This is a genomic window from Pseudomonas gingeri, assembly GCF_013385425.1.
GTDB classification, from domain to species: domain Bacteria; phylum Pseudomonadota; class Gammaproteobacteria; order Pseudomonadales; family Pseudomonadaceae; genus Aquipseudomonas; species Aquipseudomonas gingeri_D.
Genome location: NZ_JACAQA010000001.1, coordinates 1 through 115343, shown reverse-complemented (window position 1 = coordinate 115343; position 115343 = coordinate 1). Strand labels below are relative to the sequence as shown.

96 protein-coding genes, 2 tRNA genes and 3 pseudogenes are annotated in these 115343 nt (G+C 61.8%); 37 read left to right on the top strand and 64 right to left on the bottom strand.

Annotated elements, in window-relative coordinates:
- Positions 1-51 precede the first annotated feature (51 nt).
- The 6 genes from HX830_RS00485 to cydP form a co-directional block, all read right to left on the bottom strand.
- Complete coding sequence (locus tag HX830_RS00485) at positions 52-1173, bottom strand: hypothetical protein (RefSeq protein WP_177098613.1); 1122 nt, start codon at positions 1171-1173, stop codon at positions 52-54.
- Between the two features lie 130 nt (positions 1174-1303).
- On the bottom strand, positions 1304-1543 hold the full coding sequence (locus tag HX830_RS00480) for a cyd operon YbgE family protein (protein WP_256350357.1): 240 nt from the start codon (positions 1541-1543) through the stop codon (positions 1304-1306).
- A gap of 37 nt (positions 1544-1580) precedes the next feature.
- The gene (gene cydX, locus HX830_RS00475) at positions 1581-1697 is read right to left on the bottom strand and encodes a cytochrome bd-I oxidase subunit CydX (protein ID WP_100939626.1); all 117 of its coding nucleotides are present in this window, start codon (positions 1695-1697) and stop codon (positions 1581-1583) included.
- A 12-nt stretch (positions 1698-1709) separates the two neighbouring features.
- On the bottom strand, positions 1710-2852 hold the full coding sequence (cydB, locus tag HX830_RS00470) for a cytochrome d ubiquinol oxidase subunit II (protein ID WP_100939627.1): 1143 nt from the start codon (positions 2850-2852) through the stop codon (positions 1710-1712).
- 11 nt (positions 2853-2863) lie between these two features.
- Positions 2864-4450, bottom strand: a complete 1587-nt coding sequence (locus tag HX830_RS00465) for a cytochrome ubiquinol oxidase subunit I (RefSeq protein ID WP_103496162.1) — start codon at positions 4448-4450, stop codon at positions 2864-2866.
- A complete protein-coding gene (gene cydP / locus HX830_RS32360; protein WP_371317462.1) occupies positions 4447-4608 on the bottom strand; it encodes a cytochrome oxidase putative small subunit CydP in 162 nt (53 codons plus the stop codon). Before cydP ends, HX830_RS00465 begins: the two co-directional genes overlap by 4 nt.
- Before the next feature lie 270 nt (positions 4609-4878).
- Here cydP and HX830_RS00460 point away from each other — a divergent pair, with 270 nt between their 5' ends.
- Entirely contained in the window at positions 4879-5829 is a 951-nt protein-coding gene (locus HX830_RS00460) for a GlxA family transcriptional regulator (RefSeq protein ID WP_177098621.1), read from the top strand.
- Positions 5830-5898: 69 nt separating this feature from the next.
- Here the strand turns inward: HX830_RS00460 and HX830_RS00455 are convergent, their stop codons facing one another.
- From HX830_RS00455 to HX830_RS00445, 3 genes are all read right to left on the bottom strand, one after another.
- Positions 5899-6381, bottom strand: a complete 483-nt coding sequence (locus HX830_RS00455; protein ID WP_177098612.1) for a YybH family protein — start codon at positions 6379-6381, stop codon at positions 5899-5901.
- Positions 6382-6462: 81 nt separating this feature from the next.
- A complete protein-coding gene (locus tag HX830_RS00450; protein ID WP_177098611.1) occupies positions 6463-7317 on the bottom strand; it encodes a DJ-1/PfpI family protein in 855 nt (284 codons plus the stop codon).
- Positions 7318-7330: 13 nt separating this feature from the next.
- Positions 7331-8077 carry an SDR family oxidoreductase gene (locus HX830_RS00445; protein WP_177098610.1) on the bottom strand — a complete coding sequence of 249 codons (747 nt, stop codon included), beginning with the start codon at positions 8075-8077 and terminating at the stop codon, positions 7331-7333.
- Between the two features lie 296 nt (positions 8078-8373).
- Between HX830_RS00445 and HX830_RS00440 the strand changes: the two genes are divergently transcribed.
- Complete coding sequence (locus HX830_RS00440; protein ID WP_177098609.1) at positions 8374-8613, top strand: hypothetical protein; 240 nt, start codon at positions 8374-8376, stop codon at positions 8611-8613.
- Between the two features lie 170 nt (positions 8614-8783).
- On the opposite strand, the gene HX830_RS00435 is transcribed toward HX830_RS00440, so the two are convergent.
- The 4 genes from HX830_RS00435 to HX830_RS00420 form a co-directional block, all read right to left on the bottom strand.
- Complete coding sequence (locus HX830_RS00435; protein WP_177098608.1) at positions 8784-9107, bottom strand: hypothetical protein; 324 nt, start codon at positions 9105-9107, stop codon at positions 8784-8786.
- Between the two features lie 2 nt (positions 9108-9109).
- Positions 9110-9280 carry a hypothetical protein gene (locus HX830_RS00430; RefSeq protein ID WP_177098607.1) on the bottom strand — a complete coding sequence of 57 codons (171 nt, stop codon included), beginning with the start codon at positions 9278-9280 and terminating at the stop codon, positions 9110-9112.
- Between the two features lie 146 nt (positions 9281-9426).
- Positions 9427-10062 (bottom strand): response regulator transcription factor, encoded by a 636-nt coding sequence (locus HX830_RS00425; RefSeq protein ID WP_177098606.1) that lies wholly within the window; start codon positions 10060-10062, stop codon positions 9427-9429.
- Positions 10063-10099: 37 nt separating this feature from the next.
- Positions 10100-11908, bottom strand: a complete 1809-nt coding sequence (locus tag HX830_RS00420; RefSeq protein ID WP_177098605.1) for a PAS domain-containing sensor histidine kinase — start codon at positions 11906-11908, stop codon at positions 10100-10102.
- A 230-nt stretch (positions 11909-12138) separates the two neighbouring features.
- Here HX830_RS00420 and HX830_RS00415 point away from each other — a divergent pair, with 230 nt between their 5' ends.
- Together HX830_RS00415 and HX830_RS00410 are read left to right on the top strand one after the other, a co-directional pair.
- The gene (locus tag HX830_RS00415; RefSeq protein WP_177098604.1) at positions 12139-13761 is read left to right on the top strand and encodes an acyl-CoA synthetase; all 1623 of its coding nucleotides are present in this window, start codon (positions 12139-12141) and stop codon (positions 13759-13761) included.
- A 107-nt stretch (positions 13762-13868) separates the two neighbouring features.
- Complete coding sequence (locus HX830_RS00410; RefSeq protein ID WP_177098603.1) at positions 13869-15641, top strand: acyl-CoA dehydrogenase C-terminal domain-containing protein; 1773 nt, start codon at positions 13869-13871, stop codon at positions 15639-15641.
- Here the strand turns inward: HX830_RS00410 and HX830_RS32355 are convergent.
- The gene (locus tag HX830_RS32355) at positions 15609-15743 is read right to left on the bottom strand and encodes a glycoside hydrolase family protein (protein ID WP_371317461.1); all 135 of its coding nucleotides are present in this window, start codon (positions 15741-15743) and stop codon (positions 15609-15611) included. The two genes, HX830_RS00410 and HX830_RS32355, sit on opposite strands and share 33 nt — an antisense overlap.
- A gap of 413 nt (positions 15744-16156) precedes the next feature.
- Here HX830_RS32355 and HX830_RS00405 point away from each other — a divergent pair, with 413 nt between their 5' ends.
- The 6 genes from HX830_RS00405 (at position 16157) to HX830_RS00380 (ending at position 22277) form a co-directional block, all read left to right on the top strand.
- Positions 16157-17797, top strand: a complete 1641-nt coding sequence (locus tag HX830_RS00405; RefSeq protein WP_177098602.1) for an Nramp family divalent metal transporter — start codon at positions 16157-16159, stop codon at positions 17795-17797.
- Between the two features lie 249 nt (positions 17798-18046).
- Positions 18047-18499 (top strand): type IV pilin protein, encoded by a 453-nt coding sequence (locus tag HX830_RS00400; protein WP_177098601.1) that lies wholly within the window; start codon positions 18047-18049, stop codon positions 18497-18499.
- Positions 18499-18963 carry a pilus assembly FimT family protein gene (locus HX830_RS00395; RefSeq protein WP_177098600.1) on the top strand — a complete coding sequence of 155 codons (465 nt, stop codon included), beginning with the start codon at positions 18499-18501 and terminating at the stop codon, positions 18961-18963. Before HX830_RS00400 ends, HX830_RS00395 begins: the two co-directional genes overlap by 1 nt.
- Positions 18947-19375 carry a hypothetical protein gene (locus HX830_RS00390; RefSeq protein ID WP_177098599.1) on the top strand — a complete coding sequence of 143 codons (429 nt, stop codon included), beginning with the start codon at positions 18947-18949 and terminating at the stop codon, positions 19373-19375. The genes HX830_RS00395 and HX830_RS00390 overlap by 17 nt, the downstream gene beginning before the upstream one ends.
- Positions 19372-20109, top strand: a complete 738-nt coding sequence (locus HX830_RS00385) for a PilW family protein (protein WP_177098598.1) — start codon at positions 19372-19374, stop codon at positions 20107-20109. The genes HX830_RS00390 and HX830_RS00385 overlap by 4 nt, the downstream gene beginning before the upstream one ends.
- Positions 20110-20120: 11 nt before the next feature.
- A complete protein-coding gene (locus tag HX830_RS00380; RefSeq protein WP_177098597.1) occupies positions 20121-22277 on the top strand; it encodes a beta strand repeat-containing protein in 2157 nt (718 codons plus the stop codon).
- Between the two features lie 8 nt (positions 22278-22285).
- On the opposite strand, the gene HX830_RS00375 is transcribed toward HX830_RS00380, so the two are convergent.
- Positions 22286-23293 carry a PDDEXK nuclease domain-containing protein gene (locus HX830_RS00375; protein WP_177098620.1) on the bottom strand — a complete coding sequence of 336 codons (1008 nt, stop codon included), beginning with the start codon at positions 23291-23293 and terminating at the stop codon, positions 22286-22288.
- A 233-nt stretch (positions 23294-23526) separates the two neighbouring features.
- Between HX830_RS00375 and ggt the strand changes: the two genes are divergently transcribed.
- The 4 genes and pseudogenes from ggt (at position 23527) to HX830_RS32345 (ending at position 29128) form a co-directional block, all read left to right on the top strand.
- The gene (gene ggt, locus HX830_RS00370; RefSeq protein ID WP_177098596.1) at positions 23527-25359 is read left to right on the top strand and encodes a gamma-glutamyltransferase; all 1833 of its coding nucleotides are present in this window, start codon (positions 23527-23529) and stop codon (positions 25357-25359) included.
- Between the two features lie 117 nt (positions 25360-25476).
- Positions 25477-26943 carry an ArnT family glycosyltransferase gene (locus tag HX830_RS00365; RefSeq protein WP_152737657.1) on the top strand — a complete coding sequence of 489 codons (1467 nt, stop codon included), beginning with the start codon at positions 25477-25479 and terminating at the stop codon, positions 26941-26943.
- A gap of 262 nt (positions 26944-27205) precedes the next feature.
- A pseudogene (locus HX830_RS32350) lies at positions 27206-28273 on the top strand (methyl-accepting chemotaxis protein); the annotation flags it as partial.
- Positions 28265-29128: a methyl-accepting chemotaxis protein gene (locus HX830_RS32345; RefSeq protein WP_370868263.1), complete on the top strand. Its 864-nt coding sequence runs from the start codon at positions 28265-28267 to the stop codon at positions 29126-29128. The pseudogene HX830_RS32350 and the gene HX830_RS32345, both read left to right, overlap by 9 nt.
- Positions 29129-29315: 187 nt before the next feature.
- On the opposite strand, the gene HX830_RS00355 is transcribed toward HX830_RS32345, so the two are convergent.
- The 3 genes from HX830_RS00355 to HX830_RS00345 form a co-directional block, all read right to left on the bottom strand.
- Positions 29316-29684, bottom strand: a complete 369-nt coding sequence (locus HX830_RS00355; RefSeq protein ID WP_152737658.1) for a glyoxalase superfamily protein — start codon at positions 29682-29684, stop codon at positions 29316-29318.
- Between the two features lie 207 nt (positions 29685-29891).
- Positions 29892-30785, bottom strand: a complete 894-nt coding sequence (locus HX830_RS00350; protein ID WP_152737659.1) for an NAD-dependent epimerase/dehydratase family protein — start codon at positions 30783-30785, stop codon at positions 29892-29894.
- A gap of 143 nt (positions 30786-30928) precedes the next feature.
- The gene (locus HX830_RS00345) at positions 30929-31825 is read right to left on the bottom strand and encodes a LysR substrate-binding domain-containing protein (protein WP_177098595.1); all 897 of its coding nucleotides are present in this window, start codon (positions 31823-31825) and stop codon (positions 30929-30931) included.
- A gap of 488 nt (positions 31826-32313) precedes the next feature.
- On the opposite strand from HX830_RS00345, the gene HX830_RS00340 reads away from it, so the two are divergent.
- Positions 32314-32742, top strand: coding sequence for a hypothetical protein (locus HX830_RS00340; RefSeq protein WP_103496141.1), 429 nt, complete (start codon positions 32314-32316; stop codon positions 32740-32742).
- A 144-nt stretch (positions 32743-32886) separates the two neighbouring features.
- Here the strand turns inward: HX830_RS00340 and HX830_RS00335 are convergent, their stop codons facing one another.
- Positions 32887-33654 (bottom strand): sulfite exporter TauE/SafE family protein, encoded by a 768-nt coding sequence (locus HX830_RS00335; protein WP_177098594.1) that lies wholly within the window; start codon positions 33652-33654, stop codon positions 32887-32889.
- Between the two features lie 80 nt (positions 33655-33734).
- Between HX830_RS00335 and HX830_RS00330 the strand changes: the two genes are divergently transcribed.
- Entirely contained in the window at positions 33735-34667 is a 933-nt protein-coding gene (locus HX830_RS00330) for a LysR family transcriptional regulator (RefSeq protein WP_177098593.1), read from the top strand.
- Positions 34668-34706: 39 nt separating this feature from the next.
- A complete protein-coding gene (locus tag HX830_RS00325; RefSeq protein ID WP_103496138.1) occupies positions 34707-35054 on the top strand; it encodes a cupin domain-containing protein in 348 nt (115 codons plus the stop codon).
- Positions 35055-35122: 68 nt separating this feature from the next.
- Here HX830_RS00325 and HX830_RS00320 read toward each other — a convergent pair whose 3' ends face one another.
- Entirely contained in the window at positions 35123-36601 is a 1479-nt protein-coding gene (locus tag HX830_RS00320) for an NCS1 family nucleobase:cation symporter-1 (protein WP_177098592.1), read from the bottom strand.
- Between the two features lie 589 nt (positions 36602-37190).
- On the opposite strand from HX830_RS00320, the gene HX830_RS00315 reads away from it, so the two are divergent.
- The gene (locus HX830_RS00315; protein WP_256350355.1) at positions 37191-38813 is read left to right on the top strand and encodes a methyl-accepting chemotaxis protein; all 1623 of its coding nucleotides are present in this window, start codon (positions 37191-37193) and stop codon (positions 38811-38813) included.
- Between the two features lie 9 nt (positions 38814-38822).
- Here the strand turns inward: HX830_RS00315 and HX830_RS00310 are convergent, their stop codons facing one another.
- From HX830_RS00310 to HX830_RS00300, 3 genes are all read right to left on the bottom strand, one after another.
- Positions 38823-41186, bottom strand: a complete 2364-nt coding sequence (locus tag HX830_RS00310; protein ID WP_177098591.1) for a DNA polymerase II — start codon at positions 41184-41186, stop codon at positions 38823-38825.
- Positions 41187-41412: 226 nt separating this feature from the next.
- On the bottom strand, positions 41413-42297 hold the full coding sequence (gene mmsB, locus HX830_RS00305; RefSeq protein ID WP_177098590.1) for a 3-hydroxyisobutyrate dehydrogenase: 885 nt from the start codon (positions 42295-42297) through the stop codon (positions 41413-41415).
- 14 nt (positions 42298-42311) lie between these two features.
- The gene (locus HX830_RS00300; RefSeq protein WP_152737665.1) at positions 42312-43835 is read right to left on the bottom strand and encodes a CoA-acylating methylmalonate-semialdehyde dehydrogenase; all 1524 of its coding nucleotides are present in this window, start codon (positions 43833-43835) and stop codon (positions 42312-42314) included.
- A 131-nt stretch (positions 43836-43966) separates the two neighbouring features.
- On the opposite strand from HX830_RS00300, the gene HX830_RS00295 reads away from it, so the two are divergent.
- Positions 43967-44914 carry a LysR family transcriptional regulator gene (locus HX830_RS00295; protein ID WP_103496134.1) on the top strand — a complete coding sequence of 316 codons (948 nt, stop codon included), beginning with the start codon at positions 43967-43969 and terminating at the stop codon, positions 44912-44914.
- A gap of 82 nt (positions 44915-44996) precedes the next feature.
- Here the strand turns inward: HX830_RS00295 and HX830_RS31955 are convergent.
- The 4 genes and pseudogenes from HX830_RS31955 to HX830_RS00280 all read right to left on the bottom strand — a co-directional run.
- A pseudogene (locus tag HX830_RS31955) lies at positions 44997-45119 on the bottom strand (BrnA antitoxin family protein); the annotation flags it as partial.
- A gap of 179 nt (positions 45120-45298) precedes the next feature.
- The gene (locus HX830_RS00290) at positions 45299-45583 is read right to left on the bottom strand and encodes a hypothetical protein (protein WP_177098589.1); all 285 of its coding nucleotides are present in this window, start codon (positions 45581-45583) and stop codon (positions 45299-45301) included.
- A gap of 366 nt (positions 45584-45949) precedes the next feature.
- Complete coding sequence (locus HX830_RS00285; protein ID WP_177098588.1) at positions 45950-46840, bottom strand: esterase/lipase family protein; 891 nt, start codon at positions 46838-46840, stop codon at positions 45950-45952.
- 121 nt (positions 46841-46961) lie between these two features.
- Entirely contained in the window at positions 46962-49031 is a 2070-nt protein-coding gene (locus tag HX830_RS00280; protein ID WP_177098587.1) for an AsmA family protein, read from the bottom strand.
- Between the two features lie 361 nt (positions 49032-49392).
- Between HX830_RS00280 and HX830_RS00275 the strand changes: the two genes are divergently transcribed.
- From HX830_RS00275 to HX830_RS00245, 7 genes are all read left to right on the top strand, one after another.
- A complete protein-coding gene (locus HX830_RS00275; RefSeq protein ID WP_152737827.1) occupies positions 49393-49932 on the top strand; it encodes a hypothetical protein in 540 nt (179 codons plus the stop codon).
- Positions 49933-50096: 164 nt separating this feature from the next.
- Entirely contained in the window at positions 50097-50729 is a 633-nt protein-coding gene (locus HX830_RS00270; RefSeq protein WP_103495681.1) for a TetR family transcriptional regulator, read from the top strand.
- Between the two features lie 290 nt (positions 50730-51019).
- Positions 51020-51520 (top strand): urease accessory protein UreE, encoded by a 501-nt coding sequence (gene ureE / locus HX830_RS00265; RefSeq protein WP_177098586.1) that lies wholly within the window; start codon positions 51020-51022, stop codon positions 51518-51520.
- Positions 51517-52191 (top strand): urease accessory protein UreF, encoded by a 675-nt coding sequence (locus tag HX830_RS00260; protein ID WP_177098585.1) that lies wholly within the window; start codon positions 51517-51519, stop codon positions 52189-52191. Before ureE ends, HX830_RS00260 begins: the two co-directional genes overlap by 4 nt.
- A gap of 9 nt (positions 52192-52200) precedes the next feature.
- Positions 52201-52815 (top strand): urease accessory protein UreG, encoded by a 615-nt coding sequence (gene ureG, locus HX830_RS00255; protein WP_103495679.1) that lies wholly within the window; start codon positions 52201-52203, stop codon positions 52813-52815.
- Between the two features lie 40 nt (positions 52816-52855).
- Complete coding sequence (locus HX830_RS00250; RefSeq protein WP_177098584.1) at positions 52856-53428, top strand: HupE/UreJ family protein; 573 nt, start codon at positions 52856-52858, stop codon at positions 53426-53428.
- 255 nt (positions 53429-53683) lie between these two features.
- Entirely contained in the window at positions 53684-54817 is a 1134-nt protein-coding gene (locus HX830_RS00245) for an AGE family epimerase/isomerase (protein ID WP_177098583.1), read from the top strand.
- A gap of 186 nt (positions 54818-55003) precedes the next feature.
- On the opposite strand, the gene HX830_RS00240 is transcribed toward HX830_RS00245, so the two are convergent.
- From HX830_RS00240 to amaB, 8 genes are all read right to left on the bottom strand, one after another.
- The gene (locus HX830_RS00240; protein WP_103495676.1) at positions 55004-55768 is read right to left on the bottom strand and encodes an SDR family oxidoreductase; all 765 of its coding nucleotides are present in this window, start codon (positions 55766-55768) and stop codon (positions 55004-55006) included.
- 749 nt (positions 55769-56517) lie between these two features.
- The gene (locus HX830_RS00235; protein WP_100939676.1) at positions 56518-57234 is read right to left on the bottom strand and encodes an ABC transporter ATP-binding protein; all 717 of its coding nucleotides are present in this window, start codon (positions 57232-57234) and stop codon (positions 56518-56520) included.
- Positions 57231-58106 carry an ABC transporter ATP-binding protein gene (locus HX830_RS00230; protein ID WP_152737673.1) on the bottom strand — a complete coding sequence of 292 codons (876 nt, stop codon included), beginning with the start codon at positions 58104-58106 and terminating at the stop codon, positions 57231-57233. The genes HX830_RS00235 and HX830_RS00230 overlap by 4 nt, the downstream gene beginning before the upstream one ends.
- Entirely contained in the window at positions 58103-59401 is a 1299-nt protein-coding gene (gene livM, locus HX830_RS00225) for a high-affinity branched-chain amino acid ABC transporter permease LivM (protein WP_103495674.1), read from the bottom strand. The genes HX830_RS00230 and livM overlap by 4 nt, the downstream gene beginning before the upstream one ends.
- Positions 59402-59404: 3 nt before the next feature.
- Positions 59405-60319 carry an ABC transporter permease subunit gene (locus HX830_RS00220; RefSeq protein ID WP_100939679.1) on the bottom strand — a complete coding sequence of 305 codons (915 nt, stop codon included), beginning with the start codon at positions 60317-60319 and terminating at the stop codon, positions 59405-59407.
- 170 nt (positions 60320-60489) lie between these two features.
- A complete protein-coding gene (locus HX830_RS00215) occupies positions 60490-61623 on the bottom strand; it encodes a branched-chain amino acid ABC transporter substrate-binding protein (protein WP_177098582.1) in 1134 nt (377 codons plus the stop codon).
- Positions 61624-61985: 362 nt separating this feature from the next.
- Positions 61986-63269, bottom strand: coding sequence for an L-pipecolate oxidase (amaA, locus tag HX830_RS00210; protein ID WP_152737675.1), 1284 nt, complete (start codon positions 63267-63269; stop codon positions 61986-61988).
- A gap of 25 nt (positions 63270-63294) precedes the next feature.
- A complete protein-coding gene (gene amaB, locus HX830_RS00205; protein ID WP_177098581.1) occupies positions 63295-64785 on the bottom strand; it encodes an L-piperidine-6-carboxylate dehydrogenase in 1491 nt (496 codons plus the stop codon).
- 164 nt (positions 64786-64949) lie between these two features.
- On the opposite strand from amaB, the gene HX830_RS00200 reads away from it, so the two are divergent.
- From HX830_RS00200 to HX830_RS00185, 4 genes are all read left to right on the top strand, one after another.
- Positions 64950-65855: a LysR family transcriptional regulator gene (locus HX830_RS00200; RefSeq protein ID WP_177098580.1), complete on the top strand. Its 906-nt coding sequence runs from the start codon at positions 64950-64952 to the stop codon at positions 65853-65855.
- Between the two features lie 240 nt (positions 65856-66095).
- The gene (gene pncB / locus HX830_RS00195; RefSeq protein ID WP_103495669.1) at positions 66096-67295 is read left to right on the top strand and encodes a nicotinate phosphoribosyltransferase; all 1200 of its coding nucleotides are present in this window, start codon (positions 66096-66098) and stop codon (positions 67293-67295) included.
- Between the two features lie 59 nt (positions 67296-67354).
- Complete coding sequence (nadE, locus tag HX830_RS00190; RefSeq protein WP_103495668.1) at positions 67355-68182, top strand: ammonia-dependent NAD(+) synthetase; 828 nt, start codon at positions 67355-67357, stop codon at positions 68180-68182.
- A 112-nt stretch (positions 68183-68294) separates the two neighbouring features.
- Positions 68295-68990 (top strand): hypothetical protein, encoded by a 696-nt coding sequence (locus tag HX830_RS00185; protein WP_177098579.1) that lies wholly within the window; start codon positions 68295-68297, stop codon positions 68988-68990.
- A 27-nt stretch (positions 68991-69017) separates the two neighbouring features.
- On the opposite strand, the gene azu is transcribed toward HX830_RS00185, so the two are convergent.
- Complete coding sequence (azu, locus tag HX830_RS00180; RefSeq protein ID WP_152737677.1) at positions 69018-69464, bottom strand: azurin; 447 nt, start codon at positions 69462-69464, stop codon at positions 69018-69020.
- Positions 69465-69883: 419 nt separating this feature from the next.
- Here azu and HX830_RS00175 point away from each other — a divergent pair, with 419 nt between their 5' ends.
- Positions 69884-70060 carry a hypothetical protein gene (locus tag HX830_RS00175; RefSeq protein ID WP_177098578.1) on the top strand — a complete coding sequence of 59 codons (177 nt, stop codon included), beginning with the start codon at positions 69884-69886 and terminating at the stop codon, positions 70058-70060.
- A gap of 168 nt (positions 70061-70228) precedes the next feature.
- Here the strand turns inward: HX830_RS00175 and HX830_RS00170 are convergent, their stop codons facing one another.
- The 6 genes from HX830_RS00170 to HX830_RS00145 form a co-directional block, all read right to left on the bottom strand.
- Entirely contained in the window at positions 70229-71140 is a 912-nt protein-coding gene (locus HX830_RS00170) for a transglutaminase family protein (protein WP_177098577.1), read from the bottom strand.
- A complete protein-coding gene (locus HX830_RS00165) occupies positions 71140-73626 on the bottom strand; it encodes a circularly permuted type 2 ATP-grasp protein (protein ID WP_177098576.1) in 2487 nt (828 codons plus the stop codon). The genes HX830_RS00170 and HX830_RS00165 overlap by 1 nt, the downstream gene beginning before the upstream one ends.
- Positions 73627-73714: 88 nt before the next feature.
- Positions 73715-76990, bottom strand: coding sequence for a transglutaminase family protein (locus tag HX830_RS00160; RefSeq protein WP_177098575.1), 3276 nt, complete (start codon positions 76988-76990; stop codon positions 73715-73717).
- Between the two features lie 182 nt (positions 76991-77172).
- Positions 77173-77631 (bottom strand): hypothetical protein, encoded by a 459-nt coding sequence (locus HX830_RS00155; RefSeq protein ID WP_177098574.1) that lies wholly within the window; start codon positions 77629-77631, stop codon positions 77173-77175.
- Positions 77631-78086 carry a hypothetical protein gene (locus HX830_RS00150; RefSeq protein ID WP_177098573.1) on the bottom strand — a complete coding sequence of 152 codons (456 nt, stop codon included), beginning with the start codon at positions 78084-78086 and terminating at the stop codon, positions 77631-77633. The genes HX830_RS00155 and HX830_RS00150 overlap by 1 nt, the downstream gene beginning before the upstream one ends.
- The gene (locus tag HX830_RS00145; protein ID WP_177098572.1) at positions 78083-79003 is read right to left on the bottom strand and encodes an NAD synthetase; all 921 of its coding nucleotides are present in this window, start codon (positions 79001-79003) and stop codon (positions 78083-78085) included. Before HX830_RS00145 ends, HX830_RS00150 begins: the two co-directional genes overlap by 4 nt.
- A 412-nt stretch (positions 79004-79415) precedes the next feature.
- On the opposite strand from HX830_RS00145, the gene HX830_RS00140 reads away from it, so the two are divergent.
- Positions 79416-80036 carry an ATP-binding protein gene (locus HX830_RS00140; RefSeq protein ID WP_371317460.1) on the top strand — a complete coding sequence of 207 codons (621 nt, stop codon included), beginning with the start codon at positions 79416-79418 and terminating at the stop codon, positions 80034-80036.
- Positions 80037-80171: 135 nt separating this feature from the next.
- On the opposite strand, the gene HX830_RS00135 is transcribed toward HX830_RS00140, so the two are convergent.
- The gene (locus tag HX830_RS00135) at positions 80172-82475 is read right to left on the bottom strand and encodes a YgiQ family radical SAM protein (RefSeq protein ID WP_103495682.1); all 2304 of its coding nucleotides are present in this window, start codon (positions 82473-82475) and stop codon (positions 80172-80174) included.
- A 236-nt stretch (positions 82476-82711) separates the two neighbouring features.
- Here HX830_RS00135 and HX830_RS00130 point away from each other — a divergent pair, with 236 nt between their 5' ends.
- Positions 82712-86401, top strand: a complete 3690-nt coding sequence (locus HX830_RS00130; RefSeq protein WP_177098571.1) for a dermonecrotic toxin domain-containing protein — start codon at positions 82712-82714, stop codon at positions 86399-86401.
- A gap of 8 nt (positions 86402-86409) precedes the next feature.
- A complete protein-coding gene (locus HX830_RS00125; protein WP_177098570.1) occupies positions 86410-90354 on the top strand; it encodes a dermonecrotic toxin domain-containing protein in 3945 nt (1314 codons plus the stop codon).
- 46 nt (positions 90355-90400) lie between these two features.
- On the opposite strand, the gene dnaB is transcribed toward HX830_RS00125, so the two are convergent.
- The 7 genes from dnaB to rnr form a co-directional block, all read right to left on the bottom strand.
- Positions 90401-91798: a replicative DNA helicase gene (dnaB, locus tag HX830_RS00120; protein WP_103495657.1), complete on the bottom strand. Its 1398-nt coding sequence runs from the start codon at positions 91796-91798 to the stop codon at positions 90401-90403.
- Between the two features lie 126 nt (positions 91799-91924).
- Positions 91925-92371: a 50S ribosomal protein L9 gene (gene rplI / locus HX830_RS00115; protein ID WP_017125059.1), complete on the bottom strand. Its 447-nt coding sequence runs from the start codon at positions 92369-92371 to the stop codon at positions 91925-91927.
- Positions 92372-92390: 19 nt separating this feature from the next.
- Complete coding sequence (locus HX830_RS00110; RefSeq protein WP_103495656.1) at positions 92391-93293, bottom strand: hypothetical protein; 903 nt, start codon at positions 93291-93293, stop codon at positions 92391-92393.
- Between the two features lie 36 nt (positions 93294-93329).
- A complete protein-coding gene (rpsR, locus tag HX830_RS00105; protein ID WP_002551829.1) occupies positions 93330-93560 on the bottom strand; it encodes a 30S ribosomal protein S18 in 231 nt (76 codons plus the stop codon).
- A gap of 28 nt (positions 93561-93588) precedes the next feature.
- On the bottom strand, positions 93589-94011 hold the full coding sequence (rpsF, locus tag HX830_RS00100) for a 30S ribosomal protein S6 (protein WP_040063859.1): 423 nt from the start codon (positions 94009-94011) through the stop codon (positions 93589-93591).
- A 334-nt stretch (positions 94012-94345) separates the two neighbouring features.
- Entirely contained in the window at positions 94346-95107 is a 762-nt protein-coding gene (gene rlmB / locus HX830_RS00095) for a 23S rRNA (guanosine(2251)-2'-O)-methyltransferase RlmB (RefSeq protein ID WP_100939697.1), read from the bottom strand.
- Positions 95104-97716: a ribonuclease R gene (rnr, locus tag HX830_RS00090; RefSeq protein WP_103495654.1), complete on the bottom strand. Its 2613-nt coding sequence runs from the start codon at positions 97714-97716 to the stop codon at positions 95104-95106. Before rnr ends, rlmB begins: the two co-directional genes overlap by 4 nt.
- 224 nt (positions 97717-97940) lie before the next feature.
- Between rnr and HX830_RS00085 the strand changes: the two genes are divergently transcribed.
- A tRNA-Leu gene (locus HX830_RS00085) sits at positions 97941-98027 on the top strand.
- Between the two features lie 2 nt (positions 98028-98029).
- Here HX830_RS00085 and HX830_RS00080 read toward each other — a convergent pair.
- Entirely contained in the window at positions 98030-98269 is a 240-nt protein-coding gene (locus HX830_RS00080; RefSeq protein ID WP_177098569.1) for a hypothetical protein, read from the bottom strand.
- On the opposite strand from HX830_RS00080, the gene HX830_RS00075 reads away from it, so the two are divergent.
- A tRNA-Leu gene (locus HX830_RS00075) sits at positions 98244-98330 on the top strand. The genes HX830_RS00080 and HX830_RS00075 overlap by 26 nt on opposite strands.
- Positions 98331-98618: 288 nt before the next feature.
- Here HX830_RS00075 and HX830_RS00070 read toward each other — a convergent pair.
- The 12 genes from HX830_RS00070 to HX830_RS00015 form a co-directional block, all read right to left on the bottom strand.
- Positions 98619-100553, bottom strand: coding sequence for a methyl-accepting chemotaxis protein (locus HX830_RS00070; protein WP_177098568.1), 1935 nt, complete (start codon positions 100551-100553; stop codon positions 98619-98621).
- Between the two features lie 140 nt (positions 100554-100693).
- On the bottom strand, positions 100694-101986 hold the full coding sequence (locus HX830_RS00065; RefSeq protein WP_103498401.1) for an adenylosuccinate synthase: 1293 nt from the start codon (positions 101984-101986) through the stop codon (positions 100694-100696).
- Positions 101987-102040: 54 nt separating this feature from the next.
- Positions 102041-103228, bottom strand: coding sequence for an ATP phosphoribosyltransferase regulatory subunit (locus HX830_RS00060; protein WP_103498402.1), 1188 nt, complete (start codon positions 103226-103228; stop codon positions 102041-102043).
- Positions 103229-103522: 294 nt separating this feature from the next.
- A complete protein-coding gene (gene hflC / locus HX830_RS00055) occupies positions 103523-104392 on the bottom strand; it encodes a protease modulator HflC (protein ID WP_103498403.1) in 870 nt (289 codons plus the stop codon).
- On the bottom strand, positions 104392-105564 hold the full coding sequence (hflK, locus tag HX830_RS00050) for an FtsH protease activity modulator HflK (RefSeq protein WP_177098567.1): 1173 nt from the start codon (positions 105562-105564) through the stop codon (positions 104392-104394). Before hflK ends, hflC begins: the two co-directional genes overlap by 1 nt.
- A 96-nt stretch (positions 105565-105660) precedes the next feature.
- A complete protein-coding gene (hflX, locus tag HX830_RS00045; protein ID WP_103498405.1) occupies positions 105661-106962 on the bottom strand; it encodes a ribosome rescue GTPase HflX in 1302 nt (433 codons plus the stop codon).
- Positions 106963-106974: 12 nt separating this feature from the next.
- Positions 106975-107235, bottom strand: coding sequence for an RNA chaperone Hfq (gene hfq / locus HX830_RS00040; protein WP_040063849.1), 261 nt, complete (start codon positions 107233-107235; stop codon positions 106975-106977).
- 93 nt (positions 107236-107328) lie between these two features.
- Positions 107329-108309: a tRNA (adenosine(37)-N6)-dimethylallyltransferase MiaA gene (miaA, locus tag HX830_RS00035; protein ID WP_177098566.1), complete on the bottom strand. Its 981-nt coding sequence runs from the start codon at positions 108307-108309 to the stop codon at positions 107329-107331.
- A complete protein-coding gene (gene mutL, locus HX830_RS00030; RefSeq protein ID WP_371317459.1) occupies positions 108309-110228 on the bottom strand; it encodes a DNA mismatch repair endonuclease MutL in 1920 nt (639 codons plus the stop codon). The genes miaA and mutL overlap by 1 nt, the downstream gene beginning before the upstream one ends.
- Positions 110225-111652: an N-acetylmuramoyl-L-alanine amidase gene (locus HX830_RS00025; RefSeq protein WP_218171162.1), complete on the bottom strand. Its 1428-nt coding sequence runs from the start codon at positions 111650-111652 to the stop codon at positions 110225-110227. The genes mutL and HX830_RS00025 overlap by 4 nt, the downstream gene beginning before the upstream one ends.
- Before the next feature lie 3 nt (positions 111653-111655).
- Positions 111656-112126, bottom strand: a complete 471-nt coding sequence (gene tsaE / locus HX830_RS00020; RefSeq protein WP_177098563.1) for a tRNA (adenosine(37)-N6)-threonylcarbamoyltransferase complex ATPase subunit type 1 TsaE — start codon at positions 112124-112126, stop codon at positions 111656-111658.
- The gene (locus tag HX830_RS00015) at positions 112114-112974 is read right to left on the bottom strand and encodes an NAD(P)H-hydrate dehydratase (protein ID WP_177098562.1); all 861 of its coding nucleotides are present in this window, start codon (positions 112972-112974) and stop codon (positions 112114-112116) included. The genes tsaE and HX830_RS00015 overlap by 13 nt, the downstream gene beginning before the upstream one ends.
- Before the next feature lie 63 nt (positions 112975-113037).
- On the opposite strand from HX830_RS00015, the gene queG reads away from it, so the two are divergent.
- Positions 113038-114126, top strand: coding sequence for a tRNA epoxyqueuosine(34) reductase QueG (gene queG / locus HX830_RS00010; RefSeq protein WP_177098561.1), 1089 nt, complete (start codon positions 113038-113040; stop codon positions 114124-114126).
- 9 nt (positions 114127-114135) lie between these two features.
- Here queG and HX830_RS00005 read toward each other — a convergent pair.
- Positions 114136-115343, bottom strand: a pseudogene (locus tag HX830_RS00005) (hypothetical protein); the annotation flags it as partial.

Here is a 115343-nt window from a genome sequence, read left to right as displayed (position 1 = left end):
CCGCTGGGCCCGGAACACCACCGCCAACCGCCCGAAGGCCCTTCACAACGGCTACCTGCTCGACGGCAAGCCCCTGGCCGACGAAGGCAGCGACGACCCTGCCATGGCCGCCACCGGCGGCGATACGGCAGTCATTCCCAACGCCGCGAGCAATTGCACGCGTGGCAACGGCGTGTGATCGACCAGCAGGGCCCTCAATACACTGGCATCGGCTTCAAGCGGCATGCCCAGTGTCCTGCGCACCGACTTGGGCAGGGCCGCCCGCAAGGCCGTGACCATGTCCACTGCCTCACCCAATGATTGGCCCAGGCCGTTGTAGACCCGATAGCGCCCATCCGCCCGTACCAGCACCCGCTGCAACTCGGCCTGCTCAAGCCCGATGCTGTCCAGCAAGGCCCCCGCGGGGCTGGCCTGGCGCACCTCGATGCGCATGCAGCCGGGCCAGCAAGGCAAGGTTTCCAGGGTGTGCAGCACCAGCACATCGCTGTCCTCTCCGGCCGCCGACGCCAGGTAGAGCCCCTCGTACGCGCGGTTCAAGCGCAACTGCTGGCGATACCACAGCGCATCCCGGAGCATCCGCGGGGGTGCCACCTGCGCCGTGGACAACTGACGAAGCTCGTCCTCGTCAGCCCGGGCGATCAGCTCTCGTACCATGGAGGTCGGCAGATCGGCAAAGAACCTTCTGACCTGCCGCACCCGGGGATCGCCCGACTGCTGCCGAAACTGATAACAGATGTCGAACACTTCGTTCCTGCGCCGGGCAAGGGCTTCGCCGGCTTTGCGCCTCAACGCCAACAGGCGGTCTGCGGCCGAGGCGTAGTCGTCCCCCAGCCACTCCCTGATCTGCTCGTCGTCCAGATGATTCAGCACACTGATCCACAGATCGCCGGCCATCAATTGAGCCTCGCTCACCGAGATTCGCGGCAAGTCCTCGGCGCTGTCTTGCGGGTACTCGACCCGGTTGGCGGCTCCCGCTTCGAACAACTGCAATACCCGTGAAGTGGGCCAGATCAGTTGCAGTCCCACTTGTTGCAGATAGCGTTGCACATCGGCGTCTTTTGCCGGCGTCTCGTCTTCGGGATGCTCGATGAAGCGCCTGATCTCCCTGTCCAGCCGGAAGCGCTCCACGGTATCGAGCAAAAATGCCCGGGGCCACCGACGGTCCCCGGGCATCAGCAGCGGCCATGGCCAGGTTGACGATGGTCACCCGCCGTGTCCCGGCGGATCAGCCCGTGAGGACGGCCAGCAGGTCCTCGTTCTGCGGAAAAGGTGGCTGGAAAAGGCGGCGCCCATCTAAGTGTCCCTAATGCACCCACATCACCGCATAGCCCAAGGTCATCAGCCCCCAGGCCACGAGCGGATGAAACAGCACTTGCCACACTCGCGCACGCGGGTCGAAGCCCACGCCGTGCACATACCCGGCGGCCACGCCCCACATGACCAGCATCAGCAGGTTGTGGTTGTAGTGACCTTGGGCGTTGAGGATGGTGATGGGGTGGATCAGTAGAATCAGGCTCAATGGAACGGCCAGCAGTAGGGACAAGACCCTGCTGCTGGCTCGTCGCAACCGCGGTGTGGCTTCAGCGGTCACCCGCGGACTCCTTATCCAGCGTGTCGGTGGCTTCGAGCCACATGACGTTGATGATGCCGAAGCTACAGGCCAATAAGACGCCGAGGATCCAGGCAAAATACCACATAGTGTGCGCTCCTCAGTAAAGGCCGTGGGGGTTGGCGTCGATGTGCTTGGTGGTCACTTTGCCCCACATTTTGGCGTAGCACCAAAGGGTGTAGCAGAGGATCAGTGGCACGAAAATCGTTGCGGCAACCAGCATGATATTGAGTGTCATACGGCTGGAAACCGCATCCCATACGGTCAGGCTGGAGGCCGGGTCGATACTCGACGGCATGACAAAGGGGAACAGGGAAAAACCAGCGGTGCAGAGGGTGCCAACGATGGCCAGGCTGCTGCCCAGGAACGCGCAGCGACTGTGACCGCCGCTGGCCGAAAGCAGGGCCAACAACGCCCCGACTATTCCCACTACCGGTGCGATGACGGTCAGCGGGTATTTCCCGTAGTTCGCCATCCAGCCCAGGTTGCTCGCGGCGACGGTCTTGCTCAACGGATTCAGGGCCATGCCGGGCTCAAAGGCGGAGGTGATGGTTTGCCCTTCGATGCTGCCCAGCAAGAGCCAGAGACCGGCACCGATGAAGGCCAGCAGATAAACCGCCGCGAACAGTTGAGCAGCGCGGCGTGAACGCCGGGCAATATCTCCCTCCGTACGCATCATCAACCACGTGCCGCCGTGCAGGCAGAGCATGCTCAAGCTGACGACGCCGGCGAGCAGTCCGAATGGGCTGAGCAGCTGCCAGAAACTACCGTGGTAGCTGGAGCGCAGCGTGTCATCAAACTGGAAGGGCACGCCCAGGAGCAGGTTACCGAACGCCACGCCGAATACCAGCGAAGGCACCACACCGCCAACAAACAGGCCCCAGTCCCAGCTTTGCCGCCAGCGGGTGTTGCTCAGTTTGCTCCGATAATCGAAGCCTACCGGGCGAACAAACAAGGCAAACAGCACCAGCAGCAGGGCCCAGTAGAAGCCCGAAAACGCAGCGGCATAGACCAATGGCCAAGCGGCGAACAAGGCACCGCCGGCGGTAATCAGCCAAACCTGATTGCCATCCCAATGCGGCGCGATGGTGTTGATCACCACCCGTCGTTCGTTATCGTTGCGGCCGACGAAGGGCATCAGCGCGGCGGCGCCGAGGTCGAAACCATCGGTCAGGGCGAAGCCGATCAGCAAGACGCCAACCAGTACCCACCAGATCAGTTTGAGGCTTTCATAGTCGAACATCATTGTGCTCCTCAGACCAGGGCCGGCTGTGTGGCGTGGGCGAGTGATGCCTCGCGTTCCAGGTGATAACGACCGGTATGCAGGCTGCTCGGACCCAGTCGGGCGAACTTGATCATCAGGTACATCTCGATCACCAGCAGCACGCTGTAAAACGCGACCAGCGCCAGCAGAGAACCCCAGACATCACCGGTCGAAATGCTTGAAGCGGACAGATGGGTCGGGAGTATTTCGCCGACAGACCAGGGCTGACGACCATGCTCCGCGACAAACCAGCCGGTTTGCGTGGCGACCCACGGCAGCGGCAGGCTGAACAGCGCCCACTTGAGCAACCAGGGTTTGCTCATTTCATTCTTGCGGGTAGACGCCCAGAACGCACAGACGAACAAGGCCAGCATCAGGAAGCCGCTGAGTACCATCAGGCGAAAGGTCCAGAAAATCGAAGATACGCCGGGGATGGAGTCCAGCGCAGCCTGTTTGACTTGTTGGTCGCTGGCATCGACCACTTTGTCCGTGTATTTCTTGAGCAGTAAACCGTAGCCCAGATCTTTTTTCACGGCGTTGAAGGCCGAGACTGTCTGTTCGCTTTTATCCCCTGCGCGCAGCTGCCGAAGCAGGTCATAGGCAACCATGCCATTGCGGATCCGTACCTGATGCTGGGCAACCAGGTCCTTGATGCCTGTCACCTGTGTGTCTAGCGATCGCGTGGCAATAATCCCCATGACATAAGGAATCTTCACCGCGTAATCGGTACGTTGTTCGGCCTGATTCGGCAGCCCGAACAGCGTAAAGGCTGCAGGTGCGGCCTCGGTATCCCACTCGGCCTCGATCGCCGCGAGCTTGGTTTTTTGAACATCGCCGATTTCATACCCAGACTCGTCGCCCAGAATGATGACCGAAAGAATCGATGCCATGCCGAAGGCCGACGCGATGGCAAAGGAGCGCCGCGCGAACCCGATATCGCGGCCCTTGAGCAGGTACCAGCTAGAAATGGCCAGGACAAAAATCGCGCCGGTAACGTAGCCGGACGCAACGGTGTGGACGAACTTGACCTGTGCCACGGGGTTGAACAGCAAGGCGCTGAAACTGGTCAGTTCCATCCGCATAGTGGTGAAGTTGAACTCTGCCCCGATTGGATTTTGCATCCAGCCGTTGGCGATCAAGATCCACAATGCCGACATGTTCGAGCCGATCGCGACCAGCCAGGTGACCCCCAGATGCTGGACTTTGCTCAGGCGATCCCAGCCAAAAAAGAACAGGCCGATAAAGGTCGATTCCAGGAAGAACGCCATCAAGCCTTCAATCGCCAACGGAGCACCGAAAATGTCGCCGACGTAATGGCTGTAGTACGCCCAATTGGTGCCGAACTGAAACTCCATGGTCAGGCCGGTGGTGACACCCAGGGCGAAGTTGATGCCGAACAGCTTGCCCCAGAACCGGGTCATGTCCTTGTAGACCTGCTTGCCGGTCATCACATAGACCGACTCCATGATGGCCAGGAGGAAGGTCAAACCCAAGGTCAGAGGGACGAACAGAAAGTGATACAGCGCCGTCATAGCGAATTGCAGTCGAGATAAGTCGACGACTGATTCCGAGATCATTGGGGGGGCTTCTCCGGAGGTGTAGGAGGGGGGCCAAGCACGTGCTGGCCTACTTTGACGCCGTCATCCATGACCTCGACCGGAGCGCTGAACCAGATGCTTCGGATCCCCAACAACAAGATGAGCTTGATAAGCAATATCAGGCCAATTTCCTTCATTAATGGTTTTTTTAGAAAATCGAAGGGGCCTGGCATGATGGGCACTCGCAGGGATGGCGGAATTGTCCCGACGGCGAAGACGGCTAACCTTGACTCAGATCAATATTCTCGGCCTCGATGGGAGCGACGAAACGTCACACTCGAACAGCGGCAGTGCTCACTCATGCCAAGCGCGAGGACTTCTGCATCAGTGGAAGGCAATGATCTGCCATGGCGCTATCCGAGGGTTTCCCGCAAAATACGCCCTCCCGGATTTTGAGTGACCTCATCATGCATCGAGTCGGATTCTTCGTTTGCCATGGCCATGATGCTCTTGATCTTGCCGGCCCCCTTTCGGCGTTCAATCAGGTGGTCACCGCCGCCGGCCATACCCCCTATGATCTCCAGGTCATCTCGCAGGCGGGAGGGTCAGTGCCTGGCAATACTGGCCTTCCGATCGAGACCCAGCCGGCAGGCAGGCGCAGGTTTGACACCATCCTGTTCATTGGTGGCGATATCGAGCCGATGCGGACAGCGGAAAACATCGCCGCCGCCAAGAAACTGGGGGCCAAGGCCTCGCGGGTCGGAAGCGTGTGTACCGGGGCATTTCTGCTGGCGGAAACCGGCCTGCTGGACGGACGCCGGGCCACGACGCACTGGCTGTACGCCGCTCAATTGCAGTCGCGCTTCCCTGGCATCAAGGTCGGGGGGAACAGTATTTATATAGCGGACGGACATATCTGGACATCCGCGGGCATCGCCGCCGGCATCGACCTGGCGCTTGCCATGATCGAACAGGATATGGGCGCGGAAGTGGCGCGTGCCACCGCCAGGCTGCTGGTCGTGCCCTATCGTCGACCGGGAGGCCAGTCGCAATTCTCCGCCATGTCACAAATGGAGCCGGAGTCGGATCGCATCCGCATTGCGCTGAATTTTGCCAGGGAACATCTGGCTGAAGCGCTACCTGTCGAGCGGCTCGCCGATGCGGCCAGATTGAGCCTGCGACAATTCGGACGGGCCTTTCGCCGGGAAACCGGTGAAACGCCGGCCAAGGCGGTCGAGCGCTTGCGCGTTGAAGCGGCGTGCCTGCGCCTGCGCGATGGCAGCGAACCGATCGAACAGATTGCCCTGGCGGTGGGCTTCACCGATCCGGAACGGATGCGCAGGGCCTTCGTCAAACTGCACGGACATCCGCCGCAATCGGTCCGTCGCGAGAGCCGATTGAGCGGTGAGCGCGGATAGATCGACGCCCCATCCGCGCGCGTAGCCTAGTCAGTGGCCACCAGGACCACTGTTGTCAGAACCGGGCGCTCAACGCGCGTCAGGTTTCAGGGGGCCGTAATCACTCCACATGTCGCGGTGCAGCTTCCAGACGCCACCCTGCTTCAGGAAGACCAGGATCTGTTTACCGCGAAACTTGAGCGCGCCACTGTGATCACGGACATCGGCCTCCGAAACTTCGGTAACCGCCTGATCGTCACCGTAGAACTCGTAATTGCTGAAAGATACGCTGCCAGGCTGGGATCCGGCATAGCCCTTGGCGAAGTATTCGGTGATCGCGCGGGCGCCGATAACTCGGTCGCCCCCGGGCGGCAAGAGGGCGCCATCCTCCGTATAGAGGCGACCTATCGCCTCATAGTCACCTCGCGCGAAGGCCTGCGCCCATCGGGCGTTCTCGGCCTTGATGGCCGCTTCGGGCGGACGCTGTGGTTCACCGGCAGTGGCCGGCAGGATAAAGGCGAAAAAGGAGAAGCCGACTGCAAGGGCAGCCGCGCAAAGACGGATCTGTCGCATCTGATGATTTCCGATATTGGCTTGAATGGAAGAGGGCCGCACCCGGCTGGGCAGATGCAGCCAATATTGCTTGCCAGCGTTTCAGCGAACGCCGGGTATTCGTGCGAGCCCCTTGGATGCACCGGGCAGTTCTTTGTCGACCATCGCGATGACTTCTGGCCGAGCGTCCCTGGGATGACCGGAATGGAACGGCGGAGCGGGGTCATATTCGATCGCCAGTTGCGTGAATTCGGCGGCCTGTTGACCACGCAACTTCGCGGCAACACGAAGCGCGAAGTCGATGCCCGCCGTCACGCCGCCGCCGCTCATGAATCGGCCGTTGTCGTCCTCGACGAAGCGATCAGGAACAGCAATGGCTCCGTATTCAGTCAGCTTGTTGACGAAGGCCCAATGGCAGGCACTGCGCTTGCCCTTGAGAATGCCCGTCGCGGCGAGCACGAGCGATCCATTGCAGACCGACGTAATATGCTTGGCGCTTTCAGCCAGGCGCAGGATCTGTGCCTGGTACTCCGGCCGCATCGGTGCCGACAAATCAGAGCCGCCTGGGACCAGGAGCAGATCGGTCCTCTCAATGTCGGCCAGTCGTTCAGTGTTGCCATACACGACCCCGAATTCGAGGGTCACATTGCCGCCATTGAGGCTCGCATAACGAACCTTGGTATTGGGTAGCCGGTGAAAAATCTCGCTGGGGCCGGCGAAATCGAGCAGCGTGCCGCCGTCGTAATTCACGATCAGAATATTCAGCGGTTCGTTCGGGGCCAGCTCTCCCCCGCTGCCGGCCTGCGCAAGAGCGGGAGCGGCACGGCCAAGCAGGGCTCCGCCGCCCAGGAGGGAGCCGAGGGTGACGATGCCGCCGAACTTGAGCACATCGCGGCGGGAACTCCCCGTGCTGAGCGGGCGCTCACCGGTGGCGTTGTTTTCGCTATGGTCGATCACGATAACTTCTCCTTTAAAGTTGCGAGGCTCCGCCATCGACCACCAGTTCGGTGCCGACCACATAGGAGGATTCGTCGCTGGCGAGATAGAGCGCCGCGTACGCAATGTCCTCGGCCTTGCCCATGTGGCCCACCGGAACAGCCTGGGCGAACTCGGCCTTACGCTCGCGAACCCACTCATCGGACATCCCCCACTTGCTGATCAGGGGCGTGTCCATCGCACCGGGCGCAATCGCGTTGAAGCGGATTTTCCGGTCGAGAAATTCGTAGGACCAACTGCGCGCCAGTGATCGCACGGCCGCCTTCGCCGCGGCGGTCAGGGAGATGCCATGCTTGCCGGTCTGCGCGACGAACGAGGTGTTGAGAATGACCGAAGCGCCCTCCCGCAAGTCAGGCAGCACCGCCTGAAGCGTGACCACCACGCCCTTGACGTTGATGTCCATGATCTCCTCATAGAGATCGTCGTCGATGTCGTTGAGTGCCGACGGGAACGCTCGACCGGCGTTGGCAAACAGGACATCCAGGCCGCCGAACCGCTCTTTCACCTCGGCGGCAATCGCCCGCATATCCTTGAGCGAACGCACATCGCCCTGGAGCACCAGCGCGGTCTCGCCCAACTCGGCCTGCACACGCTCAAATACGGCAATATCGCGACCGGTCACCGCGACCCGCGCGCCTTCCGCAATGAAGAGCCTGGCGGTGGCGAGACCGATGCCACTGGTACCGCCGGTGATCAAAACCGATTTGTTCTTGAGCCTCATCTTCTGTCCCCTTCTCTGCCTCGTGATTGGCCAAGCCGAAAGGTCATGGCGTCATCACGGTTATGCGCATGTCTGCGCTCGATTTCCCGGGCAAATTATGGAAACAGGCTCTTGATGGCGTAAAGGTCATATAACCCTCAAAAAACGCCACATAAGGGGTATGCAATGAGTGTGGATCGGTTATCAGATCAAGTTCAAATGGGTGTTACAGTGGAGTGTAATTTCGAAAGACACTCCAATTTTCACTCCATATAAAAATCAATATTAACCATTAAATTCAAACGGTTAAGGAAGACATGCCTCAAGAAAGGCTCGACCTGTTACGACTTCCAAAACCCATCCGAGATCCTGTCAGCGACCTGGTCAGGGCGCTCAATGCCGCCAGCACCGTCACGGACCTGGAGGCTGAAAGGGCCATTCAGATTACGTTTATCGGCGGTTTGGAAAGTGCCAAGCGCTTGCGGCCAGCCGATATCGAAGCGCTCTACATCATTTTTGACGATGCCGTGGAGGCGAAGCTGAAGCAGTTGCCATGAGTTTCAGTCCACGGCTAACAGCGCAGACGAGGCTCTTGCTGGACACACTCAACTAAAAAACCCATCACCGCCTTGACCGACGGCGAGCGGCGCAGATCCGGGAGACCGCATGCCAGCAACCCCTGGCAACGGCAGCCCTCCCCATATGCCAGATGCGCAATTTGCCAGGGCTATCGCGGCGTCATTTTAAGCTCGCGGTTACGCCTGAGGTCCTTGGGTGCGATGACCTCCCCCAGCACCGAAAAAATACCTACTCCCCCCGCAAGCGCCATGGCCCCTTTGGTTGTCAGTGCCAGCTCCAAAAGGCCGGGGCTGAAAGCCGATGTTGCCAGGACAACAAATGGAACAAGGGTCGCACCGTTGAGGAACGCCACGACACATTCGTCTTTCCTGATGCTCAGGTGCTGCATGAAATAGCCGAGCGCTACAGCAGTGAACCCAATGATGACGGTCCACGCATCAATGGTCAGCTCTGTAATGAACGCAGGGAGCACTGTCAGATAATCGCGAGGGATTTGATTGCAACGAGCGTTGATCCGGCACCGATTACGGCAAAGCCGAGGGACGCAAAAAGGGAAGAGGTATCGACACCCAGGATCCCGGCAACAGCCATCCCCACGAGAGCGCCGGAGCAAAGCAAACGAAGTGTTCTGAAGTTGATGGACATATTTCTTCTCCTTGAGCGATCAAAGCCGAGTCATGAGATCGAAAAGCAAAGGCAACAATAAAATCCTAGCGAGCCCCCCAACCAACGATCAACAACAGGGTCGTTAGAAATAATTTCAGGCACCCACGGAGCTCACCGCTGAAGCCTCAACGCAACCTCAACGGATCCACCAACCCCACCGCAATCACCATCCCCACCAGATCCGGGAGGTTCTGCGCCTCCATGCGTTTCATGACCCTGGAGCGATACAGGTCGATGGTCTTCACACTGACCCCCAGCTGCTCGGCGATTTCCCGGTTGGCGTAGCCCTGCACCAGCGGCAACAGCACATCACGCTCTCGCGGGGTCAAACTATCCAGCCGAGCCTGGACCCGCGCCTGCCCCTCGCTCAGGCTCTGGCTGTCATCGGCCCGGCTCAAGGCCTGCTGCACGCTGTCGAGCAGCAACTGTTCGTTATAGGGCTTTTCGATAAAGTCGTGGGCACCGGCCTTGAACGCCCGCACCACGATCGGCACATCGGCATGGCCACTGACAAAGATCACCGGCAAGCGGATATCCCGCGCCCTCATCTCTTCCTGCACATTCAAGCCGCCCATGCCCGGCATGCGCACATCCAGCAGCACGCAGGCATTGAGGCGGGCATCGCAGGCCTCGAGAAAGTCCCGTCCACTGGTGAAGGGCAGCGCCTTGAGGCCGACCGACTCCAGCAGCCAGACCGTCGAGTCGAGCATGCCCTGGTCATCGTCAACCACATAGACCAGCTGCTGAGCCACACTCACCATTGCGTTACTCCTGTTGTTGTTCTTTTCGGCCGGCACCTTATTGCGCCGGCAAACGGCAGCGCATCCGCAGGCCGCTGGCCATGGGCTGCGCCTGCAACTCACCACCAAAACCTTCGAGGATGCTGCGACTCATCGACAGCCCGAGGCCCAGGCCGTTGGCCTTGCTGGTGTAGAACGGGGTGAAGATCTGTTCCAACTGCGCCGGGGAAACACCGGGGCCCTGGTCGCTGACACTCACCTCCACGCCACCATCAGCACCGCGCTCGGCCGCCAGGATAATCCGCGACGCCTGCCGCGGGTGCACCTCGCGGTTGGCATCGATGGCGTTGCGCAACAGGTTGAGCAAGACCTGCTCCAGCAGCACCCGGTCGGCATAAACCGGCGGCAGATTATCCGGCAGGCGCTCCTCGATCGTCACCTGGCAGGCACTGGCTTCCCAGGCACACAAGCGCACCGTGTCGCGAGCCACTTCGCTGATATCCAGGGCCTGCATGCGCCGCCGCCCTTTGCGCAGGAACGCGCGCAGCCGCTTGATCACCTCGGAGGCGTGATTGGCGTGTACGGCGATACGCTCCAAGCCCTGGGCCACCCGCTCGACCGCCTGCGGATTGCTATCCAGGGCCTGCAAATAACGCTGGCTGGCACTGGCGTAATTGACCACCGCCGCCAATGGCTGATTCATCTCGTGGGCGATGCCCGAGGCCAGCTCGCCCAGGGTCACCAGCCTTGCGGTGTGGGCCAGTTCGTCCTGATGGTGACGCTGCTGGGCCTCGCGCAATTCGCGCTCGGTCTGGTCGTGAGCGACCAAGGAGTAGAAACGTTCGCCGCTGGCCGAGCGATGCGCCAGCAGCATCAGGGATACCGGCACCGAGGTAGCGCCATCGAGGGCTTGCAAGCGGGCCTCGATGCTCCAGCGACCATCCCGTTCGGCACGACTCCACCCCTCGCGCTGCAGAGCCGCCAAGACATCGGCGGCCAGAAATTCGCCCAGGCTCGGCATCGCCGACTGCTCGCCGAGCTTGAGGGTGCACCGGGCCGCCGGGTTGAGATAAGTGACATCGCCACTGGGCTCGATGAACAACACCGGGTCAGGGTTGGCTTCCACCACCTCCGCCAGCCGGTGCTTGTTTTCCTCGGCCTGGACCCGGGCGGTGATGTCCCGGGACACACTGACCACTTCCACCACCGACCCGGTATAGGTTTCGCGGATGGCGCGGCAGGCGGTCTCGAACCACCGGTAATGACCGTCGCGATGACGGATGCGATAGGTCATGGTGTGATAACCATCCTGCTCCAGGGCATCACGGGTGCGGTGCATCAGGCCGGCCAGGCCCTGGGGATGGAACAGGCTGTGGGCCGGGCGGCCGCGCAACGCTTCGGGCCAATAACCGAGCAAGGTCCAGGACGCCGGGGAGGCATCGAGAAAACAGCCATCGGGGGTATGCCGGGAAATCAGGTCGGTGGTGTTTTCCGTGATCAGGCGATAGAGACGCCTGGCCGTGGCCGACTCGCGCTCGGCAAGGACCTGTGCGGTGGCTTCGCGACAACGCGCCAGCACACGGTTCTCCCGCGGCTCGGGAATAAAGGTCCAGATCAGGATCCGCTGCTCGAATTGCGCCTCGACCCCTTCGATGGCCCGTTGCTGTTCCAGGCAGGCCCGCACCAGCGGCAGATGATTGACCGGCAACAGGCTCATGGCATCGGCCAATGGTTGTTGTTCGAGCAACGCCAGCAGCGCCCCGTTGAGCGCCAACGGTCGTGCCCCGGCATCGAGCAGCAGGCTCGGCTGCGGATCATGTTCCAGTAAAGGCGAGCCCTGCACCAGGCCAATGGAGGCGGACATCATCGCGGCCCCCGCCTGAAGAAAGGCCGGGCCGGCAGCGACTTCACGGGCAGTGCAGAGGTCATGATTTGAGCCTTGAAATTTTTATAGTAGATATACTATACAACTCAGGTAGTACTTCCATACCTATCCGCAAACATTATATAAAACACCCCGGATAAGTCATCGAGGGGTCGGTAAAGACCGAACGCCTCGGACATAGAGCTAATAATCAGCCACCGGGTACCCGAACCATGTCCATCTACGAGCAAGGCCTCGCGCCAACTGCCGTCAATCATATTGCCCTGTCTCCGCTCAGCTTTATCGAGCGTACTGCCAAGGTCTACCCCGACTACCCCGCCGTGATCCACGGCTCGATCCGCCGCACCTGGGCCCAGACCTACGCACGCTGCCGGCGCCTGGCCTCGGCACTGGCCGGACGCGGCATCGGCCGTAATGACACAGTGGCGGTGATGCTGCCGAACATACCGGCCATGCTCGAAGCCCACTTCGGCGTGCCGATGATCGGCGCGGTACTCAACGCCCTCAACGTGCGCCTGGATGCCGAAGCCATTGCCTTCATGCTGGCCCATGGCGAAGCCAAGGTACTGATCGCCGATCGCGAGTTCCATGACGTGGTGCAGGCCGCCATCGGCATGCTCGACCACCCGCCACTGGTGATCGATGTCGATGACCCGGAATACGGCGAAGGCCAGGCCGTCAGCGACCTGGACTATGAAGCGCTGCTGGCCGAAGGGGATCCGGCCTACGACTGGCAGTGGCCGCAGGACGAATGGCAGGCCATCGCCTTGAACTACACCTCCGGCACCACCGGCAATCCCAAGGGCGTGGTCTATCACCATCGCGGCGCCTATCTCAGCTCCCTCGGCAACCAGATGATCTGGAGCATGGGCAACCACCCGGTGTACCTCTGGACCTTGCCGATGTTCCACTGCAACGGCTGGTGCTATCCCTGGGTGGTCACCGCGATGGCCGGGGTGCATGTGTTCCTGCGCCGGGTCGATCCGCAGAAGATCCTCAACCTGATCCGTGAACACCAGATCACCCACCTGAGCGGCGCGCCGATCGTGCTCAACGCCCTGGTGAACATGCCCGAATCGGCCAAGGCCGCGATCGATCACCCGGTCAACGCCCTGGTCGCCGGCGCCGCACCACCGGCCAAGGTGATTGGCGCCGTGGAAGCCATGGGTATCAAGGTCACCCACGTCTACGGCCTGACCGAGGTCTATGGCCCGGTGACCATCTGCGCCTGGCATGAGGCCTGGGATGAACTGCCGCTGGAAGAACGCGCGCAGGTCAAGGCGCGTCAGGGCGTGCGCTACCAGACCCTGGAAGGGCTGATGGTGGCCGATCCGAAAACCCTGGAGCCGGTCCCCTCCGACGGCCAGACCATCGGCGAGATCTTCATGCGCGGCAACACGGTGATGAAGGGTTACCTGAAGAACCCCAGCGCCACGGCCGAAGCCTTCGAAGGCGGCTGGTTCCACACCGGCGACCTGGCGGTGACCCATCCGGATGGTTACGTGGAGATCCGCGACCGGCTCAAGGACATCATCATTTCCGGCGGCGAGAACATCTCCACCATCGAACTCGAAGGCGTGCTCTATCGCCACCCGGCGGTGCTGGAAGCCGCGGTGGTGGCCCGTCCGGATGAAAAATGGGGGGAGACGCCATGCGCCTTCATCACCCTCAAGGCCCATCACCCGGACGTGCGTGAAGCCGAGATCATCAGCTTCTGTCGCGAGCATCTGGCCGGTTTCAAAGTTCCGCGGACCGTGATCTTCACCCAGTTGCCCAAGACTTCGACCGGCAAGATCCAGAAGTTCGTCCTGCGCGATATGGCGAAAAACCTCTAGCCTTTCCCTATCCTCCCCGGCCGTTGTCGACGTCCGGGGTAATACGCATCGCCCATGGCGCGGCCGCGGCCGTGTCTCCATCCCCTGTTTGCAGGATGTTTAACGCCATGCCCGAGTTCAACGCCCCCCTGCGCGACATGCGCTTCGTATTACATGAAGTTTTCAACGCCAGCCAACTCTGGGCCCGCCTGCCGGCCCTGGCCGAGACTGTCGATGCGGAGACCGCCGACGCGATTCTTGAAGAGGCGGCCAAGGTCACCGGCAATCTGATCGCCCCCCTCAACCGTAGCGGCGACGAAGAAGGCGCCCAATGGCACGGCGGCCAGGTCAGCACCCCGAAAGGCTTCAAGGACGCCTATGCCACCTATCTCGAAGGCGGTTGGGTCGGCCTCAGCGGCAACCCGCAGTTCGGCGGCATGGGCATGCCGAAGATGCTCGCCGTGCAATTCGAAGAAATGCTCTACGGCGCCAACTCCAGTTTCGCCCTGTATTCGGCGCTGACTTCCGGCGCCTGCCTGGCCATCGACGCCCATGCCAGCGAGGCGCTGAAAGAGCGCTTCCTGCCGCTGATGTACGAGGGCCGCTGGGCCGGCTCCATGTGCCTGACCGAAGCCCATGCCGGCACTGACCTGGGCCTGATCCGCACTCGCGCCGAACCCCAGGCCGACGGCAGCTATCGCATCAGCGGCAGCAAGATCTTTATCACCGGCGGTGAACAGGACCTGACCGAGAACATCATCCACCTGGTGCTGGCCAAGCTGCCGGATGCACCGCCAGGCGCCAAAGGCATCTCGTTGTTCCTGGTGCCGAAAATCCTCGTCGAGGCCGAAGGCAGCCTGGGCGCCGCCAACGCCGTCAGCTGCGGCTCGATCGAGCACAAGATGGGCATCAAGGCTTCCGCCACCTGCGTGATGAACTTCGACGGTGCCAGCGGCTGGCTGATCGGCGAAGCCAACAAGGGCCTGGCGGCCATGTTCACCATGATGAACTACGAGCGCTTGTCCATCGGCATCCAGGGTATCGGTTGCGCCGAAGCGTCCTACCAGAACGCCCGGAGCTATGCCCGCGAACGCATTCAAAGCCGCGCCCCGGGCGGGGCAGTGGCCAAGGACCAGATCGCCGACCCGATCATCGTCCACCCCGACGTGCGGCGCATGCTGCTCAGCATGAAGGCCATGACCGAAGGCGGCCGCGCGTTCGCCAGCTATGTCGGCCAGCAACTGGACCTGGCCAAATTCTCCGACCAGCCTGATGAGCGGCACAACGCCGAGGCCCTGGTCGCCCTGCTGACCCCGGTGGCCAAGGCGTTCTTCACCGACACCGGCCTGGACAGTTGCCTCCACGGCCAACAAATTTTCGGCGGTCACGGCTATATCCGCGAATGGGGCCAGGAACAGTTGGTGCGGGACGTGCGCATCGCGCAGATCTACGAAGGCACCAACGGTATCCAGGCCCTCGACCTGCTGGGCCGCAAGGTGCTGGGAAACGCGGGTGTCGCCCTGCGCCTGTTCACCGCCGAGATCCGCCACTACGCCGCGCAGCCCGGCGTAACCTACGCCGACGATCTGCTGGACGCGGTGCAACGCCTGGAAAGCCTCAGCGACTGGTTGCAGGAGCAGGCCGTGGACGACCCCAACACCATCGGCAGTGCCTGCGTCGAATACCTGCACCTGTTGGGTTATGTCGCCTACGCCTATCTCTGGGCGCGCATGGACCGGGTCGCGCAGGACAAGCACAGCGAGGAACCTGGATTTTACGGAGCGAAACGGGCAACCGCGCGGTTCTATTTCAGCCGGTTGCTGCCGCGCATCCTGAGTCTGGAACAGAGCATCCGCGCGGGCAGCGCTTCATTGTTCGGACTGGAGGCCGAGCAGTTCTGAGGCGACGCGGCGGCGAGTGAGACCCGTCATCACCTTGCCGCCGGCTTTGTTCCAACGGGCGAACTGCTGATCCGCACCCGCCATGTCTTCGGCGTTGACCAGGTCGAAACGCCGATAAAAAATTCATAAATTTTTACTCGCCATTTTCTCTCACATTTGGTTACATTCGCCGAAATAACCACGGAGAACTCCTATGGACCCCAGCTCTAGTAGGCCGGTCACACTGACTGGAATGGTGCCGCCTGGCAGGTAGGACTGACCCTGGTTGATCTCCCCCCGCTCGAACGCCCCGCGCTTTACGCAGTTCCCTTCCGTGTGACCTCCAAGCAACCCGGACCGACCTCGGTCAGCGGTTGAACAACCCAATTTATTGCGTTTCCCGTAACGCCAGGAATGCCTGTCATTTCGTCTCCAACAAAGCCCACGGATTGTGGCCAGGAGAAGGAAGACCCGTGCTCGCCTGTCCGATGGGAATCGAAAGCGGCTGCCAATGCCACGCTTTGGAGGAACTCACCATGTCCAACTTGAATGCCCAATCCGCTGTCCTCGACAGCGCCCATATCGGCGATATCCGCGGAGCCTTCGGCACCATCCGCCATGACGATGTCGCCCCACGCAACGGCTGGATGCATCGCCTCAAAACCCTGATGGCCATCCTCGGCCCAGGCCTGATCGTCATGGTCGGCGACAACGACGCCGGCGCCTTCAGCACCTACGGCCAGGCCGGCCAGAACTACGGCACGCTGTTGCTGTGGACCCTGGCCCTGCTGATCCCGGTGCTCTACGTCAACCAGGAGATGGTCCTGCGCCTCGGTGTGGTGACCGGTGTCGGCCATGCCCGCCTGATCCTCGACCGCTTCGGCAAGTTCTGGGGCGCGTTCAGTGCCATCGACCTGTTTATCCTCAACGCCCTGACCATCGTCACCGAGTTCATCGGCATCAGCCTGGGGATGGATTTCCTCGGGGTGCCCAAGGTGGCCGGCGTGTGCCTGGCAGCGGTGTTCATCATGCTGGCGGCGTGCACGGGCAACTTCCGGCGCTTCGAACGGTTCGCCCTGGTCCTGGTCTTCGGCAGCCTGCTGCTGGTGCCGATCTTCCTGATGATCCACCCGCCCATGACCCAGGTGGCCCATGACTTCTTCACCCCGCAACTGCCGGCTGACGGCAAGCTGTCGGAAGTGTTGCTGCTGATCATCGGGATCGTCGGCACCACCGTGGCGCCCTGGCAGTTGTTCTTCCAGCAAAGCTATGTGATCGACAAGCGCATCACCCCACGCTTCATCAAGTACGAACGCGCCGACCTGTGGCTGGGCATCGCCCTGGTGGTGATCGGCGCGGTGGCGATGATTGCCTTCACCGCGCAGGTCTTCGTCGGTAACCCGGAGTTCGGCAACTTCACCGATGCCGGCGCCATCGCCGCCGGTATCGCCAAGTACCACGGGCGCCTGCCGGGCGTGCTGTTCGCGGTCGCCCTGATCGACGCCAGTATCATCGGGGCCATGGCCGTGTCGCTGTCGACCGCTTACGCCCTGGGTGATGTCCTGAGCCTGAAGCACTCGCTGCACCGCAAACCCGGCGATGCCAAGGGCTTCTATCTGATGTACTGCGGCCTGATCGCCGTCGCCGCCGCCCTGGTGCTGATCCCCGGCGTCCCGCTGGGCCTGCTGACCAACGCGGTACAGACCCTGGCCGGCGTGCTGCTGCCCAGCGCCACGGTGTTCCTGCTGCTACTGTGTAATGACAAGGAAGTGCTCGGCCCCTGGGTGAACAAGCGCTTCACCAATGTGGTGACCGCGATTATCGTCGCCATACTGGTGCTGTTGTCCGTGGTCCTGACCTCGGCCGTGGCCTTCCCGGACATGTCCGGTGAAACCATCACCGATATACTGATTGGTGGCGGTGTCGTGGGCCTGGTCATCGCCATTGCTGTCAACGTGCTGCACGCCCGTAAAGCCGTGGACGAAGCCAGCCTGACCGACAAAACGACCACCTTCACCCAGGAAATGATGAACTCCTGGCGCATGCCGCCACTGGGCCAGCTCAAGCCCATGATCCTGTCACAACGCAATCGGATCTGGATGGGCGTACTGCGCGGCTATCTGGTCGTCGCCATGGGCATGGTGATTTTCAAGGTGGTTCAGTTGGCGATGGCCTGAAGGTTTCATACCGGGCACATGGACCGATGAACCTGATCGAACGGAGTCTTGCCCCGAGCAAGGCCCCGTTCGGTCTGCGGGTTGATGGAGATCAGCAGAAGGTCCTGGAATAAGACCGATAATGAAAAATTCTTCAGGCCGGATCGTTCCTGTCGGCTCGATTCCCGAACCGTCATTCAATGATGTCATAATGACGCGTGACCAGTCGGTCACCGGGTAAACGCCAATAAAATTGCCGATGAAGTGCCTATGAACAACGCCAGAACACAATCAGGTTTTACCCTGATCGAAATGATGATCACAGTCGCTATTGTCGCGATCCTCGCCGCCATCGCCCTTCCGGCCTATAACAGCTACATCACCAAGAGCAACCTCAAGTCAGCCGAGGCGGATCTGGTCGCATTGAGCCTCAACCTGGAAAACTATTACCAGAAACAATTGGTGTACCCGGCTTCGAGCGCCAGCGGTGTCACCCAAATCCAATGCGTGCTGCTCGGCGGCCCATTGACCTGCACCAGCCCGACGTCTGGCTGGCTACCCAGCCAGACCAGCAATTTCAGCTATTCCTTCAGTTCCACCGCCACGACCTACACCGTGACCGCCACGGGTACCGGCGCCACTGTCAGTGGCTGCGTCCTGACCCTGGACCAGAGTAATAACCGCAACATCTCCTCCTGTAGCCCGTATAATAGCTGGCTGTAATGAACAGCCGTGGCTTCACCCTGATCGAGTTGATGATCACGATTACCCTGTTCGCGCTTTTGCTGGTAGTGGGGGTGCCCTTGACTCAGTCGTGGACCAACAGTGCTTATCAGCGCGATGCCGCCGGCCTCTTGAAACAAGGGCTCAGCCGCGCCAAGTCGATTGCCCTGCGCAACCAGGGCGCCGTGCAGGACACCGCCCCCGCCGCCGTGCTGTGCGTCTCTGGCCAGAGTCTCAAGTTATTGAGCCTCACGCCCGGGCAGACCATCGACTGTACCGTGACCACACAGATCCTCTGGAGTACCCCGCTTCCGACGGCCGCCGTTCTCCAGGTCGCAAACGTCAACCTGGCCTGCGTCGCCTTCAGCAACCGCGGTTTCGCGGTCAGCAGCGGCTCATGCACCACCGGTACCATTCAAGTCACGGCAGGCAGCGAGATTGCAGTCAATGTCCCGCTCATATAGATCGGCTGCGAAGCCACAACGCGGCGATATCCTGATCGAGGCACTGGTCGGCATCCTGCTGATGGCAATCATCGGCCTGGGGATCACCTATGTCGCGTCGAGGGCGGCGGTGAGCCAGCGCGACATGAAACTGGAAAATATCGTGGTCAGCCAGATGCGCAGCCTGCTGGAGCAGAATGGCGCGCTGTTGTGCACGACCAACGCCGCCCTGCTCGTCGTGTCCCTCCCCACCCAGACCACGACCCAGCAGATCACGGCGACCTGCACTGCAGCCCCGGCGGTCACCGTCAGCACCAGCGGCAGCACCAGCATCCTCACCGGCGGAGCACCACAAAGCTCGGTGGTGCTGACCACCCGCTCTCAGGACACCAGTATTTTTGGCGGCATCATTCGCGTCGGAGACGAGCCATGATCCGTGCGCAGCGTGGCTTCACGATGATCAGCCTGATGGTCGGCACGGTCATTTCCCTGCTCAGTATCCTGGCCATGCTCTCGCTGTATAAAAACCTGGTCTATAGCACCGTGACATCGCTCCAGAGCGCCAGCCAGGATGGCCAGGTCGCCTCGGGCCTGCTGACAGCCCAGCGTGAACTGATGAATGGTGGGTTCTGGAGCGGCAGCGCCACCGCGCGCGCCACCTCCGATATCGACAACAATTTCGTGCTGCTGTCCGGCGCCACCCTGACCAATGGCACCCTGACCGGCACCGCCACCGCCCAGGCCAATTTCCCGACCCTGACCAGCGCCGCGCCGAACGGCACCACCGGCAACGCGATTGTCTGGTCCTATCAGACCAGCTCAGCGGCCGTAGCCAGTTGTGCCGGGCTGCTGGTCAGCAACGGCGCCCTGATCAGCATCAATAGCGGGGCCACTTGTACCCAGGCCTCGGCGCAATGGGGCAGCGCGACCTGGACCAGCACCACACTGATCGCCGCCGGCCAGGGCACCACGCCGTTCTCGGTCGGCTTCGCCACCTGCTGGCCTTACGGCCGTAACACCGACACCACCAATACCGCCTATCGCCTGCAAATCACCCTGAGCGCCAACAACAGCACACTGGACCCCAATAGCACCAACCCACAGCCCGCCTACGTCCAAAGCAAGGCGACGGCGTGCCTGATCAATTTCGAAAAACCCTCTTCCTGACCGAGCCCCCGATGCCAGCCCGATCGTTTTCCCAATCGCCGCGCGCCGCTCAACGCGGCATGGCCGCAACGCTGATGATCCTGTTCGTCGGCATGGCCCTGACCGTGACCGCCCTGGGGATGATGTACGGCATACGCGGCGCCCAGCAGCAACAACTGGCGGCACACGCCACCTCGCCGGCGGAATCCCGGGTCTGGAGTGGAGTGGAATGGGTGCGCCTGTACTTGCAGGCACAATTGCTGCTGGACAGCACCCTGGCCAATGTGACCCCAGGCCCCGTGACCATCAGCGCCAGCGGGCTCACTGCGCAGATCATTTCCAAGGTCGCCAGCGGTGGCAGCACGCTGGTCACCGCCACCATCACCGCCACCAACACCCTGGCGACCAACACCGTGCAAGTGGTCTACGTGCTGACGCCGGCCAGTGCCGCGAGCTCGCCTCCCAGCGGCAACCTGCCGCCGGCACTGCAGTTCAATGGCAACTTCAACTACACCGGCGGCAGCCTGTCGATCACCAACGGCAGCACCCTGGCAAACATCGCCGTGACCGGTGTGCTGACCATTTCCAACGGTTCGACGGCCTATGTTTCCGGCTGCGCCAAGGGTGGCATCAACCTCAGTGGTGGCGGCATCGCGAACAACGCGAGCCTCAGCACAGAGGGCACTTTTTCCATGAGTTCCAGCAGCCCGCCGGTCAACCTGACCGTGGCCGCCAAAACCATCAACATCACCCAGTCCGGCGGCAGCTACGCGGCGATCAGCGCCGGGGCTTTCACGGCCAACGTGGTGTCGGCCGGATCGACGATCGGCACCGCCCTGGTTGGCGGTATAAAAAACGCCGACAACTCCATCACCGCCGCCAACACCGGGACCGCCCTGATCACCCTCACCGACGGCACGGTCTATACCCTGGATCTGACCAAGGTCACTCAATCCGGCGGGGTCATCACCACCACGGCCGGCGCGCTGTTGATTTCCGGGACCAGCACCCTGCCCACCAGCATCTCGCTGACCTACAACGCGGTGTACGGCGGCGGCGTCAATTTCCTCACCGGCACCGTCGGCAGCCTCTGGGGCAACACCCTCGCTTTGACCGGCTACAGTGCCACCTACAACCTGCTCAAGGCCAACAACAACGTCTCGATCCTCACCGCGACGGTGGGCCAGTTCCAGGGCGGCGGCAATTTGAGTGTGACGCAAAACAACACGCCATCGTTCACCACCGCCAGCCAGATCACGGGCACGCTGCTCAACCAGAATGGCACGGCCTACACCGGTGCCCCGCTGGCGAACCTGACGCAGAACGTCGCCACCGCCTCGCCCGGCCTGCCCGGTGTGCCGTACTGCAACATCACCGCCACCACGATCGATGTCACCCCCCTGCAAAGCCAAGCCAACTACGTGTTCTACTTTTCCGGGAACACGCCGATGCTGAAGATCCAGAACGTCAATACCGCCGCAGGCACGGCGGTGTCGACGGGGCCCTACAACCTGGCGACCACCGATATGCGCACCCTGCTGGGCGCCAACTTCCTGACCTGCAACTATGGCAACAACAGTTGCGGCAATAGCGCGACCCCCACCAACGGCTGGACCTTCACCGGCATCAAGACCCTGCCACCGGGTGTGCTCTGGTTCCAGGGCAACGTCACCCTCGACGGCGTACAGAGCCTGAGCCGACTCACCAACACCGTGCTCACCACCGGCAGCGTCACCCTGACCAGCAACAGCTCGGTGCCCTTGTATTCGCCGAACTTCTCCGGCTACTCGAACCTGTGCACCGGCTCGTTCTACCCGACCAACCTGTGCAACAAGACGGCGGGTACCCTCGCCACCTGGACCGACTCGTCCAACGTTGTCCATAGCGGCCTGCCCATCGGCAACATCGCCATTGAAGCCAACAGCGGACTGAGCACCAGCGGCTGGACCCTGTACGGCAACGTCATCCTCGGCGGCCTGGTCAGCACCTCGGGGGCCACCACCAATATCAAAGGCGCGCTGTCCACCGGTAACAATGGCACCAGCCCAACCACTATTTCCCAGGGCGGCATCGCCATCGACGTGTCGAGCGTCACCGCCGACCAGACCGTCACCACCCAACCCACCACGGGAAGCGGAGGCGGGGCGGTCCAGGCCTCGACGAAAGTGCGCTGGATCCGGGCGTTTTGAGTACGCCTTTATGACGACGTATTGAGTGCATAGAACTCATGCAGCTTGGCCTGTAGCAACTGTTTGTCCGGCAAGCGGGTCTGGTATTCGGCAATCAAGGCTGGCGACAGGCTGCGGTTAAGCGCGTACTCGACCACCTCATCGTCCTTGCTGGCACAGAGCAATACACCGATAGCTGGGTTCTCGTGGGGTTTTCGTTCATTGCGATCCAGCGCTTCCAGATAGAAGTCCAGCTTACCCAGATACTCAGGCTCGAAACGGCCGACCTTGAGCTCAATGGCCACCAGGCAGTTGAGCCCACGGTGAAAGAACAACAGATCCAGGGCGAAGTCACGCCCACCGACTTGCAGCGGGTATTCGGAGCCGATAAAGCAGAAGTCGCGGCCCAACTCGATGAGGAAATCTTTAAGGCGCGCCAGCAATCCCTGATGCAGATCGACCTCGGCATGGCTGCCGGAGAGGCCGAGAAACTCAACCATATAGGCATCACGAAATACCTCCAGCGCATCGGGGTGAGATTGTCTCAGCACTGCCGAAGCTTTTGCCGGTTGGGTCACGTTACGCTCGAACAACGCCGCCTTGAATTGGCGCTCCAACTCACGTTTCGACCACTTCTCCTGAACCGCCATACGCAGATAAAACTCTCGTTCTTCCGGGTATTTGCTCTGGCTGAAGATGATCAGATTATGTGACCAGGATAATTGTCGCGCCAGCGGCGCGACTTTTTCTTCTACACGATAAATCTCATAGAACTGGCGCATGCGGAACAAATTCGATCGAGTAAATCCGCGTAGCCCAGGTTGCGTCCGAGCCAGATGCTCGGCCAACTGGCTGACCACTGCATCGCCCCACTCGGCCTGTTCCAGCTTATGGCTGATATAAGCACCCACCTGCCAATACAACTCGATCAGCTGGGTATTCACCGCTTGCACGGCTTGCTGCCTTGCACTGTTAATCAGTGCAAGCACTTCGTCGAAGCGGTCATCTGCCCGAGCATCGGACACGCGGGTCGCCACTTTTTCTGGTCGGTTCAAGTACACACTCCCATGCGACGCATGCAGGCAGGTAGATCGAGATATTTACCTGCCAGACTGATTGCCTGTCACGGGCAATATGTAAACTTGATATTTCCATCCATGAGCTAGCGGCTCATCAGCCTTCCCGCTCCTGGCCCCGCCAGCTCAACGATTGTTCCCGCCGCCACGCCCGGACTATAGTGCCGAGCAAGTCCAAGGCAGGAGCCTACACAGTGCACTCACGTTTTCCATCACGTCGTTTCTCCCTTTGCGCCCTGACCATCAGCCTCGCGCTCACCGTCTGCAACGCACCGTTTGCCTCCGCCGACACCACCCTGCCCGACGCGCCGGAAATCGGCACGGGCTATCGCACCGGCATGCTCACGCAACACGCGACCCGGCACATGGCCGCGGCAGCCAACCCCCTGGCGGCCGAAGCCGGGCGCGAGATCCTGCGCCAGGGCGGCTCCGCCGTGGATGCGGCGATAGCCATGCAAGCCGTACTGACCCTGGTGGAACCGCAAGCCACCGGCATCGGCGGCGGTGCCTTCATCATGGTCTGGGACGGCAAAAAGGTGCATGCCTACGACGGACGTGAAACCGCACCGGCAGGCGCCACCGAGAAACTCTTCCTCAACCCTGACGGCACACCGATGGCCTTCACCCAGGCACAGATCGGCGGACGTTCGGTCGGTACACCCGGGGTGATGCGCGCCCTCGAACTGGCCCATCGCACCCAGGGCCGCCTGCCCTGGGCGAAGCTCTTCGCGCCGGCCATCCGCCTGGCCGAACAGGGCTTCCCGATTTCGCCACGCCTGCACAAGCAGATCGTCGCCAGTCCCTTCCTGCCCCACTCGCCCGCCATGGCCGCCTACTTCCTCAACGCCGACGGCAGCCCGAAAGCCGTCGGCACGACGCTGAAGAATCCGAAGCTGGCCGCCGTGCTCAAACGCATCGCCAACGAAGGCACCGACGCACTCTACAAGGGTGCCATCGCCGAGGAGATCGTCGCGGCGGTCAATGGCAGCGCCAACCCCGGAACGCTCTCGCTGGCCGACCTGCAAGGCTATCAAGCCAAGGAGCGCGCACCGGTGTGCTCCGACTACAAACAATGGCAGCTCTGCGGCATGCCGCCACCGTCCTCCGGCGGCATCGCCATCGCGCAGATCTTCGGCACCTTGCAGGCCCTGGAAGCGCAGGACAAACGCCAGGCCCTGGCCGCACTCGGCCCGCTGAAAAGCTCAAGTCCCGCCGGTCTCGAACCGAGCCCGCAGGCCGTGCACCTGATCGCCGAAGCCGATCGCCTGGCCTACGCCGACCGTGGCCTGTATGTCGCCGACAGCGATTTCATCCCGGTCCCGGTTGCCGGCTTGATCGACCCCGGCTACCTCGCCAGCCGCGCGCGCCTGATCGGCGAACGCAGCCTGGGCAAGGCCGAGCCCGGGGTACCGGCCGGCATCCAGGTGGCCCTGGCGCCGGACCGCTCGCCGATGCGCATTTCCACCTCGCAGATCGTCGCCGTGGACGACCAGGGCGGCGCCGTGTCGATGACCACCACGGTGGAAAGCTCGTTCGGCTCGCACCTGATGGTCGAGGGTTTTATCCTCAACAACCAGTTGACCGACTTTTCCTTCGTGCCCAGCGAAGACGGCAAGCCGGTGGCCAACCGTGTCGAAGCGGGCAAGCGTCCACGCTCGTCGATGGCGCCGACCCTGGTGTTCGACCGCAAGAGCGGCGAGTTCCTCGGCACCGTCGGCTCGCCCGGCGGCTCACAGATCATCGAGTACGTTTCCAAGACCCTGGCCGGCCTGCTGGACTGGAAACTCGACCCACAGTCGGCCATCAACCTGCCCAACTTCGGCAGCCGCAACGGCCCCACCGAACTGGAGCAGGGCCTGTTCTCGCCGCAATTGGTGAAGGCACTGCAGGACAAGGGCCACGTCGTCAGCGAGATGGACATGACCAGCGGCACCCAGGCGATCATGCGCGTGCGTGATGCCAAGGGTCTGTCGTCATGGGCCGGTGGCGCCGACCCTCGCCGCGAAGGTGAAGCCTTGGGTGACTGAAACATTCAGACATACCCTGAGGCGACCGCTCTTCACAATATGTTGAGAAATCGCCCCGTATACTTTTTCAATCAACAGATTGCCTTGCGGCCCGCTTCCTCTCTATTCGGTATCACTATGCGAATGACACGCCCCTTCCTGATCCTGCTCTTGATGAGCGGCCTACTGTTCTTTTTCGGACTGGGTAACCATGAGCTGCAAGGCTCCACCGAATCCCGGGTAGCCGGGATCGCGATGGAAATGCACCTGACCCGGGATTGGGTCACCCCGCACCTGCTGGGCGAGCCCTTCCTGGAAAAACCACCGTTGAGCCTCTGGCTCGATGCCGGCGCCATCCAGTTGTTTGGCGGCACGCCTCTGGCCGTGCGCCTGGCCTCGGCCTTCGCCGGCCTGTTCACGGTGCTCGCGCTGTTTGCATTCCTGCGCAAGATCGGGCGTCCGAGCGTGCTGGCCTGGACCGCCGCCGCCATGCTCGCCACCATGGCCAGCTACCTGGGCAACGCACGCCAGGTCGGCGAAGACGCACTACTCAGCCTCGGGGTGACCCTGGCCCTGCTGGCCTTCTTCCGCGCCACCGAGCAACGCACACAAGGCAAGCCGACCCTGGCGGCGTGGTGTGTCTTCGCCCTGGGCATCGTGATCTCGACCCTGAGCAAGGGCGTACTGGGCCTCGCCCTGCCGGGTATCGTGATTTTCGTCTACCTGGTGAGCCAAAGCCTGATCGACAGACGCTTCAGCTTCGGCGACTGGCTGCGCCCGGCGCTGTTCACCGCGCTAGGGCTGATTCCCCTGCTGATCTGGCTGGTGCTGCTCTACCAGCGCGGCGGCATGCAAGCCGTCGGTGAAGTGCTGTGGGCCAACAGTGTCGGCCGCTTCAGCGGATCCTTCACCGCCGCCGGGCACTACGAGCCGTTCTACTACTACCTGGCCAAGCTGCCGGAATCCTTCCTGCCCTGGAACCTGCTGGTGTACCTGGGCCTGTGGAACCTGCGCAAGCGCCTGGTAGCCAATCGTCACCTGTTGTTCGCGACCGTCTGGATCCTGGCCCAGTTCACCCTGCTGACCCTGGCTTCCAGCAAGCGCATGGTCTACCTGATGTCCATGGCCCCAGCCGCCGCCATCATCGCCGCCGAATACTCGCTGGTGATTCTCGAATGGCTGCGTCGGCGCTCGGCCACCTCCCCCTTCAGCGCCAAGCTGGTGAAACATCATCGTCCGCTGGCGATGGGGCTGATGGCACTGGTGGTCGTCGGCTACCTGGTAGTGGCGTCGCTGGAGTCGCGCTCCGACCTCAAGAACTCCTTCAAACCGCTGACCGACCAGGTCATCGAACTGCAGGCTCACGGCAAACAGGTCGCCCTGTTCCAACCGGAGGAGCGACTGGCCTCCACCGTGTTCTATACCCAGCGCCAGCAGCAAGTGCTGATGACCGAAGCCGAGTTGACAGCCTTTCTCACAGCCTCGCCGAACAACGTGGTCATCGTCGACCAGGGGCTGAACGTGCCGACGCCGCCAGCGCCGATCAAGGTCCTGAGCACCATCACCATCGGCGGCAAGCGTCTGTATAATTTCTACGGCCAATAAATTGCCTTGCATGATCGAGCAGTAAAGAACCGGCGCCTTCGGAGCGCCGGTTTTTTTTGCCTGAAATCGACTTCACGAACAGGCAAACGACAAACAAAGCTATCCTCGTCCTCACAACGCAGAAACATGCTGTATGACAAAATATCGTTCAGCTATTTGTGTTACCGCCGATAAAAGCTCTACCAACAAATTCAGCTGGCTCCAAAAACAACACCTTCCAGCCACCCGATAGCATGCAACACAACGTTCCTGGAGGAATTCGATGAATAGCTGGTTTGGCAATATCAGCGTCAACCTGAAACTTGGCCTGGGTTTCGGCTTGGTACTGCTTCTGACCACCATCCTGGCCCTGACCGGCTGGAACAGCCTGGGTGGGCTGATCGACCGCAGCAACTGGATGAGCGACATCACCCAGCTCAACGCCTCGCTGACCAAACTGCGCGTGGCGCGCCTGCAATACATGCTGACCAACGGCGACGAAACCGCCGCCCAGAACGTCCAGGTCAACCTGCAAGCGTTCATCGATCAACAGCAGAAGCTGATCGGCAGTTTCAAGAGCCCGGAAAACCTCAAGCTGCTCAAGGAGCAGGCGGACCTCATCACGCAATACCAGCAATCGCTGAACAAGATGCGCGATGCCTATCGCACCGGTAACGGCGCCCGCCAGACCATGGGCGACAACGCCGATACCGTCAGCAAGCTGATCACCGCCATCAACGATCAGGTGCTGCGCATGCAACCTGGCGAGGAAGGCCGCTTCGAACGCTTCCAGGCCATCACCCGGGCCAAGGAACAGTTCCAGCTCACCCGCTATGAAGTGCGCGGTTACGCCGCCAACAGCAACCCGGACACCGAGCAGAAAGCCTTCAATCAACTGAGCGAAGCGATCGCCGGGCTCAAGGACCTGGAGCAAGCCTTCAGCAGCGCCGAACAAGGCTCCGTGACCCAGCTCGAGACGGCCCTGGGCAACTACCGCACCGCGTTGCAGGCCTACAAGTCCGCCAACGCCGCCGCCGTGCAGGCCCGCAAGGAAATGACCGACCAGGGCACCGACATCGTCACGCGCAGCGAAGCGCTGTATCAGATCCAGCTGGACCGGCGTGACAGCGAAAGCGCCCAGGCCCGTACCTTCCAACTGGGCAGTACGCTGCTGGCGTTGCTGGTGGGGATTCTCGCCGCCGTGGTCATCACCCGACAGATCACCCGCCCGATTCGCGAGACCCTCGGCGTGGTCGAACGCATTGCCGCCGGCGACCTGACCCACAACCTGGTGGTGACCCGCCGTGACGAGTTGGGCGTGTTGCAACAAGGCATCCAGCGCATGGGCAGCACCCTGCGTGACCTGATCAGCGGTATCCGCGATGGCGTCACCCAGATCGCCAGCGCCGCCGAGGAACTCTCGGCGGTCACCGAACAGACCAGCGCCGGGGTCAACAGCCAGAAGATCGAAACCGACCAGGTCGCCACTGCCATGCACGAAATGACCGCCACCGTTCAGGAGGTCGCGCGCAATGCCGAACAGGCCTCCCAGGCCGCCGCGGCCGCGGACGGTGAAGCCCGTGAAGGAGACAAGGTGGTCGGCGAAGCCATTGCCCAGATCGAACGCCTGGCCACCGAAGTGGTGCGTTCGACCGAAGCCATGAGCGTGCTGCAGAAGGAAAGCGACAAGATCGGTGCCGTCATGGACGTGATCAAGGCCGTGGCCGAACAGACCAACCTGCTGGCACTCAATGCCGCCATCGAGGCAGCACGGGCAGGTGAAGCCGGACGCGGTTTTGCCGTGGTCGCCGACGAGGTACGTGGCCTGGCCCAGCGCACCCAGAAGTCCACCGAGGAGATCGAAGGCCTGGTGGCCGCCTTGCAGAACGGCACCCAGCAAGTGGCCAATGTGATGAACAACAGCCGCACCCTGACCGACAGCAGCGTGGCCCTGACCCGCAAGGCCGGCACCTCACTGGAAAACATCACCCGCACGGTGTCGAACATCCAGTCGATGAACCAGCAGATCGCCGCGGCAGCCGAGCAGCAGAGTGCGGTGGCCGAAGAGATCAGCCGCAGTATCGTCAATGTCCGTGACGTGTCCGAACAGACCGCCGCCGCCAGCGACGAAACCGCGGCGTCCAGCGTCGAACTGGCCCGGTTGGGTAGTCAGTTGCAGGCGATGGTCAGCCACTTCCGAGTCTGATAACCCCAGTCTCGCCAAGCCCACGGAAGGGAATCCGTGGCGCCAATCAGGTCGAAGAAAACAGCACTGCCTTCCATCTCGCGCATCCACGAAGCTTTGGCCGGCTTCATGGGCCTCTTCGCGGCGGTCCGGCGTCCCGGCAAGCTCCGCGCCCACAGATGACCGCCTTCAGCCCGGCTGGACGTCGTCAGGCGCAAATCGCGTTGGTAAACACCAGCCGATTGCCGAACGGATCACGTAGCGTCATGTCCAGGCTGCCCCAGGGCATGGCCTGAATCTCTGGCGGTACATCGCCGCCGGCCCTGTCCAGCAACTGCGCCCTGAACGCTTCCAGCTCGTCGGTTTCAATACGCAGCGCCGCTCCCGGCGTGGCGTCGCCCTTGTGCTCACTCAGGTGCAGCACGCAGTCACCCCGGGATACTTGCAGGTACAACGGAAACCCGGGCTCGAAACGGTGCTGCCAATCGACGCAGAATCCGAGGAAGTCGATGTAGAACGCCAACGCCCTGCCCTCGTCATCGATATGCAGGACGGGAGTGGTTTTACCGAAACTCATGACGGGTCTTCCTGGCTACCTGGATCAAAGCGCTTCGGCCTCGAAAGCAGATTCTTTAATAGCCAGGTGCCATCATCATAAAAAGCGCGAAGTGGCTCGCAAAAACCACGTCTTAAAGCCTCCGGGACGCACAGGCAAGCGCACAGATCAGAGCACCTGGCCGGGCTGATCGCCCCCAGGTCCGGGAACGATCAACCCGCTGCTGCGTTACACCATCTCGTTGAGAATCCACTCGATCACCGACGTACGCTTGGGTGCCCAGCCCAGCAGTTCCCGGGCTTTCTTGCCGCGTACCCGGCTGTTGGAACCCAGGCCATAGTTGGCCATTTCATAACCCCACTCGGCCTCGGCGTCAGCCAGCGGCCAGTCCTGCGGCTCGCCCAGGTTCAGGGCCCGGGCCATGGCGGTGGTCATCTCGATAAACGCGGCCTCACCGCTTTCCACGAAGTAGAAGGCGCCCGCCGGGGTCTTGGTCAGTGCCAACAGATACAGCGCCACCACATCATCGATATGCACGTTGGACCAGATGTTCCGGCCCGTGCCGACATGGCGCACCACGCCACTCTTGCGCGCCTGCTTGAGCAGTCGCGGCAACTGCACGCTGTCGCGGTTCACGCCCCGGCTGTGGCCGTAGATCAGCGTGTTGCAGAGCACCGCCGAGCGCACGCCGAAGGCGGCCGCGCCCAGGACCAGGTTGTCGATGGCCACGCGCGCGGCCTTGTCGACAGTCGGTTCGGGCAGTTGGTCTTCATAGTAAATGTGGTCGCTGGCCAGGCCGCCGGAGGCATCACCGACAATGCTCGAACCGCTGGTGTGCAGGAACACCTTGTCGGAGCCGCGCAGGGCGCCGAGCAAGGCTTCCACCGCCCCCCGATGGTCGCTGCTGGCGGCGTTGATCACCGCGTCGGCCTGGCGTGCCTGTTCAGCGAGCAATAGGCTGTCATCCAGGGTACCGATGACAGGGGTGATGCCCAGGCGCCGCATTTCTTCAGCCTGCTCGGCGCTGCGCACAAGGCCCGTGACCTGATGACCGGCCTTGACCAGGCCAGTGGCGATGGAGCCGCCGATAAAGCCGGCGGCGCCGGTAATGAAAACGTTCATGGAGAAACTCCGTGCGTGGGTCAGTGATGGACCCAGTATCGAAGACTTATCCGTGCCGAATAAGCCTATGCGACCCAATTCACTCTTGCGCAGGCGTCACGAATGATCTGAAAGCATCAGATCCGCCCCCCCCATGCCGACACCTACACGGCATACCCCGCCAGCTTGTCCTGGATGAAATCGAGGAAGCACTGAATCCGTAACGCCAGCTGCGAGTTTCGGTAGTACACCGCGTGAATCGGCTGGCGATAGCCGCTGTTGGCCTCGGGCAGAATCACCCGCAGGCGCCCGGCCTGGATGTCCTGATGGGTCATGAAATGCGACAGGCAGACAATGCCCTGCCCTTCCAGGGCCAACTGGCGCAACGTCTCGCCGCTGGACGCGCTGATGCCAGGCTGGATCTGCCAGCGATCACCCTGGGCATGCCGCAAAGGCCAGTGGTTCAGGCTTTCGGTCTGGGTAAACCCGAGCAATGTATGCCCGGACAACTCGCTGACGCTGGCTGGCAGCCCATGCTTTTCCAGATACGCGGGGCTGGCGAGGATATTCAGCGGGCTGCTGCCCAGGGAACGCGCGTGCAGGGTCGAATCCGCCAGGTTGCCGATACGAATGGCGATATCGGTACTTTGCTCCAGCAGGTCGATGATCAGGTCGTTGCTGTTGAGCTCCAACTGGATATCCGGATACAGGCGGCGAAACTCCGCGATATAGGGCACCACCGCATGCAACATGAAGGGCGAAGCGGCATTGATCCGCAGGCGCCCGGCCGGCCTGCGCTGACGCAAGGACAGGCGCTCCTCCAGCTCATCCATCTGCTCCAGGATCTGCTTGGCTCGCTCGAAGAAAAACTTGCCCTCCTCGGTCAGGTCCATGCGCCGCGTGGTGCGGTTGATCAAGGTGGTCTCCAACTTGGCCTCGAGCCGCGACAGGCTCCGGCTGACCGCCGATGGCGTCTGGCCAACCTGTTCGGCTGCGGCGGAAATCGAGCCGCACTCGATGACACACACAAAGATCTGCAATTCATCGGATCTGGCTTTCACCTGTGTTCCTCATGGAAAACTCGCTCGACAATCGCCCTATTCAGCGGCTGCGTTATTTTGTCTGAAATGTATTAATCCAAACACAATTATTACATTGCCAGTGCCGCTCTCCAGATAAACTTCCCTGAACTAACTTCGACACTTAAATGCCTATTGATACCAATATCCCGACACAAACCAGCCTATTCCCCGCCACTCTCTTCTTCAAGAAGGACTGTTTTGCCCCCAGGGATAATTCATTACTTCAGAAACCCCAATCATCAATTATTCTCAGCCACACAAGAATTACACTACAAAAATTGGGATGGCCCCATCAACTCAGAGAAAAGTCCTACTCATTACACCGACAACAGGGCCGGATTGCCGCCCTGCTGGAATTGAGCGCAGCCATCACCTGTCCATCAGTGCCCTGGTATTCGGCGTGCCGGTGTTTTCGACGGAGGATCTGAGCCCCGGCAAGTACACGGCACTGGCCGAGATGGGGGCAGATGCATGCCCTGCCGCCAGCCGAAGAACTGACGGTGCAATGGTTTACTTCACGACTTGGCAAAACCCGGCCATCGGCGTCGTTAAGCGCCGCAAAGGTGGAGCTGGCCGTCTATCGGGACCGGGTCGCGAAGATCATCGCCCAAGGCAAGACCTCGACTCTCAGCGCCCTCAACCGCTTCTGGCAAAACCTGCCTACCTTGCTTGAACATGACGATAACCAGCCCTCGGCACCGACAGAAATTCCAGCACCTACGCTCGACTTTCTGAATATCGAACTCAATGCACGACAGCGACAGATCTTCCTGCTGACCGAACAACTAGCGCTCAGCGAAGCGAAGGTCACGAGACTGCAAGCATCCAACAGCTTCAGAGTCACAGCGCCGCTGCGCTCACTGAGGCGTAGTTTCAGAAAATTGAGAGAGCGATAAATGCAATCCATCCTGAAGCTGTCGGCGCTCAAACACGGCACACTCAAGACCGATCCGTATGCATGGGCCGAGATCAGCAACCTGTATTCGGCACAAGACGCCGCGGCTCTGGCCGCGACCTATCCCCACGATCACTTCAAGCCATCAACCGCCGATCAGCAGATGCCCACCCAGCAGGCCCAGCCCGACAAAAAATACTCGTTTGAACAGCGCGGCGCTGACACGTTGGCGCAACCACTGCCCGAACAGCATGCCGAGGATCGCGGGGAGCAACACCAGCAATGAGGCCCCCAGGGCCCCCTCTCCCAGCGCCCCACGCCAGAACAGACCGAGGGCCAGCGCCAGGGTCGAGACAGTGAACGACAGGCCCAGCGCCTGCACCAGCTCATCCTTGTTCAAGCCCAGCGCTTGCAGGTAAGGCACGGCGGGAATCACGAACACACCGGTGGCCGAGGTGATGATGCCCGTGACCAGCCCACAGGCCGGACCCAACCAGCGTTCCGTCCGCGCCCCCACCCGTAGCGTCGGCAGAAACAGGCCACTCAAGGCATACAACAGCAAGGCGGCGCCCAATCCCCGCACCATCCCATGGCCACCCTCCACCCCACCCAGCCACCACGTGCCGGCGCCGGTGCCGAGGAAGATCGCCAGCAACATCGGCCAGAGCCGTTTGAGCAGGGTCGACAGGTGCCCACCCGCCGCCAGTTGCCAGACATTGGTCAGGGTCGCGGGAAGGATCAACAGCGCCGCAGCCTGCGTCGGGGCCATAGCCAGGCCAAGCAGGCCCATGGCAACCGTCGGCAGCCCGAGGCCGATCACCCCCTTGACCATGCCCGCCAGCAGAAAGGTGCCCAGCACCAGCAGGGAAAGGGCCAGGCCCAGGCTTTGGTAAAACTCGAGGAATGTATTCATGCCGACAGACTGGACCCGGGCGGCGAGTTTGAAAATCTGTCATGCATTGAGCTAGCCTCTTGCAAAGAGAGAGGCTGAGCATGCACTTCGACCTGATCGACCTTAGGCTGTACCTGAATATCCTCGACGCCGGCAATATCACCGCCGGGGCGGCGCGCAGCCACCTGTCGCTGCCGGCCGCCAGTGCACGGATACGGGCTCTGGAAACCTCCCTTGGTACGCCGTTCTTCCAGCGTGGCCGCCGTGGCGTCACCCCCACACCCGCCGGCAAGGCATTGGCCCAGCATGCCCGGCTGATGCTGCAACAGGCCGAACGCCTGCGCCAGGACCTCGCCGAATACGCCCACGGCGTGAAAGGCCAGGTCCGCCTGCTGGGCAACAGCGCCGCGATCAGCGAATACCTGCCGGAACGGCTCGCGGACTTTCTGCGCAACCACCCGCATATCGACCTCGACCTGCAGGAGTTGCCCAGCCTGCGAATTGTCCACGCCATCAGCCAGGGCGCGGCGGAGATCGGCATCGTCTCCGACGCGGTGGATACCCGGGACTTGCAGACCCGACCCTTTTGCGATGATCCGCTGGTGGTGGCGATTCCCCTCGGCCACGCCTTGGCGGAACAATCGCACCTGCGCTTCAGCGATACCTTGCGCCACGAACAGGTCGGTCTGCCCGCCGGCAGCGCCCTCGCCGCCTACCTGGAAGAACAGGCCTTGCACCTGGGAATGCGCCTGCAACTGCGGGTACGGGCCGACGGCTTTGACGGGGTGTTGCGCATGGTCGCGCGCGGTGCGGGTCCCGGCATCGTGCCCCAGGCAACCCTGGATCGTTGGCCGGGTGCGACGGCCTTTGTCAGCCGCCCGTTGCCCGAGCCCTGGGCCCGACGCAAGCTGCTGCTGTGCGCCCGCTCGTTCGAACACCTGCCGGGTTATGCCCGCGCCTTGCTCGATGCGTTATGCGCTCATGGGCAGGTCGATGTCGAACCTGGACAACTGCCCGGTGCCGACGACCGCTAGGGTGCAGGCTTCCTCAAGAACCTGCGCCCGGAGCCCAGCATGTCCAATCCACCGATCACCGTTCTGCGCGACACCCACCCGTTGCCGGTCCTCGATGCCTGCAAATGGGAAAAACTGGCGGGCGACCCGCACACCGTCAACCTCAACGCCTACACCAGCGAAGACGGCAGCAAGATCATGGGCACCTGGATCTGCACCCCGGGCAAATGGCGGGTTGAGTACCTGAAGTGGGAGTACTGCCACTTCCAGGAAGGTTACTGCATCATCACCCCGGACGGCCTGGCGCCGATCCACCTGCGCGCCGGCGATATCTTCGTGATCGAGCCCGGGATGAAAGGCACCTGGGAAGTCGTGGAAACCGTGCGCAAGTATTTCGTCTTCGCCTGATTCTGCCAGCCGGAACAGGCCGCGGGTGAAACGACGGATAACCCTGCCCGTCGTTTCACCCAGCCCCTCTAGACTGTTTCGCCGAGCGCTGAAACAGCCGCCGCCCTACGATTGGCCAGCACATAAACGATCGCCCCGCTGCCGGCACCGATCAGCCATCCCCAGTCACCGACATTGAAAATCAAGCCGAATGCGCCCAGCAGCGCCAGGCCGATCGACAGGCTTCCCGAAACGATCAGCGCGAACAGGGCCTTGCTGTTCCAGCCGCTCTCGAAATACAGCGAACCCTCGGGCGACAGCGTGTACAAATCCTCCAGCTTGATGACCTGGCGTTTCACCCGATAGTAGTCGGCGACCATGATGCCGAACATCGGCCCCAGCACGGCACCGAAGATACTGACGAATATCGTGATCGCCTGGGGACTCGAGACAAACAGCCATGGGCAGACCAGCACCGACAGGATCGAAGTGATCAAGCCGCCCAGCTTGAAGTTGATTTTCTGCGGCGCCAGATTGGCGATGTCATAGGCCGGCGAGACAAAGTTCGCCACGATATTGATGCCCATGGTGGCGACGATAAAGGTGAGCGCGCCGATGATCGACACCAGGGGGTTATTGATTTTCTCGACAATCAGCACCGGGTCCATGATCGCCTCGCCGAAGACCTTCATCGAACCGCCCGTGACAATCACCGTGATGATCGCAAAAACGATGAAGTTCACCGGCAGGCCCCAGAAGTTGCCCTTTTTCATCACCGCTTCGCTCTTGGCGAAACGGGAAAAGTCGCCGAAGTTCAGCAGCAGCGCGGCGAAGTAGGCGACGATCAGCATCGCGGCACTGGCCATCAGGCCGATCGACTCCAGGCCCGTGAAGTGCTTGTCGGAGAACTGCATCGAGAAGCTGTCCAGGCCGGTCTTGGAGATCATCCAGCCGGCCAGCGCGAACATCACCACGTAGACCACCGGGCCGCAGAAATCGATAAATTTGCGGATCGTTTCCATCCCGGCCAGGAAGATCACCAGCTGGAAAAACCACATGAAGGCGAAGCTGATCCAGCCCAGCGTGGACAGCCCCAGCAGGCTGTTATGGGTGAACTCCGCCGCCGAGGGCAGCATCGCGATCACCAGCACCTGCACCGCCTTGGAGGCGAAATAGGTCTGTACCCCATACCAGACGATACCGACGATTCCCCGCACGACCGCGGCGAGATTGGCGCCGCGGACGCCGAAAGACATGCGCGCGACCACCGGAAACGGAATGCCGTACTTTTGCGACGGCCTGCCGATCAGGTTCATCAGGAAGTAGACGATGGTGATCCCGACGATCATCGAGAGCAGCACCTGCCAGCCCGTCAGCCCGAGAAAGAACAGGCTCGCGGCAAAGGTATAACCGCCGACCGAGTGAACGTCGGACATCCACATCGAGAACAGGCTGAATGTCCCCCAGGTTCGCCCCTCCGGCGCCGTGGGCGCCAGGTCCTGGTTGTAGAGCTGGGCGTGCGCGCCGGTGATGACGACCACCGGGACCTGATTTGCATCGATAGACATCGGGGTGACTCCCATGATTTTTCGCATTCTGATTGGCGTTATTTTGAATACAGATGCATGCAAGATTGGCCACAACCGCAAGCCTGATAAACACACATCAGCAAAATACGCGCCAGAAAAACCATGAGTCGTCTGATGGACGCTCGTAGATCGGGTCTTGAAGGGGCTGTACTGCTTGGAGACTTTTCGATTGGTGCGACTGAAGGCTCTAAAATGGATACATCCAATGAATAAAATTGTTCATTGAAGTGTTCGATCAGCGTAGACGCTTATTTTGCGGGCAAGAACTTTTCGATCCCTTTTGAGGTTCGAAATCCTGCCGAGGCGTATTTGGACGATACGGGTGTCGCCGTTTGATAGCGCCCAGGCGCGAGTCCGGTGCAACCGTTGCGCCAATCTGGTGCCTGCAGGAGCCTGCTTCCGGCACCGGGCCACTCCCCCGACCGGAAAGCTATCAGCCTGATTAGTTAATTCAATCATCACATTCTGTGGGCGGTAACATTACTATGCCAGTATCGCGACATTCGGAAAGAACCCACCCCGCTTCCAGCCCCCTTCCCTCATCGACCCTATCCAGGAGCCGTTCGTCATGCTGTTGAGGAACCTCAAGATCCCTGTGCGCTCCGCCCTGAGCTTCGCTGCCATCACCTTGCTGCTGGTCATCCTCGGCTTGTTCTCCCTGTCGAACATGAAGTCGATTCGTGGTCTGGCCGCGCAACTGGAAGAGCACTCCATGTCGGGCGTTATCGCCGCCGACCGGGTCAATGCCACGGGCCTGAAGCTGCTGCTGGAAAGCCGTCGACTGATCGCCCAGACCAACGCCCCCAGCCATGACGCTACCGTGCAGAACATCCGCACCCTGCGCGCCGATCTGCTCACTCAACTGCAGAGTTACAGCGCCTACATCAGTAGCGACCAGGAACGCCAACTGTTCAAGGTGGTCAGCGACGGTATCCAGCGCCTGACGCGCTTGGCCGACAGCTGCATCGACTTCAGCCAGAAAGGCCAGTACGCCGAAGCCGCCGCCCTGCTCGACGAGCAGATCCCCCTGAACAAACAGATGCAGCAAGCGATCGACCAGTTGGTGCAGTTGAATATCGACGGCGCCAGGCAGTCCGGTCGGGACTCCGACCAGACCTACCACAACAGCTTCAACGTCATAGTCGCGCTGATCATCGTCGCCGCCCTCGCCACTCTGGCCCTGGCGTTTTTCTTCACCCGCAGCATCGTCGAACCGCTGAAATACGCGCTGACGATCAACGACACCATTGCCCGTGGCGACCTGCGCAGCGAGATCGTGATCGAGGGCCAGGATGAGTTCTCGACCTTGCTGAAATCGGCCAGGACCATGCAGGACAACCTGCGCGAAACCATCCGCCTGATCGGCGATTCGTCCACGCAACTGGCGTCGGCCGCCGAACAGATGAGCAGCGTGACCGGCGAATCCAGTCGCGGCCTGCAACGCCAGAACCAGGAAATCGAACAGGCCGCCACGGCGGTGAACCAGATGACCGTCGCCGTCGACGCCGTGGCCCGCAATGCCGCTACGGCCTCGGACGCGGCGCGCTCATCCGGCCAGTCGAGCAATGTCGGCTCGGACCGGGTGATGCACACTGTCGCCGCCATCGAAAAACTCAGCGCCACCGTGCAAAGCACCAGCGGTGACGTCCAGCAACTGGCGGCGCAGTCCCAGGACATCAGCCAGGTTCTGGAAGTGATCCGCACCATCGCCGAGCAGACCAACCTGCTGGCCCTCAACGCCGCCATCGAGGCCGCCCGGGCCGGCGAGCAGGGCCGTGGCTTTGCGGTGGTGGCCGACGAGGTGCGCGCGCTGGCCGGGCGCACCCAACAGTCGACCGGGGAAATCTCGCAGATCATCGAGCGCATTCGCCAGGGCACCGAGCAGGTCACCGGCGCCATGCAGGACAGTTGCCAGGAAGCCCAGGACACCCTGCGCATCGCCCACGAAGCGGGCGCCGCGCTGACGGAAATCTCCACGGCGATCAACCAGATCAACGAGATGAACCTGCGCATCGCCGCCGGCTCCGAGGAGCAGGCTGAAGTGGCACGCACCGTGGACCGCAACCTGACGAGCATTCGCGATCTGTCCGTGCACAGCGCCACCGGCGCCCAGCAGACCTCGGTGGCGAGTACCGAACTGTCGCGACTGGCGGCGGATATGCATCGCTTGGTGGCGCGCTTCAGTCTCTGAGGTTGACGCTTAGAACAGCCCCAACTGCCCGCCGATCAGGGTGCTGAAATCGTCCTGGACAAAGGGCAGGATCGCATCCGCCACCGGCTGTAGCTGCCGGGTGATGTAGTGGTCGTAGTCGATCGGCGCGCGGCGTATCTCCAGCGGCTCGGGGCCGGCCAGGGTGATCACGTAGCTGATCCAGCCACCGTTCTGGTACTGCCGGGGCCGGCCTTGGGCATCGTTGTACTCATCGGCCAGGCGTGCCGCCCGCACATGGGGCGGCACATTGCGCTGGTAGTCGCCCAACTGGCGACGTAGGCGCTTGCGATAGACCAGCCGGTCGTCCAGTTCGCCCGCCAGAGTCCGGCGCACGTAGTCACGTACATAATCCTGATACGGCATCCGGTCGAAGATCCGCCGGTACAGCTCCTGCTGGAAATCCTGGGCCAGGGGCGACCAGTCGCTGCGTACGGTTTCCAGGCCCTTGTAGATCATCTCCTGGGTACCGTCGGCACGGGTTACCAACCCGGCATAACGTTTCTTGCTGCCCTCCTCGGCACCGCGAATGGTCGGCATCAGGAAGCGGCTGAAGTGGGTTTCGAATTGCAGCTCCAGAGCGCTGTCCAGCCCGAGCTCCTGTTGCAGGTGTTCGCGCCACCATTGGTTGACCTGGGCCACCAGGTTGCGGCCGATCCGTGCGGCGTCCTCCTCGCTGTGGGCTCGCTTGAGCCAGACGAAGGTAGAGTCGGTGTCGCCATAGATCACCGCGTAGCCCTGGGCTTCGATCAACTCTCGGGTCCGTCGCATGATCTCGTGGCCACGCAAGGTGATGGACGACGCCAGGCGCGTATCGAAGAAGCGGCAGCCGCTGGAACCGAGTACGCCGTAGAAAGCGTTCATGATGATTTTCAGCGCCTGGGACAGCGGCGCATTGTGTTCGCGCTTGGCCGTCTCCCGGCCCTGCCAGACGCTCTCGACAATGGCCGGCAGACAATGCCGCGTACGGGAGAAACGCGCCCCGCGAAAGCCGGGAATCGAGTCACTGTCGTCGGGATGGCGCAAACCTTCCACCAGCCCCACCGGGTCGATCAGGAAGGTGCGGATGATCGACGGATAGAGGCTTTTGTAATCGAGCACCAACACCGATTCGTACAGGCCGGGCCGCGAGTCCATGACAAAACCGCCGGGGCTGGCTTCGGGAGTGCGCTCCCCCAGGTTCGGCGCGACAAAGCCCTGGCGATGCATCAACGGCAGGTAGAGGTGGGTGAACGCCGCCACGGAGCCGCCGCTGCGGTCTGTGGGCAAACCGGTGACCGTGGCGCGCTCCAGCAGGAAGGTCAGCAACTGGGTCTTGTCGAAGATCCGCGTCACCAGCTCGCAGTCCTTGAGGTTGTAGCGCGCCAGGGCGGGCTTGTCCTCGGCGAACATGCGGTCGATCTCGTCCATGCGCTGGTACGGGTTGTCGATGGACTTGCCCTCGCCCAGCAGGTGTTGCGCGACATATTCGAGGCTGAAGGAAGGAAAGCTCCACGTGGCCGAGCGCAGGGCCTCGATGCCGTCGATGATCAAGCGGCCGGCGGCGGCCGCGAAGTAGTGGGTGTTGCGCGCGCCGTTGTCGCGCCAGCCCATGACGTCGCCGCCACGTCCCAGGCGCAGCGGCACCTTCAGGCGTTCAGCGTGCTCGTGCAGGACCCGCAGGTCGAACTGCACCAGGTTCCAGCCGATGATCGCGTCCGGGTCATGGAGGGCCAGCCAGTCGTTCAGGGCTTCGAGCAAGCCGGCGCGGGTGTCGCGGTAGTCGAACTTGAAATCGACCTGGGTGGCATCGCCGTTGGCCGGTCCCAACATGTACACCTGACGCTCGCCGCAGCCTTCCAGGGCGATGGAATACAGTTCGCCCTGCATGGTGGTTTCAATATCCAGGGATACCAGCTTCAGGCGCGGGCGATAGCCTGGCGCCGGTTTCATCTGGGTATCGAGCAGCGGGCCGTCAACGTTGGCGGTGCCGCCGAACTGGACCGGCGCGGTGATAAAGCGCTCCATCAGGAAGCGCTCGGGCGGGCGGATATCGGCTTCATAGACATCGACGCCGCCCTTGCGCAGCAGCTTCTCGATATTCATCAGTTGCCGATGTTGCTGGCAATACAGGCCGAGGATGGGGCGATGATGGAAGTCGAGCAGTTCCAGGGGACGCAACTCGACTCCACGCTCACCACGCAGCAAGGCTTCGGCACGTTGGCGATGGGCGACGGGAATGAAAGCGACGGAGGGTTGCGGCGGTAGCCGGACATGCCGGGGACCGTTGTCGGTGGCCAGCCAGAACTCGACCTGCGTGCCCGTGGGGGTGTCGCGCCAATGCCGGGTCAGGACAAAACCCTGCTGTAGATCCACCACCCGCACCTCGAAAGCATTTTCAGGGAGATGATTCTACGCGTCATGGACGGACAGGTGTGCGGATCCGGCCCTGCCCAAGCCCTCAAGAACACTGAAGACCTGTAGGAGCGTGGCTTGCCCGCGAAGCTTTTAGCGGTCTCACGGGCCTCTTCGCGGGCAAGCCACGCTCCTACAGTTTTGTGTCGTACGCTTAGGCGCGTTCGGCGAGAAACCGTAGCCCCACTTAAGGTTTGCGATAAGCGTTGACGATCGCCGAGAAATCCAACCCCCCTTCCCCACGCAAACTCATCGCCTGGTAAAGCTGCTGCGCCACCGCGCCCAGCACCACTGGCTGATGCGCCTGACGCGCCGCCTCCGTCGCCAGCCCCAGATCCTTCAACATCAACTCGGCCCCGAAACCACCGGTATACCCCCGCGATGCCGGCGCCGTATCGACGATCCCCGGCCAGGGGTTATAGGTCTCCGAACTCCAGCAACGTCCGGTGGAACTGTTGATCACCCCGGCCAGCACCTGAGTGTCGATCCCCAATGCCGCGCCCAGGGCCATGGCTTCGCTGACCCCGACCATGGAAATGCCCAGCAGCAGGTTGTTGCAGATCTTGGCGATCTGCCCGGTGCCCACTTCGCCGCAATGGACGATATTGCGGCCCATCTGCGCCAGCACCGGCTGCAGGGTGGTGAACAGCTCCTGGGAAGCCCCGACCATAAAGGTCAGGGTCCCGGCCGCCGCACCGCCGGTCCCGCCGGACACCGGCGCATCGCCCATCGCCACGCCCTGCCTGGCCGCCGCCGCCGCGACATCCTTGGCGGTCTGCGGATCGATGGTGCTGCAATCCACCGCCGGCACGCCCCGACCGATACCAGCCAGCACACCGTCCTCGCCCAACCAGACGCTACGCACATGGGCAGCGGCCGGCAGCATGGTGATCACCAATTCGCTGCCCTGAGCGGCAACTTTCGGCGATTCGCTGATGGTCCCGCCAAGGGCTGCCAACTCTTCCAATACGGTCTTGTTCAAGTCGAACAGATTCAGGCTGTGCCCGGCCTTGATCAGGTTGCGCGCCATTGGCGCGCCCATATTGCCCAAGCCGATAAATGCAATCTTCATGGCAGATTCCTCGCTCAGCGCAGATTGATGGTGGTGTTCACACCATGGTTGACACTGTCATCGTCGAACCAGCGACTGGTGACCGTCTTGGTCTGAGTGTAGAACTGCACCACCTGCTTGCCGTACGGACCGAGGTCACCGAGCTTGGAACCGCGCGAACCGGTGAAGCTGAAGAAGGGTACCGGCACCGGAATCGGGATATTGATGCCGACCTGGCCGACGTCGATTTCGCTCTGGAACTTGCGCGCCGAGGCGCCGCTCTGGGTAAACAGGCCAGTGCCATTGCCGAACGGGTTGGCGTTGACCAGGGCAATCGCCTCGTCAAGGGTGTCGACTTCCAGCACCACCAGCACCGGGCCGAAGATTTCCTGGGTGTAGATCTGCATATCGGTGGTCACCCCGGAGAACAGGGTCGGGCCGACAAAGTTACCCTGCTCGAAGCCCGGCACCTGGATATCGCGACCGTCCAGCTCCAGCTTGGCGCCTTCCTTGATACCGCTTTCGATCAGGCTCAGCACACGCGCTTTCGCGCGCTTGGAAATCAGCGGACCGACATCGGTGCCCGCCTCGCTGCCGGCATTGACCTTGAGTTTCAGCGCCAGGGCCTTGAGGTCCGGCAACCATTGTTTCGCCGCGCCCACCAGCACCACCACCGAAGTCGCCATGCAGCGCTGGCCAGCCGCGCCGAAACCGGCACCGACCAGGGCATTGAGGGTTTGTTCACGGTTGGCATCGGGCAGCACCACCGCATGGTTCTTCGCGCCCATCATCGACTGCACGCGCTTGCCGTGGCGGCCGGCGAGGTCGTAGACATGGGTGCCGACGGCCGTCGAACCGACGAAGGAAACAGCCTTGATGTCCTTGTGGGTGCACAGCGCATCCACCACTTCCTTGCCGCCATGCACCACGTTGAGCACGCCTGGCGGTACACCGGCTTCCAACGCCAGCTCCACCAGCAGCAGCGTCGACAGCGGGTCCTGCTCGGACGGCTTGAGGACGAAGGTGTTACCGCAGGCAATCGCCATCGGGAACATCCACAGCGGAATCATCGCCGGGAAGTTGAAGGGGGTGATCCCGGCACAGACACCGATGGGCTGGCGCAGGGTGTAGGTATCGACACCACCGGCGACGTTCTCGGCGAACTCGCCCATCTGCAGGGTGCCGATGGAGCAGGCGTGTTCCACCACTTCCAGGCCACGGAAGATATCGCCTTCGGCGTCGGCAATGGTCTTGCCCTGCTCGGCGCTGAGGACCACGGCGATGCGCTTGGAGTGTTCGCGGATCAGCGCTTGCAGCTTGAGCATGATGCGCATGCGCGCGCCGATGGGGGTCAGCTTCCAGGTCTGGAAGGCGCGGTGCGCGGCGTCGATGGCGGCGTTGACTTCAGCGGCGGTGGCGAACGGGACTTTGGCCAGGACTTCCTGGGTCGCCGGATTGACGATGTCGTGCCATTCACTGGTCTGGGATTCGACCCACTCGCCATTGATCAGCAGCTTGGCGGTCTTGAGGGTGGTGTCGGGCTTGAGAGAAACGTTCATTGAAGTCTCCTGAATTATTGTGGGGCCGAATCCGAGGCGGGCGAGGCAGCGCCCGAGCATGGTGACTGGACTGTTTTTGGAGTATAGATGTGCGTTCTTCTAATAAGAATGCACATAAAAACCGGACCAACATGCAAAAAAACATCACGTCTTTGGGTTCATTGAACTGGGACGACCTGAAGTTTTTCCTCGAGGTCGCCCGTACCCGCAAGGCCAGCAGCGCGGCCAAGCGCCTGGCGGTGGACTACACCACGGTGTCGCGCCGCATCAGCTCACTGGAGGGTGCGCTAGGCACCTTGCTCTTCGAAAAATCCCGGACCAACGGTTTTGTGCTGACCGCCGAGGGCCAGCGTTTGCTGGGCTATGCGGAGTCCATCGAAAGCACCTTGCACATGGCTTGCGAGCAGGTCTCGGGGTCTGGCGTGGCGCTGTCGGGGCATGTGCGGATGGGCTGCACGGAAGGGTTCGGCAGCTTTTTCATCACCCCGCAGTTGAGCCATTTCGTCGATGCGTACCCGGCGATTTCCGTCGATATACTGCCATTGCCGCACTTCATCAGTTTGTCCAAGCGCGAGGCGGATATCGTCATTGCGCTGGAACGGCCGGAGCATGGGCCGTATGTGTGCTGCAAGTTGTGTGATTACCGCTTGCAGCTGTATGCGACCCAGGAATATCTGGACCAGCATCCGCCGATCCGTCGTGCCAGTGATTTGGGGCGGCATCGATTTGTCAGCTATGTGGATGATCTGGCGTTCAGCAATGAGCTGCTGTACCTGGCCAATGCCCTGCCGAATGCCACGGCCAACTTGCGCAGCACCAGCGTGATTGCGCAGTTCGTCGCGGCGCAGCAGGGCCGGGCGCTGGCAATCCTGCCGTGTTTCCTCGCGGCCCAGGACCCGAGGCTGCTGCCGGTGCTGGCGGATGAAGTGAATATCACCCGGCAGTTCTGGATGTACTGCCGGGAGGATCTGCGCAAGTTGAAGCGCATTACCTTGTTGTGGGATTACATTCGGGATGTGACGGAGCGCAATCAGGCGCTGTTGATGGGAGAAACGCGGAGCATGGTTTTCCACGATTGAGGCTGGGCGTGATCTCTTGTGGGAGCTGGCTTGCCGGCGATGGCGTCATTGCGGGCGACTCAAGCCTCCAGGGCCCCATCGCAGGCAAGCGCAATTCGGCACTGCGGAAGAAGTCTTCACTCAGCTCGGGGATTTCGCTGGTGTCGATATCCTGGTCGTTCAGCTTGGCCAGGTGCTCCCAGTCAGTTTTCGATGTTTTCGACATAGTATCTGGCCTCCTGTTTGGAAGATTTTCGGGCACACCAGATGCTCGGCAAGACCGGGCGCGGTCCCTTGTAGGAGCAGGGCTTGCCCGCGAAGGGGCCCTCAAGATCGCTAAAAGCTTCGCGGGCAAGCCACGCTCCTACAGGTTTGTGTGGTGTTTTCAGATCCGCGTTTTTCGGATCAGGCCTGCAAGGCGCTTGGCTGACGATCCGTGAATCGACCCTGCATTGCATCCAACGCGTCGCAGCCATCCTGCAACAACAGATAGGTTGCTGAGGCGAAGTGCTGGAGATCGCGATCACAGGTATTGCCGATGCTCATGCAGGTCAGGCTGTGGCTCAGGTCGCGAGCCGCCTTGAGGCGCTGTATGGCAAATTCGTAGAGATTACGCACCGGGACGTCGAGTTTGAGATAGAGCACCGGGGCGTCAGTGAGGTTGCTTTGTAACGGGCGGAAATTGGTCATGTTGTCACTCCGTAATAGTCATAGAGTCACCAACATCTGCGGCTAAACAAACGAGGGTGGCAGCTGCACGCGGGTTAGCCGACCGAGACTATTACGAAACTCGGCACACCCGGAGGTGTCCCACGCACAGCCGCCATGGCAAAAAAACAGGCAGCAAAAAGCGCCGACATCATAAGGCGCTTCTGCGTTTCGTAACAGTTTCGATCGGCTAAGACCGGTCACCGATTCGTCGATGACCACCGAACTATAGTCCAGCGCCCCGCCGAATAGCTGCCGCTTTTACACCCTGAAATACGTGCCAGTACCGCTGCCAGCGATGGCATTTTCACTCTCTGCGACAGGGCATTCAGCGTTGAACACCTCGCTTCAGACACCCGCCAACTTCAACCGCCGCGCATGCTCGACAAACAACCGGATCGGCTCCGCGCCCTTGCCCACCAACCCGAACGACTGGTTGACGATATCAAGGTGATCCAGCGGATAGTCATCGCCGATCACCGTTCCCAAATGCGAGCTGTTACGGCCGACCATGCCATCGCACTGCCCGGCCTCACGCACGAAGGTTTTGGCGAACAGCCGGCAACTGCGGTTGGTGCCATCGAACAGATTGCGCCCGCGATCCGTGATCCCGGGCTGCAAGATGCCGGACCAGGAGTAGTAACGCACTCCATTCACCAATTCATCGCCCTGCCCGCCCCAGCTCTGCGGCAACCCTTGCGGGTATTGCAGATTGAACAGCGCAACCCCTTCGCTGGTCAGCGACTGGTGTGACGCCGGCAGGTCCATCGGCAGCCTCAGCCCGTAATGGCCCGTGTCCAGCCATCCCATCACCCGCGCCACCATACAAAGCGCCAGGCTGAGCAGACGAGCCGGCAGCCCCTCACGGGGATAGTGCTTGTCAAAATAGTCCGCCAGCTCCGAGCCATGATTGGGACCGGCGACCGAGGTCACCGAGGCCACCCACTCCGGCCGTTTCGCCGCCGCATAACGGGCCGTCAGCGCGCCCTGGCTATGGCCGATCAGATTGACCTTGTCGGCCCCGGTGTCGCGGCGGATCCGCTCGATCCGCGCCAGCAATTGCTCACCGCGCACCTCGCTGGAATGCAGCGGCGAGACCGCCACCGGAAATACCCGCGCGCCACCACGACGCAACGCCGGCACAATCCCGTACCAGTAGGGAAAAAATACCAGGCGGACAAAGCCGAGCATGCCCGGCACCAGCACCAGCGGATAACGTGTGGCAAGTTCTTGCGGCATCCCGTGAGCATCCCTGAAGGTCAAAAGCCAAAGCCCGGCAGCACTGCGAAGGTCAAAGCATCGGCATTGAAGATGACAAATGCATTGTGGCGAGCCGGCCAGCCGGTATCACGCCACGCTTTCAGCCCTTCACCGTCTTCGGCGCCTTGCCCGCACGCATCTGTTCCAGCAACGGCGCGCACTGATTCGGTACATCGCCGCTGGGCGCCACCAACGCCAGCAGCCCCGCCGCCGGCCCGGCGATCAAGCCCAGGGCGACCATGCCCGCGCCGCGCAACATCAACGGCACCGCCTGCACACCGGCATCGGGCTTGATGAATTTGCCCCGCACATACAAGGGCGAGCGCAAGGACAACAAGCGCAAGCCCTTGGACTCAGGCGTGACCTTCAAGTCCAACTGCTCGTTGGCAAAGTTGGCCGTGCCATCGATATAGATGATTGCGTTCTCGGTATCGAAGACAAACAGCCGGGTGGTCGCCAGGCCGCTCTTGATCCCCAGGTCCGCCGCCGCGCAATTGATCTTCACTTCCTTGTCGCCAAAGATTTTCCCGACCACGTAGTTACCCACGTTGAGCCCGGCAATCTCCATCAACCCACGGCTGATGGCGCCATCGTTGACCAGCATCTTCAGGTCGCCATTGGAGGTGCCGAGCAACTTCGCCACCGAGTTGCCGGTGCCGGCGATATCCGCATCGCCATTGAGTTCACCGAAGCTGGTCTGCATCGGCTCGAAGGTGGGGAACAGTTGCTTGAGCTTGAAGTTGCGCGCCGTCAGCTTGGCCCGGCCCTGCATCGGCGTGGTGCGGCCGTTGAGGCGGATCTGTGCGTCGAGCTTGCCACCGGCCACGCCGAAACGCAGCGGCTCAAGGCTCAGCTCGCCGTCGGTGAGCACCAGGTGGGTATAGAGGTCGGTAAACGGTAATTCGCTGCTATGGACGATGCGCTTGCCGGTGAATTCCACGTCGGCATCCATGTCGCGCCAGCGCTCGGTGCGGAACTCTTCCACCGGCAGCACCCTGTCCGCCGGCTGTTTGCTTTCACCGCCACGGGCCTTCTGCTTGGCGTTGGAGTCGGCGCCGATCAACGGCGCCAGGTCGGTCATCAGCAGTTGATTGGAGACCAGGGTGCCACTGAGTTTGGGCCGCGGCTGGCTCGCCAGATAAGTGAGGTCGCCGTGGATATCGCTGGTGCCGATCTTGCCGTTGAATTTCTCGTAGGTGAACGCGGCCCCGGCGGGATCCCGTAGTTTGGCGATCAGATGACCGTCGGTCTCATACGCTGGCGAATCCGGCAGGGTGACGCCGGTCAGCGGGTAGAGGTTGCCCAGGCTGGTGCCCGACAGCGTCAGGCGCAGGTCGAGGGCGCCGAGATTGCGTGGGTCGGTCAGGGTCCCGGCGACGGCGATCCGGGTGTCAGCGATCTTCACGTCGGCCTGGACCGGGAACGGTTTGGCCGCGTCCTGCAAGGCCAGCAAGCCGCCGATCTTGCCGCTGCCGGCGAGGTTCTGGCCGTGGTAATGGCCTTTGGCGTTCAGCGCAAAGGCATAGTCCTGGGGGGCAGCGCCTTTCTCCAGAGCCTTTTTCGCGGCCTTGTCACCGACGATATCGCCGAACGGAATCGACTTGCCCAACGGATCGATCACCAGATCCAAGTGAGCATTCAGGCTCTGGTCGTCGAGGGTGACATGACCCTTGTCAAAGCCGATGGCACCGATATCCACCACCCAGCTGGACGGTTCGGCGTTCGGGTCCGAGGGATCGAACTGGAAGCTCCAACTGGCGCGACCATCGGCCAGGCGTTCGAGGCTGGCATTGGGCTCGGTCAGGTCGATACGTGGGATCACCACCTGCCGCACCAGCAGCGGCAACGGCGAGAGACGCAGTTCGACACGCTTGAGGGTGACCATCTGCGGGCTCTTCGACCAGTCGGGATTGCCCAGGGTCAGGTCCTCGGCGATCAGATGCGGCCAAGGCACCCAGGCCCGCCAGCCGCCCTCGTCGGCTTCACGCTGCCAGCGCAGGGACAAATCACCATTGATAGCAAAGGGCCGATGGAGGATGGCCGAGACCTTGGCATTGATCGGCGGTTTGACCCGGTTCCAATCGAACAAGGCGATGACGGCGACCAGCACGGCCAGCAGTAGGACAAGGCTGGCGCCGGTCCAGGCAAGAATCTTTCGAGTGCGCGTCATTGCACGGGGCTCCTAGAACGACTGAGCGTCCAAAAATCGACGCATTATGCCTGTACGACCCACAAACGCCCGACAAGGTTTAACGCCAAAAACCATTAATCGACCCGGGCTGGGAATCAACGGTCCTGACCCATCCGCCAGCTTTTCGTTCACTGCATGCCCCCATGTGGCGCGGCAGTGGGTCGAAAATACCCATTGCGGAGCAAAGGTAACGCGCTGTAAGCCTTGATCTAGAGGGGTTTGGGTAGAACCATCAATTCCGTTGATTATTAACATTGTGCTTATGAACTTTTATATCGATTTTGCAAGAGTAGCATTGGCTTCGTACCCACTTTATCGCCCTCCTACGGAGCACCCGATCATGAAACGCCAATTACTGCTTAGCCTCACACTTGCCGTCCTGACTGCCAATGCCTACGCGCTGCCAGCCCGTGAACAGGCTGCTCCACAGGCTCAGGCCAGCCATGCAACCGTTAGCCAAGTGCTGAACACCCTGGCCGAAGACGGTAGCTCCCGTACTCCACAAGCCCAACACGAAAGAGAAAACGGCTTGGCCGAAAACGGTTCCAGCAAAACCGCAATCGGTGAGAACGACAAATTCGCTGAAAACGGTAGCGACCATACTCCACAAGCCCAGCACGAAAGAGAAAACGGCTTGGCCGAGAATGGCTCCAGCAAAACCGCCATTGGTGAGAACGACAAGTTCGCTGAAAACGGCAGCGCCCATACACCACAAGCCCAACACGAAAGAGAAAACGGCCTGGCCGAGAACGGCTCCAGCAAGACCTCCATTGGTGAGAACGACAAATTCGCCGAAGGTGGCCGTGCTCGCCTGGAAGAGAAAGGTTTGGTCCAAGACGGCGGTGACCGTGTGATCGAACGCAACAGCAGCCTGAGTTAAGGCCTTGCTGGCCTGGAACAAAGCCCGGTCTCCTGGACCGGGCTTTGATATTTCAGGGCCCTGAATATTCGAAATCCCGCGATTGCCCCCTTCTCTTGGTTCGACGCCGGCAAAGCTGATTTGCTAGAGTGCGCCGCTCTCTTCATCCAGAAAATACCCTTGCGATGCTGCCCCGCGCCGAACAGAAACAACAGACTCGACACGCGCTCATGGACGCTGCCCGGCACCTGATGGAATCCGGCCGTGGCTTCGGCAGCCTGAGCCTGCGGGAAGTGGCGAAGACCGCCGGCATCGTGCCCACCGGTTTCTACCGGCATTTCGACGATATGGACCAGCTCGGCCTGGCCCTGGTCCGCGAAGTCGGCCAGACCTTCCGCGAAACCATCCGGCTGGTGCGTCACAACGAGTTCGTCATGGGCGGCATTATCGATGCGTCGGTGCGGATTTTTCTCGATGTGGTGGCGGCCAATCGCTCGCAGTTCCTGTTTCTCGCCCGTGAGCAATACGGTGGCTCGCAGCCGGTGCGCCAGGCCATCGGGGCGTTGCGGGAAAATATCAGCACGGACCTGGCGACCGACCTGGGCCTGATGCCCAAGCTCGACCACCTGGACCCCGCCGGGTTGGCGGTCATGGCCGACCTGATCGTCAAGAGTGTGTTCGCCACCCTGCCGGATATCATCGACCCACCGTCCGATCCCTTGCCGGAACATCTGACGCCCCAAGCCAAGATCACCCAGCAACTGCGCTTCATCTTTATCGGATTGAAGCATTGGCAGGGTCTGGGCAGTACCGAGTAACCGGAACGGGTGCCCTGCACCCGGATCGCCGGCAAGCCCCTACAGTTCGATACGACAAGATCTTGGCGTTGAAACGCAGACCTGTGGGAGCCGGTGTGCCGGCGATGAGGCCCGCCAGGCACCACAAAAGCGCACTTACATCACTTGCGCACCATCTTGAAACATTCTGAAACATGACTACGCTCCCTTTTCAGGCATCCAGCGCTTTCTGACGGGACTTTCCTACGCGGCGAACGATTGGCAAGCCCCTTGCTCTAGCTCAACCATCGCTCATTGCCGGAAGCCTCCTGATGTTGGTGATTCATCGCAGAATCGAAGCGCAATCCACCTGGGCCGCCGAGCTGCACCTGAACTTCGAAGCCCGCAGCAAAAGTCGCCTGCGCTGTTTCAGTGCCGAGGGTGAGGACGTAGGACTGTTCCTTGAACGTGGCCAGCCACCGCTGTACGACGGTGAATACCTGGAAGCCGAGGACGGCCGCATCGTGCGGGTCTGCGCACGCCCCGAACAACTGCTGCACGTCACCTGCCGCAATGCCTTCGAACTGACCCGTGCCGCCTATCACCTGGGCAACCGCCATGTCACCCTGCAAGTCGGCGACGGCTGGCTCCGGCTACTCGACGACTACGTGCTCAAGGCCATGCTCGAACAGCTCGGCGCCCATACCGAAACCCTCGAAGCCCCATTCCAGCCGGAACACGGTGCCTACGGCGGCGGCCATCACCACTCCCGCCACGGCGACGAAGACTTCAACTACCCGCCGCGCCTGCACCAGTTCGGTGTGCGCCCATGAACCCGGCCTGGGCGCTGTTGCGCCTGGCCAGCCCGCAATTGCCCATCGGCGGCTACAGCTATTCCCAAGGCCTGGAAATGGCCGTGGAACAGGCCCGGGTCAAGGACGCAGATGGCGCCCGGCGCTGGATCGCCGATCAATTACTGCTCAATCTGGCCCGCTTCGAAGCGCCGCTGCTGCTCGCCCATTGCCAGGCGGCGGCGGACGAAAACTGGGGCGAGTTGCAACAGCTCTGCGAAGAACACCGCGCCAGCCGCGAAACCCGCGAGCTGTATCAGGAAAGCCGGCAGATGGGTTATTCCCTGCAGCAGTTGCTCAGCGGCCTGCCGGAACTGGATGACACCGCCCGAACCTTCCTCGCACAGCAAAGCGAACCGCATCTGGCCCTGGGCTGGGCGCTGGCCGCCCGTGCCTGGCAGATCAGTCCCCAGGACGCCTTGGCCGCCTGGCTCTGGAGCTGGCTGGAAAACCAGCTGGCCGTGCTGATGAAAACCCTGCCCCTGGGCCAGCAAGCCGCCCAGCGCCTGACCAGCGAGTTGCTGCCCCTGCTGCAACAGGCCCAGCAAGCCGCCACGGCCCAGGACCTTCAATCCATCGGCAGCGCCGCCTTCGGCCTGTCCCTGGCGTGCATGGCCCATGAGCGCCAGTACAGCCGCCTGTTTCGTTCCTAGGAGAACATGATGAACGCACAACCTCTGCGTGTCGGTATCGGCGGCCCGGTGGGCTCCGGCAAGACCGCCCTGACCCTGGCCCTGTGCCTGGCCCTGCGCGACCGCTACAACCTGGCGGTGGTGACCAACGATATCTATACCCGCGAAGACGCCGACTTCCTGGTGCGCAACGAGGCCCTGGCCCCGGAGCGGATCATCGGCGTGGAAACCGGTGGCTGCCCGCACACCGCGATTCGCGAGGATGCCTCGATCAACCTCGAAGCCGTCGACCAGTTGAACCGTCGCTTTCCGGGGTTGGACCTGATCCTGGTGGAATCCGGCGGCGACAACCTCTCGGCGACCTTCAGCCCGGAACTCTCCGACCTGACGATCTACGTGATCGACGTCTCGGCCGGCGACAAGCTGCCGCGCAAGGGCGGGCCGGGGATCTGCAAGTCCGACCTGCTGGTGATCAACAAGATCGACCTGGCACCGCTGGTGGGCGCGTCCCTGGAGATGATGGACAGCGACACGCGGCGCATGCGCGGTGACAAGCCGTTTGTCTTCAGCAACCAGAAAACCGGACATGGCCTGGACGCCATCGTCGCCTTTATCGAACGCCAGGGCCTGCTGACAGCAGCCTGATGCCTGGCCAACCGCTACTTCAACAATACGGAGCCCAACCATGACCTTGAAAAAAATCCTCGGTACCCTCGCCCTGCTGCTTATGCCAGCCATCGCCTTTGCCCATCCCGGCCACGGCGACAGCGGCTGGATGGCGGGTGTCAGCCATCCGGTCAGCGGCATCGATCATTTGCTGGCGATGGTGGCCGTCGGTTTGTGGGCGGCGCAGCAAAAAGGCAGCGCGCGCTGGGCGTTGCCCTGCACCTTTGTCGGAACCATGCTGCTCGGCGGGGTACTGGGTTTCGAAGGGCTGGCGCTGCCGGCACTGGAAAGCGGGATTGCCGCGTCGGTATTGGCCCTGGGCCTGGCGGTGGCGCTGGCGGTACGGCCACCGTTGAGCCTGGCGCTGGCGGCGACGGCGCTGTTTGCCTTGTTCCATGGTGTGGCCCACGGTCTTGAACTGCCAGAGATGTCGAGCCCGTGGACCTATGCGGCCGGTTTTGTGGTCGCGACCGCGACTTTGCATGCACTGGGTTATGCCGTGGTGCGGGTGTTGCCGCAAGCCGCGGCACCGTTGGTGCGGGTGGCCGGTGCTGCTGCGGCGGCGACCGGGGTCTGGTTGCTCGCGGGCTGATTCTTGTAGCGCCAGGGCGGGCCTCTTCGCGGGCAAGCCCAGCTCCTACAGTTTTGCGGCGAGCCTCAATGAGGTGATCGACATAAACCCTGTAGGAGCAGGGCTTGCCCGCGAAGAGGCCCGCATGATCAGCAAAAATGTCTCAGGCAGACCCCATTGCGCTATTCCTACGTTCTGCTCACCACAACCACAGCATCGTCCGCTACCGCCTGTTAACATGTCGCGCAACCGCCCTTGCCCTGACGACGCCAGCCGATGCCCGATGTTTCCAGCTCCGCCTCCACGCCTGAATTGAGTGCACTGTTCAACACCGTGCAAGACCACTTCCGCCAGGTCATCGTGCCGCTGTGGCAAGGCCCCGGCTGGAACGCCGAGATGGCGCTGCCCTACGAGGCGCTCGACGCCGACCATCGGCCGTTGCCCGCGCAACGCTATCGCGCCATGGCCTGCGCCCGTCAGTTGTATCTGTTTTCCAGCCTGATCGGCGACGCCGCTTTCCCGGCCGCCGCTGAACGCGCCAGCGCGCTGTTCCGTTCGTTGCAACGGCATTTCCACGATGCCGAGTACGGCGGCTGGTTCTACAGCGTCGACCCCCACGGCAAGCCGCTGGACACCCGCAAGGATCTCTACACCCACGCCTTTATTCTCTTCGCCTGCGCCCATTACTGGGCCAAGGTCCGCGAGCCGCTGGTGGAGTCGGTGCTCAACGCCGCCCTGGAAGTGATCGCCGTGCGTTTCGCCAATGGCGACGGCCTGTATGAAGCGAGTTTGGAGCGTGACTGGTCGCCCCTGGGCAGCGGGCCGTTGCAGAACCCGTTGATGCACCTGGCCGAAGCTTTTCTGGCGACCCTGTCGGTACGTGAAGACGCCCCCACCCAGGGCGCACTGCTGGCCCTGGCCGCCGGCATGCAGCAACGCTTTATCGACCGCCACCACGGCGTGATGCTGGAGAAACCGCTGGGGGCTGTGGATAACTGGTTCGAACCGGGCCATCAGTTCGAATGGCTGTTCCTGCTGGAGTCATCGCCCTTGCTGCGCGGCACCGCGCTGCATGGCTCGCTGGAGCGGGCGTTCGCCTTTGCCGAGCAATCGGGGGTCGATCCGCACAGCGGCGCGGTCAGCGGCATGCTGGGCATCGACGGCAGCCTGCGCGACGGCACCCAACGGATCTGGGCCCAGGCTGAATACCTGCGGACGCTGACGTTGCGTGTGGATAACTCGGCGCGCCTACAGCACCAGTTGGCGGCCTTGCAGCAGCACTTCCTGCACCCGGGCGGCTGGCACGAGTGCCTGGACGCCAAGGGCGAGGTCAGCCGGAAGGATATGCCGTCGACCACCCCTTATCACCTGGCGACCTGCCTGAGTGGCCTGGCCGAGTATTTCGGCTGAGCCAAGCACAAGCAGGCACTTGAAGACATTGCGGGAGCGGTGCTTGTCGGATCGCCGCACCGCCGCGAAGCTTTTAGCGGCCTCAAGGGCCTCTTCGCGAGCAAGCTCTGCTCCCACAGGGGACAGTGCCTGGCCTTGGCTGCAAGGCATCAGGCCAAACCTGCTCGCCACAATAAGCGAACGTTCTCAGCCCTTGTTGCGCTCGATGGCAAACCCGCTCCAGGTCTGGCTCACCGGCATCAGCTCGAGGCTGTTGATATTGACGTGGGCCGGGGTGTTGAGCACCCAGAAGATCGTATCGGCGATGTCCTGCGGCTGGATCGGCTCGGCACCGGCATAGGTCGCGTCGTAACGCGCCTGGTCACCGGCAAAACGCACCAGCGAGAACTCGCTCTCGCACAGCCCCGGCTCGATATTGGTCACCCGCACACCCGTGCCCTGCAAATCGCAGCGCAGGTTCAGGGAGAACTGTTTGACGAACGCCTTGCTCGCGCCATAGACATGGCTGCCCGGGTACGGGTAGTTGCCGGCAATCGACCCCAGGTTGATGATCCCCGCCCCACGGCCATAGGCGATCAGGTGCGGCAGCAGCAGACGGGTGCTGTACATCAAGCCCTTGATGTTGGTATCGACCATGGTGTCCCAGTCGTCCAGGTCGCACTTGGGCGCCGGATCGACCCCCAGGGCCAGGCCCGCGTTATTGATCAGACCGCGCAGTTTGGCGAAGCTCGGCGGCAGGTTGGCAATGGCTTCTTCCATGGCCTTGCGGTCGCGCACATCCAGCACCAGGCCATGCACTTCGGTCTGTTTCGACAGCTCGGCGCACAAGGCATTCAAGCGCTCCTCACGACGGCCGGTGAGCACCAGCTTCCAGCCGGCCTCGGCAAAACGACGGGCACAGGCCTCGCCAAAACCGGAAGTCGCGCCCGTGATAAACAACGTGGATGTCATGGAGTTCTCCTTGCTCGGCCCGCGGGCCGCCAGATATGAATACGGTCGTTGCGCAGCATGCCTCAACGTCGGCCAGCGGCGAAATGGAATCTTGAAAACAACACAACTGTACAAAAAATGATCAATCGCAGCAAAGCCAGGCAAACCGGGGCCTGGCGCCTGCTGTACGCACCTTATCCACAGCCCCGTCCACAGTATCCGGGGGCAACTCGAAAACCCGCCGATCCGCTGTACACAAGGCCTCCAGCGGTATTTCAAAAGTTTTTCCCTTGACCCCGGAACAGCCGTTGTGTAGCCACCGGCGAAAAATCCCCTGGGGACGATTTCACGCCAGTGGCTCCAGGCCAGTAATTACGCCACCCGGGGGCATGTTTCCAGAGTTTGCCCACAGAGTTATCCACAGGCTGTGCAGGCGGCTTGTCGGGCGCAAGGCGTGACAATATACCTGTTGACAAAACGCCCCGGCGCTTTGCAAAACACCACCGATCAAAAAACAACCAACGCGCTGCAAGCCACGGTTTCAAAGGCTCTCAGCCAGCTACTCCCACGTTACCCACAGCCACCTCCACAGCAAACGGGGACAAGTCAAATTGATGACAAAACAATCATTTGCAGCGGTTTCATGTCGCACTTTGGCAGGTTGCGCAGATTGTTTTCCACAATTTCGGATCCAGGCTGTGGACAGACAAAAAAACGCCCCGGATCCGAAGATCACGGGGCGTTTCAGGGTCGCACAAACCTGTAGGACTCTAATGTCCGCCCAGGTAGGCGTTGCGCACTTCCTCGTTGACCAGCAGCTCCTTGCCGGTGCCACTGAGGCGAATCTCGCCGTTGACCATCACATAGGCCCGGTCCGACAAGCGCAGGGCGTGGTTGGCGTTCTGCTCCACCAGGAAGATGGTCATGCCCGAGGCCGCCAGCTCGCGCAAGGTGGCGAAGATCTGCTTCACCACGATCGGCGCCAGGCCCAGGCTCGGCTCGTCCAGCAATAGCAGCTTGGGCCGGCTCATCAGCGCCCGGGCAATCGCCAGCATCTGCTGCTCGCCGCCGGACATGGTCATGGCCCGCTGGTTGCGCCGCTCCTTGAGCCGCGGAAACAACTCGAACATGCGCTGCATGTCCTCGTCGACGAACTTGTCGCCAATGGGGATGGTGCCCATCTGCAGGTTCTCTTCCACGGTCATGTCCGGGAACACCCGGCGGCCTTCCGGCGACTGGGCGATACCGTTGGAGGCGATGTAGTGGGACGACTTGTGGGTAATGTCGACGCCCCGGTAGATGATCTCCCCGGCGGCAGCCCGCGGCTGGCCGAAGATCGACATCAGCAGCGTCGACTTGCCCGCGCCGTTGGAGCCGATCAGGCTGACGGTTTCGCCTTCGTTGATATGCAACGAGACCTTCTTCAGGGCCTGGATCGGCCCGTAGAACACTTCCAGGTTCTTCAGTTCGAGGATAGGTTGACTCATACCAGTTCCTCTTCATCGGCGCCCAGGTAGGCGGCAATCACTTTCGGATCGTTGCGGATGGCTTCCGGCCCCCCCTCGGCAATCACGTTGCCGTGGTCCAGTACCACGATGTGGTCGGAAATACTCATGACCATGCCCATGTCGTGTTCGATCAGCACCACGGTCAGGTCGTGCTCGTCGCGCAGCAGCCGGATCATCGAGCTCAGCGCTTCGGTTTCCTGGGGGTTGAGGCCCGCCGCCGGTTCGTCGAGGCAAATGATCCGCGGCCGCGTGCACATGGCCCGGGCAATTTCCAGGCGGCGTTGCTGGCCGTAGGACAACTCGCCGGCCAGGCGGTTGGCACAGTCCACCAGGTCGACCACTTCCAGCCAGTAGAACGCGGTGTCCAGGGCGTCGCTTTCAGCCTTGCGGTAGCCCTTGGTATTGAGGATGCCGGAGAGCATGTTGCGATTGACCCACATGTGCTGGGCCACCAGCAGGTTCTCCAGCACCGACATTTCCTTGAACAGGCGAATGTTCTGGAAGGTCCGGGCCAGGCCCGCGCGGTTCACCAGGTGGGTGCCGCCGAACATCTTGTAGTAGAGCCGGCTGAAGAAGGTTTTCGGCGAAGCGAAATCCCCCAGGCGAAAGGATTCACCCAGCAGCTGGATCACGTTGGTGCGCTTGTCGCGCACATTCAGTTCGATCTTGCCGCCAGTGGCCTTGTAGAAGCCGGTCAGGCAGTTGAACACCGTGGTCTTGCCCGCGCCGTTGGGGCCGATCAGGGCGAAGATCGAGTTGCGTTTGACTTGCAGGCTGACGTCGCTGAGGGCCTTGATCCCCCCGAAGTGCATCATCAGCTTTTCGACTTTCAGAACGATGTCATTACTCATTGGCCAGTCCCTCCCACCAGGACGCCCTTGCGTGGGGTCACCCCGGTGCGGCTGATGCGGATCAGGCCACGTGGCCGCCAGATCATCATCAACACCATCAATACGCCGAACAGCAATACACGGTACTCGGCGAAACTACGCAGCAGCTCCGGCGCCACGGTCAGTACAAACGCCGCGATCACCACACCGATGGTCGACCCCATGCCGCCCAACACCACGATGGCGAGGATCAGCGCGGACTCGAAGAAGGTGAAGGAAGTCGGGTTGACGAAACCCTGGTAGGTGGCGAAGAACACCCCCGCCAGACCGGCGGTGGAAGCCCCCAGGGTGAACGCCGAGAGTTTCACCAGCACGTGGTTCAAGCCCATGGCGCGGCAGGCGATCTCGTCTTCACGCAAGGCTTCCCAGGCGCGGCCCACCGGCATGCGGGTCAGGCGATGCTTGATGTAGAGCACGGCCAGTACCACCAGGAACAGCACGGTGTAGATGAAATAGAACTTCACGTCCGGGTTGTAGGCGATGCCGAAGAACTCATGGAAGGGAATCCCGCCCTCCTTCGCGCGCTTGCCGAACTCCAGGCCGAAGAAGGTCGGCAGCGGCGCCGGCATCCCGTTCGGACCGCCGGTCAGCGACAGCCAGTTGTTGAGGATCAGGCGGATGATCTCGCCGAAACCCAGGGTCACGATGGCCAGGTAGTCACCGTGCAGGCGCAGGACCGGGAAGCCGAGGATGCACCCCGCCAGCGCGGCGGTGATGGCGGCCAGCGGCAGGACGGTCCAGAACCCCAGCCCGAGGTATTGATAACCCAGCGCCAGGCCATAGGCACCGATGGCATAGAACGCCACGTAGCCCAGGTCGAGCAAGCCGGCGAGGCCCACCACGATATTAAGGCCAAGACCGAGCAGGACGTAGATCAGGCCGAGGATCACCACCCCCAGCAGATAGGAGTTGGCGAACACCGGAAAGATCACCGCAATGGCGATCATGATCGGGATGATCCAGCGCAGGCGCGACTTGTAGTCCGGCGCCAGCACATGCACACCGGAACCGGTGCTCTCGAAGCCTTCGAGAATCCGCAGGCCCTTGGGTGTCTGCAGGAACAGGCTGAGGGCAAAACGGCCGAGCATCACAATCGCCACCAGCCAGGCGACGCGGGTCGGTTGCAGGTTGAAGCTGTAGCCCTCCAGGACGACCCCGACGATGGGGCCGAAGACAATCAGTGCGACCAGGCCGGCGAGAATGGCGTCAACCAGGCTTTTCTTGATATCGAGCGATTTTTGAGTGGTTGAGGACATTGCTTACACCTTCGACACAAGAGGACGGCCCAACAGGCCTTGCGGCCGAAAGACCAGTACCAGGACCAGCAGCGAGAAGCTGAAGACGTCCTTGTAATCCGAGTTGACCAGGCCGGAGAACAGCGATTCGGAGATGCCGAGGATGATCCCGCCGAGCATGGCGCCCGGTAGCGAGCCGATGCCGCCGAGCACCGCGGCGGTAAACGCCTTGATGCCGATCACGAAGCCGGCGTAGAAGTCGAAAGTGCCGTAGTTCATGGTGATCAGCACACCCGCGAGGGCCGCCATGGCCGCGCCGATGATGAACACATAGGAAATCACCCGGTCGGTGTTGATCCCGAGAATCGAAGCCATCTTGCGGTCTTGCTGGGTCGCGCGACACATGCGGCCCAACTTGGTGTACTTGATGACATAGGTCAAAAGGCCCATGCCGAGGAACGCGGCCACCAGGATAAAGACCTTGGTGTAGGTGAGCTGGACAAAGCCGGTGCCGACATCGACGCGCCAGGCGCCGGTGAGCAACGTCGGTACGCCCTGTTGCTTGGCGCCCTGGGCGATCTGCGCGTAGTTCTGCAGGATCAGCGAAATCCCGATGGCGCTGATCAGCGGTGCCAGTCGGGTGGAGTTGCGCAGGGGTTTGTAGGCGATACGCTCGATGACCCAGCCATACACCCCGGTGACGATGATGGTGAAGACCAGCGTGCCGAGCATCAGGAGCGGGAAGGATTCAATACCGAAGTAAGCCAGCAGAGCCAGACTGATTGCCGCGAGGTAAGCGGAAATCATGTAAACCTCGCCGTGGGCGAAGTTGATCATGCCGATGATGCCATAGACCATTGTGTAGCCGATGGCGATCAGGCCATAGACCGACCCGAGGGTCAGGCCATTGACCAGTTGCTGCAGGAAAATACCATCCATAACGCAATCTCACGCATTTGAGAGACTGCACAGAAGCGCACCGCGACGGCCGGGGTTCAACCACCGTCGCAGCACAGCCATGTGCAGCTCTACGAGAAAAGACAGGTACTGCACGGACACGCGTGGCGACTGGCTGGCGCACGGGGCGCCAGCCGGGTCAGGCCTTCATGTCACTTCTGTTTTTCCAGCTGATGGTATTTGCCGCTCGCGTCCCACTGGTAAACCACGTAGTCGGAGATTTTCAGGTCGCCCTTGGCGTCCCAGGTCTTCTCGCCCATCACGGTCTTGACCGGGTGTGCTTTCAGCCACTTGGCCGCCTCTTCGCCCTTGTTGGACTTGGCGCCGTTGAAAGCCGCGGCCAGGGTCTGTACCGAGGCGTAGGCATAGAGGGTGTAACCTTCCGGCTCGTAGCCCGACTTGCGGAACTGGTCAACGACCGCCTTGCTGTCCGGCAGCAGACGTGGGTCGGCGCCGAAGGTCATGAGTACACCGTCGACGTATTGCGGACCACCGGCAGTGGTCACCAGTTCGTCGGTGACGATACCGTCGTCAGACATGAACTTGACGTCTTTCAAGCCTTCAGTGCGCAGTTGCTTGACCAGCGGACCGGCTTCCGGGTGCAGGCCGCCGAAGTAGACGACGTCGGCACCGGCGGCACGGATCTTGGTCACCAGGGCGCTGAAGTCCTTCTCGCCACGGGTCAGGCCTTCGTAGATAACCGGAGTCACACCGCGCTTGATCAACTGGGCCTTGGTGGCATCCGCCAGGCCTTGGCCATAGGTGTCCTTGTCGTGGATGACCGCGACTTTCTTGCCCTTGAGCACGTCGACGATGTAGTTGCCGGCCACGATGCCCTGCTGGTCGTCACGACCACACATACGGAACATCGCACCCAGACCGCGCTCGGTCACCTGAGGGTTGGTAGAGCCCGGGGTGATCGCGATGATGCCCGCTTCGTCGTAGATCTCCGAAGCCGGGATGGTGGAAGAGGAACAGAAGTGCCCGACGACGCCGGCGACTTTCTGGTTGCTCAGGTCCTTGGCGACCGTTACCGCCTGTTTTGGCTCGCAAGCATCATCGCCCTTGACCAGGACGATTTTTTCGCCGTTGACGCCACCGGCCGCGTTGATCGCATCCGCCGCCGCTTGCGCACCTTTCATGTACTGCTCGCCGAAAGAAGCGTTGGCACCGGTCATCGGACCCGCCACGCCGATCTTGACATCAGCCTGAGCAAACGCAGAAACACCCAACGCAGCAGCCACTGCGAGGGCTACAAAGCCTTTCTTGTAAAACGTCTGGGACATGAGGTGGTGCTCCAAGGTTTTTTAGTTGGCACTGCGACTTCAATGAATGCTCAGAGCAAGGGGCGTGCCATAGGTTTTTTGTTCTGCAAAAAGTCGCTGTCTTATTGTTTTATGGACTGTTTCGGGCCCTTTTTAACTGGGCGTGCAACCGTCTAAACCGCGGAAGGTGGAACCTTTCAAGAAAAAAGGTGCAACCCAGCGGTGCCACTATTGCAACCATGGCGCCGAAGGGCGTGCAACCACCCTGTAACAACGTGCGTCACCGAAGTGCACACTCGCGGTGCGCGACTGCTACATCGCGCACCATTACAGGCTAGCCGTCTCGAACAAAAGCGCCGTCCGATTCGGCATTTTTTGTTGTTTCAAATGACAATCCGCAGGCACTGGCCCGCGTGATACAGCGAAAAGCCAGCCTCGTAGAGACCACTGCGAAGGCCCACCGCCGGTATCGGCCGCATGGGCGCAAAGGGAATCGGCAGGGCCTGAGGATTTCCGTTACACAGGTAATCGGCGAACGCCTTGCCGACCACCGTCCCCGTGGTCACCCCACGCCCGTTGTAGCCGGTGACTGCCACTAAACCGGGCGCCGGTTCGAACAGGCGCATCAGATGGTCGGGGGTAAAGGCGATACAACCGGTCCAGGTGCATTCCCAGTCGACCTTTTTCAGGTAGGGGAAATAGTGCTGTTGCACGCGGTCGGCCCAGGCCCGCAGGAACCACGCCGGTTTCTGGTTGCCGTTGCCCAGGCTGCCCAGCAACAGGCGACCGTCGGCATCGCGGCGAATGCTGCTGAGCACCTGGCGGGTATCCCAGGAGCCCTGCCCGCCCGGCAGAATCTGCCGAGCGGCTTCTTCGGTCAATGGGCTGGAAGCGACCTGGTAGTAGTAGCCCGGAAAGAAGTTGCGCCGCAGTTCGGTCCATTCGCCTTCGGTGTAGGCATTGGAGGCCATCACCACCTGTTCGGCGCTGACCGCGCCCTCGGCGGTCTGCACCGACCAGCGCTGGCCCTGGCGTTCCAGGCGGGTGACCGGGGAATGGTCGAACAACTGCGCCCCCAGCCGCGACGCGGCCTTGGCCAGGCCCGAGGTATAGGCCATGGGATTGAGGGTGCCGGCGCGCCGGTCGAGCAAGGCGGCGCCGATTTTCTGGGTGCCGGTGGCGATTTCGCAATCCTTGCCGGTCAGCAGCTCCACCGGTGCGCCACGACGTTTCCACTGCGCTTCACGGCTGCGCAGATCGGCCTCGCCCTTGGCGTTGTGGGCCATGTGCAAGGTGCCTTCGCGGCGCAGTTGGCAATCGATGCCATGCTTGTCCACCAGGCTGAAGACCAGGGCCGGCGCCGCCCCCAACATGCGGTTGAGCTGGCTGCCCACCGCTTCGCCGAAACCGGCCTCGATCTCGTCCGGGGGAATCCACATCCCGGCATTGACCAGCCCCACATTGCGTCCGGAACCGCCGTGGCCGGTACGATGGGCTTCCAGCACGCAGACGCTCTTGCCTTGTTCACGCAGGTGAATCGCGGCCGAGAGCCCGGTGATACCGGCGCCGATCACGCAGACATCGACCTTCAACTCGCCCTTGAAGGACGGTGCTTCAGGCCGCTGCGGCGTCAGTGTTTCCCATAGACATTCTTCACGTAACGGCATTGCCAGACTCCGAAAATGAAACCCGTCAGTCGAAGGTAATGCCCTGGGCCAGCGGCAATTCCAGCGAGTAGTTCACGGTATTGGTCTGGCGGCGCATGTAACCGCGCCAGGCGTCCGAACCCGACTCGCGACCACCACCGGTTTCCTTCTCGCCGCCAAAGGCGCCGCCGATCTCCGCACCGCTCGGGCCGATGTTGACGTTGGCAATGCCGCAGTCGCTGCCCACCGCCGACATGAACTGCTCAGCCTCGCGCACATCGGTGGTGAAGATGCACGAAGACAGGCCTTGTGGCACCGCATTGTTCAAACGCAGGGCTTCGGCGAACTCCGTGTAACCGATCACGTAGAGAATCGGGGCAAAGGTTTCGTGGCAGACCACTTCGCTCTGCTCCGGCATCTCGACGATGGCCGGCGACACGTAATAGGCATTCGGGAATGTGTCCTGCAACTGGCGCTCGCCGCCGAACACCCGGCCGCCTTCGCTCAGGGCCTGCTCCAGGGCGTCCTGCATGTTCTCGAAGCTTTGCTTGTCGATCAGCGGGCCGACCAGGTTGCCTTCCAGCGGATGACCGATACGGACCTTGGAATAGGCCGCTTTCAAACGGGTGACGATTTCCGCCTTGACCGATTCATGGGCAATCAGACGCCGCAAGCTGGTGCAGCGCTGGCCGGCGGTGCCGACGGCGCTGAACAGAATCGCCCGTACGGCCATGTCCAGGTCGGCGCTTGGGCCGAGGATCATGGCGTTGTTACCGCCCAGTTCGAGAATGCTGCGGGCAAAGCGCGCGGCCACTTTCGGCGCCACTTCACGGCCCATGCGGGTGCTGCCGGTAGCGCTGATCAGCGCCACACGCGGGTCATCGACCAGGGCGGCACCGGCGTCGCGACCACCGATGATCACCTGGCTCAGGTACTCGGGCGCATCGCTGAAGTTCTTCAGTACACGCTCGAACAGGGCCTGGCAGGCCAGCGCGGTCAGCGGGGTCTTTTCCGAAGGTTTCCAGATCACCGAGTTGCCGCACACCAGCGCCAGGGTGGTGTTCCAGGCCCAGACCGCGACCGGGAAGTTGAAGGCGCTGATCACGCCGACCACACCCAGGGGATGCCAGGACTCACGCATATGGTGGCCCGGACGCTCGGAGGCGATGGTCAAGCCGTACAGCTGGCGCGACAGGCCCACGGCGAAGTCGCAGATATCGATCATTTCCTGCACTTCACCCAGGCCTTCCTGGGTGATCTTGCCGGCTTCCCAGGAAACCAGCTCACCGAGGTCGGCCTTGAATTCGCGCAGCACTTCACCGAACTGGCGCACCAGCTCGCCACGGCGCGGCGCCGGCACCTTGCGCCAGGCGTCGAAGGCGTGCTCGGCACGGCTGACCTGCTGCTCGACCTCAGCCGCGCCCTCCCAGTTCACGCCGGCGATGCGGCTGCCGTCGATGGGCGAATGCACGGGCTGTTTGCCCTGTTGATACAGCGCCGGGTCCACACCAAGACGATCAAGCAATGCGGCAACCATGGGGGTCACTCCTGTAGGCGAAAAACGGAACGCTTGCGTCGAAAACAACACGACGATTCAGACCTTCAGTTGTAGCGGCCTTCAGCTTTGCCAACAAACGACGATTAGGCGAGATATCATTCCATTTATTCATGCAGCGCAAGACAGAAGAAAAAGGCCCGTCCATGCTGAATAAAAGATACCTGCCTTCGATCACGGCCCTGCAATGTTTCGAAGCCGTCACCCGCCACCTGAGCTTCACCCGCGCGGCGGAAGAGCTGAACCTGACCCAGAGTGCCGTGAGCAAACAGGTCGCGCAGCTGGAAGAACTGTTGCAGCACCTGCTGTTTCGCCGGGTACGGCGACGCCTGCAACTGACGCCGGCCGGGGATCTGTACCTGGTGGAAGTCCGAAAAATCCTGACACAGGTGGAGATGTCGACCCACTACCTGCGTTCCTACGGCGGTGAAACCGAAGTCCTGCGGGTATCCACGCCCTCGACCTTCGGCGCCCGCTGGCTGGTGCCGCGGCTCAAGGGCTGGCGCCTGCGTCACCCGCATATCCACCTGGACCTGTGCAACGAACAGGAAGCCGACGACCTGCTGCAGGGCCGCAGCGACCTGGCGTTCTATTTCGGCCAGGGTTCGCGGCCGGGCACCGAGTGCGTGAAGCTGTTCGGTGAAGAGCTGGTGGCGGTGTGCGCGCCGGGCTGCCTGCCGGAGAAGCCCTTCAGCGATCCGACGCAGTTGAGCGAGCTGGTCCTGCTGCAGAACGCCTCGCGGCCCCAGGCCTGGCACGACTGGTTCGACAGCCAGGGGTATCACACCGAACACAGTTACCACGGGCCGCGTTTCGAGACCTTCTATATGTGTATCCGGGCGGCCCAGGTCGGCTGCGGCGTAGCCTTGCTGCCCAGGTTCCTGGTGGAGGAGGAACTGATGGAGGGCAAGCTGGTGCTCGCCTGGCCCCATGCGATGCCCAACCACGACGCCTATTACCTGGCCTACCCGGAGCATTCGGCGGAGGTGCCGAAGGTGCGGGATTTTGTCAGTTGGATGCTGGAGCAGATCGACAGTTCCGTGCAACCTTGAGGGTATTGCGCTGCCCTCTCGGGCCTCTTCGCGGGCAAGCTCCGCTCCCACAGTCTCGAGTCGTACCTGAGTTCTGCGCACGACCGGGAACCTGTGGGAGCGGAGCTTGCCCGCGAAGAGGCCGGCACCCGCAACAAAAATCGCTGGTAAAACCGCCAACGGATATGCGCCACTAGCGGTCTTCATTCAAGAACTGCCAGGACGCCGCTGTAACGCGCGACCGGCATGGAGATACCCGTTATGAGCGATAAGGCCTTTGGCGATCGCATTGTGCAGAACCTGCTGGACACCGACTTCTACAAGCTGACCATGATGCAGGCGGTGCTGCACAACTACCCCAACGTCGAAGTCGAATGGGATTTCCGCTGCCGCAACAGTGAAGACCTGCGCCCGTACCTGGCGGAAATCCGCTACCAGGTCGAACGCCTCGCCGAACTGAGCCTGAGTGCCGACCAGCTGGGTTTCCTGGAACGCATCAGCTTCCTCAAGCCGGACTTCCTGCGCTTCCTCGGCCTGTTCCGCTTCAACCTGCGCTATATCCACACCGGGATCGAGAACGGCGAGCTGTTTATCCGCCTGCGCGGCCCGTGGCTGCATGTGATCCTGTTCGAAGTGCCGCTGCTGGCCATCGTCAGCGAAGTGCGCAACCGCTACCGCTACCAGGAAACCCTGCTGAGCCAGGCCCGCGAACAGCTGTACCGCAAGTTCGACTGGCTGAACGCCAATGCCTCCCCCGATGAACTGGCGGAACTGCAGGTCGCCGACTTCGGCACCCGCCGGCGCTTCTCCTACCGGGTCCAGGAAGAAGTGGTCAGCGTGCTCAAGCACGACTTCCCCGGACGCTTCGTCGGCACCAGCAACGTGCACCTGGCGCGCGAATTCGACATGAAGCCCCTGGGCACCATGGCCCACGAGTGGATCATGGCCCACCAGCAACTCGGTCCACGGCTGATCGACAGCCAGATCGCCGCGCTCGACTGCTGGGTCCGCGAGTACCGCGGCCTGCTCGGCATCGCCCTGACCGACTGCATCACCACCGATGCCTTCCTCACGGACTTCGACCTGTACTTCGCCAAGCTCTTCGACGGTTTGCGCCACGATTCCGGCGACCCGGTGATCTGGGCCGAAAAATGCATCAATCGTTATCACCAGCTGGGTATCGACCCGATGAGCAAGACCCTGGTGTTTTCCGACAGCCTCAGTCTGCCCAAGGCCCTGGGGATATTTCGCGCGCTGCGCGGTCGGATCAATGTCAGCTTCGGCATCGGCACCAACCTCACCTGCGACATCGAAGGGGTGGAACCGATGAGCATCGTGCTTAAAATGACTGCCTGCAATGGCCAACCCGTGGCGAAGATCTCCGACGAGCCGGGCAAGGCCCAGTGCAAGGACCCGAATTTCGTGGCCTACCTGCGCCATGTGTTCCAGGTCCCCGGCTAGAAACTCGTCCAGTGGTACCGATCAACCTGTTCCAGACCCCATCCCGCAAGGAGTGAATCATGCAAGCCGTACAGCGCCAGATTGCTGAACAGCTCAAGGTCCAGCCACCGTTCGCCGACCAGGCCGCCCTCGAAGCCGAAGTCGCGCGACGGGTCACCTTTATCCAGGATTGCCTGCTGAACTCCGGGCTCAAGACCCTGGTGCTGGGTATCAGCGGCGGTGTCGACTCATTGACCGCCGGCCTGCTGGCCCAACGCGCCATGCGTGAACTGCGCGAACGTACCGGCAACCTGGATTACCGCTTCATTGCGGTGCGCCTGCCGTACGAAACCCAGTTCGACGAACACGAAGCCCAGGCCTCGGTGGACTTTATCGCCCCCGACGAACGCCACACGGTGAATATCGGCCCGGCGGTCAAATCCCTGGCCGGCGAAGTCGCCGCCTTCGAAGGCAAGGCCGCGGTGTCGCGGGACTTCGTCCTTGGCAATACCAAGGCGCGCATGCGCATGGTCGCGCAGTACACCATCGCCGGCGCCGCCCATGGCCTGGTGATCGGCACCGACCACGCGGCGGAAGCGGTGATGGGTTTCTTCACCAAGTTCGGTGACGGCGCCTGCGACCTGGCGCCGTTGAGCGGCCTGGTGAAAAACCAGGTCCGGGCCATCGCCCGGCACTTCGGCGCGCCGGAGTTCCTGGTGGAGAAAATCCCCACCGCCGACCTCGAGGACCTGGCACCGGGCAAACCCGACGAAGCCTCCCACGGCGTGACCTATGCCGAGATCGACGCCTTTCTGCACGGCGAGCCGGTGCGCCAGGAAGCCTTCGACATCATCTGCCGGACCTACGAAAAGACCCATCACAAACGCGAGATGCCATTTGCGCCGTGATTTATTCGGCGGGAATGTCGTAGGAATCGTCTATTTTTCCGCCTAGCACTTGAGGCAACATCGGTCACTGGGCAGTCTTCGCCGCATCTTGTTGTTGGCAGGGCCCCACCCGATGTTGCTCAATCGCAAATACCCCAAGTTGCACGCGCAACCCGTGTTCCGGCACCCGTGGTTTTTTCCGCTGCTCGGCGCGCTCGGGGTGGTCTGCTGGGTCGCCACCGCCGCCAGTACGCCGGACAAGCAGGCGGCCGGCCAGCCCAGCGCCGCGCATTTTCTGCTGATCGCCCAGATGCCGGCGCAAATCGCCTTGCGCGCCAACGCGCACTACATCCCGCAAGCCAACCAGACCGGCTGCCCCTATCAACCACCGGTGCTGCATTTCAATACCGCCCTCGCCGACATGCCCCGCAGCTCCGACTTCAAGGTGCCCCTGGGCTACGAATTGCCGGACTGCAAACTGTATCTGAGTGAAGTGGACTTCGAGACCGAGGCGTTCTACGGACCTGACAACCTGAACCGCAGCATTACCCATGGCGGCTCGATTGCCGTGCGCGACAACCTGCGACCGGGGGTGTCGGGGTTTCCAAGCTCGGGGGAGAAACAGTATGAGGGCTTGTGCGATTGGGAGATTACCGACCCCGACGCCCTCTTCGGGCCGGGCCAGGTCCTCACCTGCCATGCGCTGGACGATCAGGGGCGGGTGATCGGCGGCAATCGCAAACCCTCCAGGCTCGGCGGAACCCTGAGCCTGGAGGACCTGCAAGGCAAACGTATTCGCCTGAATCTCAAGATGAAGGATCAACCCTGACCGCTGGAGCCAGGGTTGCGGCACCGGTTACTTGACCGCGAGCTTGCCTTTCATGATCGAGTTGTGGCCCGGGAACGAGCAGAAGAACTCGTAGTCCTCACCGGCGGTCAGTTTCGACACGTCGAAGGTGACCGAGTCCTTTTCACCGGCACCGATCAGCTTGGTGTGGGCGATGACGCGGGTGTCTCCGTCCTTCAGGTAGTTCTTGTCGATCCCGGCGCCCATGCCTTCAGACGCGATCGCGGCCATGTCGGAGGCCTTGCTCAGTACCCAGTTATGGCCCATGACGTTCTTCGGCAGGCTGCCGGAATGGCTCAGGTTCACGGTAAAGGTCTTGCAACTCTTGTCGATGTTGATTTCCTTGACGGTGTAGGACATCTGATCGGTGGAGTCGACATCGACCTTGCATTCGGCGGCAAGCAACTGGCCACTGGCGAGGGCCAGCAGGGATACCGCAACAACTTTGGCGAACATGGTGAATCTCCAAGGCAGGGTATGAAAATCAAGGGCTCAAATGGGGAGAATAACCAAAATATGGCTCAGTTCTCCTGATCTGTATCAACAGATTGTATACAATCCTAAGCTATCGCTTCGATGGATACAATCAACCAGCCAGACGAACTGGCGCCCTCTAACATTAGGACGTTCTCAGCCAACGGAGCGTCTACCATGTCAATTAACAGCCTGTTGCAAAGCTTGCTCGCCGCTTATGCCTGCGGGGCCAGCGGTACCTTTGAAAGGCCGTCGCGCGAGGTTTAATCCTTGGAGAGTCGCCTGCCAGCCTTTACTCTGGGGTCAGCCTGTCGCGAAAAACCATTGTTTCGTGTGCTGCGCCACGAACACAGGCAGAATACGCGCCGCTCAACCTCACCTTCGACCCCAGAGGATCGCCCATGGCCAAACCCAATTACTCCTTTGCCAAACGTCAGCGCGACCTGGCCAAAGAGCAGAAGAAAGAGGAAAAGCTGCAACGCAAGAAAACCACCGCCGAAGAAGAGGCCGCGGCCTTGTTGAACCCGGAAGCGGAAGGCGAAGCAACCGAGGCACAGGATCCGACCCCGAACGCCTGATTGCACCGAGCTCTGCTCCTACAGATTCAGGGCGTACGCAAAACCCGCGCTCGACGCCAACCTGTAGGAGCCGGGCTTGCCCGCGAAAAGGCCCTCAAAACCGCCAAAAGCTTCGCGAGCAAGCTCTGCCCCCACAGGTTCCGTAGCGTTTTCGAAGTCATATCCGGCTTAGCGGACCGACCGCCCCACATCCCCCATCGGCATCACCGTCACCTGGACTTCCGGGTCATGGTTGCCGCCCCCCAGAATCACCCCGCGCAACGGCGACACATCGGAGAAATCCCGGCCCCAGGCCAGGGTGATGTGCTCCAGGGCCGGCTGCACATTGTTGGTCGGATCGAAATCCACCCAGCCCGACACCGGACAGAACACCGACACCCAGGCATGGGAGGCATCGGCACCGATCAGCCGCGGCTGACCGGGCGGTGGCTGGGTCAGCAGGTAGCCGCTGACATAACGCGCCGCCAGGCCCCGCGAGCGCAGGCAGGCGAGCATCAGGTGGGCGAAGTCCTGGCAGACCCCGCGCCGCCGCTCCAGCACCTCCACCAGCGGCGTGGCGACCTGGGTCGCCTCGGCATCGAAGGTGAACTCGCTGAAAATCTTCTCCATCAACGCCTGGACACCCACCAGCAAAGGACGCCCGAGCGGGAAACAGCTCTCGGAAAACTCGACGAAGCTTTTCTTCAGATGCACGTAGGGCGATTCGAAACGATAACGGCAGGCTTCGAGAGTTTCCGGATTCAATACCTGGCCGCTGTAGGTCAGGGCGTTGCGCGTGTCATCCCAGGCGGCGGACAAATTGAAGTCTACCGCCGGCCGCGCCAGCACCTCGACATTCAGCCAGGCATTGACCAGCAACTCGTCATGGGGCCGCTCGAACGCCAGCCGGGTCAAGGGATTGCCGAACACATCGAGCTCATCCCGGCGGCTGGTGGGCTCGGGGCTGATCTTCAACATCTGCTCGCTGCACACTTGCCAGTCACAAGCCCGCGGCCACAGGTGGGCGAGTTGCTGGGCCAGGGACACCGGGCTGTCGTAGTGATAGTGGGTATCGTGGAAAATCTGGTAGAGGGCACTCATCACACGGACACCGTCTGCTGGCTGACATCGTCGACATGGGCAAAATGCCGCAAGGCCAGGCGATCGGAGACCTGGCCGCTGGCATCGGCGACTTCCTGCAACAGCTCGGCCAGGCCGTCGAGCACATCGCGCACGCCGGTCTCGCCGAACAAGGCGCCTTCCAGGTTGCCGAGATCGAAACGCCCCAGGCGCTCGACCAACTGGTTCAGCCCCAACTCCCGTGGGACGCCGAAGTCATCGTTCAAACGGCGCAAGGTGCGGCTCACCAGTTTCAGCTGGAACAGCACCGCATGGGGGTTCTGCTCATCCAGCAGCAAAAGGTCGAGCACCGGGATCAGTTGCGGCACCGCCAGATAGCGCGAGCGATAGGTGATGCTGCTGTTGCCCAACTCCAGCAACCACTCCAGCCCGGCCTGATCGAACACCGCGATGCCGCGCAGGAAGGCCGCCAGGCTGCTGCTGAGAAACTGCAGGCGCTCGATGCGCCGACCGATCATCAGGAAACGCCAGCCCTCGTCGCGGGTCATATCGTCCAGGGCAAAACCGGACAAGGCCGCCAGGGACATGACCAGGCGGTTGAGGAAGTCCAGCAGCTCGCCGAAGTTCGGGTCTTCGCTTTCCAGGCTCAGGGCTTCGCGCTGCAACTCCACCAGCGCCTGCCAGTTTTCCCGCGACAGCTTGCCGCGCACCTGGGACGCCGCCCACTGCAAGCGCTGCAAGTTGGAGCGCAGGCTGAACGGCCAGTCGTCGCCGAGCAGGGCCGCCAGCAGGCGCTCGGGCAATTCGCCCTCGTCCGGCAGCAGCATCAGGCTTTCGCCAAGCTCCACCGCCGCCTGCAGGGCCTGGGGATCATCGCCGTCGACATAACGCGCCAGCATGATCCGCAACAACCGCGCGCTGTCATCACAACGCTCGCAGTAGCGGCCGAACCAGAACAGGTTTTCCACCACCCGCGACGGCAGATAGGGATCGCGTCGCACCAGGTCACGGACCCCGAGGGAACGCTGGGTGCGCCATTGCTCACCGCTGGGCGTGCGTTCGCTGAGCACCCAGGTGTCCTTGCTCGCACCGCCGCGCTGCATCGACACCACCTCGGCGTCAGCGTCGGCAGCCACCCGCGTCAGGCCACCGGGCAACACCCGATAACCCTCGGCGCTGGCAACAGCGTACACGCGCATGCCGATGGCCCTCGGTTGCAAGGCACCCTCCTCGGCTTGCCAGATCGGCGCCTGGGACAACTGCGCCAACTCCTGGGCGACATAGGCGTAAGGCCGTGCGCGTATGCGCTCGGCCAGGGCCTGGCGCTGCTCGTCATCGAGGTCGCGGCCGAACACCGGGACAAAACTCTGGGACGGGAACGCCGGCTTGATCAACAGCTCAGGCAGTTTTTCCAGGGCCTGGGCCAGCACCGGCGGCTCACCGCACCACCAGGTGGCAATGGACGGCAGGATCAGTTCTTCACCGAACAGGTGCTGGTTGATTTTCGGCAGGAAGCCCAGCAGACCGGGGGACTCCAGCACGCCGCTGCCCAGGGCATTGGCCACCAGCACCCGGCCCTGGCGCACCGCCTCCAGCAGGCCGGGCACGCCGAGGGCCGAGTCGGTGCGCAGCTCCAGCGGATCGCAGAAGTCGTCGTCGAGCCGGCGCATGATCGCGTGCACCCGCTGCAAGCCGCTCAAAGTCTTGAGGTAGACCGTGGCGTCGCGCACCGTCAGGTCGCCGCCTTCCACCAGCGGATAGCCCAGTTGGCGCGCCAGGTAGAGGTGTTCGAAATAGCTTTCGTTGAAACGTCCCGGGGTCAGCAACACTACCAGCGGCGCCTCGGCATCGCTCGGCGCCTGGCGTACCAGGGTTTCCTGCAGGGTGCGGAAGAACCCGGCCAGGTGATGTACCCGCAAGTCGCGGTAAAGATCGGGAAAGGCCCGCGACACGATGGTGCGGTTTTCCAGGGCATAACCGGCCCCGGAGGGCGCCTGGGTCCGATCCGCCGTGACCCACCAGCGACCGTCGGGCGTGCGCGCCAGGTCCACGGCGAACATGTGCAGGAAGGTCCCCGCCGGTGGCTGGATGCCCTGGCACGGCCAGAGGAAATTGTTGTGGCCGAAGACCAGCTCGGCGGGCAGCAGGCCGTCGCGAATCAGGGTTTGCGGGCCATAGAGATCGGCCAGCACCGCGTTCAACAGTCGCGCGCGCTGGGCAATGCCCGCCGCCACCCGCTGCCATTCGTCAGCGGGGATGATATGCGGCAACAGATCGAGCTCCCAGGGCCGGTCGGCGCCCTTGGGGTCGGCATAGACGTTGTAGGTCACGCCGTTTTCCTGGATCTGCCGGGCCAACAAGGCCTGGCGCTGAGCCAGTTGTACGGGCGTGCTGCGTTGCAGCTGGTCGATCAGCGGCCGCCAATGCGCACGCACGGCGCCGCCGTCGTCCAGCAGTTCGTGATAGGTCCCCGGTGTCAGCGGGTAGCGGTCAAGCAGGTCGGGCATGGAAAGCTCGGCAGACGGCAAGGGCAATCAAGGTTAACGCAGACAGATGGCGCACGGATACGCGAAAACTCCGTGCGCCCTGTCAGATTTATGTGTGTCGCAAGTCCAATGTCATCGGCAGTTCGTCGTTGATCTTCAACGTCGGAACCGGCAGCGTGCCAGGACTGTGGCCGAGGCGGAAGAACCGCGCCATGCGCCGGCTTTCCGCTTCGTTGGCGTTCACCGGCAAGGTCTCATAGTTGCGCCCGCCCGGGTGGGCGACATGGTACTGGCAACCGCCCAGGGAGCGATGCATCCAGGTGTCGAGCAGGTCGAACACCAACGGCGCATGGACCGGGATGGTCGGTTGCAGGCAGTTGGCCGGTTGCCAGGCGCGATAACGCACGCCGGCGACAAATTCGCCGACCCGCCCGGTGGGTTGCAGCGGGACCGCCACGCCGTTGCAGGTCAGCAGATAGCGTTGCGGCGCCAGGCCGCTCAACTTGACCTGCAGGCGCTCCAGGGACGAATCCACATAACGCACCGTGCCGCCGACCGCGCCCTCCTCACCCAGCACATGCCAGGGTTCGAGGGCCTGGCGCACTTCCAGCTCGATGCCGTTGACCGCGTAATCGCCGACTTTCGGGAAACGGAACTCCAGGTGTGCGGCGAACCACTCGGCGCGCAGGGGATAACCGGCGGCGTTGAGATCGACAATCACATCGGCGAAGTCCTGTTCGATAAAGTGCGGCAACAGGAAGCGGTCGTGCAGTTCGGTGCCCCAGCGCGCCAGCTTGGGCGGTGCATAGGGCTCGCGCCAGAACCGCGCCACCAGCGCCCGCAGCAGCAGTTGCTGGGTCAGGCTCATGCGCGCGTGGGGCGGCATTTCAAAGGCGCGCAGTTCCAGCAGGCCCAGGCGGCCCGTCGCACCATCCGGCGAATAGAGCTTGTCGATGCAGAACTCGGCACGGTGGGTGTTGCCGGTCACGTCGATCAGCAGGTTGCGCAACAGCCGATCCACCAACCAGGGCGGGCATTCCTCACCCGGTTGCGGCATCTGGGCGAAGGCGATTTCCAGTTCGTACAGCGAGTCGTTGCGCGCTTCGTCCACCCGTGGTGCCTGGGAGGTCGGGCCGATAAACAGTCCGGAGAACAGGTAGGACAGCGACGGGTGATTGTGCCAATAGCTGATCAGGCTGCGCAGCAGGTCGGGACGGCGCAGGAACGGCGAGTCCGCCGGCGTGGCGCCACCAAGGACAAAGTGGTTGCCGCCGCCGGTGCCGGTATGGCGCCCGTCGATCATGAATTTCTCGGTGGTCAGGCGGGTCTGGCGCGCCTCCTCATAGAGGAACTCGGTGCGCTCGACCAACTCGTCCCAGGTGGCGGACGGCTGTACGTTGACCTCGATCACGCCCGGGTCCGGGGTGATCCGGAAGTTTGCCAGACGCGCATCGTGGGGTGGCTCGTAGCCTTCCAGCAACACCGGGCAATGCAGCTCCTCGGCGGTGGCCTCAATGGCGCTGACCAACTCCAGATAGTCTTCGACCCGCTCCAGCGGTGGCATGAACAGGTACAGGCGCCCGCCCCGGGCTTCGGCGCACAAGGCGGTGCGGGTCAGCCAGGCGGCGGACTCGTCGATCTTCGGCACCCGCTCTTCGCTGACCACGGGCTCGCCGTGGACCTTGAGGGCGGCGGTGTCCGGCAACTCGGGCAGATCCTGGTTCGGATCGGTCGGGTGCACGAAGGGATATTCCGCCGCCGTCACCCAAGGCTGGGACGCCAGCGGCAGGCGATAACCCAGCGGCGAATCCCCCGGCACCAGCCGGCAATGGCTGTCCCGCAGGTACCAGCGCCCGCTCTGCCAATGGTCATTGGCGGCGGTACGGGCCAGCGGCAGCACCTGGCCGATGACCTTGTCCAGGCCCTGGGAGAACACCTTGCGCAGCCGCGCGCGCTCCAGCTCGTCATCCAGTCGTGGGTCCGTGGCCGTGACGTTGATCGGCAACTGCCCCTCGCGCCACAGGTAGTAGAAATTGTCCTCGTAGGCCGGAAAGACGAAGCGGCTCGGCAGTTTCAGACGCTCGGCAACACTCGCCAGGAAACGCCCGGCCATTTCGCCGTCGGCACCGTAATCTTCCTGCTCATCGGCAATCAGCGCGTCGTTATGCCAGATCGGCACGCCATCGCGGCGCCAGTAGCTGTTGAGCGACCAGCGCGGCAGCTGTTCGCCCGGATACCACTTGCCCTGGCCGAAATGCACCAGGCCATGCGGGGCATACCGCTTGCGCATGCGCTGGAACAGTTCGGCGGACAGCCGGCGTTTGTCCGGGCCCAGGGCGGCGGTGTTCCATTCGGCGCCGTCGGGATCGTCGATGGAGACGAAGGTCGGCTCGCCGCCCATGGTCAGGCGCACATCACCTTCGAGCAGATCGGCATCAATTTGTCGGCCCAGGGCCTGGATCGCCAGCCATTGCTCCTCGGTGTAGGGCTTGGTGACGCGCGGCGCCTCCCAGATCCGCTCCACCGACATTTCATGGCTGAACTCGCACTCGCAAGGTTCCACCAGGCCACTGATTGGCGCCGCTGACGACGGATCGGGACTACAGGCCAACGGAATATGCCCTTCCCCGGCGAACAGCCCGGAAGTGGCGTCCAGGCCGATCCAGCCGGCACCCGGCAGATAGACTTCGCACCAGGCGTGCAGGTCGGTGAAGTCGACCTCGGTGCCGGATGGGCCGTCGAGGGCTTTCACATCGGCGGTGAGCTGGATCAGGTAGCCGGAGACAAAACGCGCCGCCAGCCCCAGGTGACGCAGCAGTTGCACCAGCAACCAGGCCGAGTCGCGGCAGGAGCCTGAGGCGTTGACGAGGGTCTGCTCGGGCGTCTGCACGCCCGGCTCCATGCGGATCAGGTAGCCGATGTCTTCGCTCAGGCGCTGGTTGAGGGCCACGAGGAAGTCCACGCTGGGCAACGGCGTGCGGTCGATGCCGTCCAGGTAGGCCTGGAACTTGGGCGTCAGCGGCAGCTTTTCCAGATAGGGCGACAGCTCGTGCTTTTCATCGGCGGCGTAGGTGAACGGGATTTTTTCGGCATAGGGCTCGAGGAAAAAGTCGAACGGATTGAACACCGCCATCTCGGCGACCAGGTCGACCTCGATACGCAGTTCCGTGGTTTTTTCCGGGAACACCAGCCGCGCCAGGTAGTTGCCCTGGGGGTCCTGTTGCCAGTTGATGAAATGCTGCTCGGGCTGGACCTTCAGCGCATAGGACAAAATCCGCGTGCGACTGTGGGCCGCCGGACGCAGGCGAACGATCTGCGGACCGAGCTCGATGGCGCGTTCATAGCGGTAATGCGTGACATGGTGCAATGCGACATGGATCGACACGGCGTGCCTCCTGCGAGCCTGGGCTTATACCTGTGCGCGCAAGACTTATGCCACTTGGCCAAGTCCTGCGCTTTCGGCGTGAGTCGTGCTCGCTCAGCTAAGCACAGCACCAGAATGGCGCCAGCTTGAGGGCGTAGTGCAGAGAGTCGCACAGAAACGGGGCGAATGGTCGAACGACGTTCTCAGCGTGGTTTGCGCCGGGCCTTCAGGGCATTTTTCAGGGCTTCGCGTTGGTGGCGAATATCGACGAGCTTGCTGCGCATTTCGCGGTGGCGCTTGCTGTTGAGCAAGAGCAGTCCCAGCAGCGGAAACAGCACAGCCAGTGCATAGATGACTTTATGCGGACGATCCTCGAGGGTCGGCAATACGCTCAACAGGCACACCACCAGCACCACGACCAATCCCCACACCCACTGCGGCCTGCCGCGCACCACCATGAAATTGCAGTGCACCACGACCAGGGTTATCGCCACGCCACCCAGGAAGGACCAGGTCGCTTGTTCACCCAGTGAGGTGCCAGGGAAATAAAAATCCGTCATCAAGGGAATAGCGCAGGCCAGCGAGGCCAACGCCGCGAAAATACCGCCGATGAAGGTCGGGAAATAGCGCGCCAGGAAACGTGGCAGATCCACCAGGAACATCAGGCTCTACGCCGAGCCAGAGCACGTCGCAGCGTCTCCCGCTGCTGGCGGATATCCACCAGTTTGCGACGCATGTCCCGCTGGCCCTGGCTGTTGAGAAACAGCAACCCCAGCAAGGGGAACAACAACGCCAGCCCGTAGAGACCCCGATGGGGGTCATACGTGATCATCGGCAGCACGAACAACAGGCAGGCCACGAACACGCCAACCAGCAACCACACCCATTGTGGCCGGCCCCACAGGACCATGAGGTTGCCATGGACGATCAGCAGCGTCAGTACAGCTCCCATCAGGAGGATGTGCATCCCACTGTCGGCCAGGGGCAGGTGCTCGAAGTAGGTCACGAAGGCCAGGACGACACACAACCCCAGCGAAAAATAAGCCGCAAGGATCCCGGCGATAAACCCGAGAAAGTGTTCGCGGAAAAAGCCACGCAGTGTCAGCTCCTCGCTCACTCGTCGAACTCCTCGTAGAGTCCCACGGCGATGGTTTTGACATTGCCGGACAAGGCGCTTCCGGTCAGGCCGATGGCCGCACCGAGGGAGTCCTTGATCTGGGTGACCGTGCCATGCTTGAGCTGCGTGGTGGTATAGCGTTTGGGCAACTCACCTGCCAGTTGCCTGAGCTTGAGCATCTTCGACGTCATCCGCGGGTCGTTGATGCTGAGCAATTCCTTGGTCAGCTTGGACCGCTCTTGCCGGTTCAGGCCACGCAGCACCTCGCGCAGGGTTTTCCCGGTGGTGGCCCTGGCGATCCGCACCAGCTTGATGGTGGTGAGGGCGGAAGCGCCGACGCCTACTAGTGAGGCCACATCCAGCCCGATAGACGCATTCTGATACCAGGCTTCGCTGTCCAGCCAGTCATTCACTTCGGGCTTGGCGATTTCCAGTCCCGTGCGGATAACACCGTTGACGCACTGCAAGCTGCTGGCACCGGCAGCGGTATAGGCGATGGCGACCACTACCCCGCTGGCGCCAGCGGTAAAGGGCACCAGAACGCTGCCACTGGCGATCACCACCCAACTGATCACCGCCCCGGCGCACGACAGCGTGGTGTTCACCGCCTCCATCGCCAGACGCGATTCACGCGGATTGCTTTGTACCTGCTGGGCAAACTGCACCGGCGCGATGTACTTCTGCGCCTCGCGCAGGATGATGCGCTTGGGCTGGATACTGCAGATCGGCTGGAATTCGCGCAGGGTGACGACGTTGAAGTCGGCGTCGATATAGACCACGCCGGCCCCGACGATGCCAGGGTCGGCATCAATCGCCGCAAAGAGCTTCGACAGATTGATCTGGCTTTCGATGCGTTGGCGGGCGAGGAATTGCGAGGGGCTGGAATCCATGCCGATGCCAGGGAGCGGGTTGCTCATGCAGTGTTCATCCTTGAATCGAGCGCTGGGAAATTCGCCGCACCTTAGCAAACGGAACAGGTCTCCGATAGAAACCAAAACGCCAGCACCAAGCTAACGCCCGGCTTTCAACGAGGACTTCGAAACTCGCGACGCTCTCCTGAGGGCTCGCAGGTTGACGTAGAGAAATCCGCTGACAAGGTCGAGGCATATTCCATATGGGCGCGATGATATTCTTACGGCCTTCACGATAAAGGTGGGCAACGATGGTCGGCTCGGGAACCTCGATTATGACGCGGCCAATCAAGGCACTCCTCACAGGAAGGATTCGATTGGCATGAGTGAACACCAACAGCGGGAATGGAAGGCCACGTAGCGAGACGATTATCTGAAGTGGATATGCGGTTTCGCCAATGCCGAGGGCGGAGAGCGCGTGGAGCGATATCTGTTCCCTTTGCAGGCCTTGCGTGAAGCTCTGCTCAACGCGGTGATCCACAAAGATTACGCCAGCGGCATCCCAATCCAGATAAGCGTCTATGAACATCAAATCGTGATCTGGAACCCAGGCCAATTGCCGGATCGCTGGACGCAGGAGCAACTGCTGGCGAAACATCCGTCCCATCCATTCAATCCACTTCTGGCGTCAGCATTTTTCCGCGCTGGCTATGTGGAGTCCTGGGGACGGGGGATCGAAAAGATCCTCAGTGAGTGTCGCAAACACGGTATTCCGCCACCTCTATTCGATGACGGTTTGTCTGGACTGATGCTCACTTTCCGAGCCGATCCGGTACAACTGGCAGCGAACCGAGTAGATGCTGCGCTGACCACCCAAGAAACTACCCAAGAAACTACCCAAGAAGTTCGTCCGGGGACGGTGCGAGAGAAAATTGTAGAGCTATTGCGCCAGCAACCTGCCGCTACCCGCTACGAACTGGCAAGGCAGCTCGGACTGAGCTCTGATGGGGTCAAATATCATCTGAACAAGCTTCGGGTATCCGGGACTATCCGACATGTAGGCCCAACTAAAAGCGGATACTGGGAAGTGCTCAAATAATCAATACCGGCAAAGCTAACGTGGAACACAGGCTCCTGTGACCTGATGCTGTCGAAAAAACCACGTTGAACACACAGCAAAACGCCAGCGCGATGCTGGCGTTTTGTATTTCACTTAGCGTTTGAAGCTAGCGCCTCAGCGCGGCACCACCGGCTTGCGGGTCGGCTTCTTGCCTTTGCCCTTGGCTGCGTCGGAACGCTCCTTGGCGGCTTGCTGGTTGCGGGCAAACGCGGCGGCCTTGGCCTGTTCGCGTTTGTCCCAGGCATTGCCGCCATCGCTGCCACGGGGCGGCAGGCCGGTGTGCTGGGTGAGGATCTTGGTGGTCGTGTCCTTCGCCACCTTGTGGCTGCCGGCCGGTGTCGAGTTCTTCCGGCGCGCGCTCTGGTAGCTGTCGGTCGCCGGCTGGTGCAGCGGAATCAACTGGTCCTTGCCCGGCCCGATCAGGTCGCCACGCCCCATGCGCTGCAAGGCCTCGCGCAGCATCGGCCAGCCCTTCGGATCGTGATAGCGCAGGAACGCCTTGTGCAACCGGCGCTGCTCCTCGCTCTTGACAATGGTCACCGCGTCGCTCTTGTAGGTGACCTTGCGCAACGGGTTCTTGCCCGAGTGGTACATGGCCGTGGCGGTGGCCATCGGCGACGGATAGAACGCCTGCACCTGGTCGGCCCGGAAGCCGTTGCCCTTGAGCCACAGCGCCAGGTTCATCATGTCTTCGTCGGTGGTGCCCGGGTGCGCGGCAATGAAGTACGGAATCAGGTACTGCTCTTTCCCGGCTTCCTTGGAGTACTTCTCGAACATGCGCTTGAACTTGTCATAGCTGCCGATGCCCGGCTTCATCATCTGGTTGAGCGGACCTTCCTCGGTATGCTCCGGGGCGATCTTCAGGTAACCGCCGACGTGGTGGGTCACCAGTTCCTTGACATACTCCGGCGACTCGACCGCAAGGTCGTAGCGCAGGCCGGAAGCGATCAGGATCTTCTTCACACCTGGCAACGCGCGAGCGCTGCGATACAACTGGATCAACGACGAGTGGTCGGTATTCAGGTTCGGGCAGATGCCAGGGAACACGCACGACGGCTTGCGGCACGCGGATTCGATTTCCGGGCTCTTGCAGGCAATGCGGTACATGTTCGCGGTCGGACCGCCGAGGTCGGAAATCACCCCGGTAAAACCCGGCACCTTGTCGCGGATCTCTTCGATCTCGCGAATGATCGACTCTTCGGAACGGTTCTGGATGATCCGCCCTTCGTGCTCGGTAATGGAGCAGAAGGTACAGCCGCCGAAGCAGCCACGCATGATATTTACCGAGAACCGGATCATGTCGTAGGCCGGGATCTTCTCCTTGCCATACGCCGGGTGCGGGACACGCTGATAAGGCATGCCGAACACGTAGTCCATTTCTTCCGTGGTCATCGGAATGGGCGGCGGGTTGAACCAGACGTCCACATCGCCATGCTTCTGCACCAGCGCACGGGCGTTGCCCGGGTTGGTTTCCAGGTGCAGCACGCGGTTGGCGTGGGCATAGAGCACCGCATCGCCACGGACCTTTTCCACCGACGGCAGGCGGATCACGGTCTTGTCGCGGGTCATGCGCGGGCTGGCCAGGATCTGCACGACCTTGGCTTCCTGCGGGTCTTCAACCGGGCCCTTTTCCTGCTCGATGGCGCAGGCCTGGGTGTCCTGGGTGTTGACGTACGGGTTGATGATCTTGTCGACCTTGCCCGGCCGGTCGATGCGCGTGGAATCGACTTCGTACCAGCCCGCCGGCGTGTCGCGACGGATGAACGCGGTGCCGCGCACATCGGTGATGTCTTCGATCTTGTGGCCGTAGGACAGGCGCTGGGCGACTTCGACAATCGCCCGCTCGGCGTTGCCGTAGAGCAGGATATCGGCGCTGGCGTCGATCAGGATCGAGTTGCGCACGCGGTCCTGCCAGTAGTCGTAGTGGGCGATCCGGCGCAGCGAAGCCTCGATGCCGCCGAGGACGATCGGCACATGCTTGTAGGCTTCCTTGCAGCGCTGACTGTAGACCAGGCTGGCGCGATCCGGGCGTTTACCGGCCAGGCCGCCTGGCGTGTAGGCGTCGTCGGAGCGGATTTTCTTGTCGGCGGTGTAGCGGTTGATCATCGAGTCCATGTTGCCGGCCGCGACCCCGAAGAACAGGTTCGGCTCGCCGAGCTTCATGAAGTCGTCCTTGGACTGCCAGTTCGGCTGGGCAATGATCCCGACGCGGAAGCCCTGGGACTCCAGCAGCCGGCCGATGATCGCCATGCCGAAGGACGGATGGTCAACGTAGGCGTCACCGGTGACGATGATGATGTCGCAGGAGTCCCAGCCAAGCTGATCCATCTCTTCCCGGCTCATGGGCAGGAAGGGCGCGGGCCCGAAACATTCGGCCCAGTACTTGGGATAGTCAAATAACGGCTTGGCTGCTTGCATGGCGATGACCGGTGTCGAGATGAAAATTCGCGGGCGCGGAATATAGCACAAATTTTGATCAAGTCCGACGATAACCGTCGGGTTTTACCCGCGCCCATCCGCCGGGCGCAGGCCGACAACTATCTAGTGCAGCCATACATCCGCCTTGTCGTTAGCTGGTGCCTCAAAAACCCGGCAAGGCTACCGTCATGATTCCATCCCCCCCCCCGCTCCCGAACCAAGCGTCGCATTTCGACGTGATCAGAGATCATTTGCCACCCTGGCTGCTCCTGGCTTCCCGCGAACAACGCGACGCCCTGCGCCAGAGCCTGATAGCCAGCAGCAATTCCCGGCATGAAGTCCGGCAGATGATGGCCAAACTGCAATCGCCCGCACAATTCCTCAAACCATTGCTGGAACACGCCATCACCGTCAATTTCCAACTCACCCTGGATGTCGAACAGGCGACTTTTGTTCACGAGCATAAAAACGACTATTTCTTCGGATTGATATCGGTCCAGGGCACGACCACCGAGCAAACGCTTCTGTCAGCGGCCCTGCACAATTTCGACGAATCGCTGACCAGCGCCGACGCCTTCGGTGCCGGCTCGGGGATTTACCTGACACCAGGGGCCCGAGACGGCAAAACCCCGATCAAACCCGAGGAGTTCGCCCTGGTCTGTCGCAACCTGGACTTCGGCAGCCTGTATCAGATTCACCTGCGCTCCATTCTTGCGGTGCCCACCCAACCCGACGGCACTGTCGACGGCACCACCCAGGATGTCCTGATCAAAAGTTACAAGGACGCCTTCGCCGTAGCGATACACCTGGCCGTCATCCAGCAAGAGATCTCGACAGCCTGCCAGCGGGCACTGCTCGACGTACTGCACGATCGTTATGTTGTCCGCTATGGCACCCAACCCTGCTCGCAGCTCGAGTTCCTCGGCATGGACGTCAGCGAGGTGCTGGTGATCGGCCTGGACGCCGAAGACGGGACAAGTCCGTGCATCGTCTACATACCCCAGGACCCGATCCGCCCCCTGGCACGCTACGGCTCAATCAAGGATTTTGAAGACGAACTGAACCGCAGGCTGCTGTCGCCCGGCTACCGACAGTTCTTTTCACGATTCCTCCCGCTCAGCCATCAGGGAAAGCTGCTCGACCAGATGATCGGACGGGCCCTGCGGCAAAAATGGGCGCCGAAGACCGGTCCCATTCCGTGGGCCGAGCCTGTGTTTCTGGCGCTGCACCCCATCAAAGGCAACGTGTTCAAAAGCCTGCGCGACCAGCGCGTGCGACAGATCGAGCGACATGGGCGGGAGGTTGTGGTCCCCACCGCGGATATCGATACCCAAGCCCGTCAAGAACTGCGGGCGGCCTACGCAAAGGCCGGCCTCAGTGCCTTGCTCCTCGCGGCCTCGTTCATCCCCGTGATAGGCGACGTCCTGCTGATCTTCACGGGGGCACAACTGATCAAGGAGGCCTATCAAGGATTCGACGCCTGGAGGCGCGACGAAAAGGTGGAAGCACTCAACTACCTGATGGACGTCGCCGAACAGGTCGCGTTCATGGGCGCCAGCGCGGGCGCCGTCAAGGCCGGGCGTTTCGTCAACTCGCTGCTGCCGGTCAAGCTGTCGTCCAACCGCTTTGCCTTGTGGAAAGCGGACCTGAGCCCCTATCGCCAATCCCTTGAACTCCCTGAAACGCTGCTCCCCGATGAACAGGGCCTGTATCACCATCAAGGCAAGCACTATCTATCGCTGGATGAACAACTCTATGAGGTCGGCACTGTCGCGCCCCCGTCCGGATGGTCCATTCGACACCCCGATGACCCCTGGGCGTATTCACCGCCCTTGTTGCAAAACGGCAGCGGGGCCTGGCGTACCCTGCATGAAAAACCCCAAGACTGGAGCGACCTGAAGCGACTCAGACGATTGGGGCCGGTCGCAGCAGGCACCCCGCCCGAAGACCTGGCGCCGATCCTGCACGCCAGCGCAAGCGATTCGAACCTGTTGCTTGAACTTCATCGCGAGAACCAGGCGCCGCCGGCGCAATTGATCGATACCGTGAAACGCTTCCAGCTCGACCGGCAAATCCAGCATCAGCGATTGCAGGGAAGCCCCCCGAACAACGACAGCCCGGCCCTTTCCTTTACTGCCGAGCAACATACACCGGAACAATTCGAGGACCTTTATCAACAGAGCGAACAGGTCGAAGGACCGTTGCCCGAGCAGATCCGACAGGACTTTCCGAACCTGCCCAAAAGCTATGTGCAAGCCCTGGAAAAATCCATCAACCCAGTCGAAGCCCGACAAATCCTGAACCAGAAAAGCCTGCTGTCCTATCTGAAAGACGAAGCCGAGCTCTCCATGCAGAACGTGGATACCGCCCGACTTCATGAAGGCCTTTATCTGCACACGACATTCAACCCGGCCTCGGACCAACTGGCGTTCCAGACCCTTGAAGCCCTACCGGGTTGGTCAGGCGACGTTCGCCTGGAGCTGTATTCGGGCACACTGGCCGACCCGCCGATCGCCAGTGTCGGGAACGACTCCGCAGCGACCGTCAGGCGCCTGCTCCGTGAAGACTCGCGTTATCGAGTCTACGATGCCGACGGCAAGCAGATCCTGGCACCGAGCGACCTCTACTCGGCCATCGGGCACGCCCTACCCGAAACCGAACTCGACAACCTGGGCTTCAGCGGCGCGAATCGAACCCGCCCCCTCAAGCAATCGCTGATTCAAAAAATCACTCAGTTGGGGGCTTCGCCGACGAGCGTACGGCGGATTCCGGCCTCCCCGATCTCACCGCCTTACCGACCCGGCCGCCCACTGGATACTCACTTCGCGCAGAAAACGCCACCGAGCGACCTGACGGCGCTGGGCGACGACCTGTATCGGGGAGCCTTCTCCCGACACTACATCGAGGAAGGCGAGCGCTATTACCAGGTCGAGCCTTCAGCTCTTGGCTGGAAACTGATCGACGCCCGCAACCCTTTTCGCTTCTATCGCCCGGTGCTGCGGCGCAGGGACGGGCACTGGGAAATCAACACCGCCATCGGCTTGAAAGGCGGTGCCCCGGGGCCGGGGCACAGCAAAATCCAGTTGAGCGAAACGAGCATGGTGTCGGCACTTGAGTACGTCAAACCAGAGCCCTTCACCCGCGAAGACCTGCTGCGCATGAAAGCCATCAAGTCCTATCAGCGTCAGCCCAACCGGATGGGTGAGTATGACCGCGTGAACAATGGCCGCTATCCCTTGCGGGACCTGTCGGGTAATCCGCTGCGCATCAGAAAAATCCAGCACATGAGCGAAATCACCGACTCGGGAGTGCGTTACCAGGCCAAGGATATCCTGCCGTACTTGAAATGGGAGAATCATGAAGCGGTTGCCCAGCTCTACGAGGAGAAGCTGCTGCTGCGGCAGTTCACTGCGGAAGATGCCAAGTTTCCCCAGGAAAGCAGCATGATCGGCCAAGCCATGGTGGTGGCCAGAAAGCCGTTGAGCGCCGGGGAGGCCATCGGCGTGTATGGCGGTAACTTCATCCCGTTTCACGTCAGCAATGCCCGCCGGGATCCGTTCGTGATCGATGTGCTGCCCGGCCCCCTTCCCGACAAGCCGACATGGGACCGGCTGGTGCTGACAGGAGACAACATCATTTCGCGCATCAATTCCATTTTCGAATACGAGGGCCGCCTCCCGGTCCGGCAAGCCGGCAGCGGCTACAACGTCGAAGGGGCAACCTTCCCCGTCGATGTGGAGATCGCCGAGGGACGTCTGGAACCCTTCGTCCTGAGCGGTTTTTTTACCACCCGGGACGTTCCCGCCGATGAAGAGCTGCGCTGGAATTACGGTTATAGCGAAGCGGGGACACGCATCACCTTCGCCGCGCCCGAGACGAGCCTGGAAACCCCAAGCCCCAGCCAGCCACCGTCAAGCCAGGAATGAGCCGCGCCATGCCCACGACGTCGGAAGAAAACGATCCCGAGGCGCTGCCCCACGCCACCTTCATCAGGTCCCGCCTGCCGGCCTGGCTGAAAAACGCCACCGCCGAACAATACGCCAGACTGCGTTCGGCCATGCAGGAAAACAATGCGTCCAGGCTCCTTGTCAGGAACATACTGAGCCCACTCAAAAGCCTGGAGATCTTTGCCGAGCCCATTCTGGAACTCGGCATAAGCCCCCTCTCCCGCGATCTCACCGACATGCAGGTCGCCACCCTGGCCAAACGCTGGAAAAAGGACAGCTTTCTGGGTATCCCCATCTACGACGCCAGTCCCGAACACTCGTTGCTGGAAGCCGCGCTTTACAACTTCGAGGAATGGGAAACCCACGACAACGCTTTCGGCAGCGGATCGGCCATCTACCCCTCGGGAAAAGCAGCAGGCCTGAAAAGCAGCCTCACTCCCAAGACGTTTGCCCGGTTCTGTCGCCATCTCGACCTCGGGTTGAAATACCACCATCACCTCAAGCAGATACTGGACCTGGACCGCCCAGCCGACGAGATCATCCTCTTCGATAACAAGCGCGAGCATTTTGTGCACCATGAGTGGAGCCGATTCAACGTTTCGTTATGGATGGCTTTCATGAAAAACGACATCTCCGACGCGTGTGCGGCCCGCTTGAAATACTTTCTGCTGCCCATCAGAAAAAGAACCGGGAAGCTTCCGCGCTATCAACAAGTCAAATGGCTCGGCCACACGTTACCCGGAGTCATTCATTTCGCTTCCGATCCGGACGACAACACCGGCCCCTGCGCCATCTACTGTCCTGGACACCCCGAGTCCGCGCTCAAGGAATATCCGTCCCTTGTCGAGTTTCAAGAGGATTACCTGGAACACATGCGCTCGGCGGATTTCCGGCAATGGATCAGCCGACTCATGCCGATTGACTATCAGGGCAGCCTGTTGACGGCAAAGATCAGCAAAGCCGCCAGTGGACGCTCGCCTGCCCAGTTGAGGCGTCTCATCAGTCTTTCAAGGATTGAAGGCGAGCTGTTCGAAGAGATTCATTGGCAGCGACTGCAACGCCTTGAAAGCGACGTCGGCAGACTGGCGCCCCCCAGCGCACAGGCCAATGCCACAACACGCGAACAATTGCTGGATGAATACCACACGGCGCGCCTGGACCTGCTGTTCGGCCTGAAGGACTTCATTCCCCGATTCCGCCAGACCCTGCTGACACCGCCAGGCAGCCAGCTCGCAGCCACTGTCTATCAGGACCTCTTTATCTGGAGCCCCAGGGAAGTGAACGCCGGATTGATCCATTTGCTGAATGTGGCCGAGACGGTGACAAACAGCCGGACAGCCACCGTGGTAGACGGGCTGCCCGAGTTGATCCGTGTCCGTTTTCAGGGCCGCACGCGCCTTTGGAAGCCCGACCTGACACCTTATCAATCAGCGATCAAGCCATCCGATGAGCATTGGCAGGCAAACTCACTGGGCTTGTACCCATGGGCGCAGGCTACCGTCCTGAAACTGGACCAGCAGTATTACAAGGTCGAGCACAATGAAGACACCGACCGCTGGCATATCGTGCTGATCGGTTATCCGGACGTGTACTCGCCCCCCCTGCGGCACAACGGCGTCGGAGCCTGGCGGACGATCCACGAGAAAGTCCTGACCTGGTCGAAACAGCAGTTGATCGCACGCCTGGGGCCACGCGCCGCCAGACTGTCCGAATCGCTTGCGAACGCTGCCCTGGCGTTCAGCGGCACACACCTTTACACGCTGCGACAGATTCATCACTACAGCCGTCGGACACCACCCCTGCTGCTCGATAGCCTCAAGCGCCTGTGGATCCTCCAGGAAATCGAGCACTTCGATCTCGAGCGGGCCAAGGGCAACGTGGTCTCGGAATTGTCTCCCAGGATCCAGTTATATCTGCTGACCAGACTGCCCGGATGGCCCAGGGACAAAATGCTGGAGATCTTGCGCAGTGGTTCGCAGGTGACTGTCCAGTATGGCGCGGGTATGAGAATGGCTGGAACGCTGCTCAACGTGGTGCTCGAGGCGCTCGACCAGGAAGATATCGACTCGTTGCTGGAGAACACTATTGCGCCTCTTGAGCAACTGAACCAATTGGCGCTGAAGCTGGTGGCCCAGGCGAAACTGAAAAGCCTGGCCCTGCTCGAACACCTGTATATCGAGACAGAACAACCCGACACAGCACCGCAACGACAAATACGCCAAGTGCACGCCGAACTCCCCAAAAGTCATCTGGCCGATGTTATTTTCTCATTGGACATACAGGCACAAGGCGCGCCCGAAACAGAGCCGACGCTAAAAAGGGAGATTGAGCGAGCCCTGGAGCAGGTTCGCATCTCACGGGTGTTCGAAGGCCTTTATCCGGGCTGGCCACACACTCAGCAAAGTGATCGACTGGCTTTCTCACTGCTGGAAACCCTGGAAACCTGGCCGCAGGATATTCGTCTTGAACTGTGGGACCCAGACATCGACACCGCCCTGGAGGCCATCGGTGAGCACGACAGCCTGACCTACAGGCGCCTGAAGAAAACGGGCGCTTTCTACCAACTTCAAGACCAGCAGGGCAGTACGCTATCCGGTCTGCAGGACCTGTACACAAGCGTCTGGCTGGCGATGCCGAAACTGACGCAGCAAGCCCTGAACAGCACACTCGATATAAGCCTGGACGAAAAGCGCGCGGCGATGGACCTGAAACAGGCCGTCTTCAGGAACGCCTCGACATTACGCAGCCAGACGCCGGCCCTGCGCGTCCCGAACCATGCACCAGGGCAGCCAGAGCCAAACACCAGCACGCGGGTCCCGGAGAGCTTCGCCGTGCGCGGAACAACAGTGTCGGGCCTGGAGCTGCGCAACGGCGGCATTTACTGGAATCTCCACACCAAGCCCCTGGCCGCCCATGCTCACTTGCACTACATCCGCAACGGTGACCGCTACTATCCGGTCAGGCAGGCCCCCGAGGGCTGGCGACTGTTGAACGCCAAGACGCCCTACAGCTTTTATCAACCGTTACTGCAACGCAAGACTGACGGTGAGTGGGTCTTGCCTCAAGGCACTGAGCCCCCCGACCTCACACCGGGAGGCAGCCTGTCGGTCCAGAAACACGGCGCTACGCCGTCCAGCCCGGGCGATGACAAGACCTTCACGGAAGCTGAACGACAGCGCATGCGCAGCCGAAAATCCTACCGAACCCATTTGAACTCCCCCCTCACCTACGACCGCGTCGACAACGGTCGCTATCCCTTGCGTGACCTGGACGGGTACCCCATGACCATTCTCGCCATTCACTACTCCAAGGCTGAAGGGAGCCGCCAGTCAAAGGCTCGCGCTCAACAAATCGTTCCTTATCTGCAATGGCAAGGCTATGAAAAGGTCGCACAACTCTACGAAGACAAGCTGGAAATAGCCCGATTCGAACACGACGACCTGCGCTCTGCGCAAGAAGAGCATCTGGTCGGGAGGTTTCTGGTTTCCGCCAGGCATTACCTGCGCAGAGGTGAAATACTGGGGGTTTATGGCGGCATGCTGATTCCGCTGATCGTCAGCCACCATCGCCGGGACCCTTTCGCGACCGCGGTCCGGCAGGACTCCACGCATGACCTGATCCGCTTTCGCGACGACCGACCAGAACCGGCCGCCCCCTGCCTGTCCGGCGATAACATCCTGTCGAGAATCAATACGCGCTACGAATACCGCAACGGGGTTCCCATTCGACAAGCCGCGACAGGCTACAACGTGGAGTCGGTCGCATTTGCGGTTGACGTCAAGGGCCGTGACGGGCGCATCGAAAAAAATCGCTACTTCATCACGGCCCTGTTCGCCAGCCAAGCCATCTTCGAGTTCGACGAATTACGCCTGAATCACGGTTACACCTGGGAACAGATTCGTACGCTGGAGATTTTACCGCGCAGCCATTAGCGCCAAAGGGACAACGCCCCCAAGTCCGGTCCTCGGCGTAACGCCCTTACTCGTCGTCGTCGAAGTTGTAGCTACCCGGCGCCAGATTCTCGAAGCGCGTGTACTTGCCGATAAAGGCCAGGCGGATAAAACCGATCGGGCCGTTACGCTGCTTGCCGATGATGATTTCGGCGATGCCCTTGTGTTCGGTCTCGGGGTGATAGACCTCATCGCGGTACACGAACATGATTACGTCGGCGTCCTGCTCGATCGCTCCGGATTCCCGCAGGTCGGAGTTCACCGGGCGCTTGTTCGGCCGCTGCTCCAGGGAACGGTTGAGCTGGGACAGGGCCACCACCGGGCAGTTGAATTCCTTGGCCAGGGCCTTGAGGGACCGGGAGATCTCGGAAATCTCGTTGGTCCGGTTGTCGCCGCTGGAACCGGGGATCTGCATCAACTGCAGGTAGTCGATCATGATCAGGGCGATATCGCCGTGTTCACGCACCAGGCGACGGGTCCGCGCACGCATTTCCGACGGGCTGATACCGGCCGTATCGTCGATAAACAGCTTGCGGTCGTTGAGCAGGTTGACCGCCGAGGTCAGCCGTGGCCAGTCGTCGTCTTCCAGGCGACCGGCACGGACCTTGGTCTGGTCAATCCGGCCGAGGGAGGACAGCATACGCATGATCAGCGATTCGCCTGGCATCTCCAGGGAGTACACCAGCACCGCCTTGTCGCTGCGCAGTACCGCGTTCTCCACCAGGTTCATGGCGAAGGTGGTCTTGCCCATGGACGGACGACCGGCGACGATGATCAGGTCGGACGGTTGCAGGCCGCTGGTCTTCTCGTCGAGGTCGGTGTAGCCGGTGGACAGGCCGGTGATGGCGTTGTCGGTGTTGAACAGCGTATCGATCCGGTCGATGGCCTTGGTCAACAGGTCGTTGACGCTGACCGGACCGCCGGTCTTGGGCCGCGCTTCGGCGATCTGGAAAATCTGCCGTTCGGCCTCGTCGAGAATCTCCGCCGCGGTCCGACCTTGCGGGTTGAACGCGGTGTCGGCGATTTCGGTGCTGATGCCGATCAACTGGCGCAGGGTCGCCCGCTCGCGAACGATCGCGGCGTAGGCCTTGATGTTGGCCACCGACGGAATGTTTTTCGCCAGTTCCGTCAGGTAACCCAGGCCGCCGACCTGGGAGGTCTGCCCTTCCTTGTCCAACTGCTCGGCCAGGGTCACCACGTCGATCGGCATGTTCTGATCGGCCAGCTTGGCGATGGCGCGGAAGATCAGGCGGTGGTCATGTCGATAGAAGTCGCCGTCCGAGACTTGATCGAGCACGCGCTCCCAGGCGTTGTTGTCCAGCATCAGACCACCGAGCACGGCCTGTTCGGCCTCGATGGAATGGGGCGGCACTTTCAGCGCGGCGGTTTGCAGGTCGTATTGCTCGGGAGCGGAGATATCGTTCATGGCCACTTGGAATCAGGGGGTTTGCAAAAGGACGTTACCAAAAAACAAAAGGCACGACCTGAATGAACAGAGTCGTGCCCGATGTTAACCGCCTGGCGCGCAAGTCGCCAGACGATTGGGTACTGCTTAAGCAGCCACCACGACAACGCGTACGGTTGCTTCGACTTCGGCGTGCAGGTGCACGGCCACGTCGAATTCACCCACGTTGCGGATGGTGCCGTTCGGCAGACGAACTTCGCTTTTTGCCACTTCAACGCCGGAGGCGGTCAGGGCATCAGCGATGTCGTGGGTGCCGATCGAACCGAACAGCTTGCCTTCGTCACCGGCGGTGGCAGTGATGGTCACTTCCAGCTCAGCCAGTTGGGCGGCACGCGATTCAGCCGAAGCTTTCTTGTCTGCTGCGGCTTTTTCCAGCTCGGCACGACGCTCTTCGAACGCAGCCAGGTTGGCAGCGGTCGCAGCGGTGGCTTTGCCGAATGGCAGCAGGTAGTTACGACCGTAACCGGCCTTAACGTTTACCTTATCGCCCAGGTTGCCCAGGTTGGCGATTTTTTCCAGAAGGATCAGTTGCATGTGGAAATCCTCTTAACTTTTAACCTTCACCGTTCGCGGAACCGTTATCGGCCTCTTTCGACGCCAGGCGTCCGCGAAAATCAATCAGGCTGTCGACAATGGCCAATACCATGAGCAACGGACCGAGCAAGTGCATGAATGGCACGAGCGTGACGTACATCCCCACCAGCCAGAAACTGGCCAGTTTCTTCTTCGCCACCAGCCCGTGAATCAGGGACAGGCCGGCGAAGACCAGGGGAACACTGCACAGCGGCAACAGAATCAATGCATGCAGGCCGATAAACGGCGCGACAAACATGATGGCCAGCAGCGACAGCGCCACCTTCTTGGGGATCCGGATTTCGCGAAACTCGCGTCCGAAACCACCGGGGTTGTACAACAACGCTTGCCAATAGCGCCCAAGAATCAGGCACATCACACTAAAGACCTGCAGCGAGATCGCCGTCGAGGTGATCAAGAGGGGCACGGCCAGTGACGCGAGGAACGCTCGCTGATCTACCGACAACTTCTGGTAGACCTCACCGAGGGCCAGCGGCACGACTTGTTCAAACGTCTGCGCCAACCCTTCGATGAAGGGACTGAAAATCGTCCCCAGACTCACCGCACATACCAACCCTACTGCCATGCTGACCAGCAGCACGCGGTTCCAGGAGTAGCCGGCGCGTAAAACCAGCGCCAGGCTGCAAGACCCGAGCAGCACCAGAAGGGCCGTGGGGTCTTTCTGGATGTTGAAGTGCCAGAACAGCAGCACCGACAACACACCCAGACCAATGACGCCAAGGGCGTCCGAACCGCGCCGCAGGAGCACAAGGCACCCGGCGGCGGCACTCAACCAGAACAACAGCGGCAATGCCGCAGATCCGGCCACGACGAGCATGGCCTGCATACGTCCGCGCATGATGAAACCAGCTAAGGCGCGCATGCATTCAATCCTTTACTGCGTGTCGACTGCCCGGTCTCAGCGGCCGTGGCTGTCGGTGTAGGCCAGCAGGGCCAGGAAGCGGGCGCGCTTGATAGCGGTGGCCAGCTGACGCTGATAACGAGCTTTGGTACCGGTGATACGGCTTGGAACGATTTTGCCGGTTTCGGATACGTAGGCTTTCAGGGTGTTGAGATCTTTGTAATCGATCTCTTTCACGTCTTCAGCGGTGAAGCGGCAGAATTTACGACGACGGAAGAAACGTGCCATGTAATTGGCTCCTCAAAAGGTCCGTGGATTACTCGTCAGCGTTATCGCTGGCGTCGCTGTCATCACCCTCAACGCCATCGGCGTCGGAGTGCTCAGGACGGTCGCGACGCTCACGGCGCTCACTGCGGTTTTCTTCAGCCTTGAGCATCTCGGACTGGCCGGTAACGGCTTCGTCGCGACGGATGACCAGGTTACGGATCACAGCATCGTTGTAGCGGAAGTTGTCTTCCAGCTCGGCCAGGGCCTTGCCAGTGCATTCAACGTTCAGCATCACGTAGTGAGCCTTGTGAACATTGTTGATTGCATAGGCCAGTTGACGACGGCCCCAATCTTCCAGACGGTGGATTTTGCCGCCGTCTTCTTCGATCAGCTTGGTGTAACGCTCTACCATGCCGCCGACTTGTTCGCTTTGATCCGGGTGGACCAAAAAGATGATTTCGTAATGACGCATGAATGCTCCTTACGGGTTGTAGCCTGCCGCTCAAAAACGGTCAGACAAGGAGTGAATGACACTTGTGTGTCTTGCCTGGAGTAGGCACGGATGCGCCAGCCATCACGGCAAGGGGCGCAATTGTAGAGAAGGGGGGCGAGGGGCGCAAGACAATTGGTGATTATTTGAACAACCCATCGCAACAAGCACCGCCGCCTTGACCCTTGAATCACAACCGAGGTGAATGCGATCACTGTGGGAGCCGGCTTGCTGGCGATGCAGACGCCGCGGTGCTTCAGGAAGACCGCGTAATCGTTCATCGCCAGCAAGCCGGCTCCTGCAAGGGAGGTGCGGATCAGGCCTTTTTGGTGGCGGCCTTGACGCTGCGCTGGCGCAGCGCTTCGAACAGACACACGCCGGTGGCCACGGAGACGTTGAGGCTGCTGACGCTACCGGCCATCGGCAGGCGCACCAGGTAGTCGCAATGCTCGCGGGTCAGGCGACGCATGCCCTTGCCTTCGGCGCCCATGATCAGGATGGTCGGGCCGGTCAGGTCCTGCTGGTACAACTCCTGCTCTGCCTCGCCCGCCGTGCCGACAACCCACAGGCCGCGCTGCTGGAGTTTTTCCAGGGTCCGCGCCAGGTTGGTCACCGCCACCAGCGGAATCACTTCCGCCGCGCCACAAGCCACCTTGCGCACCGCCGGCGTCAGGGTCGCCGACTTGTCCTTGGGCACCACCACCGCCAACGCACCCGCCGCATCGGCGGTGCGCAGGCAAGCACCCAGGTTGTGCGGGTCGGTCACGCCGTCGAGCACCAGGATCAACGGTGCGCCTTCAGTGCGATCGAGCAGTTCGTCGAGCATTGCCTCACCCCAGACCTGGCTCGGACTCACGTCCGCCACCACGCCCTGGTGCACGCCTTCGACCCAGGCATCCATCTCGCGGCGTTCGGCCTGGCCGACCGACACGCGGTTTTCCGCGGCCAGCCCCAGCAACACCTGGACCCGCGGATCACTGCGGCCTTCGGCCAACCAGATCTGCTTGACGCGTTTCGGGTGATGACGCAACAACGCCTCTACGGCATGGACGCCGTAGATTTTTTCCAACTGACTCATGACTTGCCCTTGGGTTTACGCGCCCCGCCGCTTTTCGCGGGACCAGCGCCCGCTTTTGGCGGGCCTTTACGATGCTTGCTCGGTTTTTCCGACGACGTCCCGCGCGCGGGCTTTCCCTCGGTCTTGCCTTTACCGCCGTTCTTGGCTTCGGCCAACAACGCCTGCTTCAGTTCGCGACTGCGGCGCACTTCGGCGTTTTTCGCCGCTGCATCGCTGGGGCGATAAGCCTCGTCCGACTTCTTCGCCACCGCGCCACGACGCCCGGCCTTGGCCGGCTCCGGCGCTTTCGCGACAGGCGCGGGGGCAGGTGCGGTGGCTTCAGTGCCACGTTTCTTGCGACCGATCGGCGCGCTGAGGGTTTTCTCGGCCATTTCGAAGTCGATCTTGCGCTCGTCGAGATCGACGCGCATGACCTTCACTTCCACCGTGTCGCCGAGGCGGAAGCTGCGACCGGTGCGCTCGCCCGCCAGGCGGTGATGAACCGGATCGAAATGGTAGTAATCGCCCGGCAAGGCGGTGACATGCACCAGGCCTTCGACGTAGATATCGGTCAGCTCGACGAACAGGCCGAAACCGGTCACGGCAGTGACCACACCCGGGAACGACTCGCCCACGCGATCCTTCATGAACTCGCACTTGAGCCAGTTCACCACGTCACGGGTGGCTTCGTCGGCACGCCGCTCGCTCATCGAGCACTGTTCGCCCAACTGCTCCAGCGCCGCCTCGTCGTACGGATAGATCCGCGCCTTCGGAATGGTCATCGCGCCGGCACGACGCACGTGCGGGGTGTCCTGCTTGGAGTGGATGACACTGCGGATCGCGCGGTGCGTCAGCAGGTCCGGGTAACGACGGATCGGCGAAGTGAAGTGGGTGTAGGCCTCGTAATTCAGGCCGAAGTGGCCCTGGTTATCAGCGCTGTACACCGCCTGGCTCAACGAGCGCAGCATCACGGTCTGGATCAGGTGGAAATCCGGGCGGCTCTGGATACTGGCCAGCAACGCCTGGTAATCCTTCGGCGACGGACCGTCCTTGCCCTTGTGCAGGGACAGGCCCAGCTCACCGAGGAAGGCACGGAGTTTTTCCAGGCGTTCCGGCGGCGGACCGTCATGCACCCGGTACAAGGCCGGAATCTCGTGCTTCTTGAGGAACTCGGCGGTGGCCACGTTGGCCGCCAGCATGCATTCTTCGATCAGCTTGTGGGCATCGTTGCGGGTGGTCGGACGGATTTCCGCGATCTTGCGCTCGGAACCGAAGATGATCCGCGTTTCCTGGGTTTCGAAGTCGATGGCGCCACGGGTATGACGGGCCGCCAGCAACACCTTGTACAGGGCGTAGAGCTGCTTGAGGTCCGGAACCACTTCCGAATACTCGCCACGCAGCTTCTTCGCCTCGGTGGTCTTCGGCTGTTCCAGGATCGCGCTGACCTTGTTGTAGGTCAGGCGGGCATGGGAGTGGATCACCGCTTCGTAGAACACGTAGTCGGTCATCTGCCCGCTTTTGTTGATGGTCATCTCGCAGACCATCGCCAAACGGTCGACATGCGGGTTCAGCGAGCACAGGCCGTTGGACAGCTGCTCCGGCAGCATCGGCACCACGCGCTCGGGGAAGTACACCGAGTTGCCACGAACCTGGGCTTCAGTGTCCAGCGCAGAACCGATCTTCACATAGCTGGAAACGTCGGCAATCGCCACGTACAACTTCCAGCCGCCGGAGAACAGGCGCAGCTTGCCGGGCTTGGCTTCGCAGTAGACCGCATCGTCGAAGTCGCGGGCATCTTCGCCGTCGATGGTGACGAACGGCAGATGGCGCAGGTCGACGCGCTTCTCTTTGTCCTTGTCCTCGACTTCCGGCTTGAGCTTCGCCGCTTCCTTGAGCACGGCCTCGGGCCAGACGTGGGGAATGTCGTAGGTGCGCAGCGCGACATCGATCTCCATGCCGGGCGCCATGTAGTTGCCCACCACTTCGATCACATCGCCCTGGGGCTGGAAGCGCGGCGTCGGCCAGTGGGTGATCTTCACCTCGACGAACTGACCGACACGGGCGTCGGCGTTGCGGCCCGGGGTCACCAGCACTTCCTGCTGGATCTTCGGATTGTCCGCGACCACGAAGCCGATACCGCCCTCTTCGAAGTAACGCCCGACGATGCTCTCGTGAGCACGGGACACCACTTCGACGATCACGCCTTCACGGCGTCCGCGCCGATCCAGGCCGGACACCCGCGCCAGGGCACGGTCGCCATCGAACACCAGACGCATTTGCGCCGGGCTCATGAACAGGTCGTCACTGCCGTCGTCCGGGATCAGAAAACCGAAACCGTCGCGGTGGCCGGCGATGCGGCCGAGGATCAGGTCGAGCTTGTCCACCGGCGCGTAAGTGCCGCGGCGGGTGTAAATCAGTTGCGCATCGCGCTCCATGGCACGAAGGCGGCGGCGCAGAGCCTCGATCTGATCTTCAGTGGTCAGACCAAACTCATCCACCAGCTCCTCGCGACTGGCCGGCGATCCACGCTCGGACAGGTGCGCCAGGATAAGCTCGCGGCTAGGAATGGGGTTTTCGTATTTTTCCGCTTCACGAGCGGCCTCGGGATCGAGGGACTGCCAATCGGCCATTAGATAAATTTCACCTTGTCTATATGCGGGTTAGTTTGGCATACGCGTATTGAAACGGGAAATTTCAGGCACACAGGCGGCCTTAAAACCCATTTGTCCGCGTGAAAAATGCCGGCTGATGCACATTGAAGCGTTTTTTTTGGTTTTTTTCATGACAGGGGTTTACAGTTAAAAGGCGCCTCCGTATAGTGCGCGCCATCGACGACGGAGACGTTGACGATACTGCCCAGATGGTGAAATTGGTAGACACGCCAGCTTCAGGTGCTGGTGACCGCAAGGTCGTGGAAGTTCGAGTCTTCTTCTGGGCACCAATTCAAGTTTCAGAGTAACACTCTGGAATCTCACGAAAACCCGCGAAAGCGGGTTTTTGCGTTTCTGCCTCCTGCAAATCTTCCGACCCCAGCACCCGCCCCTGGCGGATACCGAGCCGCACCCGAGATTTAATTAAAAGCAAAAACAGGGGTTTACAGATCAAAAGGCTCTCCGTATAGTGCGACCCATCAACGGCGCGCAACGCTGCTGATGCTGCCCAGATGGTGAAATTGGTAGACACGCCAGCTTCAGGTGCTGGTGACCGCAAGGTCGTGGAAGTTCGAGTCTTCTTCTGGGCACCAATTCAAGTTTCAGAGTATCACTCTGAAATCTCACAAAAACCCGCGAAAGCGGGTTTTTGCGTTTCTGGGGTTCAATCATTTCAACTCACTCTTACCCCTACTCTCAGCGGCATTGATGGCGCGGCTAAGGCCAGGAGCATGCCTGAAAGTACTTTGGCGCTCTTGAGGCCCTCTTCGCGGGCAAGCTCCGCTCCCACAGTGTCCGCGCCTGGCCGTAGATTGGCGGCGCGGCACAAATCCCGTGGGAGCGGAGCTTGCCCGCGAAGAGGCCAGCACTGACACCCCGCATCAGGCCCGGAACTGCCCCAGGCTCGCCTTGAGCTGCCCCGCCAGGCTGTCGAGCACCTTGCCGCTGGCCGTGGTCTCCACCACCGCCTGCGCCGCGCGCTCGGCCTGGGCATGGATCACCTCGACCCGCCCACGCACCGCATGCGCGCCTTCGGCCTGATGGGCCGCCGCCTTGGTCGCCAGGCCAATCGCCGCATGCACCTGCTCCACCGAAGACTGCACGCTCTGCTGCAACTTCACACTGCTGCGCAACACCGCCAAACCTTCACTGGCCTGACGCCCCGCCTGCCCAATAGCCGCCACCGCCTCCCGCGCGCCCTGCTGCAAAGCACCGATATGCGCCTGGATATCGCCGGTGGAGCTTTGCGTCTTGCTCGCCAACGCTCGCACCTCATCCGCCACCACGGCAAACCCGCGACCGGTTTCACCCGCCCGCGCCGCCTCGATGGCCGCGTTCAGGGCCAAAAGATTGGTCTGCTCGGCAATCCCGTGAATCACCGTCAGCACCACTTCAATCTGCTCACTCTGCTGCGCCAGCCGCTCGATTACCTTGGAACCGGTATCCACCTGTCCAGCCAGGGCCTCGATCAGATTGCCGACCTGATTCGAAGTCCGGGTGTTTTCATCGGTCGCCTGGCGAATATCCACCACCTGCTTCAACGCCGCCTGCATCGCATGGCTTTCGGTCTGCGCGTCATCGGCCATCTTCGACAATTCGCGCAAGCTCTGCGCCACTTCGTCACGCTGCAAATTCGCGGCGGCATCGGCACCGGCGTTGCGCAAAGTCATCTGGCCGATTTCCACTCCGGTACGCTGGGCCACATCACCCGCTTCCCGCACGATAGGCTGCAGCTTTTCGACAAAACGGTTCACCGCCGAAGCCATATCACCGATTTCATCATTGCTGTTGAGCTGGACGCGCTTGGTCAGATCACCCTCCCCGGCTGCCAGGTCATTCAAAGCTGCAATCAGCAGATGCAGCTTGTTGACCACCCGCCGCCCGAGCACCACCGCCAGTAACAGCAGCACGCCGAGACCGACCAGGGCCAGACCCATGCCGATCCGCCAACGCAGGGTCTGCGCCGCATCCTGCACGGTTGCCGTGGTATTGGCCTGCATTTGCGAAGCGGTGGCCTGAGCCGATTGCAAGCGCGCCTGCATGGCCTTGGAACTGTCCGCCGACGCCCCTTGCAGGCTATCGCCCACCAGCTTGTCGCTGCTGGCGATCAAGGTCGTGAAACGCTGGTCCAGCGCCTTCAGTTCGGTCTCGACCGAGGCTGTGGAAACCCCCATCCGCACCTTGCCGATCTCCACACCGTTAGGGCTGATCGACGCTTCGACGTAGTAGACCGATGGATCGTTCTTCGCCGCACTGAGCACCTTGTCCAGCGCCCGCTCACCCTCACCCTTGGCCAAAAGAGCCTGGTTGATCGGGTTTTCACGGTTCAGGTAGCGGGTCAGGTGTTCGCCAGCCGCATCGTCATAGACCACGAACAGAACATTCGGATTGCGCTGGGCGCGACGGGCGAATTCGGAAAGGGTCGGTACATCGTTATCCCACATGGCTCGCGGGGCCACGGAAGCCAATAGCTGCGCCATGTCGTTGGCCGAATCCTGCAGATCCTTCTCCAACGCCGTACGCAACTGGGCCTGCTCATCCTTCAGTCGCGAGGACAAGCCGCTGTTCAGACGCTGGCGCGTATTGACCGAAAGGCTGTCGAGACTCGACGTCACCTCTTTGCCCGCCTGCTCCAGCTCCCCGGACAGCTTCTGGCTGTCGATACCCAGGCGAGCGCCCAGATCAGCCTCCAGCGCAGTGACCGTGCTTCGGGTCAGAGCGACCGCCACCAGCACCTGCACCAAAAGAGCGATACCCAGGGTAACGAACACAGGCCGCAATAGACGGCTTTGTAACAGTGAGAGAACGGCCGACACTGGAGATTCCTCGACTTTGGCGCCATTAATTTGATAGCACCCTTTTTAGAGGATAATCCCAGCAAGGCCCGTGCCGAACAACAGGCAGAAACGACAAAGACCCCCAAAAGGGGGTCTTTGTGATCTACATCAACGGCTTATCAGGCGAACGGGTGACGCAGAACGATGGTTTCGTTGCGATCCGGACCTGTCGAAATAATGTCGATCGGGGCACCGACCAATTCTTCGACGCGCTTGATGTAAGCACGAGCGGCCGCCGGCAGCTCTTCCAGGGTCTTGGCCCCCAGGGTCGACTCGGTCCAGCCCGGCATTTCTTCGTACACCGGCTCCAGGCCGATATAGCTGTCGGCATCGGTCGGCGCGTCGATGACCGCACCGTTTTCGTTCTTGTAACCCACGCAGATATTGATGGTTTCAAGACCGTCGAGCACGTCCAGCTTGGTCAGGCACAGGCCCGAGATGCTGTTGACGTCGATGGCGCGACGCAGGATCACGGCATCGAACCAGCCGCAACGGCGGGCACGACCGGTGGTTGCACCGAATTCGTGGCCACGCTTGGCCAGGAAGGCACCGACGTCATCGAACAGCTCAGTCGGGAACGGACCCGAACCGACACGAGTGGTGTAGGCCTTGGTGATGCCCAGGATGTAATCCAGGTACATCGGACCCACGCCCGAACCGGTGGCGATGCCGCCGGCGGTGGTGTTGGAGCTGGTGACGTACGGGTAGGTACCGTGGTCGATGTCCAGCAACGAACCCTGGGCACCTTCGAACATGATGTCCTTGCCGGCACGACGCAGGTTGTGCAGCTCGGCGGTGACGTCAAGCATCATCGGCTTGAGCATCTCGGCGTATTCCATGCACTCATCGAGCGTCTTCTGGAAGTCGATGGCCGGCTCTTTGTAGTAATTGACCAGCACGAAGTTGTGGTAGTCGAGCAACTCGCCCAGCTTCGCGGCAAAACGCTCGCGGTGGAACAGGTCGCCGATACGCAGGCCGCGACGCGCGACCTTGTCTTCGTACGCCGGGCCGATACCACGACCGGTGGTACCGATCTTCAGCTCGCCACGGGCTTTTTCGCGCGCCTGGTCCAGGGCGACGTGATAGGACAGGATCAGCGGGCAGGACGGGCTGATACGCAGGCGCTCGCGCACTGGTACGCCTTTCTCTTCCAGCTTGGTGATTTCCCGCAGCAGGGCGTCCGGTGCAACCACCACGCCGTTGCCGATCAGGCACTGAACGCCTTCACGCAGTACACCCGACGGGATCAGGTGCAGGACGGTTTTCTCACCGTCGATCACCAGGGTGTGGCCAGCGTTGTGGCCACCTTGATAGCGCACCACGGCGGCAGCATGTTCGGTCAGCAGATCAACGATCTTGCCTTTGCCCTCATCACCCCACTGGGTGCCCAGGACTACGACATTCTTACCCATAACACTTGTCCTCATTCGCGCAAACTTGGTGCCGGCAGCCGCCGGCGGGAAAACTCAAGAAGCCAGCGGCAATACTTGCCAAAGCCCGTTCTGCTGAATCAATTGCCGGTCGCAGTCCGCTTCGCGGGCGGCGGCCGATGGTTGTCCGGGCAAGGCCTGGACCACACGCTGACCCTCGCCGCGCAACTGGCAGACCAACTGCCAGAGTGCCGCATCCGTGCTGTCAGGCATCCAGATACCGCCAGACGGTAGCTCGATTTCGGCACGCCCCAGGGTCACCAGGGTTTTCAAATCGGTGGAAAAGCCTGTCGCCGGACGTGCACGGCCGAAGTCCGCGCCGATATCGTCGTAGCGACCGCCCTGGGCGATGGCCTGGCCGACACCCGGAACGAACACCGCGAACACCACACCGGTGTGGTAGTGGTAACCGCGCAACTCGCCCAGGTCGAAATACAACGGCAATTGCGGGAAGCGCGTGGACAGCCGCTCGGCAATCGCCAGCAGGTCATCCAGCGCCGCAGCGACCTGCGCCGGGGCACCCGCCAGGCGCTCACGGGCCGCCACCAGCACTTCGCGGCCGCCACACAGATCCACCAGCGCCCGCAGCATCGCGGCCAGATCGGCCGGCAAACCTTCGGTCAGTTGGATCACTTCATCGATCGCCTTGCGTTGCAGGGCATCGAACAACTGTTGTTCCACTTCACCGGACAAACCGGCGGCGCGAGCCAGGCCACGGTAGATACCGACGTGACCGAGGTCCATGTGCACATCCGGCACATCGGCCAGTTGCAGCATCGCCAGCATCAGGCTGATGACTTCGACGTCGCTGCTCGGGCTGGCATCGCCGTACAACTCGGCGCCCAACTGGATCGGGCTGCGCGAGGACGACAGGGCCCGCGGCTGTGCATGCAGCACACTGCCGGCGTAGCACAGGCGGCTCGGGCCTTCGCGACGCAGGGTGTGGGCGTCGATACGCGCCACCTGCGGCGTGATGTCCGCGCGAAACCCCATCTGCCGACCCGACTGCGGGTCGATCACCTTGAAGGTGCGCAGGTCCAGGTCCTGGCCGGCGCCGGTCAACAAGGATTCCAGATACTCGATATGCGGGGTGACAACGAACTCATAGCCCCAGCTCTGGAACAGGTCCAACACCTGACGCCGCGCCACTTCGATGCGCGCCGCTTCAGGCGGCAGTACTTCTTCGATGCCATCTGGCAGAAGCCAGCGATCTACCGTTGCCATTAACGCCTTTCCCCTATGATCTGGGCAGCAAGCCCACAGGCGAGCCTTGAGTGAAGCAGAAAATGGTTAACACGCGCGCAAGAACGACGCGACGAACAGCCTGAAATCGGCTTCGCCTACCACTTTCCTCGAAAAACCTGTCGGGTCGATCAACCCGCCGTCCGCCAATCAAACATACAGACGCAAAAAAGCCGGGAATTTCCCGGCTGCCGCATCATACACCCGTTTTCCGAAAGGATCACCCCGCCCGGCATTTTAGCTGCCGGGCGGAGGGGGGACACGATACGTCTTGGATCAGGGCTTGGCTTTTTCCAGATAACGGAAAAAGTCGCTGCTCGGGTCCAGCACCAGCACGTCGCTCTTGTCCGCAAAGCTTTCACGGTAGGCGCGCAGGCTACGGTAGAACGCGTAGAACTCCTGGTCCTGGCCGTAGGCCTTGGAATAGATTGCGGCGGCCTGGGCATCACCATCACCGCGGGCTTCTTCCGACTGGCGATAGGCTTCGGCCAACAATACACGGCGCTGGCGATCGGCGTCGGCACGAATGCCTTCGGCCAGTTCGTTACCCTTGGCGCGGTGCTCACGAGCCTCGCGCTCACGCTCGGTGCTCATGCGTTCGAAGACGCTGCGGTTGACTTCCTTCGGCAGGTCGATGGCCTTGACCCGGACGTCGACCACTTCGATACCCAACTCCTTGGCGGCCATGGCGTTCAGCGAGGCGGTGATGTCAGCCATCAGCGCATCACGTTCACCGGAGACCACTTCGTGCAGGGTGCGTTTACCGAACTGGTCACGCAGGCCCGACTCCAGACGCCGGGACAGACGCTCGTCGGCGATCTGCTTCAGACCGGAAGTCGCGGTATAGAAACGCTCGGCGTCCTTGACCCGCCACTTGGCGTAGGCATCGACCATCACGGCTTTCTTTTCCAGGGTCAGGAAGCGCTGCGTCGGAGCATCCAGGGTCATCAGGCGGGCGTCGAACTTGCGCACCTGGTTGACGTAGGGCAGCTTCACATGCAGGCCTGGCTGGACATCGGCCTCGACCACACGGCCGAATTGCAGCAGGACGGCCCGCTCGGTCTGCAACACAATGTAGAAGCAGTTCCAGGCAGCCACTGCCACGATGACCCCGAGGACCAGGGCGATCAGTGATTTATTGCTCATCAGCGGCTCTCCCGGGTGCGAGTGGGTTGCGGCTCGGTGATGTGCGGCGTGACATCAGTGTTGCCACTGGCCATCGACCCCACCACCTTGGCCGGCGTACCGGCGCCGGAACCGCTCTGGATCATCTTGTCCAGCGGCAGGTAAAGCAGGTTGCTCTGGCCATTCTTGTTCCCGGTCACGAGTACCTTGCTGGTGTTGCTGAAGACTTCCTGCAGGGTGTCCAGGTACAGGCGTTCACGGGTGACTTCCGGCGCCTTGCGGTACTCGGCCACCAGCTTGGTGAAGCGGTCGGCCTCACCCTTGGCGCGGGACACCACTTCGTCGCGATAGCCGTTGGCATCCTCGAGGATACGCTGGGCCTGGCCACGGGCTTCCGGGACCACGCCGTTGGCGTAACCTTCGGCCTGGTTGCGCGAACGCTGTTCGTCCTCACGGGCACGGATCACGTCGTCGAAGGCTTCCTGGACTTCACGGGGCGCGGCGGCGCTCTGGACGTTCACCTGGGTCACGGTGATACCGGTACGGTAGGTGTCGAGGAAGCGTTGCAGACGCTCCTTGATCTCGCCGGCCATCTGCACGCGCCCTTCGGTCAGCACCTGGTCCATCGCGGTGGAACCCACCACGTGGCGCAGGGCACTGTCGGTGGCCTGTTGCAGACTGATTTCCGGCTGGTCGACGTTCAACACGAAGTCCTGCAGGTTGCTGATCTTGTACTGCACGGTCAGCGGCACTTCGACGATGTTCTCGTCTTCGGTCAGCATCTGGCCCTGCTTGGTGTACGCCCGCTCACGGGTGACGTTCTCCAGGAACTTCTTGTCGATCGGCGGGAAATAGATGTTCAGGCCCGGCCCTACGGTTTCGTAGTACTTGCCGAAGCGCAGCACGACAGCCTGCTCCTGCTCATCGACGACATAGACCGCGCTGTACAGCCACATGGCCGCGAGCACGACGAGGCCAATGCCCAGCAGGCCGAAACCGCCGCCCTTGCCACCGCCCGAACCGCCATCGTCACCGCGTTTCTTACCGCCACCGAACAACCCGTTCAGGCTCTCCTGCAGCTTGCGGAAGGCTTCGTCGAGATCCGGCGGCCCCTTGCGGTCGCCGTTGTTACGGCGCTTGCCACCCCAAGGATCCTGATTGTTCGAGTTGCCACCCGGCTCATTCCAAGCCATAGCGCTCTCCATCTGATAAAGCAAAGACGCGCCCGCGGCGCGCCGACCAATGCTACAGAATGCCTGTCAACGCGGCACAACCGCTTTCCCAGGCTTTTATTGCAAAGTGTGTTGTTCGATGAATTCCGGCGCCTTCATCCCTTCGCGCGAGACCACTCGATTGAGCTCGGCCCTGGGCAAACGGACGGACAGCAGACAACTGCCTTCTTCGTCGTGTTCTTCCTTCTGCACCGCGCCCATCTCGAAGAACTGTGCACGCAGTCGAGCAAAACGCTGCGGCAAGCGCAAGGTGCCGACGAACAAATCGTTGCCCAGCAACTCGGCAATCGCCTGTTCGAGCAGCTCCAGCCCCTGCCCGTCCCGGGCGCTGAGCCAGACCCGCTGTGGCTTGCCGTCTTCATCGCGCTGGATCTGCGGCTCGACGCCCTCGAGCAGATCAAGCTTGTTGTAGACCTCGAGGATCGGCAAGTCCTGGGCCCCGATCTCGCCGAGTACCACCATGACCTGCTCGATCTGCAGCATCCGGTCCGGTTCCGCGGCGTCGATCACGTGCAGCAACAGGTCGGAGTTGCTCGACTCTTCGAGCGTAGCCCGGAAAGCCTCGACCAGCTTGTGCGGCAGGTGACGGATAAACCCCACGGTGTCGGCCAGCACGATCGGCCCGAGGTCGTCGAGTTCGAGACGGCGCAGGGTCGGGTCGAGGGTGGCGAACAGCTGGTCCGCCGCATACACGTCGGATTCGGTGACCGCATTGAACAGCGTCGACTTGCCGGCGTTGGTATAGCCCACCAGCGACACCGTCGGGATATCGGCCCGCTTGCGCCCGCGGCGAGACTGCTCGCGCTGGCTGCGGACCTTTTCCAGGCGCCCCTTGATCTGCCGCAGGCGTACCCGCAGCAAGCGCCGGTCGGTTTCCAGCTGGGTTTCACCCGGACCGCGCAGGCCGATACCGCCTTTCTGCCGCTCAAGGTGAGTCCAGCCGCGGACCAACCGCGTGCTCATGTGCTCAAGCTGGGCCAGTTCGACCTGGAGCTTGCCTTCATGGGTGCGGGCGCGCTGGGCGAAAATATCGAGAATCAGGCCCGTGCGATCCAGCACGCGACACTCGAAGACACGTTCGAGGTTACGTTCCTGGCTGGGCGTGAGGATGTGATTGAAAATCACGATATCGACCTGCTCGGCCTTGACCAGGTCGCGAAGCTCCTCGACCTTGCCAGTGCCAATCAGATACTTGGCGGTTGGCCGATGACGCGGCACGTTGAAGAACGCGACGGTCTCGGCACCTGCCGATACTGCCAACTCCTGAAACTCCTGCGGATCTTCGCGCGCCTCAGGGTCCTGACCTTCCAAGTGAACGAGAATGGTCCGTTCACCACCACCGTGGCGCTCAAAGAACAAAGGAGACTCCTATCAGGCGTTACCTGGCTCAGCGTCACCCTGTTCGGTTTCGGTTGCGCTAGGCAGACGAATTGGACGAACCGGCACCACTGTCGAGATGGCGTGCTTGTAGACCATCTGGCTGACGGTGTTCTTCAGCAGGATCACGAACTGGTCGAAGGATTCGATCGTGCCTTGCAGTTTGATACCGTTGACCAGATAGATGGAAACCCCGACCTTCTCTTTACGCAAGGTATTCAAGTAAGGGTCTTGTAGCGAATGCCCTTTTGACATGTGCCGCACTCCTTTAAGGATCAATAATAAAAAATGGGTAAATGGATGGCTTGTACCGCCTTTCCCCCAAGGATAGACGGCAATTGCAAGGACTCAGCCCAATATGGAGATCGTCCCAAGGTATTTCAAGGCGCGTGGCAGATTGTCGCAGTCCAGGCTGTCGAGCCAGTGCAGATCCGTCCAGCTGCGCAACCAGGTGAACTGGCGCTTTGCCAACTGGCGCGTGGCAATTATGCCGCGCTCCTGCATTTCGGCTGACGTCAGCTTGCCCTCCAGATGCTCCCAGACTTGCCTGTAGCCCACAGCACGTATGGACGGCAACCCGACATGCAGGTCACTTCTCCTACGCAGAGCTACGACCTCGTCTACGAACCCCTGTTCCAGCATTTGTGTGAATCTTTGTGCAATTCGGTCGTGCAGAACCTGGCGATTCGCCGGGGCGATAGCCAGGTTGGCAACAGTATAGGGCAATTGCGGCCGTCCCGAAGCGGCTGCGTCAGTACTTTGCGCAGATTGTCGCTGGCGGTGGGCGGTCATGCTCGATCCGCTGACCCGATAGACTTCCAGCGCCCGACTCAGGCGCTGGGGGTCATTGGGGTGGATGCGCGCCGCCGAGACCGGGTCGATGACCGCCAACTGGTCGTGCAGGGCCTGCCAGCCCAAACGTGCGGCTTCTTCCTCGATTTCGGCACGGATCTGCGGATCGGCCGCCGGCATCTCCGCCAGGCCCTCCAGCAACGCCTTGTAATAGAGCATGGTGCCGCCCACCAGCAGCGGAATCTTGCCGCGCGCGGTGATCTCGGCCATCGCCGCCAGGGCGTCGCTGCGAAACTCCGCCGCCGAATAACTCTGTGCCGGGTCGAGAATATCGATCAGACGGTGGGGAAACTCCGCCAGCAGTGCTTTCGAGGGCTTGGCCGTGCCGATATCCATGTCCCGGTAGACCAGGGCCGAATCGACGCTGATCAGCTCGCACGGCAGCACCTTGGTCAGCTCGATGGCCAGGTCGGTCTTGCCCGCCGCCGTCGGGCCCATCAGGAAAATGGCCGGCGGTAGTGCCTTGGAAGCCATCATCAGCGACCGCGCAAGAACAGTTTGTCCAGATCATCCAGCCCGAGCTGGGTCCAGGTGGGCCGGCCGTGGTTGCACTGGCCGCTGCGCTCGGTGTTTTCCATATCCCGCAGCAAACCGTTCATTTCCGCCAGGGCCAGGCGCCGGTTGGCGCGAATCGCGCCGTGGCAGGCCATGGTTCCGAGCAATTCGTTCAGGTGCGCCTGGATCCGGTCGCTGGTGCCGTATTCCATCAGGTCGGCCAGTACGTCCTGGACCAGGCGATTGGCCTCGGCCTGCTTGAGCAGGGCCGGGATCTGCCGGATCGCCAGGGTTTCCGGGCCCAGGCGCTGCAATTCGAAGCCCAGGCGCTGGAACCAGCCTACATGTTCTTCGGCGCAATCGGCTTCGCGCTGGCTGACCGCCAGGGATTCGGGCACCAGCAACGGCTGGCCGCTCAGGCCTTCGCTGGCCATGGCGATCTTCAGGCGTTCGTACATGATCCGCTCATGGGCGGCGTGCATATCCACCAGCACCAGGCCCTGGGCGTTTTCGCTGAGGATATAGATGCCCTTGAGCTGCGCCAGCGCATAACCCAGGGGCGGCACATCGCCCTGGCTGTCGGGCAGGGTCGGCGATGCCAGCGCATCCGGCAGCGGCGCGAAAAACTCGCGATAGACGCCCTGGGCCTCGGCGGCGGGCGGCATCTGGGTCGATTGCGGGCGGTACTGATACTGATAACCGGCCCCCGAGCCCGATCCGGCCGCCGGCGCAAAGGCGGACGCAGGCTGCGACTGGGGTTGCTCCAGCAGATTGGCCGCCAGGCGCATTTCACCCTGGGGACCGAACTCGCCGGCCTCGATCCCTGTCGGCCGGACCATGCCGGCCACCGCGGCAGGCGCGGCCAGGTGATCTTCCGGGCGCACGTCGCCCAGGGCGCGGTGCAGGGTGCCGTAGAGGAAATCGTGGACCATGCGCCCGTCACGGAACCGCACTTCGTGTTTGGTCGGGTGCACGTTGACGTCGACCACCGCCGGATCGACCTCGAAAAACAGCACGAAGGTCGGGTGCCGGCCATTGAACAGCACGTCGCGATAGGCCTGGCGCACCGCATGGGCCACCAGCTTGTCGCGCACCGCGCGGCCATTCACATAGAAATACTGCAAGTCCGCCTGGCTGCGGGAGAAGGTCGGCAAGCCGACCCAGCCCCACAGGTGCAGGCCGTTGCGTTCCACTTCGATGGGCAGGGCCTGTTCGAGGAACCCTGCACCGCAGACCGCCGCCACGCGCCGGGCACGGGCCGCATCGTCATGGGCCTCGTGCAGGCTGAGAATGCTTTTGCCGTTATGGCGCAGGTGAAAGGCCACGTCGAAACGGGCCAGGGCCAGGCGCTTGATCACTTCCTGCAGGTGATCGAACTCGGTCTTCTCGGCCTTGAGGAACTTGCGCCGCGCCGGGGTGTTGAAAAACAGGTCGCGGACTTCCACCGAGGTGCCCACCGGATGGGCCGCCGGCTGCACCCGGGCGTCCATGTCGCGACCTTCGGTTTCCACCTGCCAGGCCTGGTCGGCGTCACGGGTGCGGGAAGTCAGGGTCAGCCGGGCGACGGAACTGATGGAGGCCAGGGCCTCGCCACGGAAACCGAGGCTCATCACCCGTTCCAGGTCTTCCAGGTCGCGAATCTTGCTGGTGGCGTGGCGCGCAAGGGCCAACGGCAGGTCGTCGGCGGAGATGCCGCTGCCATCGTCGCGCACCCGCAGCAGCTTGACCCCGGCCTGTTCGACATCCACATCGATGCGCCTGGCGCCGGAATCCAGGCTGTTTTCCAACAGTTCCTTGATCACCGAGGCCGGGCGCTCGACCACCTCACCGGCGGCAATCTGGTTCGCCAGTCGCGGGCTGAGCAGTTCGATACGAGAACTGCTGTTCAAGGCCTCACTCATTGTTTGGCCGCCAGTTCCGCACCCGGAATCGTCAGGTTCTGCCCGACCTTCAGCTCGTCGCTGGTCAGGTTGTTGGCACTGCGCAAGGTCGACGCCGAGACCTGGTAGCGCACGGCGAGCATGGCCAGGGTCTCGCCCGGGGCCACGCGATGGTCACGCGGGCCCTCGGCGATCTTGCCGGAATCCCGCAGCCAGGCGATATAGGTGCCCGGTGGCGGGTTCTGCTGGAAGAACTGGCGGATACCGGCACTGATGGAGCGCGCCAGGGCCTGCTGGTGATTCGAAGAGGCCAGCTTGGACGCCTCGTTGGAGTTGGAGATAAACCCGGTCTCCACCAGGATCGACGGGATATCCGGCGACTTCAGTACCATGAACCCGGCTTGCTCGACGCGCTGCTTGTGCAGCGGCGTAACCCGGCCGATGTTGCTCAGGACCTTCTGTCCGACGTTCAGGCTGGAGGTCAGCGAAGCGGTCATCGACAGGTCGAGCAACACGCCGGCGAGCATCTTGTCCTTGTCGTCGAGGCTGACGTTACCGGCCCCACCGATCAGGTCGGAGCGGTTTTCACTGTCCGCCAGCCAACGGGCAGTCTCGGAAGTAGCGCCGCGATCGGACAAAGCGAACACCGAGGCACCGAAGGCCGCGGCCGAAGGGGCGGCGTCCGCGTGAATCGAGACGAACAGATCGGCGCCTTTCTTGCGGGCGATCTCGGTACGGCCGCGCAGCGGGATAAAGTAGTCGCCGGTACGGGTCAGCTCGGCGCGGTAGCCCTTCATACCGCCAACCTGGCGTTGCAGTTCGCGGGCGATGGCCAGCACCACGTCTTTCTCGTGCTGGCCACGGGAGCCGGAGGCACCCGGGTCTTCGCCACCGTGGCCGGCGTCGATCACCACGATGATGTCACGCTTGCCCGCCGGCGCCGGTGGCAGCTTGATCGCCGGTTCCGTTGGCGTCACCGGGACCGCTGGCACGGTTGCCACCGTCGGGGCCGGTGCCGCGGGTGGCGCGGCATCGGCGGGGTTGTCGAACAGGTCGACCACCAGGCGGTTGCCATACTGCGCGTTCGGCGCCAGGACGAAGCTCTTCGGGGTGACCGCCTTTTTCAGGTCAACCACCACCCGCAGGTCGGTCGGTGTGCGCTGGGCCGCCCGTACGCTGTTGATCGGGGTGTTGGCGGTCGGCACATTCAACGGGCCACTCAGGGTCGCGCCATTGATATCGATCACCAGCCGATCCGGAGAAGTCAGGGTGAACACACTGTGCTGGACCGGGCCGGAGAGGTCGAACACCAGACGCGTGTTGTCCGGGGCCCGCCACAGGCGAACACTCTTGACCTGTGTCGCCGCAACGGCGTCAACGGCCAGTGCCGCCAGCAACAATCCCACGACAGCAACCAACGCGCGAATGCGCATACCAAACCCCATCATTTATTTGATTTCCAATGCCAGTTCGGCACACCAGGAGTCGCCTCGGGCGCCCTGGGACAACAGATACAGCGAACGACCGCCATTATGCGGGCTAATGGTAATGGTCAGGTCGGGCTTTGGCAAAAAGCCCTCGCCCCGCTGTGGCCACTCCACCAGGCACAGGGCCGCGCCGTCGAAATAATCACGAATCCCCATGTATTCCAACTCTTCCGGGTCGACCAGGCGATACAGATCGAAATGGAAGGCACGGATATCAGCGATTTCGTACGGTTCAACCAGGGTAAAGGTCGGACTTTTCACCGCGCCGGCATGGCCGAGGCCGCGAATGATGCCCCGGGACAAGGTGGTCTTGCCGGCGCCGAGGTCGCCTTCGAGGAAAATCACCCCGATGCCACGGGTGACTTCGGCGATTTTCCGGCCGAAGGCGACCATGGCCTCTTCATCCGGCAGTTGAAGGGTTAGTTCAGACACGGTGATTGCTCCTCCAGCAACTGTCGAATGACCGGGATCAGATCGCTGGCCGCCAGTCCTCGGCCGTTTTTACCCGACTGCTCGCCGGCACTGGCGTGCAGCCATACCGCCAGGCAAGTGGCGTCGTAAGCCGGCAAGCCCTGGGCGCGCAGGGCGCCGAGCAAACCGGAGAGGACATCGCCCAACCCGGCGGTGGCCATGGCCGGATGGCCGCGTTCGCAGATCGACAAGCGCCCGTCCGGCGCGGCAATCAGGCTGCCCGCCCCCTTGAGCACGCAGACCGCCTGGTACTGCCGGGCCAGCCGGAGGGCGGCGGCGGGACGATCCGCCTGTACAGCGGCCGTGGAAATCCCCAGCAAGCGTGCCGCTTCGCCTGGATGAGGGGTGATCACGCTGTCCGCCGGCAAGGTAAAGCTGCCCGTGGCCAGCAGGTTCAGGGCGTCGGCATCCCAGACTTGCGGCAACCCGGCATTGGCCGCCAGTGACAACAGGCTGCGGCTCCACGCGGATTGACCGAGCCCCGGGCCGACCACCAGCACGCCAGCCTGGGCCAGCACCGTCATCAGTTGATTGGCCGACTCGATGCCCCGCGCCATCACCTCCGGCAGCCGAGCCAGGGAGGCCGCCACATGTTCCGGACGTGTCGCCAGGGACACCAGCCCGGCACCACCGCGCAAGGCCATTTCAGCCGCGAGCAGAATGGCGCCGCCAAAACCCCGGTCGCCGCCGATCAACAGCACATGGCCGAACTGCCCTTTGTGGGCGTCCAGTTCACGTGCGGGAAGGCTCGGCAGGGTGGCGAGGGTCAATGACTGAATATCGGAAAAAGGCGGTTTGGTCTGCGGCATGCGTCGTCGAGCTCTGATGTCTGGCAGAATTATACGCACCAAAGCCTAGGTTTCTCCTGTCTCATGCCTGTAAATAGCGTCGACCTCCCCGCCCTCGCCCAATCCATCAAGGAATGGGGCCGTGAACTGGGCTTTCAGCAAGTCGGCATCGCCGGTCTGGAGCTGGGCGAGCATGAGCGGCACCTGCAACGCTGGCTCGATGCCGGCTATCACGGCGACATGGATTACATGGGCGCCCACGGCAGCAAACGCTCACACCCCGACGAGCTGGTGCCCGGCACGTTGCGAGTGGTGTCGTTGCGCATGGACTACCTCCCGGGCGACACGCAGATGGCCCAGCGCCTGGGCCAACCGGAAAAAGCCTATGTCTCGCGCTATGCCCTGGGCCGTGACTATCACAAATTGATCCGCAAGCGCCTGCAACAGCTCGCCGAGCGTATCCAGCAGGTTATCGGACCCTTTGGCTACCGCGCCTTCGTCGACAGCGCCCCGGTGCTGGAAAAGGCCATTGCCGAACAGGCCGGGCTCGGCTGGATCGGCAAGAACACCCTGGTGCTCAATCGCAAGGCCGGCAGCTACTTCTTTCTCGGTGAACTGTTTGTCGACCTGCCTCTACCAGTGGATGCTCCCCATGCCACAGAACATTGCGGGCGCTGCACGGCATGCATGGATATCTGTCCGACGGCGGCGTTTGTCGGGCCCTATGTGCTGGACGCACGGCGCTGTATCTCGTACCTGACCATCGAGCTGAAAACCGCGATCCCGGAAGAGTTGCGGCCGCTGATCGGCAACCGGGTGTTTGGCTGTGACGATTGCCAGATCGTCTGCCCATGGAACCGTTTCGCCCGCGCGTCCGATGAAGGCGACTTCAAGCCCCGACACAGCCTGGACAATGCCGGGCTGGCCGAGCTGTTCCTGTGGGACGAAGAGACCTTTCTGAAAAACACCGAGGGCTCGCCACTGCGCCGGGCGGGGTATGAGCGCTGGTTGCGCAACCTGGCGGTCGGGCTGGGGAATGCGCCCTCGACGATCCCCGTGCTTGAAGCCCTCAATACCCGCCGGGACTACCCGTCGGAACTGGTCCAGGAGCATGTGCAGTGGGCGCTGCGCCAACATGCCGAGCGCAGTGCCCTGGGTCCAGTCCCGCTCTGACCTGGAGATTCAAACAGAAACCGCAAAACCGCTGACCGACGCCTGTATCTCAATCTCGCAACGACGAACCTCCCGCCTCAACAGCAGCAGCGAACGTCCCGTCGAGTTTCTCAGCGTGATCCGTGAGCCCTCCCCCACCACCGCCATCACCGGGTGGGTTTCTCCGCTCTTGAAGCGGATATAGGCCGGCAGTTGGACGGTCCGCACCACCTGCTCCAGCGCGCAGGCACTGTGGTCAGCGGCACTCACCAGATCAAGGTTGAATGCACTCTTGTCCTTGAATTTGGCGACTTCCAGCGAAGAGCGGGACAAGTCCAACTCCGCTATGGTCTCGCGGGCATCGTCCTGGCCGGACAGGTCCAGGCTCACTTGAGGCAACCGCTGGAACTCCCCGTCGGGCACGATCAACTCCGTTTGGCTGCCAAAGTTCGAGTCAAAGTCTTTTGAGGTCAGTACGCTCTTTTTGAACTGCAGGGTGTAGGCGGTCTCGGGGTGCAGCCTGACCTGGTATTTGTTGAGGGCCTGCTCCTGCGGTGACTCTCCCGCTGCCCAGCCGAACGGATTGGCCTCCAGCAGCAGATGAGGTGTGGCACCGAACAGCAGGATCGTCGGTGTCGGACCGAAATCCAGTACCTCCAGCCGTGTGCTCGGCGTGGAAGGCATCGTCACCATCAGCTTGCGCTCTCGCCCCCGGCGAGCCTCCTGGCGGCGCAGGTACCAGCCCTTATGGACCTGTTCGGTCTTTTCCTTGTCCTTGGCATCCGCCCAGAACGTCAAGTCATCCGAGGTCAGCCCCGACGGCGACAACGTATAGCCCCTGGGCTGCTGGCGAACGCTGGTGTCCTGGCTGACCGCACCAATATCCTTGAGCGGGTTGGTCTGATCGTGATCGTCCGCGTCATTGATCATCGGCGTCAGAAGAAGATCGATGCCCTCTTCCCGCAAGCCGGTGAACAATCGATCCGCCGCCTGACGCATCTGCTGCTGGGTCAGGATCCCCGGCAGCGTTGAGGCGCCGAACAGGTTGCTGAAGAACAACCCCACTTTTTCGTCCCAGCGATAGTTCTCCAACTGGGAAAGACTGACGATGGCATTCAAGAGGATATTCACAACGGCCAGGGCCATGCCCACAAGGATCAGAGCGACTCCTACCCCGGGCACACCCAGCAAGATAAATCCCGCCAGGCTCACCCCAAACGAGGCGCCATCGATCACCG

Coding starts and splice junctions, on each gene's coding strand:
- HX830_RS00125 (WP_177098570.1), top strand. CDS start 86,410: ATGCCCACGACGTCGGAAGAAAACGATCCCGAGGCGCTGCCCCACGCC.
- mutL (WP_371317459.1), bottom strand. CDS start 110,228: ATGAGTGAGGCCTTGAACAGCAGTTCTCGTATCGAACTGCTCAGCCCG.
- HX830_RS00335 (WP_177098594.1), bottom strand. CDS start 33,654: ATGAATACATTCCTCGAGTTTTACCAAAGCCTGGGCCTGGCCCTTTCC.
- HX830_RS00440 (WP_177098609.1), top strand. CDS start 8,374: ATGCCTCAAGAAAGGCTCGACCTGTTACGACTTCCAAAACCCATCCGA.
- HX830_RS00250 (WP_177098584.1), top strand. CDS start 52,856: ATGACCTTGAAAAAAATCCTCGGTACCCTCGCCCTGCTGCTTATGCCA.
- HX830_RS00200 (WP_177098580.1), top strand. CDS start 64,950: ATGCTGAATAAAAGATACCTGCCTTCGATCACGGCCCTGCAATGTTTC.
- HX830_RS00325 (WP_103496138.1), top strand. CDS start 34,707: ATGTCCAATCCACCGATCACCGTTCTGCGCGACACCCACCCGTTGCCG.
- rpsF (WP_040063859.1), bottom strand. CDS start 94,011: ATGCGTCATTACGAAATCATCTTTTTGGTCCACCCGGATCAAAGCGAA.
- HX830_RS00315 (WP_256350355.1), top strand. CDS start 37,191: ATGCTGTTGAGGAACCTCAAGATCCCTGTGCGCTCCGCCCTGAGCTTC.
- HX830_RS00245 (WP_177098583.1), top strand. CDS start 53,684: ATGCCCGATGTTTCCAGCTCCGCCTCCACGCCTGAATTGAGTGCACTG.
- queG (WP_177098561.1), top strand. CDS start 113,038: ATGCCTGTAAATAGCGTCGACCTCCCCGCCCTCGCCCAATCCATCAAG.
- HX830_RS00065 (WP_103498401.1), bottom strand. CDS start 101,986: ATGGGTAAGAATGTCGTAGTCCTGGGCACCCAGTGGGGTGATGAGGGC.
- HX830_RS00295 (WP_103496134.1), top strand. CDS start 43,967: ATGCAAAAAAACATCACGTCTTTGGGTTCATTGAACTGGGACGACCTG.
- HX830_RS00460 (WP_177098621.1), top strand. CDS start 4,879: ATGCATCGAGTCGGATTCTTCGTTTGCCATGGCCATGATGCTCTTGAT.
- hfq (WP_040063849.1), bottom strand. CDS start 107,235: ATGTCAAAAGGGCATTCGCTACAAGACCCTTACTTGAATACCTTGCGT.
- HX830_RS00170 (WP_177098577.1), bottom strand. CDS start 71,140: ATGAGTGCCCTCTACCAGATTTTCCACGATACCCACTATCACTACGAC.
- HX830_RS00215 (WP_177098582.1), bottom strand. CDS start 61,623: ATGTCCCAGACGTTTTACAAGAAAGGCTTTGTAGCCCTCGCAGTGGCT.
- pncB (WP_103495669.1), top strand. CDS start 66,096: ATGAGCGATAAGGCCTTTGGCGATCGCATTGTGCAGAACCTGCTGGAC.
- nadE (WP_103495668.1), top strand. CDS start 67,355: ATGCAAGCCGTACAGCGCCAGATTGCTGAACAGCTCAAGGTCCAGCCA.
- HX830_RS00145 (WP_177098572.1), bottom strand. CDS start 79,003: ATGAGCAACCCGCTCCCTGGCATCGGCATGGATTCCAGCCCCTCGCAA.
- HX830_RS00355 (WP_152737658.1), bottom strand. CDS start 29,684: ATGAGTTTCGGTAAAACCACTCCCGTCCTGCATATCGATGACGAGGGC.
- amaA (WP_152737675.1), bottom strand. CDS start 63,269: ATGCCGTTACGTGAAGAATGTCTATGGGAAACACTGACGCCGCAGCGG.
- azu (WP_152737677.1), bottom strand. CDS start 69,464: ATGTTCGCCAAAGTTGTTGCGGTATCCCTGCTGGCCCTCGCCAGTGGC.
- HX830_RS00175 (WP_177098578.1), top strand. CDS start 69,884: ATGGCCAAACCCAATTACTCCTTTGCCAAACGTCAGCGCGACCTGGCC.
- HX830_RS00320 (WP_177098592.1), bottom strand. CDS start 36,601: ATGTCTATCGATGCAAATCAGGTCCCGGTGGTCGTCATCACCGGCGCG.
- HX830_RS00340 (WP_103496141.1), top strand. CDS start 32,314: ATGCATGCCCTGCCGCCAGCCGAAGAACTGACGGTGCAATGGTTTACT.
- cydB (WP_100939627.1), bottom strand. CDS start 2,852: ATGTTCGACTATGAAAGCCTCAAACTGATCTGGTGGGTACTGGTTGGC.
- rpsR (WP_002551829.1), bottom strand. CDS start 93,560: ATGGCACGTTTCTTCCGTCGTCGTAAATTCTGCCGCTTCACCGCTGAA.
- ureG (WP_103495679.1), top strand. CDS start 52,201: ATGAACGCACAACCTCTGCGTGTCGGTATCGGCGGCCCGGTGGGCTCC.
- rnr (WP_103495654.1), bottom strand. CDS start 97,716: ATGGCCGATTGGCAGTCCCTCGATCCCGAGGCCGCTCGTGAAGCGGAA.
- HX830_RS00290 (WP_177098589.1), bottom strand. CDS start 45,583: ATGACCAATTTCCGCCCGTTACAAAGCAACCTCACTGACGCCCCGGTG.
- HX830_RS00155 (WP_177098574.1), bottom strand. CDS start 77,631: ATGTTCCTGGTGGATCTGCCACGTTTCCTGGCGCGCTATTTCCCGACC.
- amaB (WP_177098581.1), bottom strand. CDS start 64,785: ATGGTTGCCGCATTGCTTGATCGTCTTGGTGTGGACCCGGCGCTGTAT.
- HX830_RS00485 (WP_177098613.1), bottom strand. CDS start 1,173: ATGCCCGGGGACCGTCGGTGGCCCCGGGCATTTTTGCTCGATACCGTG.
- hflC (WP_103498403.1), bottom strand. CDS start 104,392: ATGAGCAATAAATCACTGATCGCCCTGGTCCTCGGGGTCATCGTGGCA.
- rlmB (WP_100939697.1), bottom strand. CDS start 95,107: ATGAGTCAGTTGGAAAAAATCTACGGCGTCCATGCCGTAGAGGCGTTG.
- HX830_RS00260 (WP_177098585.1), top strand. CDS start 51,517: ATGAACCCGGCCTGGGCGCTGTTGCGCCTGGCCAGCCCGCAATTGCCC.
- HX830_RS00165 (WP_177098576.1), bottom strand. CDS start 73,626: ATGCCCGACCTGCTTGACCGCTACCCGCTGACACCGGGGACCTATCAC.
- HX830_RS00025 (WP_218171162.1), bottom strand. CDS start 111,652: ATGGGGTTTGGTATGCGCATTCGCGCGTTGGTTGCTGTCGTGGGATTG.
- HX830_RS00230 (WP_152737673.1), bottom strand. CDS start 58,106: ATGAGTAATGACATCGTTCTGAAAGTCGAAAAGCTGATGATGCACTTC.
- HX830_RS00350 (WP_152737659.1), bottom strand. CDS start 30,785: ATGAACGTTTTCATTACCGGCGCCGCCGGCTTTATCGGCGGCTCCATC.
- HX830_RS00220 (WP_100939679.1), bottom strand. CDS start 60,319: ATGGATGGTATTTTCCTGCAGCAACTGGTCAATGGCCTGACCCTCGGG.
- HX830_RS00390 (WP_177098599.1), top strand. CDS start 18,947: ATGTCCCGCTCATATAGATCGGCTGCGAAGCCACAACGCGGCGATATC.
- HX830_RS00415 (WP_177098604.1), top strand. CDS start 12,139: ATGTCCATCTACGAGCAAGGCCTCGCGCCAACTGCCGTCAATCATATT.
- HX830_RS00270 (WP_103495681.1), top strand. CDS start 50,097: ATGCTGCCCCGCGCCGAACAGAAACAACAGACTCGACACGCGCTCATG.
- HX830_RS00110 (WP_103495656.1), bottom strand. CDS start 93,293: ATGCGCGCCTTAGCTGGTTTCATCATGCGCGGACGTATGCAGGCCATG.
- HX830_RS00400 (WP_177098601.1), top strand. CDS start 18,047: ATGAACAACGCCAGAACACAATCAGGTTTTACCCTGATCGAAATGATG.
- HX830_RS00445 (WP_177098610.1), bottom strand. CDS start 8,077: ATGAGGCTCAAGAACAAATCGGTTTTGATCACCGGCGGTACCAGTGGC.
- HX830_RS00240 (WP_103495676.1), bottom strand. CDS start 55,768: ATGACATCCACGTTGTTTATCACGGGCGCGACTTCCGGTTTTGGCGAG.
- HX830_RS00300 (WP_152737665.1), bottom strand. CDS start 43,835: ATGAACGTTTCTCTCAAGCCCGACACCACCCTCAAGACCGCCAAGCTG.
- HX830_RS00285 (WP_177098588.1), bottom strand. CDS start 46,840: ATGCCGCAAGAACTTGCCACACGTTATCCGCTGGTGCTGGTGCCGGGC.
- HX830_RS32345 (WP_370868263.1), top strand. CDS start 28,265: ATGGGCAGCACCCTGCGTGACCTGATCAGCGGTATCCGCGATGGCGTC.
- HX830_RS00380 (WP_177098597.1), top strand. CDS start 20,121: ATGCCAGCCCGATCGTTTTCCCAATCGCCGCGCGCCGCTCAACGCGGC.
- HX830_RS00185 (WP_177098579.1), top strand. CDS start 68,295: ATGTTGCTCAATCGCAAATACCCCAAGTTGCACGCGCAACCCGTGTTC.
- HX830_RS00280 (WP_177098587.1), bottom strand. CDS start 49,031: ATGACGCGCACTCGAAAGATTCTTGCCTGGACCGGCGCCAGCCTTGTC.
- HX830_RS00135 (WP_103495682.1), bottom strand. CDS start 82,475: ATGCAAGCAGCCAAGCCGTTATTTGACTATCCCAAGTACTGGGCCGAA.
- HX830_RS00365 (WP_152737657.1), top strand. CDS start 25,477: ATGCGAATGACACGCCCCTTCCTGATCCTGCTCTTGATGAGCGGCCTA.
- HX830_RS00015 (WP_177098562.1), bottom strand. CDS start 112,974: ATGCCGCAGACCAAACCGCCTTTTTCCGATATTCAGTCATTGACCCTC.
- mmsB (WP_177098590.1), bottom strand. CDS start 42,297: ATGAAGATTGCATTTATCGGCTTGGGCAATATGGGCGCGCCAATGGCG.
- HX830_RS00410 (WP_177098603.1), top strand. CDS start 13,869: ATGCCCGAGTTCAACGCCCCCCTGCGCGACATGCGCTTCGTATTACAT.
- HX830_RS00425 (WP_177098606.1), bottom strand. CDS start 10,062: ATGGTGAGTGTGGCTCAGCAGCTGGTCTATGTGGTTGACGATGACCAG.
- livM (WP_103495674.1), bottom strand. CDS start 59,401: ATGTCCTCAACCACTCAAAAATCGCTCGATATCAAGAAAAGCCTGGTT.
- cydP (WP_371317462.1), bottom strand. CDS start 4,608: ATGAAGGAAATTGGCCTGATATTGCTTATCAAGCTCATCTTGTTGTTG.
- HX830_RS00420 (WP_177098605.1), bottom strand. CDS start 11,908: ATGATGTCCGCCTCCATTGGCCTGGTGCAGGGCTCGCCTTTACTGGAA.
- rplI (WP_017125059.1), bottom strand. CDS start 92,371: ATGCAACTGATCCTTCTGGAAAAAATCGCCAACCTGGGCAACCTGGGC.
- dnaB (WP_103495657.1), bottom strand. CDS start 91,798: ATGAACGATATCTCCGCTCCCGAGCAATACGACCTGCAAACCGCCGCG.
- HX830_RS00235 (WP_100939676.1), bottom strand. CDS start 57,234: ATGAGTCAACCTATCCTCGAACTGAAGAACCTGGAAGTGTTCTACGGG.
- ureE (WP_177098586.1), top strand. CDS start 51,020: ATGTTGGTGATTCATCGCAGAATCGAAGCGCAATCCACCTGGGCCGCC.
- HX830_RS00405 (WP_177098602.1), top strand. CDS start 16,157: ATGTCCAACTTGAATGCCCAATCCGCTGTCCTCGACAGCGCCCATATC.
- cydX (WP_100939626.1), bottom strand. CDS start 1,697: ATGTGGTATTTTGCCTGGATCCTCGGCGTCTTATTGGCCTGTAGCTTC.
- hflK (WP_177098567.1), bottom strand. CDS start 105,564: ATGGCTTGGAATGAGCCGGGTGGCAACTCGAACAATCAGGATCCTTGG.
- HX830_RS00430 (WP_177098607.1), bottom strand. CDS start 9,280: ATGTCCATCAACTTCAGAACACTTCGTTTGCTTTGCTCCGGCGCTCTC.
- HX830_RS00060 (WP_103498402.1), bottom strand. CDS start 103,228: ATGGCAACGGTAGATCGCTGGCTTCTGCCAGATGGCATCGAAGAAGTA.
- miaA (WP_177098566.1), bottom strand. CDS start 108,309: ATGATGGCTTCCAAGGCACTACCGCCGGCCATTTTCCTGATGGGCCCG.
- HX830_RS00385 (WP_177098598.1), top strand. CDS start 19,372: ATGATCCGTGCGCAGCGTGGCTTCACGATGATCAGCCTGATGGTCGGC.
- HX830_RS00275 (WP_152737827.1), top strand. CDS start 49,393: ATGAAACGCCAATTACTGCTTAGCCTCACACTTGCCGTCCTGACTGCC.
- HX830_RS00330 (WP_177098593.1), top strand. CDS start 33,735: ATGCACTTCGACCTGATCGACCTTAGGCTGTACCTGAATATCCTCGAC.
- HX830_RS00465 (WP_103496162.1), bottom strand. CDS start 4,450: ATGATCTCGGAATCAGTCGTCGACTTATCTCGACTGCAATTCGCTATG.
- HX830_RS00395 (WP_177098600.1), top strand. CDS start 18,499: ATGAACAGCCGTGGCTTCACCCTGATCGAGTTGATGATCACGATTACC.
- HX830_RS00455 (WP_177098612.1), bottom strand. CDS start 6,381: ATGCGACAGATCCGTCTTTGCGCGGCTGCCCTTGCAGTCGGCTTCTCC.